The organism is Streptomyces caeruleatus (genome assembly GCF_001514235.1).
In the GTDB taxonomy this organism is placed as follows: domain Bacteria; phylum Actinomycetota; class Actinomycetes; order Streptomycetales; family Streptomycetaceae; genus Streptomyces; species Streptomyces caeruleatus.
Map to the genome: position 1 here is coordinate 286,418 of NZ_KQ948934.1, position 109,832 is coordinate 396,249.

The 109,832-nt window shown below is 70.6% G+C and carries 92 protein-coding genes and 1 tRNA gene (1 of these 93 cut by a window edge); 39 read left to right on the forward strand and 54 right to left on the reverse strand.

All coding sequences use genetic code 11. From position 1 onward, the window contains the following. From AQJ67_RS31290 to AQJ67_RS31310, 5 genes are all read right to left on the reverse strand, one after another. Positions 1 to 1,164, reverse strand: partial view of a cytochrome P450 gene (locus AQJ67_RS31290; RefSeq protein WP_062722695.1) — the 5' portion only. The gene continues 318 nt to the left of window position 1, outside the view; 1,164 of the gene's 1,482 nt are visible here — the first part of the coding sequence; its start codon is at positions 1,162 to 1,164; the stop codon falls past the left edge of the window. A gap of 70 nt (positions 1,165 to 1,234) precedes the next feature. Beyond that, entirely contained in the window at positions 1,235 to 1,855 is a 621-nt protein-coding gene (locus tag AQJ67_RS31295) for a GTP-binding protein (RefSeq protein ID WP_062722696.1), read from the reverse strand. Further along, a complete protein-coding gene (locus AQJ67_RS31300) occupies positions 1,836 to 2,237 on the reverse strand; it encodes a DUF742 domain-containing protein (RefSeq protein ID WP_062722697.1) in 402 nt (133 codons plus the stop codon). The genes AQJ67_RS31295 and AQJ67_RS31300 overlap by 20 nt, the downstream gene beginning before the upstream one ends. Continuing rightward, entirely contained in the window at positions 2,234 to 2,641 is a 408-nt protein-coding gene (locus AQJ67_RS31305) for a roadblock/LC7 domain-containing protein (RefSeq protein WP_062722698.1), read from the reverse strand. The genes AQJ67_RS31300 and AQJ67_RS31305 overlap by 4 nt, the downstream gene beginning before the upstream one ends. After that, positions 2,638 to 4,248: an ATP-binding protein gene (locus AQJ67_RS31310; RefSeq protein WP_079056274.1), complete on the reverse strand. Its 1,611-nt coding sequence runs from the start codon at positions 4,246 to 4,248 to the stop codon at positions 2,638 to 2,640. Before AQJ67_RS31310 ends, AQJ67_RS31305 begins: the two co-directional genes overlap by 4 nt. Before the next feature lie 508 nt (positions 4,249 to 4,756). Here AQJ67_RS31310 and AQJ67_RS31315 point away from each other — a divergent pair. Both AQJ67_RS31315 and helR read left to right on the forward strand, forming a co-directional pair. Then, positions 4,757 to 5,962 (forward strand): glycosyltransferase, encoded by a 1,206-nt coding sequence (locus tag AQJ67_RS31315; RefSeq protein ID WP_208615078.1) that lies wholly within the window; start codon positions 4,757 to 4,759, stop codon positions 5,960 to 5,962. Between the two features lie 131 nt (positions 5,963 to 6,093). Next, positions 6,094 to 8,271 (forward strand): RNA polymerase recycling motor ATPase HelR, encoded by a 2,178-nt coding sequence (gene helR, locus AQJ67_RS31320; RefSeq protein WP_062722701.1) that lies wholly within the window; start codon positions 6,094 to 6,096, stop codon positions 8,269 to 8,271. Between the two features lie 105 nt (positions 8,272 to 8,376). Here helR and AQJ67_RS31325 read toward each other — a convergent pair whose 3' ends face one another. The 11 genes from AQJ67_RS31325 to AQJ67_RS31375 all read right to left on the reverse strand — a co-directional run bounded on the left by AQJ67_RS31325 (position 8,377) and on the right by AQJ67_RS31375 (position 19,808). After that, a complete protein-coding gene (locus AQJ67_RS31325) occupies positions 8,377 to 11,229 on the reverse strand; it encodes a DEAD/DEAH box helicase (RefSeq protein WP_062722702.1) in 2,853 nt (950 codons plus the stop codon). A 115-nt stretch (positions 11,230 to 11,344) separates the two neighbouring features. After that, complete coding sequence (gene tatC / locus AQJ67_RS31330; protein WP_062722795.1) at positions 11,345 to 12,226, reverse strand: twin-arginine translocase subunit TatC; 882 nt, start codon at positions 12,224 to 12,226, stop codon at positions 11,345 to 11,347. A gap of 92 nt (positions 12,227 to 12,318) precedes the next feature. Further along, positions 12,319 to 12,606, reverse strand: coding sequence for a Sec-independent protein translocase subunit TatA (gene tatA / locus AQJ67_RS31335; protein ID WP_062722703.1), 288 nt, complete (start codon positions 12,604 to 12,606; stop codon positions 12,319 to 12,321). A gap of 257 nt (positions 12,607 to 12,863) precedes the next feature. Further along, complete coding sequence (locus AQJ67_RS31340) at positions 12,864 to 13,058, reverse strand: hypothetical protein (protein WP_030053360.1); 195 nt, start codon at positions 13,056 to 13,058, stop codon at positions 12,864 to 12,866. 20 nt (positions 13,059 to 13,078) lie between these two features. After that, complete coding sequence (locus AQJ67_RS31345) at positions 13,079 to 13,372, reverse strand: CpXC domain-containing protein (protein WP_062722704.1); 294 nt, start codon at positions 13,370 to 13,372, stop codon at positions 13,079 to 13,081. 69 nt (positions 13,373 to 13,441) lie between these two features. Then, positions 13,442 to 14,470, reverse strand: coding sequence for a helix-turn-helix transcriptional regulator (locus AQJ67_RS31350; RefSeq protein ID WP_062722705.1), 1,029 nt, complete (start codon positions 14,468 to 14,470; stop codon positions 13,442 to 13,444). Positions 14,471 to 14,489: 19 nt separating this feature from the next. Beyond that, complete coding sequence (locus tag AQJ67_RS31355) at positions 14,490 to 15,443, reverse strand: helix-turn-helix transcriptional regulator (RefSeq protein ID WP_062722706.1); 954 nt, start codon at positions 15,441 to 15,443, stop codon at positions 14,490 to 14,492. Positions 15,444 to 15,614: 171 nt separating this feature from the next. Beyond that, positions 15,615 to 15,986 (reverse strand): FKBP-type peptidyl-prolyl cis-trans isomerase, encoded by a 372-nt coding sequence (locus tag AQJ67_RS31360; protein ID WP_030053355.1) that lies wholly within the window; start codon positions 15,984 to 15,986, stop codon positions 15,615 to 15,617. Between the two features lie 58 nt (positions 15,987 to 16,044). Beyond that, positions 16,045 to 17,049, reverse strand: a complete 1,005-nt coding sequence (locus AQJ67_RS31365) for an FKBP-type peptidyl-prolyl cis-trans isomerase (RefSeq protein WP_062722707.1) — start codon at positions 17,047 to 17,049, stop codon at positions 16,045 to 16,047. 128 nt (positions 17,050 to 17,177) lie between these two features. Next, a complete protein-coding gene (gene pafA / locus AQJ67_RS31370; RefSeq protein WP_028801611.1) occupies positions 17,178 to 18,539 on the reverse strand; it encodes a Pup--protein ligase in 1,362 nt (453 codons plus the stop codon). A 9-nt stretch (positions 18,540 to 18,548) separates the two neighbouring features. Then, positions 18,549 to 19,808: an MFS transporter gene (locus tag AQJ67_RS31375; RefSeq protein WP_062722708.1), complete on the reverse strand. Its 1,260-nt coding sequence runs from the start codon at positions 19,806 to 19,808 to the stop codon at positions 18,549 to 18,551. A gap of 98 nt (positions 19,809 to 19,906) precedes the next feature. Between AQJ67_RS31375 and AQJ67_RS31380 the strand changes: the two genes are divergently transcribed. Further along, on the forward strand, positions 19,907 to 20,923 hold the full coding sequence (locus tag AQJ67_RS31380) for a LacI family DNA-binding transcriptional regulator (protein WP_062722709.1): 1,017 nt from the start codon (positions 19,907 to 19,909) through the stop codon (positions 20,921 to 20,923). A gap of 73 nt (positions 20,924 to 20,996) precedes the next feature. Here AQJ67_RS31380 and prcA read toward each other — a convergent pair whose 3' ends face one another. The 6 genes from prcA to arc all read right to left on the reverse strand — a co-directional run bounded on the left by prcA (position 20,997) and on the right by arc (position 27,221). Beyond that, positions 20,997 to 21,767 (reverse strand): proteasome subunit alpha, encoded by a 771-nt coding sequence (gene prcA / locus AQJ67_RS31385; protein ID WP_062722710.1) that lies wholly within the window; start codon positions 21,765 to 21,767, stop codon positions 20,997 to 20,999. A 61-nt stretch (positions 21,768 to 21,828) separates the two neighbouring features. After that, entirely contained in the window at positions 21,829 to 22,674 is an 846-nt protein-coding gene (prcB, locus tag AQJ67_RS31390) for a proteasome subunit beta (protein WP_062722711.1), read from the reverse strand. Continuing rightward, positions 22,626 to 23,237, reverse strand: coding sequence for an endonuclease VII domain-containing protein (locus tag AQJ67_RS45805; RefSeq protein WP_079056276.1), 612 nt, complete (start codon positions 23,235 to 23,237; stop codon positions 22,626 to 22,628). Before AQJ67_RS45805 ends, prcB begins: the two co-directional genes overlap by 49 nt. Before the next feature lie 43 nt (positions 23,238 to 23,280). Further along, a complete protein-coding gene (locus tag AQJ67_RS31395; protein WP_062722796.1) occupies positions 23,281 to 23,499 on the reverse strand; it encodes a ubiquitin-like protein Pup in 219 nt (72 codons plus the stop codon). 199 nt (positions 23,500 to 23,698) lie between these two features. After that, entirely contained in the window at positions 23,699 to 25,210 is a 1,512-nt protein-coding gene (gene dop, locus AQJ67_RS31400; protein ID WP_341846178.1) for a depupylase/deamidase Dop, read from the reverse strand. Positions 25,211 to 25,454: 244 nt separating this feature from the next. After that, positions 25,455 to 27,221, reverse strand: a complete 1,767-nt coding sequence (gene arc / locus AQJ67_RS31405) for a proteasome ATPase (protein ID WP_062722713.1) — start codon at positions 27,219 to 27,221, stop codon at positions 25,455 to 25,457. Positions 27,222 to 27,468: 247 nt separating this feature from the next. Here arc and AQJ67_RS31410 point away from each other — a divergent pair, with 247 nt between their 5' ends. Continuing rightward, on the forward strand, positions 27,469 to 27,774 hold the full coding sequence (locus tag AQJ67_RS31410; protein ID WP_062722714.1) for a ferredoxin: 306 nt from the start codon (positions 27,469 to 27,471) through the stop codon (positions 27,772 to 27,774). Positions 27,775 to 27,832: 58 nt separating this feature from the next. Here the strand turns inward: AQJ67_RS31410 and AQJ67_RS31415 are convergent, their stop codons facing one another. The 3 genes from AQJ67_RS31415 to AQJ67_RS31425 form a co-directional block, all read right to left on the reverse strand. Further along, entirely contained in the window at positions 27,833 to 28,414 is a 582-nt protein-coding gene (locus tag AQJ67_RS31415; RefSeq protein WP_062722715.1) for a hypothetical protein, read from the reverse strand. 268 nt (positions 28,415 to 28,682) lie between these two features. Next, a complete protein-coding gene (locus tag AQJ67_RS31420; RefSeq protein WP_062722716.1) occupies positions 28,683 to 29,585 on the reverse strand; it encodes a tRNA (adenine-N1)-methyltransferase in 903 nt (300 codons plus the stop codon). 57 nt (positions 29,586 to 29,642) lie between these two features. Continuing rightward, on the reverse strand, positions 29,643 to 31,292 hold the full coding sequence (locus AQJ67_RS31425; protein WP_062722717.1) for a site-2 protease family protein: 1,650 nt from the start codon (positions 31,290 to 31,292) through the stop codon (positions 29,643 to 29,645). Between the two features lie 175 nt (positions 31,293 to 31,467). Here AQJ67_RS31425 and AQJ67_RS31430 point away from each other — a divergent pair, with 175 nt between their 5' ends. Further along, the gene (locus AQJ67_RS31430) at positions 31,468 to 32,499 is read left to right on the forward strand and encodes a RecB family exonuclease (RefSeq protein ID WP_079056278.1); all 1,032 of its coding nucleotides are present in this window, start codon (positions 31,468 to 31,470) and stop codon (positions 32,497 to 32,499) included. Between the two features lie 14 nt (positions 32,500 to 32,513). Further along, a complete protein-coding gene (locus tag AQJ67_RS31435; RefSeq protein ID WP_062722719.1) occupies positions 32,514 to 33,185 on the forward strand; it encodes a response regulator in 672 nt (223 codons plus the stop codon). 85 nt (positions 33,186 to 33,270) lie between these two features. Here AQJ67_RS31435 and AQJ67_RS31440 read toward each other — a convergent pair whose 3' ends face one another. From AQJ67_RS31440 to metH, 4 genes are all read right to left on the reverse strand, one after another. Continuing rightward, positions 33,271 to 34,851: an ABC transporter substrate-binding protein gene (locus AQJ67_RS31440; RefSeq protein ID WP_062722720.1), complete on the reverse strand. Its 1,581-nt coding sequence runs from the start codon at positions 34,849 to 34,851 to the stop codon at positions 33,271 to 33,273. Positions 34,852 to 34,950: 99 nt separating this feature from the next. Continuing rightward, on the reverse strand, positions 34,951 to 36,555 hold the full coding sequence (locus AQJ67_RS31445; RefSeq protein ID WP_062722721.1) for an ABC transporter substrate-binding protein: 1,605 nt from the start codon (positions 36,553 to 36,555) through the stop codon (positions 34,951 to 34,953). 426 nt (positions 36,556 to 36,981) lie between these two features. Further along, positions 36,982 to 37,677, reverse strand: a complete 696-nt coding sequence (locus tag AQJ67_RS31450; protein WP_062722722.1) for an HAD family hydrolase — start codon at positions 37,675 to 37,677, stop codon at positions 36,982 to 36,984. A 148-nt stretch (positions 37,678 to 37,825) separates the two neighbouring features. Then, positions 37,826 to 41,344 (reverse strand): methionine synthase, encoded by a 3,519-nt coding sequence (gene metH, locus AQJ67_RS31455; RefSeq protein WP_062722723.1) that lies wholly within the window; start codon positions 41,342 to 41,344, stop codon positions 37,826 to 37,828. A 293-nt stretch (positions 41,345 to 41,637) separates the two neighbouring features. On the opposite strand from metH, the gene AQJ67_RS31460 reads away from it, so the two are divergent. From AQJ67_RS31460 to AQJ67_RS31475, 4 genes are all read left to right on the forward strand, one after another. Then, positions 41,638 to 42,402: an IclR family transcriptional regulator gene (locus AQJ67_RS31460; RefSeq protein WP_062722797.1), complete on the forward strand. Its 765-nt coding sequence runs from the start codon at positions 41,638 to 41,640 to the stop codon at positions 42,400 to 42,402. Positions 42,403 to 42,734: 332 nt separating this feature from the next. Beyond that, the gene (locus AQJ67_RS31465; protein ID WP_062722724.1) at positions 42,735 to 43,529 is read left to right on the forward strand and encodes an MIP/aquaporin family protein; all 795 of its coding nucleotides are present in this window, start codon (positions 42,735 to 42,737) and stop codon (positions 43,527 to 43,529) included. A gap of 97 nt (positions 43,530 to 43,626) precedes the next feature. After that, positions 43,627 to 45,168: a glycerol kinase GlpK gene (glpK, locus tag AQJ67_RS31470; RefSeq protein WP_062722725.1), complete on the forward strand. Its 1,542-nt coding sequence runs from the start codon at positions 43,627 to 43,629 to the stop codon at positions 45,166 to 45,168. A 47-nt stretch (positions 45,169 to 45,215) separates the two neighbouring features. Next, the gene (locus tag AQJ67_RS31475) at positions 45,216 to 46,832 is read left to right on the forward strand and encodes a glycerol-3-phosphate dehydrogenase/oxidase (protein ID WP_062722726.1); all 1,617 of its coding nucleotides are present in this window, start codon (positions 45,216 to 45,218) and stop codon (positions 46,830 to 46,832) included. A gap of 354 nt (positions 46,833 to 47,186) precedes the next feature. On the opposite strand, the gene mtnK is transcribed toward AQJ67_RS31475, so the two are convergent. From mtnK to AQJ67_RS31495, 4 genes are read right to left on the reverse strand one after another with little or no spacing between them, the layout of a single operon-like run. Then, entirely contained in the window at positions 47,187 to 48,356 is a 1,170-nt protein-coding gene (gene mtnK, locus AQJ67_RS31480) for an S-methyl-5-thioribose kinase (protein WP_062722727.1), read from the reverse strand. 22 nt (positions 48,357 to 48,378) lie between these two features. Continuing rightward, positions 48,379 to 49,425, reverse strand: a complete 1,047-nt coding sequence (locus AQJ67_RS31485; protein WP_062722728.1) for an ABC transporter permease — start codon at positions 49,423 to 49,425, stop codon at positions 48,379 to 48,381. A 25-nt stretch (positions 49,426 to 49,450) separates the two neighbouring features. Next, positions 49,451 to 50,986, reverse strand: coding sequence for a sugar ABC transporter ATP-binding protein (locus AQJ67_RS31490; RefSeq protein WP_062722729.1), 1,536 nt, complete (start codon positions 50,984 to 50,986; stop codon positions 49,451 to 49,453). Further along, positions 50,973 to 52,070 carry a substrate-binding domain-containing protein gene (locus tag AQJ67_RS31495; RefSeq protein WP_062722730.1) on the reverse strand — a complete coding sequence of 366 codons (1,098 nt, stop codon included), beginning with the start codon at positions 52,068 to 52,070 and terminating at the stop codon, positions 50,973 to 50,975. Before AQJ67_RS31495 ends, AQJ67_RS31490 begins: the two co-directional genes overlap by 14 nt. A gap of 549 nt (positions 52,071 to 52,619) precedes the next feature. Between AQJ67_RS31495 and AQJ67_RS31500 the strand changes: the two genes are divergently transcribed. From AQJ67_RS31500 to mtnB, 3 genes are read left to right on the forward strand one after another with little or no spacing between them, the layout of a single operon-like run. Further along, a complete protein-coding gene (locus AQJ67_RS31500) occupies positions 52,620 to 53,219 on the forward strand; it encodes a 1,2-dihydroxy-3-keto-5-methylthiopentene dioxygenase (RefSeq protein WP_062722731.1) in 600 nt (199 codons plus the stop codon). Beyond that, on the forward strand, positions 53,216 to 53,968 hold the full coding sequence (gene mtnC, locus AQJ67_RS31505; RefSeq protein ID WP_062722732.1) for an acireductone synthase: 753 nt from the start codon (positions 53,216 to 53,218) through the stop codon (positions 53,966 to 53,968). The genes AQJ67_RS31500 and mtnC overlap by 4 nt, the downstream gene beginning before the upstream one ends. Beyond that, entirely contained in the window at positions 53,965 to 54,573 is a 609-nt protein-coding gene (gene mtnB / locus AQJ67_RS31510) for a methylthioribulose 1-phosphate dehydratase (RefSeq protein ID WP_062722733.1), read from the forward strand. Before mtnC ends, mtnB begins: the two co-directional genes overlap by 4 nt. Before the next feature lie 28 nt (positions 54,574 to 54,601). Here the strand turns inward: mtnB and AQJ67_RS31515 are convergent, their stop codons facing one another. From AQJ67_RS31515 to mtnA, 3 genes are all read right to left on the reverse strand, one after another. Next, positions 54,602 to 55,480, reverse strand: a complete 879-nt coding sequence (locus AQJ67_RS31515; RefSeq protein WP_062722734.1) for a TIGR03620 family F420-dependent LLM class oxidoreductase — start codon at positions 55,478 to 55,480, stop codon at positions 54,602 to 54,604. An 81-nt stretch (positions 55,481 to 55,561) separates the two neighbouring features. Next, positions 55,562 to 55,894 (reverse strand): ArsR/SmtB family transcription factor, encoded by a 333-nt coding sequence (locus tag AQJ67_RS31520; protein ID WP_062722735.1) that lies wholly within the window; start codon positions 55,892 to 55,894, stop codon positions 55,562 to 55,564. Positions 55,895 to 56,013: 119 nt separating this feature from the next. After that, positions 56,014 to 57,066, reverse strand: coding sequence for an S-methyl-5-thioribose-1-phosphate isomerase (mtnA, locus tag AQJ67_RS31525; RefSeq protein WP_062722736.1), 1,053 nt, complete (start codon positions 57,064 to 57,066; stop codon positions 56,014 to 56,016). Between the two features lie 318 nt (positions 57,067 to 57,384). On the opposite strand from mtnA, the gene AQJ67_RS31530 reads away from it, so the two are divergent. From AQJ67_RS31530 to AQJ67_RS31565, 8 genes are all read left to right on the forward strand, one after another. After that, positions 57,385 to 58,437 (forward strand): BMP family ABC transporter substrate-binding protein, encoded by a 1,053-nt coding sequence (locus AQJ67_RS31530; protein WP_062722737.1) that lies wholly within the window; start codon positions 57,385 to 57,387, stop codon positions 58,435 to 58,437. Next, entirely contained in the window at positions 58,418 to 59,941 is a 1,524-nt protein-coding gene (locus tag AQJ67_RS31535; protein WP_062722738.1) for an ABC transporter ATP-binding protein, read from the forward strand. Before AQJ67_RS31530 ends, AQJ67_RS31535 begins: the two co-directional genes overlap by 20 nt. A gap of 1 nt (position 59,942) precedes the next feature. Continuing rightward, complete coding sequence (locus AQJ67_RS31540; protein WP_062722739.1) at positions 59,943 to 60,983, forward strand: ABC transporter permease; 1,041 nt, start codon at positions 59,943 to 59,945, stop codon at positions 60,981 to 60,983. Beyond that, positions 60,983 to 61,849: an ABC transporter permease gene (locus tag AQJ67_RS31545; protein ID WP_079056279.1), complete on the forward strand. Its 867-nt coding sequence runs from the start codon at positions 60,983 to 60,985 to the stop codon at positions 61,847 to 61,849. The genes AQJ67_RS31540 and AQJ67_RS31545 overlap by 1 nt, the downstream gene beginning before the upstream one ends. Then, positions 61,846 to 62,634: a nucleoside phosphorylase gene (locus tag AQJ67_RS31550; RefSeq protein ID WP_062722741.1), complete on the forward strand. Its 789-nt coding sequence runs from the start codon at positions 61,846 to 61,848 to the stop codon at positions 62,632 to 62,634. The genes AQJ67_RS31545 and AQJ67_RS31550 overlap by 4 nt, the downstream gene beginning before the upstream one ends. Continuing rightward, positions 62,631 to 63,929: an amidohydrolase gene (locus AQJ67_RS31555; protein ID WP_062722742.1), complete on the forward strand. Its 1,299-nt coding sequence runs from the start codon at positions 62,631 to 62,633 to the stop codon at positions 63,927 to 63,929. The genes AQJ67_RS31550 and AQJ67_RS31555 overlap by 4 nt, the downstream gene beginning before the upstream one ends. A 69-nt stretch (positions 63,930 to 63,998) precedes the next feature. Continuing rightward, a complete protein-coding gene (locus tag AQJ67_RS31560; RefSeq protein WP_062722798.1) occupies positions 63,999 to 64,670 on the forward strand; it encodes a FadR/GntR family transcriptional regulator in 672 nt (223 codons plus the stop codon). A gap of 184 nt (positions 64,671 to 64,854) precedes the next feature. Further along, positions 64,855 to 65,841 (forward strand): PAC2 family protein, encoded by a 987-nt coding sequence (locus tag AQJ67_RS31565; protein ID WP_062722743.1) that lies wholly within the window; start codon positions 64,855 to 64,857, stop codon positions 65,839 to 65,841. A gap of 98 nt (positions 65,842 to 65,939) precedes the next feature. Here AQJ67_RS31565 and AQJ67_RS31570 read toward each other — a convergent pair whose 3' ends face one another. Then, the gene (locus AQJ67_RS31570; protein WP_062722744.1) at positions 65,940 to 66,914 is read right to left on the reverse strand and encodes an SMP-30/gluconolactonase/LRE family protein; all 975 of its coding nucleotides are present in this window, start codon (positions 66,912 to 66,914) and stop codon (positions 65,940 to 65,942) included. Positions 66,915 to 67,224: 310 nt separating this feature from the next. Here AQJ67_RS31570 and AQJ67_RS31575 point away from each other — a divergent pair, with 310 nt between their 5' ends. Then, a complete protein-coding gene (locus AQJ67_RS31575; RefSeq protein ID WP_062722745.1) occupies positions 67,225 to 68,961 on the forward strand; it encodes a S8 family peptidase in 1,737 nt (578 codons plus the stop codon). Positions 68,962 to 69,014: 53 nt separating this feature from the next. Then, entirely contained in the window at positions 69,015 to 69,620 is a 606-nt protein-coding gene (locus tag AQJ67_RS31580; protein ID WP_062722746.1) for a hypothetical protein, read from the forward strand. Between the two features lie 66 nt (positions 69,621 to 69,686). Here the strand turns inward: AQJ67_RS31580 and mshC are convergent, their stop codons facing one another. The 4 genes from mshC to AQJ67_RS31600 all read right to left on the reverse strand — a co-directional run bounded on the left by mshC (position 69,687) and on the right by AQJ67_RS31600 (position 73,144). After that, positions 69,687 to 70,916 carry a cysteine--1-D-myo-inosityl 2-amino-2-deoxy-alpha-D-glucopyranoside ligase gene (mshC, locus tag AQJ67_RS31585; RefSeq protein WP_062722747.1) on the reverse strand — a complete coding sequence of 410 codons (1,230 nt, stop codon included), beginning with the start codon at positions 70,914 to 70,916 and terminating at the stop codon, positions 69,687 to 69,689. Positions 70,917 to 71,017: 101 nt separating this feature from the next. Beyond that, positions 71,018 to 71,836: an SCO1664 family protein gene (locus tag AQJ67_RS31590; protein ID WP_062722748.1), complete on the reverse strand. Its 819-nt coding sequence runs from the start codon at positions 71,834 to 71,836 to the stop codon at positions 71,018 to 71,020. After that, positions 71,800 to 72,390: a DUF3090 domain-containing protein gene (locus AQJ67_RS31595; protein ID WP_062722749.1), complete on the reverse strand. Its 591-nt coding sequence runs from the start codon at positions 72,388 to 72,390 to the stop codon at positions 71,800 to 71,802. The genes AQJ67_RS31590 and AQJ67_RS31595 overlap by 37 nt, the downstream gene beginning before the upstream one ends. A 67-nt stretch (positions 72,391 to 72,457) precedes the next feature. Then, positions 72,458 to 73,144: a histidine phosphatase family protein gene (locus AQJ67_RS31600; RefSeq protein WP_062722750.1), complete on the reverse strand. Its 687-nt coding sequence runs from the start codon at positions 73,142 to 73,144 to the stop codon at positions 72,458 to 72,460. A gap of 62 nt (positions 73,145 to 73,206) precedes the next feature. Between AQJ67_RS31600 and AQJ67_RS31605 the strand changes: the two genes are divergently transcribed. After that, positions 73,207 to 74,205, forward strand: a complete 999-nt coding sequence (locus AQJ67_RS31605) for a magnesium and cobalt transport protein CorA (RefSeq protein ID WP_062722751.1) — start codon at positions 73,207 to 73,209, stop codon at positions 74,203 to 74,205. A 1-nt stretch (position 74,206) separates the two neighbouring features. On the opposite strand, the gene AQJ67_RS31610 is transcribed toward AQJ67_RS31605, so the two are convergent. Together AQJ67_RS31610 and AQJ67_RS31615 are read right to left on the reverse strand one after the other, a co-directional pair. After that, complete coding sequence (locus AQJ67_RS31610) at positions 74,207 to 74,995, reverse strand: hypothetical protein (RefSeq protein ID WP_062722752.1); 789 nt, start codon at positions 74,993 to 74,995, stop codon at positions 74,207 to 74,209. 251 nt (positions 74,996 to 75,246) lie between these two features. Next, a complete protein-coding gene (locus tag AQJ67_RS31615) occupies positions 75,247 to 76,302 on the reverse strand; it encodes an LLM class F420-dependent oxidoreductase (RefSeq protein WP_062722753.1) in 1,056 nt (351 codons plus the stop codon). Positions 76,303 to 76,487: 185 nt separating this feature from the next. Here AQJ67_RS31615 and AQJ67_RS31620 point away from each other — a divergent pair, with 185 nt between their 5' ends. Together AQJ67_RS31620 and AQJ67_RS31625 are read left to right on the forward strand one after the other, a co-directional pair. Continuing rightward, positions 76,488 to 77,471 carry an aldo/keto reductase gene (locus AQJ67_RS31620; RefSeq protein ID WP_062722754.1) on the forward strand — a complete coding sequence of 328 codons (984 nt, stop codon included), beginning with the start codon at positions 76,488 to 76,490 and terminating at the stop codon, positions 77,469 to 77,471. Further along, a complete protein-coding gene (locus AQJ67_RS31625) occupies positions 77,468 to 79,621 on the forward strand; it encodes a helix-hairpin-helix domain-containing protein (RefSeq protein WP_062722755.1) in 2,154 nt (717 codons plus the stop codon). Before AQJ67_RS31620 ends, AQJ67_RS31625 begins: the two co-directional genes overlap by 4 nt. A 227-nt stretch (positions 79,622 to 79,848) precedes the next feature. Here the strand turns inward: AQJ67_RS31625 and AQJ67_RS31630 are convergent, their stop codons facing one another. Next, entirely contained in the window at positions 79,849 to 80,553 is a 705-nt protein-coding gene (locus AQJ67_RS31630; protein ID WP_062722756.1) for a hypothetical protein, read from the reverse strand. A gap of 47 nt (positions 80,554 to 80,600) precedes the next feature. On the opposite strand from AQJ67_RS31630, the gene AQJ67_RS31635 reads away from it, so the two are divergent. Beyond that, the gene (locus AQJ67_RS31635; RefSeq protein WP_030053310.1) at positions 80,601 to 80,789 is read left to right on the forward strand and encodes a DUF5703 family protein; all 189 of its coding nucleotides are present in this window, start codon (positions 80,601 to 80,603) and stop codon (positions 80,787 to 80,789) included. A gap of 102 nt (positions 80,790 to 80,891) precedes the next feature. Here AQJ67_RS31635 and AQJ67_RS48715 read toward each other — a convergent pair whose 3' ends face one another. The 3 genes from AQJ67_RS48715 to AQJ67_RS31650 form a co-directional block, all read right to left on the reverse strand. Then, on the reverse strand, positions 80,892 to 81,752 hold the full coding sequence (locus AQJ67_RS48715) for a chaplin (protein ID WP_062722757.1): 861 nt from the start codon (positions 81,750 to 81,752) through the stop codon (positions 80,892 to 80,894). 153 nt (positions 81,753 to 81,905) lie between these two features. Further along, entirely contained in the window at positions 81,906 to 82,139 is a 234-nt protein-coding gene (gene chpH / locus AQJ67_RS31645) for a chaplin ChpH (protein WP_048584573.1), read from the reverse strand. A 157-nt stretch (positions 82,140 to 82,296) separates the two neighbouring features. Beyond that, a complete protein-coding gene (locus AQJ67_RS31650; protein ID WP_062722758.1) occupies positions 82,297 to 83,622 on the reverse strand; it encodes a M20/M25/M40 family metallo-hydrolase in 1,326 nt (441 codons plus the stop codon). Positions 83,623 to 83,810: 188 nt separating this feature from the next. Here AQJ67_RS31650 and AQJ67_RS31655 point away from each other — a divergent pair. Both AQJ67_RS31655 and AQJ67_RS31660 read left to right on the forward strand, forming a co-directional pair. Further along, positions 83,811 to 83,898, forward strand: a tRNA-Leu gene (locus AQJ67_RS31655). 315 nt (positions 83,899 to 84,213) lie between these two features. Beyond that, the gene (locus AQJ67_RS31660) at positions 84,214 to 86,676 is read left to right on the forward strand and encodes a SpoIIE family protein phosphatase (RefSeq protein ID WP_062722759.1); all 2,463 of its coding nucleotides are present in this window, start codon (positions 84,214 to 84,216) and stop codon (positions 86,674 to 86,676) included. 51 nt (positions 86,677 to 86,727) lie between these two features. Here AQJ67_RS31660 and AQJ67_RS31665 read toward each other — a convergent pair whose 3' ends face one another. Further along, positions 86,728 to 87,993: a hypothetical protein gene (locus tag AQJ67_RS31665; RefSeq protein ID WP_062722760.1), complete on the reverse strand. Its 1,266-nt coding sequence runs from the start codon at positions 87,991 to 87,993 to the stop codon at positions 86,728 to 86,730. Between the two features lie 350 nt (positions 87,994 to 88,343). On the opposite strand from AQJ67_RS31665, the gene AQJ67_RS31670 reads away from it, so the two are divergent. Next, on the forward strand, positions 88,344 to 92,201 hold the full coding sequence (locus AQJ67_RS31670) for a Pls/PosA family non-ribosomal peptide synthetase (RefSeq protein WP_062722761.1): 3,858 nt from the start codon (positions 88,344 to 88,346) through the stop codon (positions 92,199 to 92,201). Positions 92,202 to 92,279: 78 nt separating this feature from the next. After that, complete coding sequence (locus AQJ67_RS31675) at positions 92,280 to 93,626, forward strand: M1 family metallopeptidase (RefSeq protein WP_062722762.1); 1,347 nt, start codon at positions 92,280 to 92,282, stop codon at positions 93,624 to 93,626. A 37-nt stretch (positions 93,627 to 93,663) separates the two neighbouring features. Here the strand turns inward: AQJ67_RS31675 and AQJ67_RS31680 are convergent, their stop codons facing one another. Next, complete coding sequence (locus AQJ67_RS31680) at positions 93,664 to 97,302, reverse strand: NACHT N-terminal helical domain 7-containing protein (RefSeq protein WP_159058857.1); 3,639 nt, start codon at positions 97,300 to 97,302, stop codon at positions 93,664 to 93,666. A gap of 79 nt (positions 97,303 to 97,381) precedes the next feature. On the opposite strand from AQJ67_RS31680, the gene AQJ67_RS31685 reads away from it, so the two are divergent. After that, positions 97,382 to 97,801, forward strand: coding sequence for a YchJ family protein (locus AQJ67_RS31685; RefSeq protein ID WP_062722764.1), 420 nt, complete (start codon positions 97,382 to 97,384; stop codon positions 97,799 to 97,801). Positions 97,802 to 97,924: 123 nt separating this feature from the next. On the opposite strand, the gene AQJ67_RS31690 is transcribed toward AQJ67_RS31685, so the two are convergent. Continuing rightward, on the reverse strand, positions 97,925 to 98,626 hold the full coding sequence (locus AQJ67_RS31690) for a FadR/GntR family transcriptional regulator (protein WP_062722765.1): 702 nt from the start codon (positions 98,624 to 98,626) through the stop codon (positions 97,925 to 97,927). A 137-nt stretch (positions 98,627 to 98,763) separates the two neighbouring features. Between AQJ67_RS31690 and AQJ67_RS31695 the strand changes: the two genes are divergently transcribed. From AQJ67_RS31695 to AQJ67_RS31715, 5 genes are all read left to right on the forward strand, one after another. Beyond that, positions 98,764 to 99,282: a gluconokinase gene (locus AQJ67_RS31695; RefSeq protein WP_062722766.1), complete on the forward strand. Its 519-nt coding sequence runs from the start codon at positions 98,764 to 98,766 to the stop codon at positions 99,280 to 99,282. Positions 99,283 to 99,404: 122 nt separating this feature from the next. Next, positions 99,405 to 100,832, forward strand: coding sequence for a GntP family permease (locus tag AQJ67_RS31700; RefSeq protein WP_062722767.1), 1,428 nt, complete (start codon positions 99,405 to 99,407; stop codon positions 100,830 to 100,832). 10 nt (positions 100,833 to 100,842) lie between these two features. Further along, positions 100,843 to 101,604: an SDR family oxidoreductase gene (locus tag AQJ67_RS31705; RefSeq protein ID WP_062722768.1), complete on the forward strand. Its 762-nt coding sequence runs from the start codon at positions 100,843 to 100,845 to the stop codon at positions 101,602 to 101,604. A gap of 14 nt (positions 101,605 to 101,618) precedes the next feature. Continuing rightward, a complete protein-coding gene (locus tag AQJ67_RS31710) occupies positions 101,619 to 102,668 on the forward strand; it encodes an L-idonate 5-dehydrogenase (RefSeq protein WP_062722799.1) in 1,050 nt (349 codons plus the stop codon). Between the two features lie 114 nt (positions 102,669 to 102,782). Further along, complete coding sequence (locus tag AQJ67_RS31715; RefSeq protein ID WP_159058858.1) at positions 102,783 to 103,940, forward strand: hypothetical protein; 1,158 nt, start codon at positions 102,783 to 102,785, stop codon at positions 103,938 to 103,940. Here the strand turns inward: AQJ67_RS31715 and AQJ67_RS45815 are convergent. From AQJ67_RS45815 to AQJ67_RS31735, 4 genes are all read right to left on the reverse strand, one after another. Next, positions 103,835 to 104,458, reverse strand: coding sequence for a cytochrome b/b6 domain-containing protein (locus AQJ67_RS45815; protein WP_079056280.1), 624 nt, complete (start codon positions 104,456 to 104,458; stop codon positions 103,835 to 103,837). The two genes, AQJ67_RS31715 and AQJ67_RS45815, sit on opposite strands and share 106 nt — an antisense overlap. Then, complete coding sequence (locus tag AQJ67_RS31725; RefSeq protein ID WP_062722771.1) at positions 104,442 to 105,170, reverse strand: molybdopterin-dependent oxidoreductase; 729 nt, start codon at positions 105,168 to 105,170, stop codon at positions 104,442 to 104,444. Before AQJ67_RS31725 ends, AQJ67_RS45815 begins: the two co-directional genes overlap by 17 nt. Before the next feature lie 88 nt (positions 105,171 to 105,258). Beyond that, complete coding sequence (locus AQJ67_RS31730; RefSeq protein ID WP_062722772.1) at positions 105,259 to 106,809, reverse strand: APC family permease; 1,551 nt, start codon at positions 106,807 to 106,809, stop codon at positions 105,259 to 105,261. A gap of 35 nt (positions 106,810 to 106,844) precedes the next feature. Beyond that, complete coding sequence (locus AQJ67_RS31735) at positions 106,845 to 107,795, reverse strand: hypothetical protein (RefSeq protein ID WP_062722773.1); 951 nt, start codon at positions 107,793 to 107,795, stop codon at positions 106,845 to 106,847. Positions 107,796 to 108,116: 321 nt separating this feature from the next. Here AQJ67_RS31735 and AQJ67_RS31740 point away from each other — a divergent pair, with 321 nt between their 5' ends. Then, a complete protein-coding gene (locus AQJ67_RS31740; RefSeq protein WP_062722800.1) occupies positions 108,117 to 109,013 on the forward strand; it encodes a DMT family transporter in 897 nt (298 codons plus the stop codon). 208 nt (positions 109,014 to 109,221) lie between these two features. Further along, positions 109,222 to 109,740, forward strand: a complete 519-nt coding sequence (locus tag AQJ67_RS31745; RefSeq protein ID WP_062722774.1) for an NUDIX hydrolase — start codon at positions 109,222 to 109,224, stop codon at positions 109,738 to 109,740. Positions 109,741 to 109,832 lie beyond the last annotated feature (92 nt).

Genomic DNA, 109,832 nt, shown 5'->3' on the forward strand with positions numbered 1-109,832 from the left:
CAGCAGCGCGTCGACGCCGACGTCGGCGATGGCACGGCCGATGTCCTGGCCCGGACACTCATGGGGACCACCGCTGAAGGCGAGGTGCGAGCGGTTGCCCTGCATGTTGGCCCCCGTGTCGGGGCGGACGCGCGGGTCGACGTTGCCCGGCGCGATACCCATGAGAAGTCCGTCGCCCTGGCGGATACGCTGCCCGCCCAGTTCGGTCTCCCGCTTGGCGAAATAGCCCAGCACGGTGCTGAACGGCGGCTCGTCCCACATGGACTGTTCGACCGCCTGGGGCACCGTCATCTGTCCGCCGCTGAGCTGAGCGCGGAACCGCGGGTCGGTGAGCACCACGCGCAGCACGTTGGCGAGAAGGTTGGCGGTGCTTTCGTACGCGACGATCAGGACGAGGCGCAGATGCTGGCCGACCTCTTCGTCGGTGAGTCGCGCCGGGTGGTTGATCAGATGGCTGGTGAAGTCGTCCTGGGGTTCGGCCCTGCGGCGGGCGGTGAGCCGCATCAGGACGCCCATGATGTACTCGTTGCTCGCGATGGCGGTCTCGGTGCCCTTGGGCAGGTCGCGTGCGGCCTGCACGAGGCGGTCGTTGTACTCCTCGGGCATGCCGAGGATCTCGCACATCACCATCATCGGCAGGCGCTCGGCGAACTGGGCGACCAGCTCGGCCCCGCCCTCCTCACAGAACTGGTTGACGAGGTGCTGGGTCGCGCGGTTGATGTGACGACGGATGCCCCGGTGGTCAATGGTCGAGATGGCACCGGTGACCGCGCCCCTCAGCCGCAGGTGCTCGTCGCCCTCGGCGTAACAGCACAGTGGCTGCCAGGCGAGATGCGGCATGAGCGGGTGATCGGGTTTCACGCTCCCGTCCTGCAGTCGGGCCCACAAACGGGTGTCCCGGCTGTACTGCGAGGGCGTACGCACCATGTGCATGTTCTCGGTATGACCGAGCACCACCCACACCGGCACATCCTCGTGCAGCAGTGCGGGAGCCACGGGCCCGTGCTCGGCACGGAGTTTCTCGTACACGGCTCCCAGGTCCTCCGCGTCGGGGCCGTACAGCCGGCGCAGCCCGCCGGGGCCGATGCCGTGCGCGGGGCAGCCGGGGGGCGGGACGGCCGTGGAGTCGTCCGTACCGGTCGGGAAGAGGGATTCAGGCGTCACGATGGTCGCTCCGAAGCTGAGGTGAATCCGGTGTACAGAGGTGAGAGGGGGGTGGCGGGGGTGGGGGCGGCTAGGCGGGGGCCTTCGCCATGGCCAGCGCGTGCAGGAAGCGCATGAGGGTCATCAGGACGTCCCGGCTGGAGGCCCGGCGGCGTACGTCGCACTCGACGATGGGGATCTCCTCGGGCAGGTCGAGTGCCGTACGGAGTTCGGCGACGGGGTAACGGGGCGCGTCCGGGAAGGTGTTGACGGCCACCACGAAGGGCACGCCGCGTTCCTCCAGCCGTCCCATGACGTCGAAGCTGACCTCCAGGCGGCGGGTGTCGATCAGCACGACCGCGCCCAGCGCACCGTCGAACAGCCCGTTCCACAGGAACCAGAAGCGCTCCTGGCCGGGGGTGCCGAAGAGATACAGCACGAGCTGCTCGGTGATGCTGATGCGACCGAAGTCCATCGCGACGGTGGTGGCCGTCTTGGTGTCCGAGCCGAAGTTGTCGTCGACGCCGATGCCCGCCTGCGTCATGGTCTCTTCGGTGGTCAGCGGCCTGATCTCGCTGACCGAGCCGACCATGGTCGTCTTGCCGACACCGAAGCCGCCCACGATCACGATCTTGACCGCGGCCTCTGCCGTGTGCGGCAGCTGGTCCTCGGTCCGGGGGCCGGGGACGGTGTCAGAGCCTTTGAAGTCCATGCATCACCGCTTCGAGGATTGAACGGTCGGCGACGGACTGGCGCACGATCGGGTTGCGGGCCGTCACCAGTCCGGCCGTCAGCATGTCGGTGAGCAGCACCGTCATCATGCTGAACGGCAGGTTGAGGTAGGCCGACAGCTCGGCCACGGACAGGGGGGTGGAACAGAGCCGGAGCAGCGCCGACTGCTCGGGCGTGGCGGAGGGCGGGGGCTCGGCGCGCGCCACGATTAACGTGACGAGGTCGAGGTCGCCGTCGCGCTCGCCGCCGTCCGGTCCGGCGACCACGAAGAGCCGCTCGGGGTTCTTCGGCTTGCCGGCCCTGGGGGGTGGTGAGGGCGGTTGTTGCTTGGGGACTCGCCGCTGGCGTTGCGGAGGAGTCATACGGTCTGCCCGTTGCGCCTGGGAGGACTGGTGAGATGGGCACCGATGCGGGCGACGAGGTCGGACATGCGGTTGCTCATGCGGCCGGGTTCGGCGAACGTGTCGGAGAGCACGGCGAGATAGGCGTTGGCGCCGGCGGCCATCAGATAGAAGTAGCCGCCGTTGATCTCGATGAGGACCATCTTCATCTTGCCGTCGCTGTTCGGGATCTCCGTGGCGACAGCGCTCGCCAGGCTCTGCAGCCCCGCGCACGCCGCGGCGACGCGGTCGGCGGTGTCCGGGTCACCGCCGTAGCGGGCGATGCGCAGACCGTCGGCGGAGAGCACGACGATCATCTCGATGCCCGGTACGCCGTCGTGGAGCTCCTTGAGCATCCAGTCGAAGTTGGCGCGCTGCTGGATCACTTGATGTCCCCCTCGTCGTCGGCCTCGGGGCGGGCCGGTTGGGCGGGTTGGGCGGGTTGGGTTCGCGGCTTGAGCGTGAGCGGGTCGGGCTTGTCCTTGAGTCCGTTCCAGAACGCCTCGACCCACGCGCCGGGAACGGACTCGTCCTTCGCCGGCTCGGGCTCGGGGTCCGGCTTGGGCGTGGACCAGATGGTCGGCCTGCCCTCGCGCTCGGCCTGCTCGATGGCGGCCTGCTCGGCGATGCGCTTGCTGAGCGGGGTCTTGACCCGGCTGCGGCGCTGGGGCAGCCCGCCCGCGGTCCATTCGGTGACGACGGGGACGTCGTCCTCCATGGAGGCCATGGCCGCGGTGATCTTCGGGCTGGTGGGGCGCCGCTTCTTGGGGGCGCGCTTGGGGCCCTCGAGCGCGTCGGGGTCGGCCTTGGGCGCGGCCCCGGCGCCGATGCCGTGGGCGAGTCCGGGAGCGGGGTCGTTGGTCATCATCTCGCGCGGCACGACGAGGATGGCGCGCACACCGCCGTACGCGGAGGAGCGCAGCGAGACCTGCATGTTGAAGGCCGTGCAGAGACGGCCGACGACGGCGAGGCCGAGGCGCGGGGACTCACCGATGTCCTGGAGGTCGGTGCCCTGCTTGGCGCGTTCGAGCATGCCCTCGACCCGGGCGCGGGCCTCCTCGCTGAGGCTGACGCCGGAGTCCTCGATCTCGATCGCGACCCCGGTCTGCACCTCGGTGGCGGTGACGTGCACCTTGGTCTGCGGCGGCGAGTAGCGGGTGGCGTTGTCGAGGAGTTCGGCCGCAGCGTGGATGATCGGCTCGACGGAGATCCCGGCGATGTTGACCTGGGCGATGGAGTCCAGGCTGATGCGCCGGTACTCCAGGATCCGCGACATGGCGCCGCGCAGCACGCTGTACAGCGGAACGGGGTCGGGCCACTGACGGCCCGGTCGGCCGCCGCCGAGCACGGAGATCGAGTCGGCGAGACGGCCGATCAGCATGGTGCCGTGGTCGATGCGCAGCAGGTCGTCGAAGACCTCGGGGTTACGTCCGTGGTCCTCCTCCATCTCCCGGAGTTCCACGGCCTGTTGGTGCACGATCGACTGGACGCGGCGGGCGATGTTGACGAACGAGCGCTGGGCGGAGTCGCGGAGCGCTTCCTGGTGGTCGACGAGGTCGAGCATCGACTGCACCAACGACAGTTCCGCCCGGGAGAGATGGGCGTAGGACGGGTCGAGCTTGGCGAGGTCGCGCATCACCTCATAGGTGGAAGCGCCGCGCTGCAGCCGGTTGATCGCGGCGGGCGTGATCTCCGTGGCGAGCCGGTCCATCGCCTCGTCGTGGGCGGCGACGCGCCCTTCCAGATACGCGGTGTGACGGGCGTGCTCGGCCCGCAGATCCCGCAGCGCGCGGCCGCGGCGCACGACTTCGGCCGCGGACACCAGCACCAGCAGCATGGCCACGGCACCGCACACGCCGACGGCCGTCCGGGCCGGCTCCGTCACCACGGCGACGGCAGCTCCGGTCGCCGCGGCCATCGCTATGGCCGGCAGCAACAGCACGCGCGCGTACGGGAGTTCACGGCGACTGGGCTGGGATTGAACGCTCACCATGTGGGCCCTCTGAAACGAATCGGGTGGGTGTAGGGGGAGCTTGCAGGGGGGAATGTCATGGGTATGTCGGAATCTTCTGCATGATTGGGGAACAAGCGCACGATTACACCTCAACTCGGTGCGCTGCGGGCGAGCTTAGTCCGACCGGATCATCGCTGTGTCATATTCAGCAAGCACCTGAAATGGGGTGCGCGGCGGTAGTACGCTCGGCTCCATTTATACGCTCGGATTACATTCGTACACGCTGCGTCATGGCGCACGGGCGTGCGAAGATACTCACCGTGACGGGTGAAGAGCGGATTCCGGCGGATGCCCGCTGCGCTGCCTTCCGCGATACCTGCCGCGGATGCCTGCCCGGAGCGGCAAAAAAGAAAGGCAAGGAGGTCTCCGACTCCTTGCCACTCTCAACTTATAGCGCACCGGGGGGCTTGCGGCAAGGCCCCCGTCATACCGCAGAATCTCCGGCCTAGGCCAAAGACCTGCGGAAACGGGGAGTCGCGAAGTGCGTGTGCTGTTGTCGACCTATGGGTCGCGGGGGGATGTCGAGCCGATGGTCGGCCTGGCGGTGCGGTTGCGGGAGCTCGGTGCCGAGGTACGGGTGTGCGCTCCGCCGGACGAGGACTTCGCGCGACGGCTGGCCGGCGTCGACGTACCGCTGGTGCCGGTCGGCCCGTCGGCGCGCGCGCTGACGAAGGCGGTGGCGCCGCCGTCGTCGATGCCCCGGCGTGCGGCCGAGGTGATCGCCGGGCAGTTCGAGGTGATGCCCGCGGCGGCCGAGGGATGCGATGTGCTGGTGGCGACCGGCATGATGCCGGCCGCGGCAGGTGCCCGTTCGGTGGCCGAGAAGCTGGGCATCCCCTCCGTGTCCGTCACCTTCCAGCAGCTCACGCTGCCGTCGCCGCACCGCCCGCCGCTCGCCTACCGGGGCCGCCCGTTCCCGCCGGAGGTGACCGACAACCGGGCGCGGTGGGAGCTGGACGCCCAGAGCATCGACGCGCTGTTCGGTGAGGCGCTCAACACCAACCGGACGTCGATCGGCCTGCCACCGGTGGCGCACGTCCGCGACTACGTCATCGGAGACCGGCCGTGGGTGGCGACGGACCCGGTCCTGGACCCCCTGCACGAGATGCCGGGCCTCGACGCCGTCCAGACCGGCGCGTGGATCGCACCCGACGTCCGCCCGCTGCCGGCCGAACTGGAGACCTTCCTGGACGCCGGCACCCCGCCGGTGTACGTCGGCTTCGGCAGCATGCCCCTGCACGACTCGACGGACGCCGCCCAGGTGGCCGTCGACGCGGTACGCGCCCAGGGCCGCCGCGTCCTGGTCTCCCGCGGCTGGGCCGACCTCGCCCTGATCGACGACCGGGACGACTGCCTCGCCGTGGGCGAGGCCAACCACCAGGCGCTGTTCGCCCGGGTGGCCGCCGTCATGCACCACGGCGGCGCGGGGACGACGACCACGGCCGCCCGGGCCGGCGCACCCCAGGTCGTCGTGCCCCAGCTCGCGGACCAGCCGTACTGGGCCAGCCGGGTCGCCGACCTCGGCATCGGCGCGGCACACGACGGCCCGACGCCCACCTTGAAGTCCCTGTCCGCCGCGCTCGAAACGGCGCTCACGCCCGAGACCCGCACGCGAGCGACCGCCCTGGCGGCGACGATCCGCACCGACGGGACGGACGTAGCCGCGAAGCTGCTGCTCGACGGGGCCTTCTGAGGACAGCCGCGTCCCACTGCACCGCTGCACCCCCGCGACGCCGCAACACCGCAACACCGCAACACCGCAACACCGCAACATCGGAACACCGCAACACCGCATTCAACCGCCCCCCTTTCGGAGCTGATGCCTTGAAACCCCTCACCACCGCCAGCGCGTTCGCCCTCCCGGACCGCCTCTCCCCCAAGGCCGACCCGACCCTGATCGCCGGCGACGAGCAGCACTTCGCGGCCATCGCGGAGTGCCTCGAACAGTCGATCGCCGAGCTCACCGACCGCCTCGGCGCGGCACGCAGGGCTCCCGGCGGCAAGGGTCAGCAGGCCATGGACCGGGACATCGAGGTCCACCGGCTGACCGCGCGCCTGCACACCCTGCGCCGCTTCGGCCTGGACCTGTGCCTGGGGCACATGGTCGGCGCGGACGGCTCCGAGCCCGTGTACATCGGACGCCTCGGCCTGACGGACAGCACCGGCCGGCGCCTGCTGCTCGACTGGCGCTCCCCGGCCGCCGAGCCGTTCTTCGGCGCCACCCACGCCAACCCGATGGGGCTGGCCGGACGCCGTCGGTATCGCTGGACCGACGGCCGGATCAGCGACTACTGGGACGAGGTGTTCACCCCGGACGGGTTGGCCGGGCATCATGCCGCCCTCGACGACCAGTCCGCCTTCATCGCCAGCCTGGGCAGCGACCGGTCGCCCCGGATGAGGGACGTGCTCGGCACGATCCAGGCCGACCAGGACGCCATCATCCGCGCGGGATCCCGGGGTGCCCTCGTCGTCGACGGCGGCCCGGGCACCGGCAAGACCGTCGTCGCCCTGCACCGCTCCGCCTACCTCCTCCACGCCGACCCCCGCCTCGGTCACCGCCGCGGCGGCGTGCTCTTCGTCGGCCCGCACCGCCCGTACCTGGCCTACGTCTCCGACGTCCTGCCCAGCCTCGGCGAGGAGGGCGTTCAGACCTGCATCCTGCGCGACCTCGTCGCCGAGGGCGCCACGGCGACCGTCGAGGCCGACCCCGAGGTGGCCCGCCTGAAGTCGTCCGCGGACCTGGTCAGGGCGATCGAGAAGGCCGTCAGGTTCTACGAGGAGCCGCCCACCAAGGGCATGACGGTCACGACCCACTGGTCCGACGTCTGGCTGAGCCCGACCGACTGGGCCGTGGCGTTCGACGCGGCGGAACCCGGCACCCCGCACAACGAGGCGCGCCACCAGGTCTGGGAGGAGCTGCTCACGATCCTGGTGGACAAGCACGAAGGCAATGCCTCGACGCAGGACGGCGAGGTGCCTGCCGACCTGCTGCGGCGGTCGCTGACGCAGAACAGGGAGCTGCTCACGGCCTTCAGCCGCGCATGGCCACTGCTCGAAGCGGCGGACCTGGTCAGCGACCTGTGGTCGGTACCCGCCTACCTGCGCATGTGCGCTCCCTGGCTCGGCCGCGACGACGTCCAACGGCTCCAGCGAGCGGCCGCCCACGCCTGGACGGTGTCCGACCTCCCGCTCCTGGACGCGGCGCGGCAGCGGCTCGGCGACCCGGAGGCGTCACGGCGCAAGCGCCGCCACGAGGCCACTGTCGCCGCCGAACACGAGCGCATGGGCCGCGTCGTCGACGAGCTGCTGGCGGCCCACACCTACGACGACGGCGAAGGCGTCCTGGTCATGCTGCACGGGCAGGACATGCGCAACTCCCTGGTCGACGACTCGGCCCTGCCCACCGCCGACCCGGATCTGCTCGCCGGCCCGTTCGCGCACATCGTCGTCGACGAGGCCCAGGAGCTGACCGACGCGGAGTGGCAGATGCTGCTGCTGCGCTGCCCGTCCCGAAGCCTCACTATCGTCGGCGACCGCGCCCAGGCCAGGCACGGCTTCACGGAGTCGTGGCGGGAACGCCTCGAACGAGTCGGCTTCGACCGCATCGACCTGACGTCCCTGAGCATCAACTACCGCACCCCGGAAGAGATCATGACGGCGGCCGAGCCCGTCATCCGCACCGCGCTCCCCGACGCGAACGTACCGACGTCCGTCCGCAGCTCCGGCATCCCGGTCCTCCATGGTCCCACCACGGACCTCGACGCGATCCTCCGCACCTGGCTCGCCGAGCACACCGAGGGCATCGCCTGCGTGATCGGCGCCCCCGACTTCCGCCCGACGGACCGCGTCCAGTCCCTGACCCCAGAGCTGTCGAAGGGCCTGGAGTTCGACCTGGTGATCCTGGTGGACCCTCAGACCTTCGGCGAGGGTATCCAGGGAGCAGTGGACCGCTACGTGGCGATGACAAGGGCCACCCAGCAGCTGGTCATCCTCACCTCTTGAGAGGCGGTGGGTGCGGCTACCCAGGGGCGCGGGGCTGTATCGATGTGCGGCTCCGCCGCGTGGGCGCGCCCAGCCCCAACGAACCCGCACCCGCCCACGAACCCCTCACCCCACCGACGAATAGGCGACAACCCCCCGCAGCAACCCCTCAACAGCCTTACGCGCACTCTTGGCCACCGTCGAGCCCTCCACAGGAGAAGCCGCCGCGATCTGCCCCAGCACATCGATCACCTGCTTGCACCACCGCACGAAGTCCCCGGCCGGCATCTCCGCCTCACGCAGCACCTCGTCGAGCCCCGAGCCGCTGGCCCACATGTACGCGGCCCAGGCGAACCCGAGATCCGGCTCACGCTGCCCGACCCCTTCGCTCTGCGTGATCCGGAAGTCCTCCTCAAGGGCGTCGAGCCGCCCCCAGATCCGCACCATCTCACCGAGCGCGGCCTTAGCCTTGCCCGACGGCAGCTTCGGGGCCATCGCGTCGTCCCCGACCCGCGCCTCGTACACCAACGCCGAGACGCAGGCGGCCAGTTCGGCCGGGCCGAGGCCCTCCCACACCCGTTCCCGCAGGCACTCGCTGGCCAGCAGGTCGAGTTCGCCGTACAGCCGGGCGAGCCGCTTGCCGTGCTCGGTGACCTCGTCGCCGCGCAGATAGTCCAGCTCGGTCAGCAGCGCGACGATGCGGTCAAACGTACGGGCGATCGTGTTCGTACGGCCTTCGATACGACGCTCCAGCTGCGAGGTGTCCCGCAGCAGCCGGTGGTAGCGCTCGGCCCAACGGGCGTGGTCCTCACGGTCGTTGCAGCCATGGCAGGGGTGGGCGCGGATGTCCTTGCGCAGGCGGGCGATCTCCCGGTCGTCCGCCGCCTGGGAGCGCCGCTTGCGGTGCCGCTCCGGCGGGATGTGCCCCGCCTTGGTGCGCAGCGCGGAGGCGAGGTCCCGACGGGACTGCGGGGAGCGCGGGTTGAAGGACTTGGGGATCCGCATCCGCTCCAACGCCTCGACGGGCACCGGGAAGTCCATCGACGCCAGCCGCTTGACCTGCCGTTCCGCGGTCAGGACCAGCGGGCGCGGGCCGTCGTGGTGCTCGAAGCCGCGGTGGCCGTTGGACCGCCCGGCGGGCAGCCCGGGGTCCAGCACCAGCGCGAGGCCGGCGTACTTGCCCGTCGGCACATGGATGACGTCGCCCGGCTTGAGCTTCTCCAGCGCGACCGCGGCCTCCGCACGCCGCTGCGCCGCACCCTCGCGGGCCAACTCGGTCTCGCGGTCCTTGAGTTCACGGCGCAGTCGCGCGTACTCCTCGAAGTTCCCGAGGTGGCAGGTCATGGACTCCTTGTAGCCCTCCAGCCCCTCCTCGTTGCGCTGCACCTGCCGGGAGATCCCGACGACCGACTTGTCGGCCTGGAACTGCGCGAACGACGTCTCCAGCAGTTCGCGCGAACGGTGCCGGCCGAACTGCTCGACCAGGTTGACCGCCATGTTGTACGACGGCTTGAAGCTGGACTTCAGCGGGTACGTGCGCGTGCCGGCCAGCCCGGCGAGGTGCTCGGGGCTGGAACCGCGCTGCCAGAGCACCACGGCGTGGCCCTCGACATCGATGCCGCGGCGGCCCGCACGGCCGGTCAGCTGCGTGTACTCGCCGGGGGTGATGTCGGCGTGCTGCTCGCCGTTCCACTTGACGAGCTTCTCCAACACCACCGACCGGGCGGGCATGTTGATGCCCAGCGCCAGCGTCTCGGTGGCGAACACGGCCTTCACCAGACCTCGGACGAACAGCTCCTCGACGACCTCCTTGAAGGTCGGCAGCATGCCCGCGTGGTGTGCGGCTATACCGCGCTCCAGACCTTCCAGCCACTCGTAGTAGCCGAGTACATGCAGGTCCTCGGAGGGGATGGCGGCGGTGCGCTCCTCCACGAGGGCACGCACCTTCTCCCGCGCCTCGTCGTCGTTCAGCCTGAGCCCGGCGTACAGGCACTGCTGTACGGCGGCCTCGCACGCGGCGCGGCTGAAGATGAAGGTGATCGCGGGCAGCAGCCCCTCGGCGTCGAGGCGTTCGATGACCTCGGGCCGTCCCGGCGTCCACACCCGGGACCGCTGTCTACGCTCCCGCTCTCGATCGGCCTCCCGCATCGCACGCCCACGCCTGCGGTCCTGGTACGACGGCCGGGTGGCCTCCATCCGGGCCAGCCGCATGAGGTCGGGGTTGACGGCCTTCTTGCTGCCCTCGCCCTCCTCGAACAGGTCGTACATCCGACGTCCGGCGAGCACGTGCTGGAACAGCGGTACGGGCCGGTGCTCGGAGACGATCACCTCGGTGTCGCCGCGGACGGTGTCGAGCCAGTCGCCGAACTCCTCGGCGTTGGACACGGTCGCCGACAGTGAGACGAGGGTGACGGACTCGGGGAGGTGGATGATCACCTCTTCCCATACGGCGCCGCGGAAGCGGTCGGAGAGGTAGTGCACCTCGTCCATGACCACATAGCCGAGGCCGAGGAGGGTCTGCGAGCCGGCGTACAGCATGTTCCGCAGGACCTCGGTCGTCATCACGACCACCGGGGCGTCGGAGTTGATGCTGTTGTCGCCGGTGAGCAGACCGACCACGCCGTCGCCGTAACGGCGGCACAGGTCGGCGTACTTCTGGTTCGACAGCGCCTTGATGGGTGTCGTGTAGAAGCACTTCTTGCCCTGCATCAGGGCGAGGTGGACGGCGAACTCGCCGACGATCGTCTTGCCGGAGCCGGTGGGCGCGGCCACCAGAACGCCCTTGCCCGCCTCGAGCGCCTGGCAGGCCTCGATCTGGAAGGGGTCGAGGCCGAAGTCGTACATCTCGCGGAAGGAGGCGAGCGCGGTGGCCTGCTCGGCAGCGCGCCTGCGTGCTGCCGCGTACCGCTCGGCCGGTGAGAGGTCCTCTGTCATCGTGCTTTCGAGCGTACCGGGCGCCACTGACAACAGGACGATCATTATCCGGATCGGCACTCGTCGGACCCGGGATCCCCGCAGCTCACGGCCGCACAGCGAAAGCGGCCGGGTGCGCCCCGTAGGCGCCCCGGCCGCATCCGTCTCAGGACGGCTGTGCTCAGGTCACGTCGTCGTAGCCGTTGACCCGCTCCGTGCTCGCCTGCTCGGGCAGCGCCCGGCTCGCGGAGACGGTCTCGACCTCGTCGATGCTCTCGGGGGTCAGATCGAGGTCGGAGGCCTCGTCGTCGTCCAGCTCGGCGTCGGGGTTGTTATGACGGCGCCGTCGGTCGTTGAGCAGGGAGATGGCGACCGCGATGAAGTACAGGACGATGATCGGGCCTGCGAGGGCCATCATTCCGACGGGGTCGGTCGTGGGTGTGGCGACCGCGCCGAAGATGAACACCCCCATGACGACACCGCGCCACCAGCCGATCATGCGGCGGCCCGAGACGATGCCGACCATGTTCAGCATGATGAGCAGCAGGGGCAGCTCGAAGGCAAGGCCGAAGATCAGCACCATCCGGATGGTGAAGTCGAGGACCTCGTCCAGCGAGAGGATGTTGGCCGATCCCCCGGGCGTGAGACTGAGCAGCACCTTCACGCTGACCGGGAGGATGACGTACGCCAGGTAGGCGCCGCCCGCGAACAGCGGAACCGCGGCCGAGACGAAGATGTACGTGTACTTCTTCTCGTTCTTGTGCAGTCCGGGCGCGATGAAGGCCCACAGCTGGTAGAGCCACATGGGGCTGGAGACGACAAGGCCGGCCATGAGGCTCACCTTGATCGTCGTGGTGAACGGCGACGTCAGCGTGTTGAAGGACACGATGGCGCAGTTGCCGCCGTCGCTGTTCGCCAGGTTCTCGCACTTCGGCACCGGGTCGGCGAGGAACTGCATGAGCTGTTCGCTGTAGAACGCAGCCACGATCATCACGATGATGATCGCGATGACAGCCTTGGTGAGCCGGTTGCGGAGCTCACGAAGGTGTTCCACGAGGGGCATCCGCCCCTCGGGATCCTTCTCCTTCTTGCGGGCAGACTTCAGCAACCCACGTTCCCATCTCGTGCGGCGGGCCGGAGGTCACCGGCCCTGCGTCAGCGCTTCGTGGTGTCCGTCGGCTCGTTGACCGGGCGAGCGTTCGTCGCGTCGCCGGGGGCGGCCTGGATGATGCGCTGGGCGGGGGGCTGCTGGTCGCCGGTGTTGTTCGGCGGGTCGGCGGGGGCGGCGGACTTGTCGTCGTCCTTCATCGCCTTGGCCTCGCTCTTGAGGATGCGGGCCGACTTGCCGAGGGAACGGGCCATGTCCGGGAGCTTCTTGGCGCCGAACAGCAGGATGATGACTACGAGGATCAGAATGATCTCGGTGGGGCCGAGCCTACCCATAGCTGTATACCTTCTTCACCGAGGCGACATGGTCCGATTACCCGGCAGGTCGGACATTCATCCGACCACCGTGCTGCCAGGGATCGTAACGCTCAGGGGTGAACGCGAGACAATCCCTGTGCATACTCCCAGTCCGCGGACCCGCGCCTCGCTCTCGGGCCGCAATCCGCAGCGTACCTGCCGGGGGCGGCAAGTTGACAGGGCGAAGTGGCCCAAAACGCACGCGACGCGGCTCTCACACCGAATCCTTGAGCGAACTACAGCGAGTCCACAGCCCGTGCCGCGCTCGCGGTCGCCCGTTCCAGGTCCTCAGCCGCCCTGCTGATGCGTCGCGCGGAGTCCGTGACCTGTCGGCCGAGGCGCTGGGCCTCCAGGAAGACCCGCACGGCGAGCACACCGAGCACCACGAGACCCAGAAAACCCACAGCTACCGCGAACATCGGCCAGAACATGACGCCGAGCCTAGACCGTCCTACAGCGCGGAGTGCAGCCGCAGGGTGCTGACCCCGCCGCCCGTCAGCAGCTCGACGATCCGCTCCCCCGCCGGCTTGCGGACGGACGCGCCGCACTCGGGGCAGGTGAAGGAGTAGAACGTCGTACGGCTGGTCGCGCCAATGGCGAGTCGAAGGTCGCTCGCGGTGAGTTCGAAACGGCCCCGGCAGTCCGGGCAGCCCGCCCTGAACACCACCGGGGAGACGCTTCTCATCCCGGCGAACGCGGACGCCACCGTCATCTCCCGCACCCCGGACGTCGCCGACTCGCTCAAAGTCCTGCTCCCGCCTGTCGCACCACTTGTCCAACTGACTGCCGAGCCGCCCGTCCCACCAGGCCTGTGCTACTGCCCGTCCGGCACCGAGTGCGCCCCGTGAGCGCCGTGCGCCTCGACCCCGTCGTACGCCGCCAGCGCCTCGCGGGCCGCCTGCCGGGCACTGTCGGCCAGCTCGGGCGGCGAGACGATACGGCCGTCTCGTCCGAGTCTGAGCGCCAGGCGCCGCAGCGACGCGGGGTCGGGGGTGCGCAGAGTGATACGCAGCCCGCCGTCCGCCAGCTCATCGGCGCTGTCGTGCGGGTAGTACTCGGCGACCCAGCGGCCGCCCGGCCCGACCTCGACGACGACCTCGGGATCCTCAGCGGCGGGCTGCACCAGCCCCTCCGACAGATCCCGCAGCTCGATCTCGGGCGGCGCGGACGGCTCGTCCAGGATCTTGATCTCGGCGACCCGGTCGAGCCGGAAGGTACGGCGCGCCTCGGAGCGCCGGCACCAGGCCTCGACGTAGGTGTGCCCGACGCTGACCAGGCGGATCGGGTCGATCTCGCGCTCGGTGACCTCGTCACGCGCGGGCGAGTAGTAGCGGATCCACAGCCGGCGCCGCTCGGAGATCGCCCGGTCGACGTCGGCGAAGACACCGCCCTCGGCCTCGAACGTCACCGACAGCCGGGAGCTGGCGCCGGCCGCCTCCCCGGCCGCGGTCTCCACCTTGGCGGTCGCCCGCAGCAGCGCCTGCCGGTCGCTCTCGCGCAGCCCGGGCAGCGTGGACACCGCCCGGGCGGCCACCAGCAGCGCGGTGGCCTCGTCGGCGGCGAGCCGCAGCGGCTCGGCCGCCTCTGCCGCCAGGGCGGCCGGGTTGTGCCACCAGATGCGCTCGCCGTCGGTGTCGATGTCGAGGAGGTCGCCGCCGCGGAAGCTGGTGCCGCACATGGGCAGCACGTCGAGGTCCGAGACCAGCTCGTCCTCGGAGATCCCGAAGGCACGCGCGACGTCCTCGACGCGGGCACCGGGGCGCTCCCTCAGATACGTCACCAGGGAGAGCATCCGCCGGGTCTGGTCGATGGCGTTGACGGGCCGAACCGGTTTGCCTGCCACTGTGTCGCTCCGCTCCCCCTCAGCCCTTGGCCACGGCACGCAGCCGGTCCACCACGTCGGCCCGCAGCTCCGCGGGCTCCAGGACCACCACATCCGGCCCGAACTCCACCAGCCACGCGTCAAGCCCGTGGCCGTACGGAATCTCCAACTCGTCCCAGCCGTCTCCGAGTTCCCGCACCGCCGTGGCCTTCGCCCGAAGGGGGTAGCCCGCGTCCGTGCGCAGCCGGATCAGCGCGGAGCGGTCGGCGGTCTCCCCCGCCCAACTCGCCACGGTCTCCCGCACGGTGACGACATCAGGGATTGGAGCGGTGAACCGCGCGCCCCGCGAACGCACCTTGCCCGTGATCCGGGACAGTCTGAACACCCGCTCGGCACCACGGTCGCGGTCCCAGCCCGCCAGATACCAGTGGCCGCGCCAGCACTCCAGCGCCCATGGCTCGACATGCCGGGGTTCGGGCCGGGCGGCGGTGGCCTTGCGGTAGTCGAAGAGGACGGGACGGCGGTCGCGGCAGGCCAGCATCAGCGGCTCGAACGCGGCCTCGTGCACCGGGATCCGGGGCTCCAGCGCGCCGTGCGCCTCGTACGGGTCGACGTCCTCGGGCAGCCCGGCCGCGCGCAGCTTCTGCAGGGCGCCGCTGGCCGCGCCCGCGAGCCGGACCTGCTGCCACACCTTCGCGGCCAGCCCCAGCGCTGCGGCCTCCTCGGCGTCCAGCGTGATGGGCGGCAGCCGGTTGCTGTCCCGGCGGGCCAGATAGCCGACCTCGCCGTCCAGGTTCTCCACGGTCTCGATGACCAGGCCGAGCTCGCGCAGGTCGTCCTTGTCGCGCTCGAACATCCGGTTGAAGGAGTCGTCGGAGCCGGCCTCCAGATAGGCCTCGATGGACTCACGCAGCTCGCGCTTGCTCAGCGGCCGCCGCGTCCCGAGCAGACACAGCGCCAGGTTCATGAGCCGCTCGGCCTTGGCAATGGCCATCGACGCCCTTCGCCTTCCCTATGGTGCTTACGGACGATGACCGTACCGCTCCGCGGTGGCCTGGCAAAAGCCGAGGGCCCATGCCCGGACAGGCATGGGCCCCACGCAGTCGGGTCCGGTCGTACGCCGATCAGCCGTACGCCGATCGGAAGCGACCGCGGGACACGACGATCAGACGCCGAGCAGGTCGACCACGAAGATCAGGGTCTCGCCGGGCTTGATCGCCGGAGTCGGGCTCTGGTTGCCGTAGGCGAGGTGGGCCGGGATGGTCAGCTGACGGCGGCCACCGACCTTCATGCCCTGCACGCCCTGGTCCCAGCCCTTGATGACACGACCGCCACCCAGCGGGAAACGGAACGGCGTACCGCGGTTCCAGCTGGCGTCGAACTCCTCGCCCGTGCTGAAGGCGACACCCACGTAGTGCACGGTGACGGTCTGACCCGCCTGCGCAACCGCGCCGTCGCCCTCCCAGATGTCCTTGATCTCGAGGTCCGCCGGGGGCTCGCCGCCCGGGAAGTCGATCTCGGGCTTGTCGATGCTCACGTCTTACGCTCCTGCTTGTGGTGGAAAGGCAACAGCACAGTCTTACATCCGGACCGGGCTACATCGCCGCCAGGATGTCGACCGAGAAGACCAGCGTGGAGCCCTTCTTGATGACGCCGCCACTCGGCGGGGTGTCTCCGTAGGCCAGGTCCGGAGGTACGACGACCAGCACCCGGCTGCCCACCTTCTTCCCGACCAAACCCTGCGCCAGGCCCTTCACGACCTGCTCCATCTGAGGCAGCGCGAACTGACTCAGCTGTCCCTGCCGGTAGCTCGACTCGAACTCCTTGCCGCTGTCCCAGACCACGCCCTTGAACTGGCACAGGACGGTCTGCTCCGCCTTGACCTCGGCACCGTCGCCCTCCAGGACATAGGCCGTCACCAGCTTCTTCGGCGCGTCCGTCTTGGGAACGGTCAGGGAAGGCGCCTTGCCGTCGGTGTTCGTGCCCACCTTCGGCAGATCGACGTCGTCCTGGGCGACGGTCTCGCCCTTCGCCGAACTCTTGGCGTTGAACGCCTCCAGGACATCGATGACGAAGACCAGCGTGTCGGTCCCCTTGATCCCCGCGTCCGGGTTGCCCTGCGGGCCGTAACCCCAGGTCGGCGGGATCGCCATCTGGACGCGGCTGCCCGCCTTGCGCCCCGCCAGTCCGTACCGCCAGCCAGCGATGACACTGCCCTCGGCGAGCTGGATGAGCAGCGGCTTCTTCTTGTCGTAGGAGTTGTCGAAGGGCTTGCCGGTGGCCCAGATCTGCCCGAGATAGTTCGCCACGACGAAGTCGTTCTCCGCCACCGTCTTGCCGTTGCCCGCGATGACCGTCTTCACCGCCAGGTCCTTCGACGGATCCCCACTGCCCTTGGCGACCGTCGGCTTCTCCCCGAACTTCGTACCCGCGGTGATCGCCGGCAACGGACCATCCACGATCTTCGGCGCCGGAACCGCTGACGTCGCCGGAGCCGAGGGCGACGCACTGTCACTCGCCTTGTCGTCCTTGTCATCGCCGCATGCGGCGAGCGTGACCATTCCTGCGGGTACGGCGATGAGAAGCGAGCGTCGGCGCACGGTGAGAGCCTCGTAATCGGTCGATCTTGTGGATGGCGTGCGCGCAACTCTACGGCGTGAGAAGGGCGCCGTACGGGAAACGTACGGCGCCCGCGTTGCGTTCCGGAAAACCTGCCGGAACCCGACGCTCACATACCGGCGATGAGTTTCTCCACCCGATCGTCCACCGAACGGAACGGGTCCTTGCACAAGACCGTCCGCTGCGCCTGGTCGTTCAGCTTGAGATGAACCCAGTCGACGGTGAAGTCCCGACGCTGTTCCTGAGCGCGGCGAATGAAATCACCGCGCAACCGGGCCCGAGTGGTCTGCGGCGGAACCGACTTGCCTTCGAAGATCTTCAAGTCGTTGCAGATACGGGCGGCTTGCCCCTTCTTCTCCAGCAGGTAGTACAGACCCCGACGACGGTGGATGTCGTGGTACGCGAGGTCTATCTGCGCGACCCGCGGATGCGACATGGTCATGTTGTGCTTGGCCCGGTACCGCTCGATCAGCTTGTACTTCATGACCCAGTCGATCTCGGTACCGATCCGGTCGAGGTCCTCCGCCTCGATCGCGTCCAGCGTGCGGCCCCACAGCTCCAGCACCTGCTCGACCGTGCCCGTACGAATACCGCGGCGCTCACAGAAGTCCACGGCCTTCTCGTAGTACTCGCGCTGCACCTCCAGCGCCGACGCCTCCCGGCCACTGGCCAGACGCACCTTGCGACGACCGGTGATGTCATGGCTGACCTCGCGGATCGCCCGGATCGGGTTCTCCAGGGTCAGATCCCGCATCACCGTGCCCGCCTCGATCATGCGCAGCACCAGATCGGTCGCGCCGACCTTCAGCAGCATGGTCGTCTCGGACATGTTCGAGTCGCCCACGATCACATGCAGACGACGGTAGCGCTCGGCATCCGCGTGCGGCTCGTCACGCGTGTTGATGATCGGCCGGGAACGCGTCGTCGCCGAGGAGACGCCCTCCCAGATGTGCTCCGCCCGCTGACTGACGCAGTACACCGCGCCACGCGGCGTCTGGAGCACCTTCCCGGCGCCGCACAGCAACTGCCGGGTGACCAGGAACGGGATGAGAATGTCCGCGAGCCGGGAGAACTCGCCGTGGCGTGCCACCAGATAGTTCTCGTGGCACCCGTACGAGTTGCCCGCCGAGTCGGTGTTGTTCTTGAAGAGGTAGACGTCGCCCGCGATTCCCTCCTCGTGCAGGCGTCGTTCCGCGTCCACCAGGAGTCCTTCGAGAATGCGCTCGCCCGCTTTGTCGTGGGTGACCAGTTCGGTCACGTTGTCACATTCCGGTGTCGCGTATTCCGGATGCGAACCCACGTCGAGATACAGGCGGGCGCCGTTCCGCAGAAAGACATTGCTGCTACGGCCCCATGACACGACACGGCGGAAGAGGTACCGCGCCACCTCGTCAGGCGACAGGCGGCGCTGTCCCCTGAACGTGCACGTGACGCCGTACTCGTTCTCCAGCCCGAAAATGCGGCGGTCCATGACTGAACATTACGCCCGATCCCCCGAGCTGAAACGGGGTTCGACAGCACGGTTTGGATCATTTTCCGATGAAGCCGCAACCACCGCACCCCTGGCGGGAGCTGCGAGGACCCGCCCCGTGGCCAGCAGGACCAGCAACGACACCGCCCCCGCCGCACCCGGCACGGCAAACCCCCACAGCGCCCCGCCCGCCTCGACGACCGGCCCCGCCAGGCCCGTTCCCACCGACGCGCCCACAGTGAACGTCGTCACCAGCCACGAGAACGCCTCGGTGACCGTCCCCCGCGGCGCATGCCGGTCCACCAGCACGAACGCACAAGCGATACACGGCGCCAGGAACACCCCCGCCACCACCGCCAGCAACGTCATCGCCACCACACCCGGCATCAGCATCAACGGCAGATAACACACCGCCAGAAACGCCACCAGCCACCGCAGCCGCCGCGCCGGCTCACCGGCCCACTGCCGCGCCCCGTACACCACACCACCGACCAGCGCACCCAGCCCCACGCCCGCCATCAGCCAGCCGTAGACCACATCACCGCCGTGGTCGTCCGCGTACGACACCGCCGCCACCGCGATCGACCCCAGCGCCATCCCGATGAACAAGAACGCGGCCAGCAGCGCCAGCAGCCCCGACGAACGCAGCGCCCCCAGCCAGTGCGCCTCACGCGGCTCCGAACGCCACGCCCGCGACGGCGGCGACACCACCACCGACAGCGCACCCAGCACCCCGATCACATTCAGCACCAGCAGCGCCGCCTGCGCCGACCACAACGACGCACACAGCGTCAGCAGCAACGGGCCGATCGTGAACATGACCTCCTGCGCCACCGCGTCCATCGCATACGCCGTGTGCACCTGGCCCTCCTTGTGGAGAACCGACGACCACAACGCCCGCAGACCACCCTCCAACGGCGGCGTGAACAGCCCCGAGGCCGCCACAGCCGCATACGCCAGCGGCAGCGACCCCGTCCCCACGAACGCGAACCCGGCCATCGCCACAGCCGAAGCCACCGCCGCCGGCAACTGCACCCGCGGCTGCCCGTACAGATCCACCAGCCGCCCCAGCACCGGCTGCCCCACCGCGTTGGCGACCCCGTACACCGCCGCCAACCCCCCGGCCAGACTGTACGAACCCCCCTCCGCGCGCACGAACAGCACGATCGCCAGCGCCGCCACCGCGTTCGGCAGCCTGCCTGTCAACGTGCCGACGAGCAGCCGGGCGGCATGCCTCGCCCTGAGCACCTCCAGGTATGCGCCGGTCATCAGCCGCGCCGCCCTTCGCGTAAGTTTTACGTATAACTTCCTCCGTCATACGTACCATGTGCGCTGTTCACGAGTCCAGACGAAGGAGCAGGCGGACGGTGGCACCCGGCAGCACCCGCCCCACCAGCCGAGACGTAGCCCAAGCAGCAGGCGTCTCCCAGGCCGCGGTATCCCTCGTACTCGGCGACAAATGGCGCGGCCGAGTCTCCGAAACCACCGCCGAACGCGTCCGCCAAGCCGCCCGCGACCTCGGCTACCGCCCCAACCTCGCCGCCCGCAACCTCCGCCTCGGCCACACACGCACCGTCCTGCTCGTCGTCCCCGCCCTCACCACCGAATTCTTCGCCGGCGTGTACACCGGCGCCGCCCGCATCGCCGCACAACACGGCTTCGGCGTCGTCCTCTACCCCTCCCCCGAAGGCATCGGCCCCGCCCGCGACCCCTTCGCCTCCGCCCAAGCCGCCCTCGACGGCGTCATCGCCTCCTCCATGGCCGCCGACGCCCTCACCGCCATCCGAGGCGACCAGCTCCCCCTCGTCATGCTCGACAGCGACCCCACAGGCAGCCACGGCGCCGCCACCGTCAACCTCGACATCACCGACGGCATCCGCCAGGTCACCGACCACCTACTGACCCTCGGCCACCGCCGCTTCCTCCACCTCGCCGCCGACATCGCCTCCTGGACCTTCGAAGTACGCGCCCACGAACTCGCCGCACGACTCGCACAAGTCCCCGGCACCTCCCTGATCACCGCCGGCGCACCCATCTCCATCGACGACGCCCGCACCGCCGCCGAAACCGCCCTCTCCGCCCCGGGCCCCCGCCCCACCGCCGTCATCTGCGACGACGACAAACTCGCCGCCGGCGCCTACAAAGCCGCCCGCCGCCTCGGCCTGCGCATCCCCGACGACCTCTCCGTCACCGGCCTCGACGACCTCGCCCTCGCCACCGCCATCGACCCCGAACTCACCACCGTCCGACTCGACGCCGAGCTCTTCGGAGAACGCGGCATGCAAGCCCTCCTGGCCGTCCTCGAAGGCCGCCAACCCGAGGGGAGCGACATTCCGGTCGAGCTCGTCGTACGAGGCTCCACAGCGCCACCCAGCGCGCCGTAAGGCCCGCCAGGAACGCCCTGTGCCCCGACCGAGAGATCCGGCCGGGGCACAGGCGAGACGCAGCGAGGCGGGACTACTCCTCGGAACTACCGGACTCCTGCGAGTCCTCCCCGTCGTCGGCACTCTCAGCCTCGGTGGACGCACCGTTCGCCTCCAGCAACCGCGCCAGCTGACGACCGACGATGCGCTTGAACTTCCGCGACTGCGGACGCGTACGGTCCAGCACCGCGACCTCCAGACGCTCCGCCGGAATCTCCCGCTGCGTGCCGTTCGACTCGCGCGACAGAGCCTGGACAGCCAGAGCCAGCGCCTCGGCGAGGCTCATACCGTCCTGATGCCGCTGATCAAGGAAATTACTGATCAGCTCGGCATTACCACCGACCGCCACCGAACCGTGCTCATCCACGATCGAACCGTCATGCGGCAAGCGATAGATCTGGTCACCCTCAGGCGTCTCACCCACCTCCGCGACAACCAGCTCCACCTCATACGGCTTCTCCGCCGCCGAAGAGAAGATCGTGCCCAGCGTCTGCGCATACACGTTCGCCAGACCACGAGCCGTCACATCATCACGGTCATAGGTGTAACCACGAAGATCGGCATACCGCACCCCACCGATCCGCAGATTCTCGTACTCGTTGTACTTACCGGCGGCCGCAAAACCGATCCGGTCATAGATCTCACTGAACTTGTGCAACGCACGGGACGGGTTCTCACCGACGAACACGATGCCATCGGCATACTGCAGCACAACCAGGCTGCGACCACGCGCGATGCCCTTACGGGCATACTCCGCCCGGTCGGCCATGGCCTGCTGGGGGGAGACATAGAACGGCGTCGACACCGGTTATCCGTCCCTTTCTGTCGAAGTCACAGGATCACCTAGAAAAGACCGAACCCCGCCGCTACAGCAGCGCGGCCCGCGGGCCGTCAGGCTGCTCCAGACGCCGCTCCAGAATGGAACGAGCGATCTCGGACGACTCCTCGTCGCCGAGCCGGCGGAAACCATCCTCGGTGATCACCGTGACGATCGGATAGATCCGGCGGGCGACATCGGGACCACCGGTCGCCGAATCGTCGTCAGCCGCGTCATACAAGGCCTGCACCACCAGCGTCGTGGCCTCGGCCTCGGTGAGGTCAGCACGGAACAGCTTCTTCATCGCCCCACGCGCGAAGATCGAACCAGAACCGGTCGCGGCGTAACCCTGCTCCTCCGACCGACCACCCGTCACGTCGTAGGAGAAGATCCGCCCCTTGTCCCGATCGACGTCATAGCCGGCGAAGAGCGGAACGACGGCCAGCCCCTGCATAGCCATCCCGAGGTTCGACCGGATCATGGTCGACAACCGGTTCGCCTTGCCCTCCAGGGACAGCTGCGCACCCTCGACCTTCTCGAAGTGCTCCAGCTCCAACTGGAACAGCTTCACCATCTCGACCGCCAGGCCGGCGGTACCCGCGATACCCACGGCCGAGTACTCGTCGGCAGGGAACACCTTCTCGATGTCCCGCTGCGCGATCACGTTCCCCATCGTCGCCCGCCGGTCACCGGCGAGGACGACACCACCAGGGAACGTCACCGCCACGATCGTCGTGCCGTGCGGCGCCTCGATCACACCCTGCGTCGGCGGGAGTTGACGGTTACCGGGCAGCATCTCCGGCTGGTGCTCCGAGAGAAAGTCCATGAACGAGGACGACCCAGGCGTCAGGAAGGCAGCTGGTAGACGCCCGGTGCTACGAGTGTTGGCTTCCACGCGATTCCTTCCACGTAAGCAGCAGCCCGCCTTATGACGTCGGGCCGATCCTTGAACTGCCCCAGTGCGGCGTTGCAGCTGAAGCACAGTACGCCACGGACCCTACCCGTCTCGTGGCAGTGATCCACATGCTCGGGGAGAGCCGCCAAACATATGCAGCAGACGCCCCCTTGAGAGGCGACCAACTCGTCGCGCTCGGCTTCCGTGAGGCCGTACTGCCGCTTCAGATGGTCCTGTCGCCCCTGGATGGACCGGCACGCCTTGCACCGCGTCGACAGGCCATCGGATGCAGTGGCGTTGCGATGCCACTCACTGTGCGGCTTGATCTCACCGCATGTCCGGCAGAGCTTATGCCCGGCCGGTACGTCCACCTTCTCCCGAAGCGACTTCCCCACGGCTTCCCGGCGGCGCCGGTAGTGCGCAGCGCTGTACTCCGCTACACACTCCCGGCACCGCACCTGAAGGCCGTCACGGCGGTTCCTGTCTCGTGCGAATGCCTCAGGAGGCAAGTCTCGCTTGCAGCCCGTGCATTGCTTCGCGCTCGGATCCCCAGTCACCCTCATCCCCCGCAACCTTCAATCCGAAGGCGAAGCGGTTTGAGTTCCTTTACTGCCCACCCTTTTGGACGAATGAACGCACGAAATCCTCGGCATTTTCCTCGAGTACGTCGTCAATCTCGTCCAGAACCGAGTCGACGTCGTCGCTCAGCTTCTCCTGCCGCTCCTTGAGGTCCTCAGAAGCCTGCGCCTCAGTCGCCTGCTCCTCGACCTCCTCGGTAGAGCGCGTGGCCTTCTGCTGTCCGCCGCCGGTGTCCTTGGTTGCCATATCCCTCACCCCGCTCAGTTCGCCCGACATGGTCGGCAGGTCGGCTTTCCTGCCGATCGGTGATGATCAGACCCTACAAGCCGGGTCTGACATCGGCCCCGCAGTTTCGGCAACGTACGGGGGCCATCTCGATGATTCCCGGACGCCGGGTTTTCCACCCTGTTCGGCCGACGTCCGGTCGATGTGGTCTGTGTACCCCTCAGCCGCCTGACAGGACCCTGACCAGGTCTTCCGCCGTGCGACAGCGGTCCAGGAGCTCCTTGACGTGATTTCGCGTTCCGCGAAGGGGTTCGAGGGTTGGAACGCGTTGGAGGGAGTCGCGGCCGGGGAGGTCGAAGATGACCGAGTCCCAGGAGGCGGCGGCGACGTCGTCGGCGTACTGCTCCAGGCAGCGGCCGCGGAAGTAGGCGCGGGTGTCCTCCGGGGGTGTGGTCTTGGCTCGCTCGACGGCTTCGTCGGCCATGAGGCGCTTCATGCGGCCTCGGGCGGCGAGGCGGTTGTAGAGGCCTTTTTCGGGGCGTACGTCGGCGTACTGGAGGTCGAGGAGGTGGAGTTTGGCGGCGTCCCAGTCGAGGTCGTCGCGGCGTCGGTAGCCTTCCATGAGTTCGCGTTTGGCGACCCAGTCGAGTTCGCCGGCGAGGCTCATGGGGTCCCGCTCCAGGCGGTTCAGGGTGTCTTCCCAGCGGGACAGGACGTCCTTGGTCTGTTCGTCGGCGTCGGCGCCGAAGCGCTCTTCCACGTATTTGCGGGACAGCTCGTAGTACTCCATTTGGAGCTGGACCGCGGTGAGTGTGCGGCCGCTGCGGAGCGTGATGAGCCGTTGGAGTGTCGGGTCGTGGGAGACCTGGTGGAGGGTGCGGACGGGTTGGTCGACGGCGAGGTCGACGGCGATGAAGCCGTCTTCGATCATGGAGAGGACGAGGGCCGTGGTGCCGAGTTTCAGGTAGGTCGAGATTTCCGACAGGTTGGCGTCGCCGATGATCACGTGGAGGCGGCGGTATTTCTCGGCGTCGGCGTGCGGCTCGTCGCGGGTGTTGATGATGGGGCGCTTGAGGGTCGTCTCGAGGCCCACCTCGACCTCGAAGTAGTCGGCTCGCTGGCTGAGCTGGAAGCCGTGTTCGTGGCCGTCCTGGCCGATGCCGACGCGGCCGGCGCCGGTGACGACCTGGCGGGAGACGAAGAAGGGGGTGAGGTGGCGCACGATGTCGGAGAAGGGGGTTTCCCGCTTCATGAGGTAGTTCTCGTGCGTGCCGTAGGAGGCGCCCTTGTTGTCGGTGTTGTTCTTGTAGAGGTGGATGGGCTGGGCGCCGGGGAGCTGGGCGGCGCGTTCGGCGGCTTCGGCCATGATGCGTTCGCCGGCTTTGTCCCAGAGGACGGCGTCGCGTGGGTTGGTGACCTCGGGGGCGCTGTATTCGGGGTGTGCGTGGTCGACGTAGAGGCGTGCTCCGTTGGTGAGGATGACGTTGGCGAGGCCGATGTCCTCGTCGGTGAGCTGGCTGGAGTCGGCGGCCTCGCGGGCGAGGTCGAAGCCTCGCGCGTCGCGCAGCGGGTTCTCCTCCTCGAAGTCCCAGCGGGCTCGTCGGGCCCGGTGCATCGCCGCCGCGTAGGCGTTGACGATCTGGGATGAGGTGAGCATGGCATTGGCGTTGGGGTGGCCGGGGACGGAGATCCCGTACTCCGTCTCGATGCCCATTACTCGCCGTACGGTCATGCGGCCCTCCTTGCCCGGCGGCGCCCTCGGTCGGGGGTGCCGCTCAAGTACCGCTGGCGCTCCGGTGCGTGTGCGGTGCCCGTCCCCGCACTGCGCGACTCGGCGGTATGGAAGAGCCTAGAACGCCTTTGCGCTGGTGGGGAGATCATTTGCGTCATTGCGTTGCTCGCGTTGGTGCCGGCTGTGGCCGTAAAAACAGTGGGCTGCGGGTACCCGGTGGGGGCACCCGCAGCCGCCCTGTGTTTTACAGGTACTGACCGGTGTTTGCCACCGTGTCGATGGAGCGTCCGGTGTCTGCGCCCTGCTTTCCGGTGATGAGGGTGCGGATGTAGACGATCCGTTCGCCCTTCTTTCCGGAGATGCGGGCCCAGTCGTCGGGGTTGGTGGTGTTGGGGAGGTCTTCGTTCTCCTTGAACTCGTCCACGCAGGCCTGGAGGAGGTGGGAGACGCGGAGGCCCTTCTGGTTGTGTTCGAGGAAGTCCTTGATCGCCATTTTCTTGGCGCGGCCGACGATGTTTTCGATCATGGCGCCGGAGTTGAAGTCCTTGAAGTAGAGGACTTCCTTGTCGCCGTTGGCGTAGGTCACTTCCAGGAAGCGGTTTTCCTCGGATTCGGCGTACATCTGCTCGACGGCGGTCTGGATCATGCTCTGGACCGTGGTCGTCTTGCTGCCTCCGTGTTCTCCGAGGTCTTCGGAGTGCAGGGGGAGGCGTTCTGTGAGGTACTTGCCGAAGATGTCCTTGGCGGCTTCTGCGTCCGGACGTTCGATTTTGATCTTCACGTCGAGTCGGCCGGGGCGCAGGATGGCGGGGTCGATCATGTCCTCGCGGTTGGAGGCGCCGATGACGACCACGTTCTGCAGGCCTTCGACGCCGTCGATCTCGGCGAGGAGCTGCGGGACGATGGTGTTTTCCACGTCGGAGCTGACGCCGGAGCCGCGGGTGCGGAAGAGGGATTCCATTTCGTCGAAGAAGACGATCACGGGGGTGCCTTCGCTGGCCTTTTCCCGTGCGCGCTGGAAGACGAGGCGGATCTGTCGCTCTGTCTCGCCGACGTACTTGTTGAGGAGCTCGGGGCCCTTGATGTTGAGGAAGAAGCTCTTGCCCTGGGCTTGGCCGGTGACTTCGGCGACCTTTTTGGCCAGCGAGTTGGCGACGGCCTTGGCGATGAGTGTCTTGCCGCATCCGGGGGGGCCGTAGAGCAGGACGCCCTTGGGTGGGCGCAGTTCGTGCTCCTTGAACAGGTCGGGGTAGAGGTAGGGGAGCTCGACGGCGTCGCGGATCATTTCGATCTGGCCGCCGAGGCCGCCGATCTGCTCGTAGCCGATGTCGGGGACCTCTTCGAGGACGAGTTCTTCGACCTCGCTCTTGGGGACGACCTCGTAGACGTAGCCGGAGCGGGGTTCGAGCAGGAGGGCGTCGCCGGGTCGGATGGTGACGTCCAGCAGCGGCTCGGCGAGCCGTACCACCCGTTCCTCGTCGGTGTGCCCCACTACCAGGGCGCGCTCGCCGTCCTCGAGGATCTCCTTGAGGGTGACGATGTCGCCGACGCTCTCGTACTCCATGGCTTCGACCACGTTGAGTGCTTCGTTGAGCATCAGTTCCTGGCCGCGCCTGAGGTCGTCGAGTTCGACGCTCGGGCTGACGTTCACGCGGAGTTTGCGTCCTCCGGTGAAGATGTCGGCTGTGCCGTCCTCGTTGGCTTGCAGGAAGACACCGAAGCCGGCCGGTGGCTGTGCGAGCCGGTCGACTTCTTCCTTGAGGGCCACGATCTGGTCGCGGGCCTCACGGAGCGTGTTGGCGAGTCGCTCGTTCTGCGCGGAGACGCCGGCCAGGTTTGTCTGCAGCTCGACGATCCGCTCTTCGAGAATCCTCGTGTGCCGCGGAGAGTCGGCGAGCTTGCGTCGCAGGACGGCGATCTCCTGCTCAAGGTAGGCGATCTGCCCGGCCGGGTCGTCGGACCCTCGTCCCGGGCGGATGCCGCGGTTCATGTCGTCGTCGTGGGCTGCCACGGTCCTCACCTCCTCCAAGGGGAGCTGGACGCTTCCAGACCCTACCTGGGTGGGTGTCGATTGAAACCCCTAGATCACAAAGACTGTCGGGGTGTGTCCGATCTTCACCCTTGCGCTCTCCCTCACGCCAGGGGAATACCCACCGAACATGATTGGGAAGCCGCCGCGGGTAGGCTCGAAGCGTTCAACACCCGTCAGAGCTGGCCGGATTCCCGTCCGGCTCGACGTTAAGCGGATGGCAGGAGAGATGAGCGTGGAGCAGGCGGCCGGGGTCGATGGCGTGGCGCTGGAGGTCTGGATCGACCAGGCTCTGTGTACCGGTGACGGTATCTGTGCGCAGTACGCGCCTGAGGTGTTCGAGCTGGACATCGACGGTCTGGCGTATGTGAAGGGCGCCGACGAGGAGCTGTTGCAGGTGGAGGGGGCGACAACGCCCGTGCCGTTGCCGCTTCTCACGGATGTGGTGGATTCGGCGAAGGAGTGTCCGGGCGAGTGCATCCATGTGCGTCGCGTTTCGGACAAGGTCGAGGTGTTCGGTCCGGACGCCGAGTGACCTTGCGTGTACGGGGTGTTACGACTGTCTGATTTCTCACACGGGTTGGTGGCGTGGGTCAGACGCTGTGTGCTCCGGCGGGTGTCGAGCGGGCGAACGTGCCGTTCTTCCACTGCCATTTCGCGGTGTTCTTCAGGTCGGGGCAGCAGCGGGGTACGTCGTCGGAGGAGTAGCTGAGCAGGTCGGCGATGACGGCTCCGTCGCGGACGGTGATGTCACTGACGGTGGTGCTGTCCTTGGGGTCGACGAGGGTGGCGACGATGCGGGGTGCGGTCGTCTCGGTGGCTCGGGTGAGGACGTAGAGGCCGTCGGGCGGGGTGCCCATGGGGGCGTCGCAGTGCACGACGGCCACGGTTTCGGGGTTGCCGTCGCCGTCGAGGTCTCCGGTGGCTTTCTTCACGACGATCGCCTTGACCGGCCCGCATTCGAGCGGGAGGTCGACGCCGGCCGGGTCGGGGGGTGCGAGGGCGGCGGTGGCGTGTTTGGTCTCCGGGCCGGGGGCGCTCTGGGCGGCTGTGGCCGAGTTGGGTTGGAGGACCGAGGACAGGGCCACGACGCCGGCGACCGCTGTGGCGGTGGCGAGCCAGTGGATGGGGCGGGTGTGGGTGTGTGCCAGTTCCGGGACGGCGGGTTGCTGCACTAGGAGCGTCTCCTGTGAGGGCTGTGCCGGTGGGGGTGGCCAGCATGGTGCCACACGTCACAGTGCGGGGGAACGGCGGGGTGTGGAGTTTGGGTGCCGGTGTGCGGTGGCCGGGGGTGCGCGGGGGGCGTGCGGGGTGTTGTGCGACGTTCGGATTTGCGGGTTGTCGGCGTCGGGTGTCAACAGAAAGGCGCTGTGGTCGAGTTCCCGGTGGTGTTCGGGGAACTCGACCACAGCGCTTGTGCGTTGTTCGCGGTGTGGGGCTGGGTCAGCGGCCGGAGCCGCCGGCGGCGTTGGGGCCTTCGTAGTCCTCGCCGTAGGCGCCCTTGGCGGGGCGTCGGCGGCGCATGGGGGGTTCGACTCCGTCGGCGAGGCGGCGGGCGGTGAGCAGGAAGCCGGTGTGGCCGATCATGCGGTGGTCGGGGCGGACGGCGAGGCCTTCGATGTGCCAGTTGCGGATCATCGACTCCCAGGCGCTCGGCTCGTTGAAGCAGCCGATCTCGCGGATGGACTCGACGGTCCGGGCGAGCTGGGTGGTGGTGGCGACGTAGCAGCAGACGATGCCGCCGGGGACGAGGGCCTTGGAGACGGCCTCCAGGCATTCCCAGGGGGCGAGCATGTCGAGGATGACGCGGTCGACCTCGGTGTCGGACAGGTTGTCCTGGAGGTCGCCGACGGTGAGCTGCCAGGCGGGGTGGGGGCCGCCGAAGTAGCGCTCGACGTTCTGCTTGGCGATGTCGGCGAAGTCCTCGCGGCGCTCGTAGGAGTGCAGCATGCCCTGGTCGCCGATGGCGCGCAGCAGGAAGCTGCTGAGCGAGCCGGACCCGACGCCCGCCTCGACGACGCGTGCGCCGGGGAAGATGTCGGCGAAGGCGAGGATCTGTCCCGCGTCCTTCGGGTAGACGACGGCTGCCCCGCGGGGCATGGACAGGACGTAGTCGGGGAGCAGGGGGCGCAGCGCGAGGTAGGCGACGTTACCGGTGGTGCGGACAACGCTGCCCTCGGGTGCGCCGATCAGTTCGTCGTGCGGGAAGGAACCCTTGTGGGTGTGGAAGTTCTTCCCGGCTTCGAGCGTGAACGTGTAGTGGCGGCCCTTGGGGTCGGTCAGCTGAACCTGGTCCCCGACCTTGAAGGGCCCGCGCCTGCGGGCGGCACCGGTCGGTTCGGACATGTGAACAGCCTACCGGTTTCCTGCCGGGGGCTTGGCCACTGAGGGGGCGGGGAGCGCTCAGGCGGGCCTTGCCATGGCTTTGACGAAGGCGCGCTCGACGTCGGCGGCGGACAGGACGCCGTAGATCTCGCCGGTTTCCTCGACGACCAGGTACTCGGTCGCGGGGGCGGCTCTGAGGGCGTCCAGGAGGTCTTCTCCGGCGAGTTCGGCGGAGACGCGCATGCCGTCGGTGAGGTCCTGGGCGAGGCCGCTGACGGGAACCCAGGGGCGGCGGTGTTCGGGTACGCCGACGATGGCGGCCTCGCGGACGAGGGAGAGGGGGTTGCCGTCGGCGTCGACGACGACGAGGGCGCGGGCTCCGGCGGCGTTGGCGCGGCGCAGGGCTTCGGAGAGGGGGGTGTCGGTTTCGACGGGGACGGCGCGGCGGGTGAGGGTGCGGGCGCGCAGTTCGGGGAGGTGTTCGCGCAGGCGGGCCATGCGCAGGCTGTTGCCGGCGCCGGTCCAGATGATCGCGGCGAGGATGGCGGCGAGCAGGGCGTCCATGACGGTGTCCATGCCGACGTTGTCGACGGCGTCGGAGCCGAGGGCGCCGGACTGGGTGAGCCAGGGCAGGCCGATGAGGACGGAGACGGCGAGGGCGCGGCCGACCCAGGCGGCGGCGATGGTGCCGGTCATGGGTTTGCCGGTGATCTTCCAGACGATGGCGCGGAGCATGCGGCCGCCGTCGAGGGGGAGTCCGGGGAGCAGGTTGAAGGCGGCGACGATGAGGTTGGAGATCATCAGGCCGGCCAGGAGGACGCCGGGGACGGTGCCGGGTTCGACGGGCTGCATGGCGGCGTAGAAGACGCCGGCGAGGACGAGGGAGAGCAGGGGTCCGACGAAGGCGAGGACGAATTCGCGGCCGGGTGTCTCGGCTTCTTTCTCGATTTCGGAGACTCCGCCGAAGAACTGGAGCTGGATGCGGCGCACGGGGAGCTTGAAGCGGAGTGCGGCGACGGTGTGCGCGAGTTCGTGGACGAGGACGGAGGCGTAGAAGGCGACGGCGAAGAAGAGGGAGACGAGGTAGCGGGCGGCGCCGAGCTCGGGCAGGACGCGGTCGAGCTGTCCGCCGAAGACCCAGGTGATGAGGGCGGCGACGAGGAACCAGCTGGGGGCGACGTACACGGGGACGCCGAAGGGGCGTCCCATGAGGAGGCCGCCTCGGGGTTCCTGGCGCTGGGGTGGCTGGGGCTTTGTGGTGCCTGAGTGGGCGAGGGTGCGGTCGTGGGTGTCGGGGTCGGCGGTGTGGTGGGGGTAGGGCGGGGTGGGGGGCTGCTGGGTTTCGGGCTGGGGCGGCGCCGGTGTGGTGGGGCCGGGAGGGGTGTCGCCGGTGTTCGGCGGGGCCTGGGAGTCGTCGGCGGGAGCGCCTCGCTCTTGCTGTGGGGCCTCGCCGTCGGTGGTCGCGGCGTCGCCGTCCGGGGCCTGGGGCGGCTCGTCCTGGGGGCGGTTTTCGGCGGGGAGCGGCGGCTGGGGGGCCGGGGACTCGGTGTCGTCCCGGTCGGTGTCCAAGGGCCGGGTGTCCGGGGACGGTTCGGCGGCCGGGGTCGGGTCGGGGCGTGCGGGGTCGGTGGCCGGGGCCGTACGGTCTGTTCGGCGCTCGGTCGATCGGCGCTCGGTCGACTCGTCGGTGCCGGACCGCGGCTGCCCGCTCCCGCCGCTCTCGTCCACGGTGTCCCCTCGTTCGAAGCGTCGTCCGCGCCTGCCGGGCGGATGGGTCTGGGTCGATGGTATGCGGCCGTCGCGGCGTGTTCCGCCCCGGCACCCCTCTCTGTTTCCCCGGCTGTCCCGGCCGTAACGGCCGCGGCTGGGTCACTGTCAGTGGCGGGCCGTAAGGTCTGTGGGCATGGAGACGAGCACGGAGGGTGCCGCGACGGACTGCGGCGGTGATGGCGCGCCTGCGACCGGGCCGGTGGTGGACGAGTCCCCGGCGGCGGACGGTACTGCGGTGGCTGCGGTCGGGGCGGGTGCGGCTGCGACGGGTGCGGGGGCGGTCGCGGCGGGTGATGAGGCCGCTGTCGTCCGTGTCATACCGCCTACGTCGCTGTCTCCTTCGCGTGCGAGTGACTTCATGCAGTGCCCGCTGCTGTACCGGTTCCGGGTGATCGACCGGCTGCCGGAGAAGCCGAGTGCGGCGGCGACGAAGGGCACGTTGGTGCACGCGGTGCTGGAGCGGCTCTTCGACGCCCCGGCGGCCGAGCGGACGGCGCCGCGTGCGAAGTCGCTGATTCCGGGGCAGTGGGACCGGCTGCGGGAGAGCAGGCCGGAGGTCGTGGAGCTGTTCGCGGACGATCCGGAGGGTGAGCGGCTGGCGGCGTGGTTGGGTGAGGCGGAGCGGCTTGTCGAGCGGTGGTTCGGGCTGGAGGATCCGACCCGGCTGGAGCCCGCCGAGCGTGAGCTGTTCGTGGAGGCCGAGCTGGATTCGGGGCTGCGGTTGCGCGGCATCATCGACCGGGTCGACGTGGCGCCGACGGGTGAGGTGCGGATCGTCGACTACAAGACCGGCAAGGCGCCCCGGCCCGAGTACTCCGAGGGCGCGCTGTTCCAGATGAAGTTCTACGCGCTCGTCGTGTGGCGGTTGAAGCGGGTGGTGCCGCGGCGGCTTCAGCTCGTCTATCTCGGCAGTGGGGACGTGTTGACGTACGACCCCGTCCTCGCCGATCTGGAGCGGGTCGAGCGCAAGCTGCTGGCGCTGTGGGAGGCGATCCGGGAGGCGACGGAGACGGGGGTGTGGCGGCCGCGGCCGACGAAGCTGTGCGGCTGGTGCGATCACCAGGCGCACTGCCCGGAATTCGGCGGCACTCCCCCGCCCTATCCGTTGCCGGTCAGGGCGGGCGAGTCCGGTGGTGGCCCGCAGGGCAGAATGGGGCCGGACTAGCGAAGGAGACTTACGTGGCCATCCGCGTCCTACTGGTCGACGACCAGCCGCTGCTGCGTACCGGCTTCCGGATGATTCTGGAGGCGGAGCAGGACATCGCGGTCGTGGGCGAGGCCGGCGACGGCCTTCAGGCTCTCGACCAGGTGCGGGCCCTGCAGCCCGACGTGGTTCTGATGGACATCCGTATGCCCCGGATGGACGGGGTCGAGGCGACCCGGCAGATCACCGGGCCCGGGCGGGACGGCCCGGCGAAGGTGCTGGTGCTGACGACGTTCGATCTCGACGAGTATGTGGTGGAGGCGTTGAAGGCGGGGGCCAGCGGTTTTCTGCTGAAGGACGCCCCGGCCAATGAGCTGGTGCAGGCGATCCGTGTGGTCGCGGCCGGGGAGGCGATGCTCGCGCCGAGCATCACGCGTCGGCTGCTGGACAAGTACGCGACGCATCTGCCGTCGGGTGACGAGCCGGTTCCGGACACGCTGCACACGCTCACCGATCGTGAGGTGGAGGTGCTGAAGCTGGTGGCGCGGGGTCTGTCGAACGCGGAGATCGCCGCGGATCTGTTCGTCAGCGAGACCACGGTGAAGACGCATGTGGGGCATGTGCTCACCAAGCTGGGGCTGCGGGACCGGGTGCAGGCCGCGGTGTACGCGTACGAGAGCGGGCTGGTGCGTCCCGGCGCCCAGTAGGAGCGTGTCTTGACGCACGCGGAGGGCGCCCCTGGTGAGAAGGGGCGCCCTCTGTGTCGTGCGTGGGCGGGGTTCGGCCCGTCCGTCAGCCCTTGCTGAGCTCCCAGAAGCGGAAGACGGTGGAGGCGTCGAGGCAGTACTCCAGGCCGTAGACGTTGTCGCGGACGACGGCGTACTGCTTGGCCTGCCAGACGGGCAGGACGGGGAGTTCCCTGGCGACGATGTCCTGGAGCTGGTTGAACTCGTCGTCGGTGGCGGAGCGGTCGCTCTCGGCGGAGGTGCGCGGGATGAGCGAGCCGGTGATGGCGTTGTTGCTGTAGTTGTTGCTCAGCACGTTGCCCTTGCCGAAGAAGGGTGAGGTGAAGTTGTCGGCGTCCGGGTAGTCCGGGATCCAGCCCTTCACGTACACGCCGTACTTGCCGGCGGAGATGTCCTTCTCGTACTGGTCGAAGGCGACGGACTGGACGTCGGCGTCGAACAGGCCGCTGTCGTTGAGCTGCTGGGCGATGGCCTTCAACTCCTGGTCGGTGGCCGGGCCGTAGCGTGACGGGGTGGACCAGAGGGTCAGCTTGACCTTGCCGGTGATGCCGTCGTCCTGGAGTGCGGCGGCGGCCTTGGCCTTGGAGGGGCGGGCGCCGTAGGTGTCGAAGAAGGCCGTGTTGTGGCCGCCGATACCGGCCGGGATGATCGAGTACAGCGGGCTGGCGGTGCCCTGGTAGACGTCCTTGATGAGGGCGTCGCGGTCGATCAGGTAGGCGATGGCCTTGCGGACGCCGAGCTTTCCGGTGACGGGGTCGTCCATGTTGAAGACGAGGTGCTGGACTTCGGCGCTGCTGCCCTCGACGACCTCTGTGCCCAAGTCGCCGCCGGACTTCTCGATGTCGGCGATGTCGCCCGCGGTGAGGCCGCGGTAGGCGATGTCGACCTCCTGGGCGCTCAGGGCCTTCTTGAGGGCGCCCTGGTCGCCGTGGAAGAACTTCAGGGTGACGCCGGAGTTCTGGACCTTCGCGGTGCCCTTGTAGTTCTCGTTGACGGAGAAGACGGCTTCGTCGTCGTCGAACGAGTCCAGCTGGTACGGGCCGGAGCCGACGGCCTCGTTGTCCTCGCGCAGGCCGTTCGCGTCGTACTGCTCCTGGTCGACGATGGAGCCGGCGCCGGAGGCTATCTTGCTCGGGAAGGTGGCGTCCGGGGTGTTGAGCCGGAAGACGACCGTCTTGTCGTCCGGGGTCTCCACCTTGTCGAGCGTGGGGAACATGACCGCGGGACCGTCGGGGTCGTTGATCTTCAGCATGCGGTCGAAGGAGAACTTGACGTCCTCGGAGGTGAGCGCGTCACCGTTGCTGAACTTGAGGCCGTCTCTGAGGGTGCACTTGTAGACCTTGGTCTGCGTGCCGGAGAACGTGCACTGCTCGGCGGCCTCGGGCTGGGGTTCGGTGGCGCCCTTGGGGAAGCTGAGCAGCGACTGGAAGACGTTGTTGAACAGCAGCCAGGAGCCGGGGTCGTAGCCGGAGGCGGGGTCGGTGGCCAGGACGTCGTCGGACATCCCCATGACCACCGAGGTACCGGTCCCCCCGGCATCGCCCGTTTCCGTTCCGCAGCCGGTCAGCAGGCCGGAGGCCAGCCCTACCACGACGGGCAGGACCGGCCACTGGTTGCGCATGTTCACGTACGAGTGCCTTGTCGTCGGTTGTGTGGAACCCGGGCCGAAGTCCTGGATCCCGGGCCGGCCCGGCGCCTTGGTCGTGGCGTCGGGCGCGGGGAGACGTCAGCCGCTCACGCCACGGCCGAGCTCCCACAGCTGGAGGGTCGAGGAGGAGTTGAGCGCGTAGGCGGTGCCCGTGACGTCGTCCCCGGCGGCGACGTACTGCTTGCCCTGCCACAGCGGCAGCACGGGTACGTCGTTGGCCACGATGTCCTGGATGTCCGTCAGGCTGCCGGAGGCCGAGAGCCGGTCGGCGACGCGGCGGGACTCCGGGATGAGGTTGTTGCGGATCGCGCTGTTGGCGTAGGGCGAGCCGAGGAAGTTGTCCTTGTCGAGGAAGGGCGCGAGGAAGTTGTCGGCGTCGGGGAAGTCGGGGAACCAGCCCATGCCGTAGACCTCGTACTCGCCCTTCTGCTCGGCGGGGCGGAACGTCGCCCAGGGCGTGCCTTCGATGTCGACGTCGAACAGGCCGCTGTCGTTGAGCTGCTTCTGCAGCAGCTCGAACTCCTTCTTGGTGGCCGAGCCGTAGTGGTCGGTGGTGTAGTGCAGGGTCAGCTTCACCGGGGTGGTGATGCCGGCCTTCTCCAGCAGGGCCTTGGCCTTGGCGGCGCTGGGGTCGCCGTACTTGTTGAAGAACGAGTTGGAGTGGCCGGTGACGCTGGCGGGGACCAGGGAGTACAGGGGTTCGGCCTGGGAGCCGTAGACCTTGGAGACGAGTTCGCCGCGGTCGATGATCTGGGCCATGGCCTGGCGGACGGCTTTGCTGCGCACGCTCGGGTCGTTGGTGTTGAAGGCCAGGTAGCGGATTTCCAGGCCGGACAGGTCGACGAGGTCGACGCTGTCGTCGGAGTCGGCCGACAGCTTCTGGATCTGCTCGGGCGACATGGTGCGGGTCATCAGGTCGATGTCGCCCTTTTCGAGGGCGGTGCCCATCGCGTCGGCGTCGGCGAATTCGCGCAGTTCGACCTTGTCGTTGTTCACCGTCAGGCTCCCCTTGTACTCGGGGTTCTTGGTGAACACGGCGGAGACCAGTTCATCGTTCTTGACCTCGGCCCGGAGGGTGTACGGGCCGGAGCCGTCGACCTCGAAGCCGTCGCGGAGCTTGTCCTTGGCGTAGATGTCCGGGTCGACGATGCCGGCGACCGGGGTGGACAGCTTGAACGGGAAGGTGGCGTCGGCGGTCTTGAGGTGGAAGATGACGTCGCGTTCGCCCTGGGTCTCGACGGTGTCGATGGTGGACAGCAGGGCGAAGACGCCGCTGTCGGCCTTGAGGGAGCGGGCGCGGTCGATGGAGTACTTCACGTCGTCCGCGGTGACCGGGTCGCCGTTCGCGAACTTGAGGTCCTGGCGCAGTTTGCAGGCGTAGCGTTCGTTGCCGCTGTCGGTGAAGCCGCAGCTCTGGGCGGCCTCGGGGACGGGGGCGCCGTCGCCGCGCGGCTGGACCATGAGGGTCTGCACGGTCTGGCGCAGGATGTTCCAGGTGCCGACGTCGTAGGCGTAGGCCGGGTCGAGGGGTGCGGGAGCGTCCTTCGAGGCAGTGAACGCGTCCGTGGTGCCGACGACGATCGCGTCGCCGCCGTCGCTACCGCTGTCGGTTCCGCCGCAGGCGGCGAGAACCGGCGCGAGCAGGCCGATGACGGCCGGCAGCACCAAAGTCTTGCGGTTCATGCTCGGGTTTCTCCAGCTGTCGACTCCGTGTATCCGGCATGCAGGGGTGTCGCGGCGGATCACGGGGGTAAGGGCGATGTTCTCGCGACGAGGTTAGTCCGCGCCCGCAGGAGGGTTCGCCGCCACCGGAGTTGAGAACCCATCACGCTGTGGAACCGGGTGCGGACGCACCGGAAACCTGAGGGTGGAAGGATTCGTGCACTGGTTCATCAATCGGGACACAAAGGTGCGTCGGAAGCCCTCGCTGGAGGGTCGTTGGCACGGGGGCGGGTGCCTGTCGACTCTCTTGTGAGTGGTGAACCTCACAAACTGAACGGTCTTGGTGCGCACCGGAATTCGACCATCGCGCGGGATTCGAATTCCTTTGCGGAATTTCCCGGGCTATCGGCGTTGCACTCTGGGTGAACGCCGGCCCTATTTCCGTTGTCAGGCGACCATCAGACCGCGCAGAAATGCCAGATCGACCTGTTCCAGAGAGGTCACCACGGTGCGCCGGGCGGCCGGGGCGATGGGTGCGACCGACGGCACGGCCACCACCTGGCAGCCCGCGGCCTCGGCGGCGGCGACGCCGGTCGCCGTGTCCTCGACGACCGCGCACCTGGTGGGGTCGGCGCCGAGTCCGGCCGCGGCGAACAGGTACGGGTCCGGGTGCGGCTTGGTGCGTGTCACCTCGTCGCCGGCGACGGTCAGCGCGAAGTACTGCGCGCCGAGCGAGGTGAGGACCCGGTCGATGATGCGCCGGTGCGAGGCGGAGACCAGGGCCGTGGGGATCTCGTGCCGGGCCAGCTCGGCCAGCAGCCGGGCGGCCCCGGGCATCAGTGGCAGGGCGCGGTCGATCCGGTCCTCGAAGCCCTCGTTCAGCAGGACCGTGAGCTCGGCGAGGGTGATGTCGGCGCCGGTGGCCTCGATGAGGAAGCCGGCGCTGCGGGTCATCGGGCCGCCGACCACGACATGGCGCCAGGTGTCGTCGAGGGTGTGGCCCAGGCCGGCGAAGACCTCGACCTCGACGTCCCACCAGAAGCCCTCGGTGTCCACCAGGGTGCCGTCCATGTCGAGGAGGACGGCCTGCAGGGCCGAGCCGTCGGCCGTACGGGTTACTGGCGCGGGGACCGTGCTGGTCATCCACGTACCTCCTTGAAGGGACGATCAGGCCGGTTCCCACGGAGGGAACCGGCCTGCGGTGGACCGTCCAGTGTACGACGGGTCGCGTTGAATCGCCTGGTTCAACGGGTGTGCCGCGAGGCACACGGGTGACACGCCGGCTGCGGGGTCAGCGTGCGTTGAAGTACTTCGCCTCCGGGTGGTGGATGACGATCGCGTCCGTGGACTGCTCGGGGTGCAGCTGGAACTCCTCGGACAGGTGGACGCCGATGCGCTCCGGCTGGAGCAGGTCGGCGATCTTGGACCGGTCCTCCAGGTTGGGGCAGGCGCCGTAGCCGAGGGAGAAGCGGGCGCCGCGGTACTTCAGCGCGAACATGTCCTCGATGTCGGACGGGTCCTCACCGGCGAAGCCCAGCTCGGAGCGCACGCGCGCGTGCCAGTACTCGGCGAGCGCCTCGGCCAGCTGCACGGACAGGCCGTGCAGTTCGAGGTAGTCGCGGTAGGCGTTCGCCTCGAACATCCGCGCGGTCTCCTCGCCGATCCGTGAGCCAACGGTGACGACCTGGAGGCCCACGACGTCGGTCTCGCCGGACTCCTGCGGGCGGAAGAAGTCCGCGAGGCACAGTCGGCGGCCGCGGCGCTGGCGCGGGAAGGTGAAGCGGGTGCGTTCGTTGCCGTGCTCGTCGAGGAGGATCAGGTCGTCGTCCTTGGAGACGCACGGGAAGTAGCCGTAGACCACGGCGGCTTCGAGGAGGTTGTCCGTCTGGAGCCGGTCGAGCAGTCCGCGCAGCCGCGGGCGGCCCTCGGTCTCGACGAGTTCCTGGTACGACGGCCCGTCACCGGTGCGGGCCTCCCTCAGACCCCACTGGCCCTTGAAGAGAGCGCCCTCGTCGAGCCAGGAGGCGTACTCCTTGAGCTGGATGCCCTTGATGACGCGGGTGCCCCAGAACGGCGGCTCGGGCAGCGGGTTGTCGGTGGCGACGTCGGAGCGGCCGCCCGCGTCCTCGGGACGCTCGTCCAGTACGGCCGTGGCGGTGGTGCTCCTGACCCGGCGCTGCTTGAGGTCGGGCAGCTTCGCGCCGGGTACGCCCCGCTTGACGCCGATCAGGGCGTCCATCAGGCGCAGGCCCTCGAACGCGTCCCGGGCGTAGCGGACTTCGCCCTCGTAGATCTCGTGCAGGTCCTGCTCGACGTACGCGCGGGTGAGGGCTGCGCCGCCGAGGATGACGGGGTAGTTCGCCGCGAGGCCGCGCTGGTTGAGCTCCTCCAGGTTCTCCTTCATGATCACCGTGGACTTGACCAGGAGGCCGGACATGCCGATGACGTCGGCCCGGTGCTCCTCGGCGGCCTCCAGGATCGCGGAGACGGGCTGCTTGATGCCCAGGTTGACCACGTTGTAGCCGTTGTTGGACAGGATGATGTCCACGAGGTTCTTGCCGATGTCGTGGACGTCGCCGCGGACGGTGGCCAGCACGATGGTGCCCTTGCCGTCGGCGTCGGACTTCTCCATGTGCGGTTCGAGGTGGGCGACGGCGGCCTTCATCACCTCGGCGGACTGGAGCACGAACGGCAGCTGCATCTGGCCGGAGCCGAAGAGTTCACCGACGACCTTCATGCCGTCCAGGAGGGTCTCGTTGACGATGTCGAGGGCGGGGCGGTCCTGGAGGGCCTCGTCGAGGTCGGCTTCCAGGCCGTTGCGCTCGCCGTCGATGATGCGGCGCTTGAGGCGCTCCTCCAGCGGCAGCGCGGCGAGTTCCTCGGCCTTGCCTGCCTTGAGGGACTTGGCGGTGGCGCCCTCGAAGAGCTGCATCAGCTTCTGGAGGGGGTCGTAGCCCTCGGCGCGGCGGTCGTGGATCAGGTCGAGGGCCGTCTGGACCTCTTCCTCGCTGAAGCGGGCGATCGGGAGGATCTTGGAGGCGTGGACGATGGCCGAGTCCAGTCCGGCCTTGACGCACTCGTCGAGGAAGACGGAGTTCAGCAGGATGCGGGCGGCCGGGTTGAGGCCGAAGGAGATGTTGGACAGGCCGAGCGTGGTCTGGACGTCCGGGTGGCGGCGCTTGAGCTCGCGGATCGCCTCGATGGTGGCGATGCCGTCCCCCCGGGACTCCTCCTGGCCGGTACAGATGGTGAAGGTCAGGGTGTCGATGAGGATGTCCGACTCAAGGATGCCCCAGTTGCCGGTGAGGTCGTCGATGAGCCGTTCGGCGATCTCGACCTTCTTCTCGGGGGTGCGGGCCTGGCCCTCCTCGTCGATGGTCAGCGCGATCAGCGCGGCGCCGTGCTCGCGGGCGAGCTTGGTGACCTTCGCGAAGCGGGACTCGGGGCCGTCGCCGTCCTCGTAGTTGACGGAGTTGATGACCGCGCGGCCGCCGAGCTTCTCCAGTCCTGCCTGGATGACGTCGACCTCGGTGGAGTCGAGGACGATCGGCAGGGTGGAGGCGGTGGCGAAGCGGCCGGCGAGCTCCTCCATGTCGGCGACGCCGTCGCGGCCCACGTAGTCGACGCACAGGTCGAGCATGTGCGCGCCCTCGCGGATCTGGTCGCGGGCCATCTCCACACAGTCGTCCCAGCGGCCGTCCAGCATGGCCTCGCGGAACTTCTTGGAGCCGTTGGCGTTGGTGCGCTCACCGATGGCGAGGTAGGAGGTGTCCTGGCGGAACGGGACCGTCTGGTAGAGGGAGGCGGCGCCGGGTTCGGGCTGCGGGGCGCGCTCGACCGGCGTGGCCTCCCGGACGCGCTCCACGAGCTGCCTCAGGTGCTCGGGGGTGGTGCCGCAGCAGCCGCCGATGAGGTTCAGGCCGTAGTCCCGTACGAAGGTCTCCTGGGCGTCGGCCAGGCCCTCGGGGTCGAGCGGGAAGTGGGCGCCGTCCTTGGTGAGGATCGGCAGACCGGCGTTCGGCATGCACAGCAGGGGGGTGCGGGAGTGCCGGGCCAGGTAGCGCAGGTGCTCGCTCATCTCGGCGGGGCCGGTGGAGCAGTTCAGGCCGATCATGTCGATGCCGAGGGGCTCCAGCGCGGTCAGCGCGGCGCCGATCTCGGAGCCGAGCAGCATGGTGCCGGTCGTCTCGAAGGCCATCGAGACCAGCAGCGGGACCTCGGTGCCGGTCGCCTCCATGGCGCGCCGGGCGCCCAGGATGGAGGACTTCGTCTGGAGGAGGTCCTGGGTGGTCTCCACGATCAGGGCGTCCGCGCCGCCGGCGAGCAGGCCCTCGGCGTTCGCCTGGAAGCCGTCGCGCAGCGTGCCGTAGCCGATGTGGCCGAGGGTCGGCAGCTTCGTACCGGGGCCGATGGAGCCGAGCACCCAGCGCTGGCGTCCGTCGCGGGCGCCGAAGGCGTCGGCCGTCTCGCGGGCGATCCGGGCGCCCGCCTCGGACAGCTCGTGGACGCGGTGGGCGATGTCGTACTCGGCCATGGCCGAGTGGTTGGCGCCGAAGGTGTTGGTCTCGACGCAGTCCACGCCCGCCTCGAAGTAGGCCTCGTGGACGGAGCGGACGATGTCGGGCCGGGTGAGGTTGAGGATCTCGTTGCAGCCCTCGAGGTTCTCGAAGTCGTCGAGGGTGGGCTCCTGGGCCTGCAACATGGTGCCCATCGCTCCGTCGGCGACCACCACACGGGTGGCGAGCGCCTCGCGGAGGGCGGACACGCGGGTCCGGCTGTCGGCGGAAGGGGTCGGTGGCAACGAGGCCATGAAAGGGCTCCCTGGAATGCGACGGCTGTCGGCTTTGCACCCTTACGTGACTTTCCACAGCGGGCGCACCCCGCCAGCGTAGCCGGGACCGCGACGGAAGGGTCGGGCCGTCCACGGGGCGGACGCGGGCGATGGTGAGGGCGCTCACCGGATACCTGTGACACAAGAGAAGCAGCCGGATGGCGACGGACCATTAGCGGGAGGTCGGCATCGACCGGTAGTGTTCGACATTGCCGAACGGCGGCAGCGACGTCGCGATGTCGACGGTCGAAGGGGACGGAGGCAGTACGGCGATGGCACGGAACATCCAGTCGCTCGAACGGGCGGCCGCGATGCTGCGGCTTCTCGCAGGCGGCGAGCGACGCCTCGGCCTGTCGGACATCGCCTCCTCGCTGGGCCTCGCCAAGGGCACCGCCCACGGGATCCTGCGCACGCTCCAGCAGGAGGGCTTCGTCGAGCAGGACGACGCCTCCGGGCGCTACCAGCTGGGCGCGGAGCTGCTGCGCCTGGGCACGACCTATCTGGACGTGCACGAGCTGCGGGCACGGGCGCTGGTGTGGACGGACGACCTGGCGCGTTCCAGCGGGGAGAGCGTCTACCTGGGCGTTCTGCACCAGCAGGGCGTACTGATCGTCCACCATGTCTTCCGTCCGGACGACAGCAGGCAGGTGCTGGAGATCGGCGCCATGCAGCCGCTGCACTCCACGGCGCTGGGCAAGGTCCTGTCGGCGTACGACCCGGTCGCGCACAGCGAGGCGATCGAGGCCGACCGCAAGGCCTTCACGGACCGGACCGTGTGCGAGCTGGACGGCTTCGAGCATCTCCTCGACATGACACGCGCGCGTGGGTACGCCGCGGACGTAGAGGAGACCTGGGAGGGCGTCGCCTCCCTGGCCGCCCCCATCCATGACCGGCGCCGTATGCCGGTCGGCGCCGTCGGCATCACCGGCGCCGTGGAGCGGCTGTGCCGGGACGGCGAGCTGCGTCCGGAGCTGATCGCGGCGGTGCGGGACTGCGCCCGCGCGGTGTCGCGGGATCTGGGCGCCGGCCGATTCTGAGGCCCCACCGGGGCCCTTTCGGGACAGGAGAGACCGCCGGGACGTCGTTCGACGTCCCGGCTTTTCGTCGCGTCCTGACCCAACTGTCCCCATGTCGATAAATCAACACAACCGACAACGATCGCGCATTCAACGACAGAGCTCTTGACGCACGCCCGACGCCGGGACAAGACTCCCGTCCATCGGTCGGCATTGTCGAACACCTACCGGCAATACGCGCTAGAGTGTGACAACGCCAAGGGCCGGCATCGCTCTCACCCCCGAGGGCAACGCGAACCACCGGAGGGACCCGGGGTTCGGCTTCCCCTGGACGAAGGACAAAGGAGTCGCGGGTGTCCAGCTCCGACATCTTCATCGGCGAGACCATCGGTACCGCCATACTCATCCTGCTCGGCGGGGGCGTCTGCGCCGCCGTCACGCTGAAGGCCTCCAAGGCCCGCAACGCCGGCTGGCTCGCCATCACCTTCGGGTGGGGCTTCGCAGTACTCACGGCGGTCTACACCTCGGCGCCGCTTTCCGGCGCCCATCTGAACCCGGCCGTGACCGTCGCACTCGCGATCAAGGACGGCGAGTGGAGCAATGTTCCGACCTACTTCGCCGGACAGCTGCTCGGCGCCATGATCGGCGCGGCCCTGGTCTGGGTCGCCTACTACGGCCAGTTCCACGCCCACCTCACCGACAAGGAGATCGTCGGCGGTCCGGGTGCGCAGGCCACGGCCACCAAGGCCGTCGAGGCCCAGGAGAAGGGCGCCGGCCCGGTCCTGGGCGTCTTCTCCACCGGTCCCGAGATCCGGAACGCGGTGCAGAACCTCGCCACGGAGATCATCGGCACCGTCGTGCTGGTCCTCGCCATCCTCACGCAGGGCCTGAACGACGCCGGCAACGGCCTCGGCACACTGGGCGCCCTGATCACCGCACTCGTGGTCGTCTCCATCGGTCTGTCGCTCGGCGGCCCGACCGGTTACGCGATCAACCCGGCCCGTGACCTCGGTCCGCGTATCGTCCACGCCCTTCTGCCGCTGCCCAACAAGGGCGGTTCCGACTGGGGCTACGCCTGGATCCCGGTGGTCGGTCCGCTGATCGGCGGCGCCATCGCGGCAGGCATCTACAACGTCGCATTCGCCTAGGAGAAGTGAGCTTCACCCGTTCAGGTGAGGCGTACCGAAACTCTCAGCGCGCGCCGTACGTAAAGCCCCATAACCACGGAACTTCCAGGAGCTAACAGTGACCGACGCCCACACCGCCGGCCCCTTCATCGCCGCGATCGACCAGGGCACCACCTCGTCCCGCTGCATCGTCTTCGACCGCGACGGCCGCATCGTCTCCGTCGACCAGAAGGAGCACGAGCAGATCTTCCCGAAGCCGGGCTGGGTCGAGCACAACGCGACCGAGATCTGGACCAACGTCCAGGAGGTCGTCGCCGGTGCCATCGCCAAGGCCGGCATCACCCGCGACGACATCAAGGCCATCGGCATCACCAACCAGCGCGAGACCACCGTGCTGTGGGACAAGAACACCGGTGAGCCCGTCCACAACGCGATCGTCTGGCAGGACACCCGCACCGACGCGCTCTGCAAGGAGCTCGGGCGCAACGTCGGGCAGGACCGCTTCCGCCGTGAGACGGGCCTTCCCCTGGCCTCCTACTTCGCCGGTCCCAAGGCCCGCTGGCTGCTGGACAACGTCGAGGGCCTGAAGGAGCGCGCCGAGGCCGGCGACATCCTCTTCGGCACCATGGACACCTGGGTCATCTGGAACCTGACCGGCGGTGTCAACGGCGGCAAGCACGTCACCGACGTCACCAACGCGTCCCGCACCATGCTGATGAACCTGCACACCATGGCGTGGGACGACAAGATCGCCGAGTCGATCGGCGTGCCGCTGCAGATCCTGCCGGAGATCCGCTCCTCCGCCGAGGTCTACGGCGAGATCACCGGCGGCAAGCTGGGCGACCTGCTCGGCGGCATCCCGGTCGCCTCCGCGCTCGGCGACCAGCAGGCGGCCCTGTTCGGCCAGACCTGTTTCTCCGAGGGCGAGGTCAAGTCGACGTACGGCACCGGCACCTTCATGGTGATGAACACCGGTGACAAGATCATCAACTCCTACGCGGGGCTGCTGACCACTGTCGGCTACAAGATCGGCGACCAGGACACGGTCTACGCCCTGGAGGGCTCGATCGCGGTCACCGGCTCCCTGGTGCAGTGGATGCGCGACCAGATGGGCCTGATCTCCACCGCCGCCGAGATCGAGACGCTCGCGCTCTCGGTCGAGGACAACGGCGGCGCCTACTTCGTGCCGGCCTTCTCCGGCCTGTTCGCCCCGCACTGGCGTTCCGACGCCCGCGGTGTGATCGCCGGTCTGACCCGGTACGTCACCAAGGCGCACCTCGCGCGCGCCGTCCTGGAGGCCACGGCCTGGCAGACCCGGGAGATCGCCGACGCCATGGTCAAGGACTCCGGCGACGAGCTGGTGGCCCTCAAGGTCGACGGCGGCATGACCTCCAACAACCTGCTGATGCAGACCCTCTCGGACTTCCTGGACGCCCCCGTGGTGCGCCCGATGGTCGCCGAGACCACCTGCCTCGGCGCCGCCTACGCCGCCGGTCTCGCCGTCGGCTTCTGGTCCAGCACGGACGAACTGCGCGCCAACTGGCGCCGGGCCGCCGAGTGGACCCCCCGCATGGACGCGGACACCCGCGACCGTGAGTACAAGAACTGGCTCAAGGCCGTCGAGCGGACCATGGGCTGGATCGAGGACGACGAGAGCTGAACGGCCCTCGCCGGCTCTCGAACTCTGATGAGGAGCAATAACCCGAAATGACCAGTCAGACCACCCTGCAGTCCGTGCCTGCCCTGGGTATGCGCCCGGCCTCCGGCTCCAACCCGAGCCGCGCCGAGACCCGGGAGCAGCTCGCCAAGGCGTCGTACGACCTTCTCGTGATCGGCGGCGGCATCCTGGGCATCTCCACCGCCTGGCACGCCGCGCAGTCCGGCCTCAGGGTGGCTCTGGTCGACGCCGGTGACTTCGCCGGCGCCACCTCGTCCGCCTCCTCCAAGCTGCTCCACGGCGGTCTGCGCTACCTGCAGACCGGCGCGGTGAAGCTGGTGGCGGAGAACCACTTCGAGCGCCGTGCGGTCTCCCGCCAGGTGGCCCCCCACCTGGCGAACCCTCTCACGTTCTACCTCCCCGTGTACAAGGGCGGCCCGCACGGCGCCGCGAAGCTCGGGGCGGGCGTCTTCGCCTACTCCGCGCTCTCCGCGTTCGGTGACGGCGTCGGTCACCTCCTGTCCCCCGCGAAGGCGGCGCAGGACGTGCCCGAGCTGCGCACCGACAACCTCAAGGCCGTGGCCGTGTACGGCGACGACCAGATGAACGACGCGCGCATGGCACTGATGACGGTCCGCGGGGCCGTCGAGGCGGGCGCCGTCGTGCTCAACCACGCCGAGGTCACCGGCCTGCGCTTCACCAAGGGCCGGGTGACCGGAGCGGACCTGCGGGACCGCCAGTCCGGTGACGAGTTCGGGGTGAACGCCCGTCTCGTGCTGAACGCGACCGGGCCCTGGGTCGACCACCTGCGCAAGATGGAGGACCCGAATGCCGCGCCGTCGATCCGGCTGTCGAAGGGCGCGCATCTGGTCCTGAAGCGGACGGCGCCGTGGAAGGCGGCACTCGCGACGCCGATCGACAAGTACCGCATCACGTTCGCCCTGCCCTGGGAGGACATGCTGCTGCTGGGCACCACGGACGAGGAGTTCGAGGGCGACCCGGCGGACGTCTCGGTCACCGAGAAGGACACGGCCCAGATACTCGACGAGGCCGCGTTCTCCATCCGGGACCAGCAGCTGGACCGGGATCTGATCACGTACGCGTTCGCGGGGCTGCGGGTGCTGCCGGGCGGTCCCGGTGACACCGCGAAGGCCAAGCGGGAGACGGTCGTCACCGAGGGCACGGGCGGCATGCTGTCCGTCGCGGGCGGCAAGTGGACGACGTTCCGGCACATCGGCCGCACCATCATGAAGAAGCTGGAGGCGCTGCCGGGCCACCCGCTGGGCGACGACTTCGAGCCGATCGCCTCGCTGCCGAAGAAGCTGCCGCTGCCCGGCATCGCCAACCCGCGCGCGGTCGCCCACCGGCTGCTGACCGACCGCCCGGCGCCCGGCCCGCGCATGGGGGCCGACACCGCCAAGCACCTGGCCACGCACTACGGTTCGCTGGCGTTCGACATCGCCCGTATCGCCAACGAGAACCCGGAGCTGGGCGAGCGCGTCCACCCGGACGCCCCGGAGATCTGGGCCCAGGTGGTCTACGCCCGGGACAACGAGTGGGCCGAGACGCAGGACGACGTGCTGCGCCGCCGGACGACGCTGACGATCCGGGGACTTGCGACGGACGACGTCCGGGCGAAGGTACAGGACCTGCTCGACAAGAAGTGACCTCGTGTGCGCAGGGACTGGCTGGCAGATTCCCGTCGTCCGCCCGGAGGGCGGGCCCGGCGGCGTCTGGTGCGCGCGAGCGTGCGTGCCAGGCGCCGCCGGGCAGGCGGGAATCTGCCAGCCAGCCCCTAGGGGAGGTTTTCGCCGGATGAGCCTCCCTCGGCGTCAGGTCCGGCCACTCCCCTGACCAGGCCGGACCGCACGAGGGCGGCCCGCCCCGCGTTCTTCCGCACCGGGGCCGGCCACCACCGGAAGGGGCGGCTCCACGCCGACGGAGCCGCCCCTTTCGTCTACCGGTGCGTTGTGTTTCGTCTGCGGGTGCGTGGGGGCTTGTCGCCCAGTTCCCCGCGCCCCTCAGGTTGGCTGCACTACCGCCCTTACAGCGTTCGAGGTGTCCAACTCATCGCGGCGGACGATCAGTTCGCGCCCGATCGCCAGCGCCCTACGGGACGCCGGTACCGGGTCCGGCAGGGTCGTCAGGTCCGTCAGGTGGGCGAAGCCGATGATGCGGCGGATGATCTCCGTGCCGGCGTAGCCGAGGGACTCGGTCCATACCCGGCGCAGGAAGCGGTCCAGATAGGCGTCGTCGAAGAAGGTGTCGACGCGGGTGGGCCACAGCCGGCGGAACTCCGTTTCGAAGGCCTCCCAGGAGAGGCGGAGTTGGTCACCGTGGTCGGACAGCGTGCCGAGCGCCCGTGCCCGTTCCTCGGAGACCAGGGTGTTCGCCCAGTACAGGCCCAGGTCGTAGCCGACGGGGCCGACGAAGGAGAACTCGGGGTCGAAGACCCGTACGACGTGGGCGCCTTCGCGCTCGCCGACCATGACGCTGCCGGTGTGCAGGTCGCCGTGGAGGAGGGCCTGGGCGCTGGTCATGAAGGTGTGCCGGAGGTCGGCGACCTCGGTGCGCAGCCGGGTGTCCGCGCGGAAGGACGCCGCCAGGTCGGCCAGGCCCTCGTGCCAGTGGTTGTGCTCGTGCTCGCTGTACGGCTCGGAGAGCACGACGTCTTCGGTGATCTTGCAGAGCTCAGGGCTGACCGAGGCCGCGATCAGGGCCTTGCGTTCGGCGGAGGGCATGCCGAAGTCGCTGGTGGCGAAGGAGAACTGGGCGACGAACTCGCCGATGCGCGCCGAGGTGTGCGGGCCGTACGGCTCGCCCTCGTTGAGGCGGGTGCGCAGGACCTCCAGGTCGGACATGTCCTCCATGACGAGGGCGTGGTTCTCGGGGTCGTAGCCGTGGATCGCCGGGATCTTGTCGGGGGCGACCTTCGCCACCTGGTCGTAGGCGCGGGCCTCGGCGTCGGCGCGGTCCGGGCTCATCGGCCAGGACGGTCCGGCGACCCGGACCCAGGGCAGGGCCTGCTTGACGGCGAGGCTGCGGGTGCCGTCGGCGGAGGACGCGAGGAACACCCGGTTCATGTTGCCGTCCGACACCTCGCGGACACGGATGTCGCTCACGTCGTCCCAGTGGCCGCGCTCGCGCAGGTAGCCGGGGATGTCGTCGGTCTCCAGGATGCGGTAGCCCATCGCGGTAACTCCTCGAACTTCGCTATGCGGTACGGCGCTTGGACAGGGTGAAGCTGAAGACCAGGGCGAGGATGAGGACCGCGCCCTCGACGACGTCCTGGGTGTAGTAGGGCAGCCCCTTGATGGTGAGGCCGGTGGTGATGATGCCGATGAGGACGGCGCCGAGGGCGGTGCCCCAGACGTTGGGGCGGCCGCGGCCCAGGACGGAGGTGCCGACGAGGGCCACGGCGACCGCCTCCAGCAGCTGCGAGGTGCCCGCGGACACGTCGCCCTGGCCGATGCGGGACGCCAGGATCAGGCCGCCGATGGAGGCGAGGACGCCGGAGAGGACGTACGCCAACGCCCGGTAGGCGCCTACGCGGATGCCCGCCAGGCGCGCTGCCTCGGGGTTGGCGCCGATCGCGTAGAGCACGCGGCCCCAGCGGGTGCGGGCCAGGAAGACCCAGGCGGCGATCGTGAGGCCGCCGAAGACGAGGACCGAGATCGGGATGCCGAGGACGGTGCCTCGGTCGATGCGCAGGAAGCCTTCGGTGAACCTGCCGGGGGCCGTGGTGCCGTCGTCCAGGGTCATGCCGGGGGTGATGGACTGGCCGTCGACCAGGATGAGTTTGGTGCCCTGGATGACGAACATGGTGCCGAGGGTGGCCAGCATGTCGGGGATCTTCAGGACCACGATGAGCAGGGCGTTGAGCAGTCCGGCCAGCGCGCCCGCCGCCAGGACGGCGAGGATCGCGACCGTGCCGACCTGGTTGAGGACGACCATGGTGTGCGCGGCGACGGAGACGCCGAGGCCGGCCACCGCTCCGACGGACATGTCCATTCCGCCGACGGCCATGGTGAGGGTGACGCCGAGGCCGAGGATCGCGGCGACGGAGACGTAGCGGAGGGTGTCGAGGAGGGTCGCCGACTCGCGGAAGGAGCCCTCGCTCAGCGCGAAGTACAGGAACAGCGCGACGGTGACGAAGATGAAGCCGTACTTGATGACGGCGTTCTGGACGCGTACGGCGGTGGAGGTCGCGGGCGGGATCGCCGCCTTCGTGGGGACTTCCGTGCTCTGGGTGGTGGTCATGGCGTAGTTCCTCAGGGAGCCGGGGTCACACGGACGCCGAGATGGTCTGGATGACGCGGTCGCGTTCCGCGTCCTCGCCGCAGGCGTCGAGGTGGATCTCGCCGGCGGCGAGCACGACGACCCGGTCGGCGATCTCGAGGACCTCGTCGACGTCGGCGGACAGGACGAGCACGGCGGCGCCCTCGGCGGCGAGGGCCCGGGCGCGGCGGCCGATGTCCCGGCGGGCGCCGATGTCCACGCCGCGGAACGGCTCGTCCAGGATGAGGACGCGGGGTGTCTCGGCGAGCCAGCGGCCGACGACGACCTTCTGCTGGTTGCCGCCGGACAGTTCCTCCACGGTGCTGTGCTCGTCGCGGGCGACGACGCCGAGGGCGGCGATGGTGTCGCGGCCGAGGGCGTCCTCCTTGGCCGTGTTCATCAGTCCCGCCCGGGACAGCGACTTCAGGAACGGCAGCGAGATGTTCCGGGCCAGCGACCAGCCGGGGACGAGCGCGTCGGCGTGCCGGTCCTCGGGGACCAGGTGGACCCCGGCGCGGATCGCGTCGGCGGGCCTCCTCGGGCCGTACGGCCTGCCGTCGAGTTCGAGGGAACCGGTGGTGAAGGGATCGGCGCCGAACAGGCCGCGGGCCAGCTCGGTCTTGCCGGCGCCCAACAGGCCGACGACACCGGTGACCTCACCCGTGCGGATGTCGAGATCGAGGGGTGCCCGGCCCTCCAGGAGACGCACGCCCTTCAGTGACAGGGCGACATCGCCTGCGGAGCCCTCCCGCACGGGCCGGGCCGTGGTCGCCTCCTGGGCCTGGGCCAGCATCGCGCGCAGGGCGCTGTCCCAGTCGAAGGGTTTGGCCTGGTCCTCGGTGAGACGGCCGTCCCGCAGGACGACCAGGCGGTCGGCGAGGGCGTCGATCTCGCCGAGTCGGTGGGAGACGTAGAGGACCGCGATGCCGTCGTCGCGCATCTTCTCGACGAGCGTGAAGAGGCGTTCGGCCTCGGCGGCGGACAGGGCCGAGGTGGGTTCGTCGAGGATGAGCAGCCGGGGGCGGGTGGCGAGGGCGCGGGCGAGGATCAGCAACTGGCGGTCGGAGATGCCGAGTTCGCTGACGTCGCGGCGCAGCAGCGAGTCGCTCCAGCCGAGGTCGAGGCCCGCCTGGATCTCGCGGGCGCGCGCGAGGACGCGGCGTCCGTTGAGGAACGGGTTGCCGCGCGCCTGTGCCAGCTCCTCGAAGACCAGGTTCTCGGCGACCGAGAGGCCCGGCACGATGCCCTCGCCGATGCGCTGGTGCACGGTCTGGATGCCGAGTCGGCGGGCGGCGAGCGGAGAGTGGAGGGCCGCGGGTTCGCCGGCGATCCGTACCTCTCCCCCGTGGTCCGTGTGGACGCCCGAGAGGATCTTGATCAGGGTGGACTTGCCGGCGCCGTTCGCGCCGAGCAGTGCGACCACGCTGCCCGGGGCGATGTCGAGGGTGACGGCGGCGAGGACGGTCTTGCCGCCGAACGCCATGCTGACGTCGGTGAGCCCGACCGCCGGTATGTGCTCAAGAGGCCGCTCAGTGGGCGACATTCGCGATCCAGTCGGCGGTGGAGACCTGCGACAGGTTCAGCGCGGGGAGCGCCTCGCGCAGCTGGTCCATGTTCTCGATCTTCTTCTCGCGCAGGAAGTCCTGGGTGATGGCGACGGCCGGGAACTCCACCGACGTCTTGTTGAGCTGCCCGGCCAGCTCCAGGGCCGTCGTACGGACGACGGCGGCGCCGACCGCGGACGGGTCGGTGCCCGCGGTGGCGACCCAGGGGCTGCCGTCCGCCGTCATGTTCTGGATGTCGGCACCTGAGACGTCCGCGCCGAAGACCTTCACCTTGTCCTGGAGCTTCTTGTTCTGCACGGCGAGGACGGTGCCCTTGGCGAGTTCGTCGTACGGGGCGAAGACGCCGGTGACGTCGGAGTGCTGGGTGAGCGCGGCCGACACCAGCGGCACGTTGTCGGTCGCCGTGGAGTCGGTGACCTTGCCGACCTTGAACTGCTGCTTCCAGCCCTGGGCTGCGGCTTCCTTCGCCCAGACGGTGTTGCGCTTGTCGAGGGCGGCGTATCCGGCGACGTTGACGTAGCCGACCTTGGCGTTCTTGCCGACCTCCTTGGCCATCACGTCGAGGACGGCCTGGGCCATGCTCGCGTCGTTCTGCCGGGTGCTGACGACGCCCTTGGTGGCGGTCTCGACGTCGTAGACGACGACCTTGACGCCCTTCTTCACGGCCTTGTCGATCTCCGGCTGGATGGTGGCCGGAAAGCCGTGGTCGACGATGATGGCCTGCGCGCCGGAGTTGATGGCCGAGGACAGGTCGGTGGCCTGCTTGGCGTTGTCGGCCTGGGCGTCGTACACCGTCAGGTCGATCCCGAGGGCCTTGGCCTGGGCCTTGGCGCCGTTGCCCCACTGCTCGAAGTAGTCGCCGGCACCGCTCTGGCGGACGAGGGCCACCTTGACGGTGCCCTTGCTGAACGGAGCGGGCTTCGGGCCGGTGGCGGCCGCGGCCGGGGCGGCGGTGTCGCCGGAGGTCTTGGAGGCGTCCGTGGACTGCGAGCAGCCCGCGAGGAGCAGGGCGGAGACGGACGCGAGGGAGAGCGCGGCAAGGGGCAGACGGACACGGGACATGGCGGGGCTCCAGGTGCGGGAAGGGGTGGGGAGTTGCTGGACCCGGAGCTGGGCACGTCGGTGTGCGAGGGGGCGCCAACGCCGGAGGGCGGGCGCGGGGGCTCCGGACGGGGTCAGCGACAGCTGGCTGTGGTCGACCGGAGCAAGTCCACGTACAGCCGCCGCACGAGCAGCAGCGTCTTCATACGGAGATGATGGGAACGATTTCAGCCACGCGTCAAAGCGATGGAAGCGGTTTCTCACCACGTGAGACAACGAGTACGTCACACCCGGTTGACGCCTCGACGGCGCCACCGCGGAGTTACGATCACGGGAGACCGGCACCCGAACCGGCACAGCCCGGTACCCCCACCGGCACAGTGAGGCCCTGATGACGACACATCGCGCGACAGCGACCGGCATGCCCCGCATGCGCTGCTGTCCCGGCGCGATGTGTCGCGGCTGACCAGCACCGACCGGCTTTCCCGCCCGCCGCGCCCTTCCTCACACCCCCTCCCGGGTGCTTGTCTCGGTACCCGGCCCCCCTTTCCAGTTCCAGGAGTTGCACCCATGACCCTGCTGACGACCTGGCCCGAGTCCGGACCGGAGAGCGTTGTCCGCCGCACCTCGGACCCCGCCGAGATCGCCGAGGCCCTGAAGCCGCTGGGCGTGCGCTACGAGCAGTGGCCGGTCCGTGAGGACGTCCCGTTCGACGCGGACAGCGAGACCGTGTTCGCGGCGTACGGCCCGGAGATCGACCGGCTCAACGCCGAGGAGGGCTTCACCACCGTCGACGTGCTGGGCCTGCACCCCAGCGACGACCCGGAGTTCCCGGCGAAGGCGAAGGCCGCGCGCGAGAAGTTCCTCCAGGAGCACACGCACGACGACGATGACGAGGTGCGGTTCTTCGTCTCCGGGTCCGGCATCTTCTACCTCCATGTGAACGGCGAGGTGCACGCCGTCTTCTGCGAGAAGGGCGACCTGCTGGGCGTGCCGCGCGGCACGACGCACTGGTTCGACATGGGCACGAAGCCGTCCTTCACCGCGATCCGCTTCTTCCACGAGGAGGACGGCTGGATCGGCAACTTCACCGGTTCCACCATCGCCGGCCGCTTCCCGGACTACGACACGATCGCGGCCGGCTACGAGGCCGACAGGGCCGCGGCGTGACCGTGCGGGAGCTCCGGTTCGACGTGGACGCCGTGGACGCCGTGGACGCCGTGGTGCTCGACATCGAGGGCACCACCAGCGCCACCGGGTTCGTCGTGGACGTGCTGTACCCGTACTCGCGTGCGCGGTTCGGCGCGCTGCTCGCCGAGCGCGGCGACGATCCGCGGGTGGCGCGGGCGCTCGCCCAGGTGCGGGAGCTGACGGGCGAGCCGGACGCCGACGCCGTACGGATCGAGAAGACCCTCAACCTCTGGCTGGACGAGGACCGCAAGGCCACCCCGCTGAAGACCCTCCAGGGCATCATCTGGTCCGAGGGCTTCGCCCGCGGTGACCTCGTGTCGCACTTCTACGACGACGTCGTACCGCGGCTGCGGGCGTGGCACGCGGCGGGCGTACGGCTGTACGTCTACTCGTCGGGTTCGGTGGCCGCCCAGCGGGCGTGGTTCACCAACAGCCCGGACGGCGACCTGACGCCGCTGGTCTCCGGTCTGTACGACACCGAGAACGCGGGCCCCAAGCAGGAGCCGGAGTCGTACCGCCGTATCGCGGAGTCGACCGGCGTCGAGCCGGCCCGTCTCCTCTTCCTCTCCGACCGCCCGGGCGAACTGGACGCGGCCCGTGCGGCGGGCTGGCGGACGGTCGGTGTCCGGCGGCCCGGGGAGCCGTACTTCGAGCAAGGCGTCGGCGACCACGCGCAGGCGGGGACGTTCGACGAGATCACCGTCATCACTTCCGGGAGCAGCACGTGACCGCCGACATAAGCCAACTCGACCTTGAGGAGGCGGGCGCGGTTTTGGCCGCCGAGTCCGCCCGGTTCGCCTCCTTCGGCTGGATGCGGGGCACCTCCGGCAACCTGTCCGTGGTGCTGTCCCGCGAGCCGCTGCGGCTGGCGGTGACGGCCAGCGGTCACGACAAGGGCGAACTCACGCCCGCCGACGTGGTGCTGGTCGACGGACAGGGCGCCGCGGTGCGGGGCGGCAAGCCGTCCGCCGAGGCCGAGCTTCACGCGCGCGTGGCCGCGCTGACCGGGGCCGGGGCCGTCGTCCACGTCCACACGGTCGCCTCCGTGGCGATGGGCCGCCGCGAGCCCGGCGGCGTCGTGTTCAAGGACCTGGAGATGCTCAAGGGCGTCGGCCAGCCCGCCCACGACGTCGAGGTGACGCTGCCGGTCATCGCCAACAGCCAGGACATGAAGGTGCTCGGCGACCGTCTGGAGGCCGCGCGCGACCCCCGGATGCCCGCGGTGGTCGTGGCCGGACACGGCCTGTACGTGTGGGGCGACACCCCGCGCCAGGCCCGGCATCACACCGAAGTGGTGGAGTGGCTGCTGGAGTTGGAGCTCGCCCAGCGGTAGCCGGGAGCGCGGCGAGGTCGAGGTTCCTTCAGGGCAGCAGCGCCTCGCCGAGCCGCCTCCAGTGCGGCATCGCGGAGCCGCCGGGTTCGGTGCCGATGACCTGTACGGCGACGTGGTCGGCGCCCGCTCGGACGTGGGCGCGGAGCTTGTCCGCCACCGTGTCCAGGTCTCCCCAGAACACGAGGTCGTCGACGAGGCGGTCGCTGCCGCCGTGCGCGATCTCCTCGTCCGCGTAGCCGAGGCGGCGGAACTTGGCGATGTTGTAAGGGGTGTTGAGGTACGGCCGCAGGTGCTCGCGCGCCGTCGCACGGGCCGTTTCGGAGTCCCGCTCCAGGAGCACCGGGTGTTCGACGCCGAGGAAGGCGTCGGGGCCGAGGACCTCCCGGGCCTGGGCGGTGTGGGCCGTGTTGACGTGGTAGGTGTGGGCGCCGGCGGAGCGGTCCCGGGCCAGGGCGAGCATCTTGGGTCCGTACGCGGCGAGGACGCGGCGTACCGGCGTCCCGGGCGCGGGCACGGACGACTCCTTCGCGAGGGCGTCCAGTTCGTCGACGTACTCGGCCATGGCCGCCAGGGGCTTCACGCCCGGTCGTCGCTCGCCGCCGAACCCGAGGCCGAGCACATGCCGTCCCGGGTAGGCGTCGGCCAGCAGGGTGCTCGCGGCGTGCGTCGCCGCTGCCGCACGGGACCAGATCTGGGCGATGCCGTTGACGACGTGCAGCCGTTCGGTGCGGGAGAGCAGGTAGCCGGCCTGGGTGAGCGCCTCGCGCCCGCCCACCTCGGGGAACCACAGCGCCCGCCAGCCCAGCTGTTCCAACTCCTGCGCCGCGGCGCTGATCCGCGCGGCCGGCTGGTGCTCGAAGTCGAAGGTGTAGATGCCGAAGGTGCCCAAGGTTCCCAGGTTCGTCATGCATCGAAATATCGCAGATTCTCGATATGAAATGCAACAGGCGGCCCCTGGTGGCGTGTTCAAGGCACCCCGGGAAGGCCGCTAGAGAGTCCGACCGAGCCGGGCGACCAGCTCGGCGATGCGCTCCTCGTCCCGCTTGTAGTGGGTCCACTTGCCCACCCGCGTCGCCCGCACCAGACCCGCCCGCTGGAGTTCGGCCAGGTACGCCGACACGGTCGACTGGGCCAGCCCGGCCTTGGCCTGGATGTGGCTCACACAGACCCCGACCTCGGCCGGGTCCGCGATGGCCTCGTACTGCGAGAAGTGCCGCTCGGGCTCGCGCAGCCAGGCCAGCAGCTGCAGGCGCACCGGATTGGCCAGCGCCTTCAGTGCGCCGACCAGATCCGCATCCGGTGAGGTCGCAGCGTCGGTCATGGGTTCGGAGTATAGGTCGGCCGGGCGTCATGGTTGGTGGCTCGTGGTCGTGGCCCATGCCCCGCGCCCCACGCCCACGCCCCACCGCCCACGCCCCGTGACCTGTGCGCCGCTGAACGTCAGCCCAGCCGCTCCCCCGGCAGCTGCCCGGCCGACACCTCCAGCACCCCGCGCTCGGTGACCAGCCCGGTCACCAGGCGTCCCGGGGTGACGTCGAACGCCGGGTTGTGGCCGCGCGAGCCGGCCGGAGCCGTCCGTACGCCGCCCCACTCCAGCACCTCGTCCTCGCCGCGGAGCTCGATGTGGATCTCGTCACCGGTCTTGGTGGCCAGGTCGACGGTGGTCGTGGGCGCCGCCACGAGGAACGGGATCCCGGCGTCCGCGCAGGCCAGCGCGACCCCCACGGTGCCGACCTTGTTCGCGGTGTCGCCGTTGGCGGCGATGCGGTCGGCGCCGACGATCGCCGCGTCGACCTCGCCGCGCAGGATGGTGCCGGCCGCGGCGCCGTCGGCCTGGACGTAGTGCGGGATGCCTTCCTGGGCCAGTTCCCAGGCGGTGAGGCGGGACCCCTGGAGCAGGGGGCGGGTCTCGTCGGCGTACACGACCTCGACGCGGCCGCGCGCGTGCAGTTCGCGGATGACGCCGAGCGCCGTGCCCCAGCCGGCCGTGGCGAGCGCGCCGGTGTTGCAGTGGGTGAGGATGCGCAACGGCCGCTCGACACCGACGCGTTCGAGCAGCCAGTCGGCGCCGTGCGCGCCCATGGCGCGGTTGGCCTCGACGTCCTCGCGCTGGACGGCGGCGGCCTCTTCCAGCACGGCTTCGAGGCCCTCGTCGAAGCGGGTCATGACGCGGTCGACGCACACCATGAGGTTGACCGCGGTGGGCCGGGCCTCGCGGACGCGGGCCACGGCCGCGCGTATCTCGTCGGCCGACCAGCCCTCCCGCTCGCCCTGGAGCAGCGCGAGCGCGACTCCGTAGGCTCCCGCGGCGCCGATCGCGGGCGCGCCGCGCACGACGAGCCGCTGGATCGCGTCGACCAGGGTGTCCACGTCACGGACGTCCATCGTCTCGGTGCGGTGCGGGAGAACGGTCTGGTCGATCAGCGCGAGGCTGGCTCCGGTCCATTGGACGGCACTCAATTCCTCGGACCCGGACCGGATTTCCTGGGACATAAGAGGACACTCCTACTGTTCCTGTGGGTGTCCGCAACCGTACATGAGCTTGGGAAACCACAGTTCGAGACAGGGGAGCGCACGTCCGAACGCCAGGTGTACAGTCCACGCACCCGCACAGCCCGCAGGCCGAGACGAAGGAGGACGCGTGCTGCTCACCAAGCGCCGCTACCTCGACTTCGGCCGCTGTGCCGGCGACGGCTGTCCCCGCTGAGCCGCCCCCACCTCAGCCTCTCCTCTCGTCGCCCCTCTCACCTCACGCGTTCATCGCCGAGCGCGCCTTGCCGTTCCCCCGGCCGGCTTCCCCGGAAGGTCCCGATGTCCCGCAGACTCCGCCGTTCCCTGCAACTCGCCGCCACCACCGCGCTCGTGGTCACCGCGGCCACCGGCTGCAATGCCGCCGCCAAGAAGGACGGCTCCGACAGCGCGGGCGGCGGCAGCGGAAAGACGTTCACGCTGGTCACCCCCGACGCCGTCGGGCAGAACGAGTTCCTGAAGCTCGCCGTCAGCGGCATCGAGGACGCGGCGAAGCGGCACGACGGGTCGCAGAAGGTCTACGAGTCCACGGACGCCGCCTCCCAGCAGCAGAACGTGCAGGCCGCCGTGGACGCCGAGCCGGACGTCGTCGTGCTGGTCGGCTTCGAGTTCGCCGACCTCGTCGCGCAGCAGGCCGAGAAGCACCCGAAGCAGCAGTTCCTGATCGTCGACGCCTGCACCACGAAGACGTACAAGAACGTCAGCTGCGCGGTCTTTCGCGAGCACGAGGGCGTCTTCCTCGCGGGCGCCGAGGCCGGTCTGCTCAGCGAGTCCGGGAAGGTCGGCGCGGTCGACGTCCTCGACACGCCCCAGTTCCGCCGCTACAGCGACCCGTTCGCGGCCGGCGCCAAGAAGGTTGCCGGCAAGACGGAGACCTCGACGCGCTTCGTCGGCGGGCAGTCCCCGTTCGACGACTCGGCCCGCGCCAAGGAGCAGGCGAACACCCTGCTCGCCAAGGGCTACGACCAGATCATGGCGGCCGCCGCGGCCGGAAACTACGGCGTCTTCGAGGCGGCGAAGGCCAAGGGCGCGTTCGCGTACGGCGTCGACGTCAACCAGTGCCTCTCCGCGCCCGGCACGGTCGTCGACAACGTGATCAAGCGCACGGATGTCGCCGTGGAGAAGGGCATCGAGGCCGTCCTCGCCGGAAAGACGGGCACGACCGTCTCGTACGGGCTGAAGGAGGGCGGCATCAGCCTGACCGGTCTGGAGGACGGCGTCGACTCGTCGAAGTGCGTGATCGCCGAGCACAAGGACGTCCTGAAGCAGGTCGAGGCGCTGCGCGACCAGATCGTCGCCGGGAAGCTGACGGTCGATGACCCCGCCGCGAGCTGAACCTGCCGTCGAGCTGCGCGGAATCACCAAGCGGTTCCCCGGCACGCTCGCCAACGACGCCGTCGACCTGACCGTCCGCCACGGCGAGATCCACGCCCTCATGGGCGAGAACGGCGCGGGCAAGTCGACGCTCATGTCCGTCCTGTACGGCATGGAGCTCCCGGATGCCGGGACGATCCGTGTCGACGGACGGGACGTCGACTTCGCCAGCCCCTCCGACGCCATGGCCGCCGGGCTCGGCATGGTCCACCAGAGCTTCAAGCTGTTCGGCTCGCTGAGCGTCGCAGAGAACGTGGTGTACGCCGCCGAGCCGCGCCGCTTCGGCCTGGTGGACCGCGCGGCCGCCCGGCGCCGGGTGCGGGAACTCGCCGCGGAGCACGGACTGGCCGTCGATCCGGACGCCCGGGTCGGGGACCTCCCGGTCGGCCTGCGGCAGCGCGTGGAGATCCTCAAGCTGCTGCACCGGGGCGCGCGGACGCTCATCCTCGACGAGCCGACCGCCGTGCTCACGCCGGCCGAGGCGGACGCCCTGTTCGCGGTGCTCAAGTCGCTGGCCGCCGAGGGCCGTACGGTGATCCTTGTCACGCACAAGCTGCGCGAGGTGCTGGAGGGCAGCGACCGCGTGACCGTGCTGCGGGACGGCAGGGTCGTGGCCCGGCTGGTCACCTCGGAGACGTCGGCCGACGAGATCGCGGCCGCGATGACGGGCCGCGCGGTCGAGCTGGACCGCGTCCACGCGCCGGGCACGCCGGGTGACGTGGTCCTGGAGGTGTCCGGCCTCGCCACCGACGCCGTGCGCGACGTCGACCTGACCGTCCGCGCCGGCGAGATCGTCGGCATCGCGGGTGTCGCGGGCAACGGACAGAGCGAGCTGATCGAGGCGCTGGCCGGACTGCGGCCGGTGGGGGCCGGCCATGTGGCCCTCCAGGGCGAGGACATCACCCACGCCTCGGCCACCGAACGCCGGCTCAAGGGACTGGCGTACGTCCCCGAGGACCGCCACGCGGTCGGTACGGCGCCGGACGCCTCGGTCGCGGACAACCTCGCGATGGGCCACCACCGTACGTCCCTGTCGTCACGCGGGCTGCTGCCGCCGACGGCCGTACGCGCCCACGCGAGGCGTCTCGTCGAGCGTTTCGGCATCAAGGCGTCGGCGCCCGAGGCGTCCGCGTCCGCCCTGTCCGGCGGCAACCTCCAGAAGCTGCTGATCGGCCGTGAACTCGCCCACGACGCCCCGCTGCTGCTCGTCGAGCAGCCGACGCGCGGTGTGGACATCGGCGCGATCCAGAACATCCACGACCAGCTGATCGCCTACCGCGACGCCGGTCACGCCGTCCTCCTCGTCTCGGCCGAGCTGAGCGAGATCAGGGGGCTCGCGGACCGGGTGCTGGTGATGTACGAGGGCCGGATCACGGCGACGTACGACAAGGACGCGGCGGACGAACGGACGCTGGGCCTCGCGATGGCGGGTGGCAGCGGCAAGCAGGTGGAGACCGTCGACTGACATGAACGACCGCATATCCGGAGCCCTGCGCTCCCCCGTCACCTTCTCCGTGCTCGCGGGCGTCGTCATCGGCGCCCTGTTCCTCGTCGGCACCGGCGCGGACCCGGTCACGGCCTACGAGGCGGTCCTGACCGGCGCGCTCGGCGCCGACGGCATCGGCTCGACCCTGACCACGACGACGAGCGTGCTCGGCATGGCGCTCGCGCTGGCGATCCCGCTGCGGGCCCGGCTCATCAACCTGGGCGGCGACGGACAGATGGTGCTCGGCGGCATCACCGCGGCCGTGACCGGCCTGTACGCACCGCTGCCCGCGCCCCTGAGCGTCGCCCTGGCGCTCCTCGCGGGCATGGCGGCCGGCGCCGCCTACGCGGCCCTCGCCGCCCTGTGCGAGAACCACCTCGGCGTTCCGCTGCTGGTCAGCAGCCTGCTGCTGAGCTACCCGGCGGTGTCGCTGGCCTCCTATCTGGCCCGCTATCCGCTCAAGGAGCCCGGCTCCAGCCTTCCGCAGACCCGGACGCTGCCCGACGGAGTGGAGCTGCCCGCGTTCGGCGACTCGACGGTGACCGTCGGGCTGGTGCTCGTCGTCCTCGCGGCGGCCGCGTACTGGTTCACGGATCGGCGCACGGCCATCGGGTACGAGATACGCATGACCGGCCTGAACGCCCGTTTCTCCGCCTACGCCGGGGTCGAACGCCGGGGCCTGACCCTGAAGTTGATGTCCGTCTCGGGCGCGCTCGCCGGACTGGTCGGCGCGATCGGGGTGTTGAGCTTCCCGTACCGTTTCGTCGACGGCTCGCTCACCGCGCCCGGCTACACCTGGACGGGCCTGACGGCCGCGCTGCTGGCCATGGCGGCTCCGGTGGGCACGGTGGTCTCCGCGTTCTTCTTCGCGGTCCTGCAGGTCGGCGGGCTCGCGATGGAGCGGACGACCGAGGTGCCGCGCGAGCTGACGCAGGTGCTCCAGGCGATCGTGATCGTGTTCCTGGCGGCCCGGCTGCGCCTGCCCGGCCGTCGGCTGAACCGCCGTAAGGAGGCGGTGTGATGTTCCTCGACTCCGATCTGCTGCTGTCGGCGCTGCGCGCGCTCACCCCGATCCTGCTGGCCGCGCTCGGCGGTGCGATCTGCGAGCGGGCGGGCGTGTTCAACATCGGCCTCGAAGGCATGATGCTGATGGGCTGCTTCACCGCGGTGACCACCAGCTGGTTCACGGGCAGCGCCTGGCTCGGCGTGCTGGCGGCGGCGCTCGCGGCGGCCGCGTACTCGCTGATCCTGGCCGTGGGCGCCGTGACGCTGCGCGGGGACGCGGTCGTTCTCGGCGTGGCCATGAACCTGCTGGCCGTCGGCCTGACCGGCTTCCTGCTGCGTACGGTCTTCGGCGTCCAGGGCACCTTCGACGACCCGTCACTCGCCGGGCTCCCGCTGGTCGGTGGCTTCACCCCGCTGACGTATCTGTCCTGGGCTGCGGTCGGCGTGGCCGCGGTGCTGCTGTCCCGACATGTGTGGGGGCTGCGGCTGCGCGGGGTCGGCGAGGCTCCCGACGCGGCGGCGACGCTCGGGGTGAGCCCGGTCGGGTACAAGTACGGGGCGATCCTGGTCTCCGGCGTCCTGTGCGGGCTGGCGGGTGCCCAACTCGCCCTCGGCAACGTCACGTTGTTCACCGAGAACATGACGGCCGGCCGGGGCTGGATCGCGGTCGTCGCGGTCATGCTCGGCCGGGCCGCGCCCGTCGGCGTCCTGCTCGCCGCCCTGCTGTTCGGCCTCGCGGAGGCGGCCGGCTTCCGTCTCCAGGGCCTCGGTCTGCCGCAGCAGGCGACCGACGCCGCGCCGTACGTCGTCACGCTCGGCGCCCTGTTCCTCACGACGGCCCGCCGCCGTCGCCGTACCCGCCCTTCCGGAGCCGCCACATGACCCAGGACCCGCGCCAGGACCTGCTGCCCGTCACCCGCATACCCCGCACAGGCCTCCCGGCGCACGCGCTCGTCGTCGGCGACCCGGCGCGCGCGGCGGCCGTCGCCGCCCTGCTGGACGGTGCCGAGGAGGTGTCCCACCACCGCGAGTACCGTGTGTTCAGCGGGAGTTGGAAGGGCGTGCCGGTCACCGTCGCCTCGCACGGGGTGGGCGGGCCGGGCGCGATCCTGATGTTCCAGGAGCTGGCGGACGCGGGGATCCACACGTTCCTGCGGTTCGGTACGGCGGGTGCGATCCGGCCGGGTATCGGCGACGGCGACCTCGTCATCGCGGAGGCGGCCGTACGGGACGACGGCGTCACCCAGCAGCTGTTGCCGCCGGAGTACCCGGCGGTGGCCGCCCCCGAGGCGGTGCTCGCGTTGCAGCGGGCCGCGCGCGAGGTGGGCGCCCGGCACCACCGGGGCATCGTGTGGACGCGGGCGGCGTTCCAGCCGGGGCCGCTGCCGCTGTTCTCGTACGACGGTGCCGGGCTCGCGGCGATCGAGATGGAACTGTCGGCGCTGCTGGTGACGGCCTCGCTGCGCGGGCTGGTCGCCGGGGGCGTGCTGGTCGTGGACGGCGCCAACGCCGACGAACTGGTCGACGAGGACGCCACCGGCGGGTACAACCCGCACCGGGAGGTCGTCGCGGCCGGGGTGGAGCGGGGCGCCCTGGTGTCGCTGGAGGCGCTGCGGCTGCTCTCGGAGGAGTACGCCGCCGACCGCCCGGAAGGCGGTGGGGCGTGAGCACGGTCGACCTGTTGGTGCGCGGCGGTGACGTCCTGACCGTCGACGACGCCGGAACCGTCGTACCGGACGGGGCGGTCGCCGTGCGGGAGGGCGAGATCGTCGCCGTCGGCCCCGCCGGGGTGCTGTGTACGCGGTTCACAGCGCGGGAGGTCATTGACGCCGCGGGCTGTCTCGTCCTGCCGGGCCTGATCAACACCCACACCCACCTCGCGATGACCCTGCTGCGCGGCCGCGCCGACGACGTCACCCTCCAGGGGTTCCTGGAGCGGGTGCTGCGGTGGGAGTCCCAGCTGCTGGCGCCGAAGAACGTGGCGGCTGCGGTGCGGGTGGCGGTGGCCGAGAGCGTACGGGCCGGGGTGACCTCGGCGCTGGACATGTACTGGTTCCACGAGGCGGCCGAGCGGGCGGCCCGCGAGACGGGCTGGCGGCTGCTGACCGGGCCCACCTTCATGGACGTACCGGAGCCGCCGGACAAGCTCGCCCACGAGGAACGGCTGGCCTGGGCCCGCCGGGACCTGGAGGCGCGCGGACCGGCCCGGCACGGCGTCCGTCCCGTCGTCTTCGCGCACTCCACCTACACCCTCTCCCCCGCCCAGCTCACCGAGATCGCCGCCCTGGCCCGGGAGTTCGGGGCGCTGCTGCACATTCACGCCGCCGAGAACGCGACCGAGGTCGCCACCGTCGAGGTGCGGTACGGCAAACGCCCGGTGGAACTGCTCGACTCCCTCGGGCTGCTCGGCCCCGATCTGCTGCTCGCCCACGCCGTGGAGCTGAACGGGCCGGAGATCGCGGCGCTGGCCCGCACCGGCACGTCCGTCGCGCACTGCCCGGTGTCCAACCTGAAGCTGGGCTGCGGCATCGCGCCGGTGCCCCGGCTGCTGAGCGCCGGAGTGACCGTCGGGCTCGGCACGGACGGCGCGGTCAGCTCCAACACCCTGGACGTGCTGGGCGCGCTGCGGCAGGCGGCGCTGGTGCACAAGGCGGGCGGCGACCCCACCGCCGTCGGCGCCGAGCGGGCCGTACGCATGGCGACGATCGAGGGGGCGCGGGCGCTGGGGCTCGGGGACGAGCTGGGCTCGCTGGAGACCGGCAAGCGGGCCGACCTGATCGTGCTCGACCTGAGCGCGCCGCATCTGCGTCCGCTGCACGATCCCTGGTCCACGCTGGCGTACGCGGCGCACTCGGCGGACGTGCGGGACACGGTCGTCGACGGACGGGTGCTGATGAGGGACCGGGCGCTGACGACGCTGGACGAGGAAGCGGTGATCGCGGACCTGGAGGCAGTCGTCTGATCAGGCCGCATAATGTGGCGGGAGACGTCGGATGTCTCGCACGACATCCTGAACGACGGGAGGGCGGCCATGGCAGTCACCGACGAGGCGATCGAGAAGATCAAGGGCATGATCGTCTCCGGCGCGCTGCGCCCCGGCGACCGGCTCCCCAAGGAGAGCGAGCTGGCCGCCGACCTCGGCCTGTCCCGCAACTCCCTGCGGGAGGCCGTGCGCGCCCTGTCGCTGATCCGGATCCTGGACGTACGGCAGGGCGACGGCACCTATGTCACGAGCCTGGATCCGCAGCTGCTGCTGGAGGCGCTGAGCTTCGTCGTCGACTTCCACCGCGACGACACGGTGCTGGAGTTCCTCGCCGTGCGCCGCATCCTGGAGCCGGCCGCCACGGCGATGGCCGCGTCCCGGATCAGCGAGCAGCAACTGAGCGCGCTGACGAACCAGTTGGACAAGCTCGGCGACGCCCCCTCGGTGGAGGAGCTCGTCGCCTGCGACCTGGAGTTCCACCGGGGCATCGTGCAGAGTTCGGGCAACTCCGTGCTGTGCTCGCTCCTGGACGGCCTGTCGGGGCCGACGACGCGGGCGCGCATCTGGCGCGGGCTGACGCAGGAGGACGCCGTCAGCCGGACCCTGCACGAGCACCGGGCGATCCTGGCGGCGCTGCGGGACCGGGACGCGGAGGCGGCGAGGTCGTGGGCGACGGTGCACATCGCCAGCGTGGAGCAGTGGCTCCGGTCGTCGCTGTGACGCGGGGAGGGGGCCGCGGGGTGGGCCGGGGCGCGAACAAGGGCTCGGATGATCGCGGGGTGTTCCCCGGTGACGAACGGGGCAGTGATCCGTTCACTCCCCCGTGCAAGGGGGCTGCGGGCGCCCCCGCCGCACGCCGTAAGGTTGTGTGGTCAGGCGAGGGCACGTCGGAAGGAGGCACTGGGTGATCGAGCTCGAGGGGGTTCCCGAGCTGATCGACCCGGTCATGGTGGCCGCGTTCGAGGGCTGGAACGACGCCGGCGACGCCGCCTCCACCGCGGTCGCGCATCTGGACAGGGAGTGGAAGGGCGAGGTGTTCGCGGCGCTGGACGCCGAGGACTACTACGACTTCCAGGTGAACCGCCCCACGGTGTGGATGGACGCGGGCGTCCGCAAGATCACTTGGCCCACGACCAGGCTGTCGGTGGTCCGCGTCGGCGGCGACAAGCCACGTGATCTCGTACTCGTGCGCGGTATCGAACCGTCCATGCGCTGGCGCTCGTTCTGCAACGAGCTCCTCGGTTTCGCGCACGAGCTGGGCGTGGAGCTGGTGGTCATCCTGGGCGCCCTGCTCGGGGACACCCCGCACACGCGTCCGGTCCCGATCAGCGGGACCACGTCCGACCCGGACCTGGCCCAGCGGATGGACCTGGAGGAGACCAAGTACGAGGGCCCGACGGGCATCGTCGGCGTCCTCCAGGAGGCGTGCACACACGCCGGGGTCCCGGCGGTGTCGCTGTGGGCGGCGGTACCGCACTACGTCTCGCAGCCGCCCAACCCGAAGGCGACGCTGGCCCTGCTCAACCGGCTGGAGGACCTGATCGACGTGCGTATCCCGCTGGGCGAGCTGCCCGAGGACGCGCGCGCCTGGCAGGTCGGCGTGGACCAGCTGGCCGCCGAGGACAGCGAGGTCGCGGAGTACGTGCAGTCACTGGAGGAGGCCCGGGACACCGCGGAGCTGCCGGAGGCGTCGGGCGAGGCCATCGCCCGGGAGTTCGAGCGGTATCTGCGGCGCCGGGACGGCGGCGGTCCGACGCCCGGCGGGCACGCCACGGCGGACGGCGGAGAGTCCCCCGGCCCCTTCCTCAGGGACAATCCGAGCGGCCGCACCAAGCCGCCGAAGCCACCGAAGCCGGGCAACACGGACGACGACGAGTCGTCGGACGACTGAACGACCGGAACGGCTCAGAGGAGGGCGGTGCGCGGACTGCGCACCGCCCTCCTCAGTCATCCGGACGAGTCATCCGGACGAGTCATCCGGGCGGATCGTCACGCGGGCACGGAGATCACGTCGTACGTCGTCTGTGGTGTCGGTGTCGTGGTGAAGCGAGCGTTGGGCAGGTAGAGCCGGCCCCGGTACGCGGCCGCCGTGGTCGGTACGTCGAAGAGCGGGTCGGTGACACGGCGCTGGAAGGCGCCGCTGCGGCCGTCGGCGGCGAGCCGGAACACGTCGACGGCGTTCTGCCGGTTCTGGACGACGTACAGCGTGCGTCCGGTCAGCAGCAGTCCGTCGCCGTTGGTGAGCGGGGCCGCGTCGCCGAGGTCGACGAGCCGGGTGACGCCGGTGCGCGGGTCGACGCGGTGCAGGCCGCCGACCCCGGACTGCACGACGAGGAGGGCGGAGCCGTCGGGGGTGCTCGTGATGCCGTTGGCGTTCACGACCTCGCCGGGTACCTGGCTCCAGTCGCCGCTCAGGGTGATCGTCACGACGTCGTCCGCGTCCGGCAGTTCGCCGTGCCGGCCGAGCGGCAGGGCGTACAGCGCGGGCTGGTAGGAGTCGGTGAACCAGGCCGTGCGCGGGGTCAGGAACACGTCGTTGGCGAAGGTCGGGGCCGCCGTGGTGAGGACGTAGGAGGCGAGGATCTCGCCGGTGCGGGTGTCCACGACACGGGCGCCCTGGCCGCGTCCGGCGACGAACAGGCGTCCCCGGTGATCGAGTTTGAGGCCGACCGACGGTGTGCCGGGTCCGGCCGAGATGATGCGGCCCTCGCCGGTGCGCAGGTCGGCGCGGTAGATCGAGCCGTCGCCGAGCGAGCCGAGGTAGGCGTACGGTCCGCCGCCGACGGCGATGCCCTCCGGGCGGAAGCCGTTCGGGAGGTGGATCACGGCGGGCCGGGTCTTTCCGGCCGCGGTGGCGGGAGTGCCGGCCGCTCCGACGAGCACGGCACCGGCGGTGGCGGCGCCGGCCGTGAGGAGTCTGCGGCGGGTGGGGTGAGGTGCGAAGGAGCGGTGTTCGGGGGCCACTGTGCGTCCTTCCGCTGACAGGACCGGCGGGCAGCTGGTCCAACGGTCAACTGACTCCTCCACCCCACCACACGCCGGGCGCCTCCGCAGCCGTAGACAGCCTCTCGACAGCGACTGGACACATCTGGCCCGATTGGGCCGTGACATCTCTTTCGCTCCGGATTGCACACGTTGCCCAATTCAACTTGTTCCAAACCGAGTTGGCGAAATAAGTCTGGACGGACCGGGCCGGGCGTGCTTGGTTGTCCACCGAAGGCGCGCCGCACCACCCGCACTTGGTATCCGCTGGAACCGAAGGGAGCGGCAGACGATGACCGACCAGGCAGAGCCGGCGCAGGGCCCGGGAGCGTCCGGGCCGGGGCCCGACGGAGCGGGATTCACCTATCGAGGAGCCGAGCAGGAGCTGATCGTCGTCGCCCGTCCGGAGGCCCGGCTGCGGGCCCGGGCCCAGGGTGTCCGGTCGGCCGCCGGTGCCGACGTGTCGGCCCTCGACATGTTCCTCAGCGACGAACAACTCGCGCTGGAGCCGCTGTTCGGCAGCGAGGAGCGGCTGTCGCAGGCCGCCGCCCCGCAGACCGGCGCCGAGGACGTGCCGGACCTGGCGCTGTTCTACCGGGTGCGCGGCGGGGAGAGCCGGACCGAGGAGCTGCGGGCCCGGATCGCCGCGCTGCCGGGGATCGACACGGCGTTTGTGAAGCCGGGCGCGGTGCCGGCCTCGATCGGGCAGGCCGGGGAGGAGAGCGGGCGCCTGAAGGAGGGCGCGCCGGTCACGCCCGACTTCAGCGGCCGGCAGGGCTATCTGCGGCCCGCCCCGGAGGGCGTCGACGCGCACTGGGCGTGGCGGCGGCCCGGCGGCACCGGTCAGGGCGTCACCGTGATCGACGTGGAGGGCTCCTGGCAGCTGGGCCACGAGGACCTGGCCGCCAAGCTGGCCGGCGTCGTCGTCGGCACCCCGCTGACCGACCTCGCCTGGCGCAACCACGGCACCGCCGTGATCGGGGTGATCGGCGGCGACCGCAACGAGTACGGCATCACCGGCATCGTTCCCGACACGGTGACCGCGGCCGCCTCCTTCCAGGGCATCGGCACGGCGCCCGCGATCCACGCGGCGGCCGAGCGGCTGGGCCCCGGCGACATCGTGCTGATCGAACTGCACCGCCCGGGACCCCGGTTCGAGTACGCCGGGCGCGACGACCAGCGCGGCTACATCGCGCTCGAATGGTGGCCGGACGACCTCGCCGCCGTCCGCTACGCCACCGCCAAGGGCGTCCTGGTGGTGGCCGCCGCGGGCAACGGCGCCGAGTCGCTCGACGACGCGGTCTACGAGCGCCGCCCGGACGGGTTCCCCGAGTCGTGGCGCAACCCGTTCAACCCGTCCAACCCGCCCTCCGGCGCGGTCCTGGTCGGCGCGGGCGCACCGCCGCCCGGCACCCACGGCCGCGACCACGGCCCGGACCGCTCACGGCTCGCGTTCTCCAACTACGGCGCCCGCGTGGACGCGCAGGGCTGGGGGCGCGAGGTCACGACGACCGGCGGCTTCTGGGACCGGCCCGGCGATCTTCAGGGCGGGCCCGAGGAGATCACCTGGTACACCGACACGTTCTCGGGGACGTCGTCCGCCTCCCCGGTCGTGGTCGGCGCGCTGGCCGCGCTGCAGGGCATGCTCAAGGCCGCGGGCCAGCCGCCGTTGACCCCGGAGCGGGCCCGTGCGGTGCTGCGGGCGACGGGTTCCCCGCAGCAGGACGCGCCCGGTCGGCCCGCCTCCCAGCGGATCGGCAACCGGCCCGACATCAAGGCGGCGGTCAACCGTCTGGTGCCGCAGGCGGTCGGCTCCGGCCTCGCCGAGCGCTACTGGGACGAGCTCCTGCCCTACCCTCGCGAACTTCCGCCCAGGCTCCGGCTGTTCGTGGCCGGCGGCTGGCGGAACCTCGACCACCCGTCCCCGGAGATCCGCCAGGCGGTCCACACCGCCTTCGCGGGGGGACGGCCCGAAGTCCGAGTGTGGTTCTCGGACGACGAGATCGTCGGCCTGGTGATCACCGGCTGACGCAGCCCATCACAGCAAGGGAACCCATCACATCAAGGGAAGGTGACACCCGTATGAGCACCACCCCGCAGATGAGTCACATGGGACAACAGCAGGGCCAGCAGTTCCCCGGCACGTCGCCCTACCAGCAGCAGCCGTTCGGGCAGCAGCAGGGCTACGGCCCACAGGGCCCCGGCCCGCAGAACCTCGGCCTGCAGAACCTCGGCCAGCAGAACCTCGGCCAGCAGCAGCCTTACGGCATGGGCGGCTCGCTGGAGGAGCTCCAGCAGCTCGGTCAGCAGCAGCCGTTCCAACAGCTGCTGCAGCAGCTGGGCCAGCACCAGGGCGACCAGCAGCAACAGCAGGTCGAGCAGCAGGTGATGCAGCTGGTGCAGCAGGTCACCCAGGCCGCGCTGCAGCAGGTCACCCAGCAGGTGCAGTCCCAGGCTCTCCAGGCCGGTGTGGCGAACGGCTACATCGACATCGTGCAGCCGCTGCCGGGGCAACCGCAGCAGCTCTTCCTGCGTTTCCCGAACAACGTGTTCCGGGTCCTCAACCACCCGAACCCGCAGACCCACGACGAGGTCCAGGAGGCCTTCGCGTTCGGCCACCAGGTGATCGGCGTCTGGGACAGCGGCTCGCCGCAGATCCTGCGGAGCATCCAGATCCGCAAGCTCTGACCGGCGGGTGAACGAAGAGGGGCGCTTCCTCCCGTGGGGAAGCGCCCCTCTCTCATGCTCCGGTGATCAGAGGGCGACACCCAGCAGGGCGTCCACGGCCCGCGACACGACACCGGGGGCGCCGATGTCCGTGCCGCCGCTCTCCTCCTGTGCGGCTGCCCAGCGGTCGACCGCGGCGAGCGCGGCCGGGGCGTCCAGGTCGTTGGCGAGGGCCTCGCGGATCTCCTCGACGAGCGCCTCGGCGGGCGGGCCGTCGGGTCGGGACACGGCGGCACGCCAGCGGTCGAGGCGGGCGAGGGCGTCCTGGAGCACCTGGTCGGTCCACTCCCAGTCGGCCCGGTAGTGGTGGGCGAGGAGGGCCAGGCGGATGGCGGCCGGGTCGACGCCGTCGCGGCGCAGCTGCGACACGAAGACCAGGTTGCCCTTGGACTTGGACATCTTCTCGCCGTGCAGGGCGACCATGCCGGCGTGGACGTACGCCTTGGCCATGGGGAACTCGCCGGTCAGCACCTGGGCGTGCGAGGCGCCCATCTCGTGGTGCGGGAAGGCCAGGTCGGAGCCGCCGCCCTGGACGTCGAAGGTCATGCCGAGGTGGTCGAGGGCGATGGCGACGCACTCGATGTGCCAGCCGGGCCGGCCACGGCCGAGCGAACCGCCGTCCCAGCTGGGCTCGCCGGGCCGTGCGGCCATCCACAGCATCGGGTCCAGGGGGTTCTTCTTGCCCGGACGGTCCGGGTCGCCGCCGCGCTCGGCCGACAGCAGCCGCATGGCGGCGGCGTCCAGGCCGGAGACCTTGCCGAAGTTCGGGTCGGACTCGACGGAGAAGTAGATGTCCCCGTCGAGCTCGTAGGCGGCTCCGGCGTCCCGCAGCCGCTCCACGAGCGGCACGATGCCGGGTATCGCCTCGACCGCGCCGATGTAGTGCCGCGGGGGCAGCATGCGCAGGGCCGTCATGTCCTCCCGGAAGAGGGCGGTCTCCTTCTCGGCGAGGGCGACCCAGTCGATGTTGTCCCGCTCGGCCCGCTCCAGGAGCGGATCGTCGACGTCGGTGACGTTCTGGACGTAGTGGACCTGCCGCTTGGTGTCGAGCCACACGCGCTGCACGAGGTCGAACGCGTTGTAGGTCGCCGCGTGACCCAGGTGGGTCGCGTCGTACGGCGTGATGCCGCAGACGTAGATACGGGCGACGGGACCGGGGTCGAGGGTGACCAGACCGCCGGTCGCGGTGTCGTGGATCCTCAGGTCGCGGCCCTCACCGGGCAGGGCGGGGACCTCAGAAGCGGGCCAGGCATACATGTCATGAGCCTAACCGGACGGATGTTCCGGATACGAACCGGACCAGGCCGGATGGCCGGTAAGGCCTTCTTGCGCGATACGGCACTTCATGCAGTGTCCCGCTAGACGGGCGGCCACGGAATGGCCGGCCACTCCCCGCTCGGCTGCGGATGCTTCCCGGACGTCACCAGCGCCTCCACGCGCGCGCGTGTGGCCTCCACCTCGGCCGCGGTGATCAGCCCGGCCAGGCGGACCGCCAGGTCGCCGCCCTCCTTCAGGGCCTCCCGCAGGGCGCCGAGCACCTCGACGGCCTCGCCTGCCAGCGGCTCGCCCGCCCAGCCCCACAGCAGGGTCCGCAGCTTGTCGTCGACGTTGAAGGTGACGCCGTGGTCGATGCCGTAGAGCCGGCCGCCCTCGGTGGGCAGCAGGTGCCCGCCCTTGCGGTCGGCGTTGTTGATCACCGCGTCCAGGACGGCCATGCGCCGCAGCCGCTCGTCGTCGGCGTGCACCAGCAGGGCGGTCCTCCCCTCGCCGACCTCGGCGAAGCCGATCGCCTTCCAGCCGGGCTCGGGCTCCTCGCCGTCGACCAGGGCGAGCAGTTCGGCCTCGGGCGTCACCTCGATCCACAGCTGCACCATGCCCTCGCCGTACGGCCCGTCGCGCAGCACGGTGGGCGGTACGAGCCCCCAGCCGGTCGCCTCGGAGACCTCGTACGCGGCGACCTCGCGCTGCGCGAGGGTGCCGTCGGGGAAGTCCCACAGCGGCCGCTCACCGGCGACCGGCTTGTACACGCAGGACGCCTCCTGCCCCTCGTGCGCGACCGTGCAGAACAGCGCCGCGTTGGACGCCTCGCGGATGCGTCCGCGCACAGTCAGCTCACCCTCGGTGAGCAGCTCCACCGGGGTCACGCTCCGCGGCGGTATCCGTTCTGGCGCGGACATACGTGTCCTTCCGGGTCGAGCGGGAGGCTGCACAGCGGACACGGCGGCCGCCCCGCGTTGACGACGTCAAGGGCGCGCTTGGCGAAGGCCCTCGCCTGCGCGCCGGTGAGCCGGACCCGCAGCATCGGGGGCCCGTTCTCCTCGTCCTGGAGGAGGCGTTCCTCGGCCTCGGCGAGGTCCTCCTCGGAGTCGGCGTCGAGCTCCACGAGGGCCTGGGCCTCGACGATCATGCGCTGCTCCTCGCCGTCCCAGGCCAGCGCCATGGTGCCGACGCGGAACTCCTCCTCCACGGGGGCGTCCAGCGGGGCGGTGTCGGCGATTTCGCTCGGCGGCATGGCGGGGACGGCGGCGCTGCCGCCACTACGCCGTACGACCTCGTCGAGCAGTTCGTCCATGCGCTCGGCGAGGGCGGCGACCTGGGTCTTCTCCAGGGCCACGCTGGTCACCCGGGAGCCCGCGGTGGCCTGGAGGAAGAACGTACGGCGCCCGGGCAGTCCGACCGTACCGGCCACGAAGCGGTCCGGGGGGTCGTAGAGGAACACCTGACGGGACACGTCCTGTCTCCATTGGAATCGTGAGTACAGCGCTGCTTCGACCGCTTCACCCTACTGCGCCGGACGATCACGGTGCGCCCGCGCCGCCCCCGACCGTCGCGTCGCCGGCCGGCGGTTCCTCGCGCGGGGCGAGGGAGGCGAAATCACCGGTGTCGCCGAGGCGTACGAGGAACGGCCTCAGGCGTGTGTAGCGGATCGCGGTGATGGAACACGGTTCGACGGAGATCCTCTGGAACAGGTCGAGATGAAGTCCGAGTGCGTCCGCGACGAGGGACTTGATGATGTCGCCGTGCGAGCACATCAGATACACGGCGTCGGCGCCGTGATCGCGCTCCACGCGCGCGTTCCACTCCCGTACGGCTTCGGCCGCCCGGGTCTGCATCGCCCGCATCGACTCACCGCCGGGGAACGCGGCGGCCGACGGGTGGGCCTGGACGACCTCCATCAGCGGCTCGTCCCCCAGTTCGGCGAGCTTGCGGCCGGACCAGTCGCCGTAGTGGCACTCCCCGATCCGTTCGTCGGTGTGCGCGGTGAGTTCCGGCCGGGCCTCCAGCAGCGGCCGGATCGTCTCCTGGCAGCGCTGCAGCGGGCTGGCGACGACCTCGGAGATCGGCAGCGCGGCGAGCCGTCCGGGCAGTGCGGCGGCCTGCGCGGCCCCGCGCTCGTCGAGGGCGACGCCGGGCGTCCACCCGGCGAGGAGGCCCTCGGTGTTGGCGGTGGATCGTCCGTGGCGGACCAGGATCAACGTCGGCATGCGGCCCAGCGTAGGCATACGACCGGGTGCGCCCGCGAGGGGATGGCGGGAGAATACGCCCCGTGATCGTCGACTGCGCCATCTACCGGGACGGGCGCCGGACGGAGGGGCCCGCGGACTTCTCCGACGCCCTGGATCTGTGCCGTCTGCGGGGCGACGCGTTCGTCTGGATCGGCCTGTACGAGCCCACGGAGAGGGAGTTCGACAAGGTCACCGACGAGTTCGGGCTGCACCCGCTGGCCGTGGAGGACGCCCTGAACGCGCACCAGCGGCCCAAGCTGGAGGTCTACGACGACTCGCTGTTCATGGTCCTCAAGCCGGTCGGCTACGAGGCGAAGAGCGACATCGTCTCCTCCGGGGAGGTCATGGTCTTCATCGGCGACTCGTTCGTGGTGACCGTCCGGCACGGCGAGGAGGCGCCGCTGGGGGCCGTACGCAACCGTCTCGAACACGAGCCGGAGATGCTCCGGCACGGTCCCACGGCGGTGCTGTACATGATCGCCGACGCGGTGGTCGACCACTACGTCGAGGTGGCGGGCGAACTGGGCACTGACCTGGAGGAGCTGGAGGCCGAGGTGTTCTCGCCGATCGGCGGCGGCTCACGGCACACGGCGTCCCGGATCTACGCCTTCAAGCGGCAGATCCTGGAGTTCCGCAGAGCCACCGGCCCGCTCGCACAGCCCCTGTCCCGGCTCGCCGGTACCGGCATGATCGGCGCGCGCGTGCCCTTCGTGCACGACAAGGCACAGCCCTTCTTCCGTGACGTCAGCGACCACCTCACGCGTGTGAACGAGGCGGTGGAGGGCCTGGACCGGCTGGTCTCGGACGTCCTCGCGGCGCATCTGGCGCAGACGAGCGTCCGGCAGAACGACGACGTACGGAAGATCTCCGCGTGGGCGGCCATGGCCGCGATCCCCACGATGATCGCGGGGATCTACGGCATGAACTTCGAGCACATGCCCGAGCTGCGCTGGGCGGGCTCGTACCCGCTGCTGATCGTGGGCATGGTCGCCCTGGAGGTGCTGTTGTACCGGCTGTTCAAACGCCGGGGCTGGCTGTAGGTCAGGCGAACTCGGGCGCGGAGGTGGCCGGTCCGCCGAGGGCGTCACGGCGTTCGGGCAACTTCAGGGACACCATGCGCCGCCAGCCGCCGAGCCGCTCCCAGGCGTACACGGCGTGGATGCCCGCGGCGAGCACGGCCGCCTTGGGGCGGGACCAGCCGAGGACGCGGCCCATGTGGGCCATGACGGCGAGGCTGACGTCCCGGTAGATCCGGATCTCGGCGAGCGCGCACTCGCGCAGCGTCCGCTGGATGGCCCGGCCGTGCCCCTGGGCGGCGAAGCGCAGGAGTTCCTCGTGGCAGTAGGCGAGGTGGTTGTCCTCGTCGTCGGAGATCATCCTGACCGCGCGGCCGAGGACGGGATGGTCGGCGAAGTGCTTGCGCAGCAGGTCCATCTGCTCGGAGGCGCGCTGCTCGGTGACCCGGCTGTGCGACAGGTAGGTGACGACGTCCTGGACGGTGAGCGCCTCGTCGGCCTTGAGCCGGTCGTGGGCGAGGCCGATGCCGTGCTGCTCCAGCAGCATCGTGTAGTCGGTCTCGGGCGGTACGGGGACGGGCTGGAGGCCGCGCTTCTTCATCAGGGCGTTGAAGATCCGCCCGTGCTTGTCCTCGTCCGCCCCGTGCCGGGTGATCTTGGGCGCGAGAGCACGCTCGCTCTGCGGGACCAGCGCGGCGATCCGCGCGTTCTCCCAGCCGCCCTGGGACTCGCCGCTGGCCGCGATGGAGCAGAACAGGCGGAAGGACTCGTCGTTGTCGATGATCTCCTGGAACAGACTCTTGGCCGAAAGCATCGTGGGGCACCTCTCTGCAGGACGCCGCAGGATTCCGCAGAGAACGAGTCAAATGCGGCGAGAGAGGTGCTGCAACAGCTGTGTCGGACAACTCCGCCAAAAGAATGACCACCGGGGTCACGACGGGGGCGTAACCGGGTGGGGCACGCGCGCGTTGTGCTGCGTGACGGCCGTGGCGGGGAAGACCCCCGAGCCCCCACCACGGCCGCTGAAAACTCCCCAGGCTGTACGGCGTCCGGTGCCGGCGTGTGCTACGCGAGCCCGGCGCGCTCCAGGGCCTCGGTGCCGGCGCGGAGCGAGGCGAGCCGCTCGTCGAGAGTGAAGCCGGCGGGTGCGAGGGACAGGGTGGTGACCCCGGCCGCGGCGTAGGCCTTCATCCGGTCGGCGATGCGGTCCACGGAACCCAGCAGCGCGGTCTTGTCGATCAGGTCCTGCGGTACGGCGGCCGCGGCGCCCTGCTTGTCGCCGGAGAGGTACTTGCTCTGGATCTCGGCGGCTTCCTTCTCGTAGCCCATGCGCTGGGCGAGCTGGTTGTAGAAGTTCTGCTTGGGGCTGCCCATGCCGCCGACGTACAGCGCGGTGTAGGGGCGGAAGGTGTCGGCGAGCGTGGCCACGTCCTTGTCGTCGCCGACGGCGAGCGGCAGGGTCGGGCAGACGTCGAACCCGTCGAGGGTCAGGCCCGCCTTCTCGCGCCCGGCGCGCAGGTACTTGATCGTCGTGTCCTCCAGGTGCTCGGCGGAGGGGAAGATCAGCAGGGCGCCGTCGGCGATCTCACCGGTCTGTTCGAGGTTCTTCGGGCCGATGGCGGCGATGTACAGCGGGATGTGCTCGCGCTGCGGGTGCACGGTCAGCTTGATCGGCTTGCCGGGGCCGCCGGGCAGCGGCAGCGTCCAGTGCTGACCCTCGTACGACAGGCGCTCGCGGGTCATGGCCTTGCGGACGATCTCGACGTACTCACGCGTGCGTGCCAGCGGCTTGTCGAACTTGACGCCGTACCAGCCCTCGGAGACCTGCGGTCCGGAGACGCCGAGGCCGAGGCGGAAGCGGCCGCCGGAGAGCGAGTCCAGGGTCGCGGCCGTCATCGCGGTCATCGCGGGCTGGCGGGCCGGGATCTGGAAGATGGCGGAGCCGACGTCGATGCGCTCGGTCTGGGCGGCGACCCAGCTCAGCACGGTGGCGGCGTCCGAGCCGTACGCCTCGGCGGCCCAGCACACGGCGTACCCCAGCCGGTCGGCCTCCTGCGCGACGGCGAGGTTGTCCGCGTCCATTCCGGCACCCCAGTAGCCGAGGTTGATCCCGAGCTGCATGGCCGATCCCCTTACCGATCAGTAACGTCCCTTGTGCGCCCGACCATAGCGCGGGGGGCGTCCCCCGGGGAGGCCGGTGTGGCGGGCGTCGCCCCGACGGCCGTGCGGATGCCCGGTGACCGTCCTGAAAACTGGTTATCCACAGGCCCCCACATGGCAGGTTCTGGCCAGTAATCTCGGCGTTCATGGAGCAGAGGCATCTCGGCCGTACCGGCCTGCGCGTGTCCCGGATCGGGCTCGGCACCCTCACCTGGGGCAGGGACACCGACGAGCATGATGCCGCGGACCTGTTGAAGACGTTCTGGGAGGCGGGCGGCAGCCTCGTCGACACGGCCGACGTGTACGGCGACGGGGAGGCCGAGTACCTGCTCGGGCGGCTGATAGAAGGCCTGGTCCCGCGCCGGGACCTGGTGATCTCGACGAAGGCGGGCAGCGTGCCCGACCCGGACCGCCGGTTCGACGGCTCGCGCGGCCATCTGCTCTCCGCGCTGGACGCCTCGCTGGCCCGGCTCGGCACGGACTACGTCGACGTCTGGCACATCCACGCCTATGACCCCTCCACCCCGCTGGAGGAGACCCTCCAGGCCCTCGACCTGGCGGTCAGCAGCGGCCGGGCCCGCTATGCCGGGGTCTCCAACTTCTGCGGCTGGCAGCTCGCCAAGGCGGCGACCTGGCAGCTCGCGGCGCCCGGCACCAGGACCCGGCTGGCGAGCACACAGCTGGAGTACTCCCTGCTGCAGCGCGGCGTGGAGCGCGAAGTGCTGCCGGCCGCGCTGGACCTGGGCATCGGCCTGCTGCCGTCCTCGCCTCTCGGCCGGGGCGTCCTGACGGCGAAGTACCGCAATGCCACTCCCCCGGACTCCCGCGGCGCCTCGGAGCATCTGGCGCCCTTCGTCGCGCCGTACCTCGACGACACGGCGAGCCGCATCGTGGACGCCGTGCAGACGGCGGCCGACGGGCTGGCCGTCACCCCGCTCCAGGTCGCCCTCGCCTGGGTGCGTGACCGTCCCGGCGTGGCCGCGCCCGTCATCGGCCCGCGCAACGCCCAGCAGCTCACGGCGGCGTTGTCAGTGGAGGCCCTTAGTCTTCCTGACGAGATCTGCCGGGCGCTCGACGACGTGTCGGCGCCCGTGCACCGCTATCCCGATCACGACTGGAGCACGCTGTGAGCACGGAGCCGCCCGAGACCACGGAGAACACCGAGCCGGGGACACCGGGGGCCGCGACGGAGGACGCCGGGGCCGCGGCTGCGGGGGCCGGCGAGGGCCCTGACGCTGCTGAGGGCACAGAGGCCACGACCGGAGACGGCGACACCGCCGCGCAGTTGTCCGAGGCGGAGGCCGAGCTTGCCGCTCAGCGGCTCGAGCGGGAGCGGATCGAGCGGCGCAAGGCCGAGAAGCAGGGGCCCGTCGAGAGCGGGACCAAGCTCAGCGGGACGGCCGCCGATCTGCTCGCCGCCGTCCGGGCCGTGGAGAGCGGCGCCAAACCCGTCGCCACCGTGTTCAGCGAGCCGGAGCCACCGCGCCGACCCGCCCCGGAGCCGGTACGTCAGCCGCGGCCCGTGGCGTCCGAGGCGCCCGCTGGTCCCGCGCCGGAGACCGTCGAGTCCGTGCGGCGCGTGCTGGCCGATGGCGGCGCCCCGGAGTCGCTCGCCCCGCAGGTCGCCGCGGCCCTCGGTGAGGGCGCGGCCGGTCAACTGCGAGCGGACCCTTGGCAGTTGCTGCGTGTCGCCGGGGTACGGACCGAGCAGGCCGACGGGTTCGCCCGGGCGCTGCTCGGCGCCGAGTGCGGTCCCGACGACGAGCGGCGCGGCCGGGCGCTCACCGTCTGGCTCCTGGAGCAGGCGGCCGTGGCCGGGCACACGGCCCTGGAGATGCCGACGCTGACCGCGGCGCTGGCCCAGCGGGGTGTGCCCGACGCCGAGGCGGCCGTGCAGAACACCCTGGCCGAGGGCGAGGCCCTGGCCTTCCAGGACGCTCTGGACGAGCCCGGCGCCCCGGCGTCCCGGGGGGACGACGAGACGGACGAGGACGAGGCGCGGCCGGTCCGTGTCCTCGTCGGCCTGGAGCGGTACGCCCTCGCGGAGGAGAGCCTCGCCGATGGACTGGCCCGACTGGTCAACTCGGCGCCGAAGCAGGACGGTTCGGCCGAGGAGTGGGAGCGGGCGGCGACCTCCGCGGGCTCCGCGGCCGACCTGATCCGCGCCGCCGCGACCCACGGCCTGGTCCTGCACACCGGCGGGCAGGCGGCCCGGGCCGAACCGGCGGCGCTGCTGCACGCGGCGCACGCACTGGGGCTGCGGGCCTGGGCGGCCACCCACAGCCCGGTCGGCCGGGACAGCTTCTCGACGTTGCTGGACGGGCCCGGCGTCGCCACCGTGGCCGGTCTGCTCTCCGGTGCCGAAGGGCCCGGCCGGGACTCGGAGGGCGCGTTCGACCTCGATCTGCTCGTCCTGCTCGACGCACCGCAGCTGGACGTGGAGACGGCGGCCCTGCTCACGGAGTCGCTGCCGGACGGGGCCCGACTGGTGCTGGCCGGTGACCCCGCGGTGCTGTGGTCGGCGGGCCCCGGCCGGGTGTTCGCCGATCTGCTGGCGGCGCGGGTCTGTCCGCAGATCGCCTCGCGGCTGCCGGACCCGGGCCCGCTGGGCGAATTGGTGTCCGGTATCGGGGTCGGCGAGCTGAACCAGGTCGAGGCGCCCGGCAAGGAGGTCGTGATCGTGCCGGTGCGCGACGCGGGCGAGGCCGTGCACCGCACCGTGCAGCTCGTCGCGGACTCGGTGCCGCGCGCGATCGGCATCCCGGCCGAGGAGACCCAGGTGATCACCCCGGGCCACGGCGGCGCGGCCGGCACGCGCGCCCTCAACGCCGCGCTCAAGGAGCGTCTCAACCCCGGCCCCGGCCGCTTCGGCGGCTTCGACCCCGGTGACCGCGTCGCGTACTCGCCCGCCCCGGGCCGTACGGTGCCGGGCCAGGTGGTGAAGGCCGACGCCGAGGGACTGCACCTGTCCTGCGCGGGCGAGGCCGTGGTCGTACCGCAGGAGCGGGTGGAGCAGTCCGTGCGGCACGGCTGGGCGCTGACCGCGCACCAAGCCGCGGGCGCCCGCTGGCCGGCGGTGGTCGTGGTGCTGCCGGGCGATGCCGCGCAGACGCTGAACCGGCCGTGGGTCTACACGGCGTTCGGCCGCGCCGACCGCCATCTGTCCGTGGTCCACGGCGTGGAGCAGGCCCTGCCCCGGGCGGTCGCCGAAATCCCGGCGAAGCCGCGCACGACCCGCCTCGCCGTCCTGCTCGGACCGCTGCTGCCGGCGACCGGCTGACGCCCGGCCGGGACCTCAGGGGCGCGGGGCTGTATCGATATGCGGCTCCACCGCGTGGGCGCGACCAGCCACCCACGGCCGCCACCCGCCCCCACCCGAGGTCATCAGGGCGCGGCCGCGTCCAGCACGCCCCGCACATGCCAACGGCGGCGCTCACGGAATCAACCCGTGACCGCCGCCGTCGAGCAGCCGTGATCCGCGTCAGCGATCCGCGTCAGCGATCCGCGTCAGCGGTCCGCGTCCATCGGTTCGAGGTCGTCCTCGTCCAGATCCGTGTCGAGCTCGTCTTCGAGGTCGTCGTCGGATTCCGGCTCGCCGTCGTCGAGGTCGTCGTCGAACACCGTGCTGACGTCGAAGCGACAGACCACCCGCTGCGGATCGACCCCTTCGAAGGGCGCCTCCAGCCATTCCCCGGGGTCGGCCTGGTCGTCCGAGGCGATCACCCACAGCGTGGAGTCGCCCTCCTCCAGGCCGAACTCCTTGTGCCGGGAGGCGATCTCATCCGGCTCGAACTCGCCGAACAGAGTGCTCAGCGCCCCGTGCACCGTGCCGGCGGCATCCGCGTCGGGGCCTTCGCCGTAGTCCGCCGCCTCGACCCGCTGGGCCTGCGCCAGCAGCCGCTGCGGCTCCGCCACGGCGTAGTCGCGGCGGATCAGCACGCTCAGCGCGTTCGGTTCCTCGGGGCCCGTGTACGGCGGCAGCGCGTCCTCCGCACCGGGGATCTCGAAGGGCGTGACCTCGTCGTAGCGGTCGTAGAGCAGCTCGTCGTAGGTCTCGGCGGCCGCGGCCAGCTGGTTGAACGCCTCGTAGACGGCCGGGTCGTCCTCACCCGACCGGCGTTCGACCGCGGCCAGGTGGCGGTCGAGCGCGGTCTTGACCGCCTCGGCGGCGGCGCGTACCTCGGCAGCGGTGGGCTGCACAGCATCAGACATAGTGCAGACGCTATCCGTACCGGGCCCCAGCCCGCACAATAGATGCGATGCCGGAATACGAATTTGTCGACGTGTACGTACCGCGCGGGGTCTCCCGCAAGGACGCCACACGCCTGCTGACGGACCATGCCGAGTACGGACACTGGGAGTTGGACCGCCTGAGCCTGCTGCGTGACGGCAGCCGCAAGGTGCGGCTGCGGCGCCGGATCATCCGCCAGGTGCGGGCCACATGGTGAGCTGAGGCGACAGACAGCGAGACAGGGACAACAGCAGAGAACACACCGGAGCGGGCCCCGCCGATGCGGGGCCCGCTCCGTTTCCCGCCGGACGGCAGGGTGCTACGCCGAAGGCCGGGCCTTGCGGTAGAGCACCGTGCCGGCCAGCAGCGCGCCCGCGCCGACCGGGAGGGCGAGGCCCATCGGCAGGTCGCTGCCGGTCCGGGCGAGCTGCGCGTCACCCCGGGGCTGGGTGACGAAGTGCGCGCCCGGCTGGTTGCCGTGCGAGGAGCCGCCCGGCGTCACGTCGCCCGTGCCGGGCGGTGTGCTCGGGGAACCGGGGTGGCTCGGCTCGTCGGGGTTCTGCGGGCTTCCGGGGTTGCCGGGGTGCTCCGGGTTGCCTGGGTTGCCCGGCTGCTCGGGGTTGCCGGGATGGCCAGGGTTACCGGGGTTTCCCGGGTTACCGGGGTTTCCCGGGTTACCGGGGTTTCCCGGGTTACCGGGGCTGCCCGGCTGTTCCGGGGACCCGGGCGGGTTCTGGTGGCCCCCGCCGCCGTTGTTGGTGCAGTCGTTGCCCTCGGTGGCGTTGCCGATGCCGATGATGTCGACGCTGTTGCCGCACACGTTGACCGGCACATGGACCGGCGCCTCGACGTGGTTGCCGGAGGCGACGCCGGGCGAGTCGGTGGCGTGCCCGTCGGCGGACGCCGCCGAGCCGCCGCCGGAGCCGTGGCCGCCGCCCGGGTTGGCGCAGCTGTTGCCGCTCGCCGGGTTGAGCACCCCGATGACGTCGACGGTGTTGCCGCAGACGTTGACCGGCACGTGCACCGGCGCCTGCACCGTGTTGCCCGACAGCACGCCGGGCGAGTTCGAGCTGGAGCCGTGCGCGGCCGAGCCGGTCGCGTGGGCGGCGCCGCCCGCGGCCGCGACGATGCCGGTCGCGGCCGCCACGGTCATCAGGCCCTTGCGGGTGACCTGTCGCATTGCTGAATACCTGCCTTCGACCTTGTTCCGAAGATCCGAAGAAAGGACGCCGGGAATTCGCCCGACGTCCCCAAAGGCCGGTCGGCCCCGGAGCGCATGGCACGCACTCCGGGGCCGACGGGCTCAGCCCTTTTCACAGGGCGAGGCACAACGTCACTTGTTGATGCAGGTGTTGCCGAAGGCGGGGTTCAGCAGCCCGATCACCGAGATCGTGTTGCCGCAGACGTTCACGGGGACGTGAATCGGCGCCTGAACGACGTTGCCCGAAAGGACACCCGGGGAGTGCACCGCGGCACCCTGGGCACCCGAGTCGGCGACGGCGAGGCCCGCGCCCGCGAGAACCAGCCCACCAGTGGCAGCCGCAGCGGCGACGACCTTCTTGATCATTATTCCTCCTTGTTGGCAATGCGATCACAAGTAGCTGATCGCATCACCTGTAACGAGGAGGAACTAATAGGGCTACGACCTGATGAGCGCGTTCACTCGTGCCGGTCACGACCAGTACGTCTGGTCGAATACCGAAGTGTGCTTTCAGCGGGCCAATTCAGGACGCATCGATGAACCGGTCGAGCACCCGGACCCCGAATTGCAGCCCGTCCACCGGTACCCGCTCGTCGACGCCGTGGAACATGCCCGCGAAGTCCAGCTCCGGCGGCAGCTTCAGCGGGGCGAACCCGAAGCCCCGGATGCCGAGGTCGTCGAAGGACTTGGCGTCGGTGCCGCCGGAGAGCATGTAGGGGATCGCCTTGGCCGCCGGGTCCTCGGCGACCAGCGCGGACTGCATCGCCGCGACGAGCGCCCCGTCGAAGCCGGTCTCCACGGCCTTGTCGGCGTGCACGTCCTCGCGCCGTACGTTCGGGCCGAGGATCTTGTCGAGGTCGGCGAGGAACTCCTCCTCGAACCCGGGCAGGAAGCGGCCGTCGACGTGCGCGGTGGCCTCGCCCGGGATGACGTTGACCTTGTAGCCGGCGCCGAGCTGCGTGGGGTTCGCGGTGTTGCTGAGGGTCGCGCCGATGAGCTTGGCGATGCCGCCGAGCCTGGCGAGGGTGTCCTCCATGTTCTCCGGGTCCAGCTCGGTGCCGAGGGCGTCGCCGAGTTCGTCGAGGAAGGCCCTGGTGGTCTTGGTGACCCGCACCGGGAACTTGTGCCGGCCGAGGCGCGCGACGGCCTCCGACAGTTCGGTGATCGCGTTGTCCCGGTGGATCATCGAGCCGTGTCCCGCCGTACCGGCCACGGTCAGCTTCATCCAGTGCATGCCCTTCTCGGCCGTCTGGATCAGATAGAGCCGGCGCTCCTCGCTCACGGTGAACGAGAACCCGCCCACCTCGCTGATCGCCTCGGTGACACCCTCGAAGAGGTCGGGATGCTTCTCGACGAGGAACCGGGCGCCGAACTTGCCACCGGCCTCCTCGTCGGCGAGGAACGCGAGCACGATGTCGCGCGGAGGCCTGCGGCCACTGCGCAGCCGGTCGCGCACGACCGCCAGGGTCATCGCGTCCATGTCCTTCATGTCGACGGCCCCGCGCCCCCACACGCACCCGTCCGCGACCTCGCCGGAGAAGGGGTGGTGGGTCCAGTCGTCGGCGTTGGCCGGTACGACGTCGGTGTGGCCGTGGATGAGCAGCGCGGGCCGGGACGGGTCCTCCCCCTCGATCCGGGCCACCGTGGAGGCGCGTCCCGGGTGGGACTCGAAGATCTTCGGTTCCAGCCCCACCTCGGCGAGCTTCTCGGCGACGTACTCGGCCGCCTTGCGCTCACCGGGCCCCGAGTGGTCACCGTAGTTGCTGGTGTCGATCTGGATCAGCTCGCGGCAGAGGTCCACGACCTCGTCCTCGCCGGTGACGCCCCTGGCCGTGTCCGTCTCGCTCACGCTGCTTCCTCCCGCGCTGTTGCTGCTGGTGGTCCCCCACATCCTCCCTCTCCGCGGTCCCGGGCCCAAGACCGGCCGCGACCCGTCACACGCCGTTAACGCGGCGACGGGGGGTGATCGGGCACCCTCGAAAGCCTGGTAGTGTTTTCTCTGTCGCCGCGGGGGTAACCCCGCACGACAGACACCTTGTCCGGGTGGCGGAATGGCAGACGCGCTAGCTTGAGGTGCTAGTGCCCTTTATCGGGCGTGGGGGTTCAAGTCCCCCCTCGGACACCAGTGGGGACGTTCACGAGATCGTCCCGAAGCGTTCACGAATTACCGGTTGAGTCATATGACTCACCGGTATTTCGTCGTTTCTGGGGTTTTGAGCCTCGTGATCGGCTCGATGAGGGGGTGAGGTGCAGACCGTACGTATACGGGCTGGACGCCTGCGCCCACGAGGTCAGGGCAGGACACAGGATCCGCCCGACCGCCCCTCGGGCAGAGCCGCAGGATAGGGCGATAATGGCTTAGGTCCGGCGATTCGCCGCCCGAGGTACGCGGACCGGATCGCAGGCCGGTGCAGTCTTCGCGAGAGCGAGATGAGCCATCATGGACCAGGGCATCGCCGCCGACCGGGCGGCGCGGCCGGTCGCAGAGCCGGTCGAAGAGGCGCTCACGGCGCGCGTCACCCTCGACGAGAACGCCTCCGTGACCGGGTGGAACGCGGGCGCTGAGCGCCTGCTGGGGTACTCGGCCGCACAGATCGTGGGGCGATCGGCGGCCGGTCTGCTGGCGGAGCCGGTCCCGGTGGAGGACCTGCGCTGCATCGAGGAGCTGCCGAGATGGCATGGGACGGTCTCCGTCCGGCACCGTGATGGCCGGCGGTTGGAGATCAGGGTCCTCGCGCACCACCGGACGCCGGAGACCGGTACCCGCGAGTGGTTCCTGGTCTCCGCCCTGCCCGGGAAGCAGCCTCAGCCGGCCGACGAAGACCTCGTGCGCCGGAGCTTCGCGCAGTCCCCTTCCTGCGCGCAGGCGCTCTACGACACCGGGCTCCGGGCGCGGTGGGTGAACGAAGCCATGGAACGGGCCTTGGGCCTCACGCAGGACTACCTGCTCGGACTGCGCACCGGCGAGGGCGTGGACGGGCCGGTCGGTGAGCTGGCAGAGCAGGGCATGCTGCGGGTGCTGGAGACCGGGGAGCCCGAGTATCAGGAGCACTTCATGCGCGCCGGCGGTGAAACGCGCGAGCACGCCTGGTCGGTCGTCCTGTCGCCGCTGCGGGACCGGACGGGCCACGTGCAGGGTGTCTGCCTCACCACGCACGACATCACGGAGCAGTACTGGGCACGCAAGCGGCTCCAGCTGATCGCCGAGGCCGGCCAGCGCATCGGCACCACGCTCGACGTGATGCGGACGGCGCAGGAGCTGGCGGACGTGACGATCCCGGAACTCGCCGACTTCGTCAGCGTCGAACTGCTGACCTCCCTCGACGACCTGCACGAGCCGGTCCCGGAAGGCGGGTCGGCGGCCGGTCCTCTCCTTCTGCGGCGCGCCGCCCACCAGTCCGTGACCCCGGGCATCCCGGAGGCGGTCGTCGGCCTGGGCGATGTGGACGGGTATCCGGAGCATTCCGCACCGGTTGAGAGCCTCCGGTCCGGACGGGCCTCCCGGCACGAGATGACCGACGCCGCGATCGCCGACTGGGGCGCCGGCGACCCGGCCCGGACCTCCCGGGTTCGCGAACTCGGCATCCACTCGGTGATGACGGTGCCTCTGTCGGCACGCGGAACCACTCTGGGCGTCGCCGTCTTCTACCGCTACCGGCACCCCGAGATCTTCCAGGAGGACGATCTGGTGCTGGCCGAGGAGCTGGTGGCCCGGGCTGCCGTCTGCATCGACAACGCCCTGCGCTACACCCGTGAACGCGGTACGGCGGTGATGCTGCAGCGCAGCCTGCTGCCTCGGCGGCTGCCCGAGCAGGCGGCAGTGGAGGTCGCCTCCCGCTACCTCCCGGCCGGCGGGCACGCCGGCGTGGGCGGCGACTGGTTCGACGTCATCCCCCTGTCCGGGGCGAGGGTGGCACTGATCGTCGGCGACGTCGTCGGCCACGGCATCCACGCCTCCGCGACCATGGGCCGTCTGCGTACGGCCGTACGCACCCTCGCCGACATCGACCTGCCCCCCGACGAACTGCTCACCCACCTCGACGACCTGGTCGCTCGCCTGTCCACCGAGCAGGAGAGCGAACAGCCCGCCGACCGGTACCCGGAGCCCGCCAGCGAGGTCGGCGCGACCTGCCTGTACGCCGTGTACGACCCGATCTCCCGGCGCTGCTCACTCGCCCGGGCCGGACATCCGCGGCCGGTCGTGGTGGGCCCCGAGGGCACCGTCGAACTCGTCGACCTCCCGGCAGGCCCCCTGCTGGGGCTGGGCGGTCTGCCTTTCGAGGCGGCCGAGATCGACCTGCCCGAGGGCAGCCTGCTCGCCCTCTACACCGACGGCCTGATCGAAGGCCGAGACCGCGACATCGACGACGGCCTCCACCGGCTCTGCCAGCTGCTCACCCGGCCGGCGCCCTCCCTGGACGCCCTGTGTGACACGGTGCTCGCCGATCTCCTGCCCGCGCGCCCGGCCGACGACGTGGCGCTCCTCCTCGCCCGCACCCGCGCGCTCGACGCCTCGCAGGTCGCCACGTGGGAGATACCGGCCGATCCCTCCGCGGTCGCCCAGACCCGCAAGGACGCGTTGGCACAGGTCGAGGCCTGGGGGCTGGAGGACACCGCCTTCGTCACCGAGTTGGTCGTCAGTGAGCTCGTCACCAACGCCATCCGGTACGGAGAACCTCCGATCCAACTCCGCCTGATCCACGACAGCACCCTCATCTGTGAGGTCTCCGACGGCAGCAACACAGCTCCCCACCTCCGCCGCGCCCGCACGTACGACGAGGGCGGCCGCGGTCTGCTCCTCGTCGCACAGCTGACCCAGCGCTGGGGCACCCGCCAGAGTGCCCGGGGCAAGACCATCTGGACGGAACAGACTTTCGAGCCGGTCCCGCCCGACCTCTTCTGACCAGCGGCAGCCACTTCCTCATCGCCGGCCATGCATCACCTATGGCTCCTGTCAATCAGGGGTTTCTCGCTTTTCCGGGGCTGTTTCGGCCGAAGTGCGGCCGTCGGCCGCCAGCAGGGCGATCACGGCGAGGGCGGCGAGCAGGATGATCGCCAGGACCAGGACCGTCAGGGTCGTGGGGTCGTTCCAGAGCGCGAACACCAGGGCGATCACCAGCAGGGCCCCGATCGTGAGCCACTTCCGGTTGCCCTCGGTCCAGGTCCCGGCCCGGCCCGTGGTGACGCCGTGGGCCTCCGCCCACCGGGCCGCAAAGTCCGCGCCGCGTTCGGACCCGGAGCGCACCGCGCGCGGCAGCCGGCCCGGTCCGACGAGGTAGGCGCCGAGCGCGACGATCACGGCGAGCACGATGACGGTGCGCAGGGTGGCCTTCAGGAAGCGCAGCAGGGTGTCGAAGACCGCGGCCGCCGCCGGTTCGGACAGGACGCTCGGCGGGAGATGGTCCAGGTAGTAGCGGCGGGCGACGACCAGGCCGATGGCGACGACCAGGCAGCCCACGGCCGCGCCCAGCGCCGTCTTCGCCAGCGCCCGTCTGCGACGGTGGGCCAGCAGGACGCCCGCCGCCCCGAGCAGCACGGTGATCACCGGCATCCAGTAGCCGGCCAGGTCCAGCGCGTGCGCCGCGTCCTGGAACTGGTCGAGTTGGTCGGACTGGAAGAGGACCACCTGTTTCTCGACGGCGGGGATATGGGAAGCCGGCTGCACGCCGGCGTCGACCAGATCCTTCTTGACCTGCTCCACTGCGGTTCCGACGTCGAGGGTCACGGTGCCCTCCTCGACGCCGATCGCCCCGCGTCCCTTGCCCGTGAGGGCATGTACGACAGCCGAGTGGGCGGTCCGGTTCGCCGTGACCCACAGCTTCTCGAACCGGTCGCTCTCGACGAAGCGTTTCGCCACCCGGTCGGCGGCGGCGTGGGCGGCCTCGTTCACCTGGGGGGCCAGTGCTTTGACGGCGTCGGCAGCGCGGGGCGGCAGGCCCTGCGACTTCAGCCAGTTCGCGATGTCGGTGGTGATCTGCTTGCCGTCGACGCGGACGTCGACCGCGTCGACGAGCCGGTGGCGCACCGCGTCCTCGATGGCGCGGTCGGTGGCGAGCGGCTTCATCGTCTTGACGTAGCGGTCGGTGTCCAGAGCGATGTCGTGCACCCACACCGTGATCACGGTGACGGGGACCAGAACGCACGTGAGGACGATCAGCACGGCCGAGGCCGTGCTCCGCAGCACCCGGCCCGCACGACCGCCCTGTGGCGAGTTCGACATCAGTCCTCCGGCATCGGGACACCGGCCGCGAAAACCCCCGCGGCCTGTGTCCATTGCCGCTGAACAGGGGCTTCACCGCATGCCGGACTGGGCCATCCGGACGCCCTGTTCACGGCCCCTCACCCACTGTGTGGGGCATGTCTCGTCCGATGAAGATCACCAGGTCAACGTGGGTCCACCACCACTTGGGAACCCCCCGAACGGGCTTCCCAAGTGGTGAACCAACGACCGCGAACCTAGCGTCGTACTAAAATTTCCGGCTTGTTACGGAGCTGGAGCCGGACAACCCCAGGCGAACTGCGGGCCCGCCAGCGCCCCGGAGGCATCCGGGATCGAGACGCGAGGACCGGATGGCAGCCATACACGAGGGCAGCGCTCTCGGCCTGCTCGACGAAGAGATCCGCGAGAAGTTCGGCGACACGGCACGTTTCTCCGGGGGCCCGGCGGCCTCCCCGCGCACCCTCGTCGACGTCTTCGAGGCGTCCGTGCGGTCGTATCCGGACGAGCCCGCTCTCGACGACGGCACGACCAGCCTCACCTACCGGGCGCTGGCCGTCGAGGTGCAGCGGCTGCGGCGCAGGCTCGCCGCGGCCGGGGTCGGGCTCGGGGACCGGGTGGGCGTGCGGGTGCCGTCCGGGACCAATGACCTCTACGTCGCGATCCTCGCCGTCCTGGCGGTCGGTGCGGCGTACGTCCCGGTCGACGCCGAGGACCCGGACGAGCGGGCCGAGCTGGTGTTCGGGGAGGCGGACGTACGGGCCGTGATCGGGGCCGGGCACGAGATCGCCCTGCACGGCACCTCCGAGTCCTCCGCCGGGCGTCCCGGCGTCGAGCACGACGCGTGGATCATCTTCACGTCGGGCTCCACCGGGAAGCCGAAGGGCGTCGCCGTCTCGCACCGCAGTGCCGCCGCCTTCGTGGACGCGGAGGCCGCGCTGTTCCTCACCGAGGAGCCGATCGGGCCCGGGGACCGGGTCATGGCGGGTCTCTCGGTCGCCTTCGACGCGTCCTGCGAGGAGATGTGGCTGGCGTGGCGGTACGGCGCCTGTCTGGTGCCGGTGCCGCGCTCGCAGGTCAGGAGCGGTGCCGATCTCGGGCCGTGGCTGGTCGAGCAGGAGATCACGGTCGTGTCGACCGTCCCGACGCTGGCCGCGCTCTGGGAGCCCGAGACCCTGAACGACGTACGTCTGCTGATCTTCGGCGGTGAGGCCTGCCCGCCCGAGCTGGCGCAGCGGCTGGTGACCGAGGGGCGCGAGGTCTGGAACACGTACGGGCCGACCGAGGCGACCGTCGTGGCCTGTGCCTCGCTGATGAGCGGGGAGGAGCCGATCCGGATCGGGCTGCCGCTGGACGGCTGGGAGCTCGCCGTCGTCGACGAGGCCGGGGAGCCGGTGCCGATGGGCGCCAGCGGGCAGCTGGTGATCGGCGGGGTCGGGCTGGCCCGGTATCTCGACGCCGAGAAGGACGCGGAGAAGTACGCCCCGCTGCAGTCGCTGGGCTGGGAGCGGGCGTACCGCAGTGGTGACCTCGTCAAGGCGGAGCCGGAGGGGCTGGTATTCCTCGGGCGGGCCGACGAGCAGATCAAGCTCGGTGGGCGGCGGATCGAGCTCGGTGAAGTGGACGCCGCGTTGCAGGCACTGCCCGGGGTGGCCGGTGCGGCCGCCGCCGTGCGGACCGCTCGCAGCGGCAATCAGCTGCTCGTCGGCTACGTCGTCACGCAGGACGGCTGGGATCAGGCGGCTGCGGTCGAGAAGCTGCGGGCCGAGCTGCCCGCCGCGCTCGTGCCGTTGCTCGCGCCGGTCGAGGAGCTGCCGACCCGTACGTCGGGCAAGGTGGATCGCAACGCGCTGCCCTGGCCGCTGGAGGGCCTGGAGAGCGGCGCCGGTCCGGCCGAGCAGCTCTACGGCACCGAGGCGTGGCTCGCCGAGCAGTGGACCGAGGTGCTCGGCATTCCCGTGACCAGCGCCTTTGACGACTTCTTCGCGATCGGCGGGAGCAGTCTGGCCGCCGCCCAGCTGACGACACGGCTGCGGACCCGCTATCCGAGCTCGGCCGTCCTGGACATCTACCAGCAGCCGGTGCTGCGGAAGCTGGCCCGGCGGCTCGAGGAGTCCGTGCAGGACGACGGGGCGGAGCGGGTGATCGCCCCCGTGCCGAGGCGCGCCCAGGTGATCCAGGTCGTGCTTCTCCTTCCGCTGTTCACGCTGCTCGGCCTGCGCTGGACCGTCGTGTTGGCCGCGCTCGGGAACCTGCTGCCCGCCTACGGATGGCTGCCGACGGCCCCTTGGTGGCTCGTCGCGGTCGGAGCCGTCGTCCTGTTCAGTCCGCCGGGGCGGCTCGCGCTGGCGGCCGGGGGCGCGCGGCTGCTGCTCAGGGGCGTGAAGCCCGGCCGGTACGCGCGCGGTGGCGGTGTGCATGTGCGGCTGTGGACGGCCGAGCGGCTGGCCGAGTTCAGCGGGGCGACCTCGCTGACCGGGGCGTGGCTGGAGCGGTACGCGCGGGCGCTGGGCGCCAAGGTCGGGCCCGATGTCGACCTGCACTCGCTGCCGCCGGTCACCGGGCTGCTGAAGCTGGGCCGGGGTGCGGCCGTCGAGTCCGAGGTGGATCTGTCGGGGTGGTGGCTGGACGGGGACCGGCTGGAGATCGGCGCGGTGAAGGTGGGCGCGCATGCCGTCGTCGGTACGCGCAGCATGCTCTTCCCGGGGGCCCGGGTGGGCAAGCGGGCCGAGGTGGCGCCCGGTTCGGCGGTGACGGGTCAGGTTCCCACCGGTCAGCGGTGGGCGGGCGCTCCCGCGGTCAAGCTGGGCAAGGCCAAGCGCAACTGGCCGAAGGAACGGCCGCGGCGTGGGACGTACTGGCGTGTCATGTACGGCATCACGGGCTTCGCGCTGACCGCGCTGCCGGTGCTGGCGGGTGCGGCCGCGTTCCTCGTGGCCCGGGTGTTCTTCACGCCGGACGCGCCTGTCGTCGGCGCCGCGCTGGCGCTCGTACCGGCGACGCTCGCCTTCGGGCTGGCGTACGCCGTGCTGATCCTGGTCGCCGTACGGCTGCTGAGCCTCGGTCTGCGTGAGGGCACCCATCCGACGCACAGCCGGGTCGGCTGGCAGGCCTGGACGGTCACGCAGCTGATGGACCGCTCGCGCGAGACGCTGTTCCCGCTGTACGCCGGGCTGGTCACGCCGGTGTGGCTGCGGCTGCTCGGGATGCGGATCGGGCGCGGTGCCGAGGTGTCGACGGTGCTGGCGCTGCCGAGCCTGACCACGGTCGGTGAGGGCGCGTTCCTCGCCGACGACACGCTGACCGCGCCGTACGAGCTCGGTGGTGGCTGGATGCGGATCGGGCGGGCTCAGATCGGGCGGCGGGCCTTCCTCGGGAACTCGGGGATGACCGCGCCGGGGCGTTCCGTGCCGGACGGCGGTCTGGTCGGGGTGCTGTCGGCGACGCCGAAGAAGGCCAAGAAGGGCACGTCGTATCTGGGGCTGCCGCCGGTGAAGCTGCCGCGTGCCGCGGCCGACGGCGACCAGAGCCGGACGTACGACCCGCCGGCCCGGCTGCTGTGGGCGCGTGCTCTGGTGGAGCTGTGCCGGATCGTGCCGGTGTTCTGCTCGGCGGGTCTTGCGGTGCTGACGATCGCCGCGCTGTGCGCGCTGGGGGTGTGGGCGCCGCTGCTGTCGGGGCTGGTGCTGCTGGGTGCCGGGGCCGCGGCCGGGCTGGTGTCGATCGTCGCGAAGTGGCTGCTCGTGGGGCGGCACCGCAGCGGGGAGCATCCGCTGTGGTCGTCCTTCGTGTGGCGCAACGAGCTGGCGGACACGTTCGTCGAGGTGCTCGCGGTGCCGTGGTTGGCGGGTTCCGTGCCGGGTACGCCGGTGATGACGGCCTGGCTGCGCGGGCTCGGGGCGCGGATCGGCAAGGGCGTGTGGGTCGAGAGCTACTGGCTGCCGGAGACGGATCTGGTGACGCTTCAGGACGCGGCCACCGTGAACCGGGGCTGTGTGCTCCAGACACACCTCTTCCACGACCGGATCTTGCGGACGGATACTGTGGTCCTCCGTGAGGGCGCGACGCTGGGTCCTGGCGGGATCGTCCTGCCCGGCAGCGCGATCGGGGCCCGTACGACGCTGGGTCCCGCGTCGCTCGTCATGGCGGCGGAGTCGGTGCCCGACGACACCCGTTGGCTCGGCAACCCGATCGAGGCATGGCGTCCCTGAGCGCGGCCCACTCGGGGCCGGAGGGCGGTGGGCCGGCACTTCAGTGGCAGCAGTACGGCGCAGGGAGCACAGACAGCAGTGGCAGTTCAGCAGGCGGCGGGCGCGGACCCGTACTTCCCGGAGCACGGCGACCCCCGCTACCGGGTGCACCGGTACGAGCTCGCCCTGGACTACCGGCCGGGCCCGAACCGGCTCTCCGGGACGGCCCGGATCAACGCCATCGCGGGACGGGCGCCGCTCACCGAGTTCGTGCTGAACCTGGCCGACTTCAGGATCGGACGGGTCCGGGTCGACGGACGGCAGCCGCACTACACGCATCGTGGCGGCAGGCTGCGCGTACGGCCGGCGAAGCCGGTGCGTGCCGGGGCCGCCTTCACGGTCGAGGTGCACTGGTCGGGCAACCCCAAGCCGGTGAACAGCCCCTTCGGCGGGCTCGGTTGGGAGGAGCTGGAGGACGGGGCACTGGTGGCGAGCCAGCCGATCGGGGCGCCGTCGTGGTATCCGTGCAACGACCGGCCCGCCGACAAGGCGTCGTACCAGCTCTCGATCACCACGCCGTCGGCGTACGCGGTGGTGGCGGGCGGGCGGCTGCTGACCCGGACGACGAAGGCGTCCACGACGACCTGGGTGTACGAGCAGTCGGCGCCGACGTCGAGCTATCTGGTCGGGCTGTCGATCGGCAAGTACCAGACGGTGCTGCTGGGTGACCCGGGCCTGGGCGGGGTGCCGCAGCACGGGCACATCCCGGCGCATCTGCTGCCGGAGTTCTCCCGGGACTTCGCGCGGCAGCCGCAGATGATGGAGGTCTTCCAGGAGCTGTTCGGGCCGTACCCGTTCGACGAGTACGCGGTCGTGGTGACCGAGGAGGAACTCGATGTGCCCGTCGAGGCCCAGGGGTTGTCGCTGTTCGGCGCCAACCACGTGGACGGGGCGCGGGGTTCGGAGCGGCTCGTCGCGCACGAGCTGGCGCACCAGTGGTTCGGCAACAGCGTGTCCATCGCGGACTGGCGGCACATCTGGCTGAACGAGGGCTTCGCGAAGTACGCCGAGTGGCTGTGGTCGGAGCGCTCGGGCGGGCGTACGGCCCCGCAACTCGCCGCCGCCGCACACCGGTTGCTGTCCGCGCAGCCGCAGGACCTGCGGTTGGCGGATCCGGGCCGCAAGTCGATGTTCGACGACCGCCTCTACGAACGCGGCGGGCTCGTCCTGCACGCCGTGCGCTGCGCGATGGGCGACATCGCCTTCTTCCGCATGCTGCGCGCCTGGGGCCAGCTGCACCGCGGCGGCACGGTGACGACCGCCGCCTTCACCTCCCACGTGGCCCGCTTCGCGACCGAGCCGGTGGACGAGTTGTTCGAGGCGTGGGTGTACGGGGCGGCGCTGCCGGCGTTTCCGACGTCGACGCCGCCCCAGGTGAGCGCCTGAGGGCGGAGAAGCCGGGCGGCCGGGGCGGTGGTACCCGTCAGGGGTGCCGCTCCTGGCCGTGCGCCCAGAGCTGACGGCTGCGATCAGCCGCGGGGAGTGCCGCCCGCACGTACTCGATGTCGGACGGCGTCAGCAGGTCCCTGGCCGCGGGGCTCAGCGTTTCGAGCAGCCATCCGCCGGACCGGTCGAGCCATCCGCGCGCGTCGAGCGCGGGAGCCAGTTTCAGAAGCCGGACGGCCGCCCGGTCACGTGCCTCACCCGGTGGGTCCTTCTGAAGACGCCGGAAGGTGTCGTCGAGCAACCACTCCGTGCCGCCGCCGGGCTCGATGCCCTCGTCCAGAGCCAGCCCCAGGAGCTCGTGGAAGAGGTCGACCAGGTCCCCGCGCCGGGTCCGGTCCAGGAGGCGGCAGGTGCACACGAGCAGGGAGATCCTCGTCGCCTCGTCGAGCGCGCTGAGGTAGAGCCCGCGGTTGGCCAGTGTCCGCAGCACGTCGAGCGCGAAGTGGACGGGAAGCGCGTCGCACTCCCCGGCGAGTCTGCCGCTGATCAGCATGAGGAAGCGGGAAATGGCCGCGGCGCCGCGGCCCGCGTCGAGCGGTCTCAGGCACGTGGTGTAGCGGTACAGCAGTTCCTCGCGGGGCTCCCGTGGGCACAGCAGCAGGGCGATGAGCGCATGGGCGGCCGAGACGTGCCGTCCGAGGTGGTCGACGGTGAAGATGCCCATGAAGTCCCCGAGTTCCTCGAACACGGGAAGTGACGGCTCCAGGAGGAGCTCGGTGTCCTTGTCGTGCAGCGAGCGTGAGCGCCGCAGTGCGTCGTGTGCCGTGTAGTCGGCGAAGAGACCGTCGTCAGGGGCGTTCAGCAGCCAGGTGATGTTCTTCGCGGTGGGCGGGGCGTCCTGGTGCTCCAGGCGCAGGACGAGGTCCCTGCTGCCGTCCCGGGAGACGGGCACCGTGCCCACGGCCCGGGTGAAGGCGTCCCAGGTGGCCGGTGTGAACTGCGACTTCCAGAGGGTCGCGTGCGCACGCCAGCTGTCGGCCGGGGCGCCGTCCGGCGCGGCCAGCTCGGAGAACTGGACGACATGCCCGGGTGCCAGGGCCAGGAGGAGGAGGTTCGCGCTGTGACAGGCGTGACGGTACGTCACCGGCACCGGCGCCGGGCCGGTGGTGTAGCCCGTGTCGCTGCCGGCGGGCAGGGCGTGCAGCGCTCGGGGGAAGAGCGCCCGAAGCGGTTGCGTGGAGGGCAGGAGCTCACCGAGGTTCTGGAGGATCTGGGCCCGATCGGTCAGCGGGGCGAAGGACAGCAGGGCGAAGAGAAGTCCCTCGTACGGCCCTCGGTCCGGGCAGTGCGCCAGCGTGCGGGCGATCTTCCGGGCGACCAGGTACTCGCCGAAGGTGGCGTGCAGGAACTCGTACCAGCACCGGTCGGCGCCGTCCTCGTACGTGGCCCTGGCCTCGTGCATGAAGAAGAACCGGCCGAAGATCAGCCGCGCTTCGGGGTCGGCCCAACGCCGGTCGGGGGCACGCAGGAAGGCGAGGTCGTGTTCGGCCTCCTCGGCGCTCACGCCCTGGCGTCCGCGGTTGAACATGGCGCAGGCGATGACGGAGAGGAGATCGAGTTCGTCCTCGACCCTGACCTCCAGCTTCTCGGGCCGCAGCCTGGGCTCCAGCTTGCCGAGCTGACGGCGGACGAACAGCCGCAGCAGCCGCTCGTACAGGTTGACGCGGCTCAGGGGTATCTCGTCGTCGCGCCCGGCCTCGGGGTCGATCGCGTAGTAGAGGGCCAGCATGAGCAGCAGGAGGGGCTGGGGCGCCAGTTCGGGGTGGAGTGCTGCCACGTCCGGGCGAAGTGGCGGACAGGTGTGCCGGTTGGCCGTGTTCCAGACGTCCGACCAGCGGGCGACGCGGGCATCGTCGAAGGGCTCCAGACGGACGATCACGGTGCCGTCCGGGAAGCGGGTCTGGTCGGCGACAACGGTCCGGCTGGTGACGACGGCGGCCACCGGGAGGCCGTTGTCAGCCGATCTCCACTGGAACTCCGCGATCTCCTCCAGGTAGTACCAGTGGTCGGTGCCGCCCGCCTGGAGCAGTTCGTCGAGCCCGTCGAAGATCAGGACGGGCAGGACGCCTTCGGCCGACTCGGTGACCGTCTCCCAGGTGAGGTCGGTCTGCGTGGCCTGGCGCAGGGCCTGGGCGATCTGGTCGAGGATCCCGGCGTCGGCCGCCACGCTGCGCAGTTCGACACGGATCGGCAGGTAGTCGGCCGGCGGCAGGCGCGCCGCCAGCAGGCGGCTGAGCAGCGACTTGCCCGCGCCCGGATCGCCGAGGATGACGAGCGGTCTGCTGACGGCGTGGGAGGCCGTGAGGTGTCCGGCGAGGAAGCCCTGGATCTCCTCGCGCAGCGGGTGCGTACGCCACCAGGCGTCGACGTGCGGCTCGCTGTGCCCGTCGTGGAGGACGACCCGGAAGGCCGGGTTGACGTATCCCTCGGCGAGCCGTGGGACACGGGGCCCGGGCTGGGTCCGGTCGGTCTCGGCGAAAGGCGATACGGGGCGGCTGAGTTCCCGGCGGTAGACGGCGGACAGCCGGGCCGGCCAGGTGCCCGGCGTGACGTCACGGGCGAGGGCGTTCAACAGTGCCCCCAGGCCCTCAAGTCCCCGCTGCCGCCCGTTCAGTTCGCTGTGGAGCGCGTCGAGCCGGTCCTGAGCGGGGCCTACGGGACACGCGCGCCAGACCTCCTCCGTGGCCGACTCGTCCTGCATGCGCGTCCAGAGGAACAGTTCGGGGCATTCGGCGGCGAGTTCGGCCAATCGGATCTCGTAGCGGACCAGGGCTTCCCCTACGGCCTCCATCGGGAGCCGCGCACCCGTCAACACTGCCGCGGCAGCGCCGTAGTGAATGATCAGCCGGTTGCGGTAACCCGTCTTGGAGTCACCTGCGTCGGGCAGCGGTGCGTCGGGGTAGGCGTCGTCACCGAGGCTGTTTTCGAACAGCCGGGCCGTATGGAGCTGCCGACGGGGCGAGGTTCCGGGATCAATGACCGAGCTCGCCACGACCGCGCCGGCCACCACGACCGTGTGGGCGGCGTGCAGCAGCCGGACCCGGTGGGGGCGACAGGTGCGGCGTACGCGAGGGCCGATGCCGGACAGCAGCCGGTCGGCGAGGCCGGCGAACCGGTCGCGGAACGCCGCACTCTCTTCCGGCCCCCGCAGGACGCCCCTCGCCATGTCCCGCATGTCGTCGTGCAGGCGCATGTCCTCGCCGGCGAGGATGGCGGCCGCCTCCGGGAAGCTGCCGGGGCTCGGGTCGTCGGATTCCCGGTCGGCGGCCGTGAAGCGCCCGCCTTCGCCGTCGTTCCGGCAGAGGGGGCAGCCCGCGGTTTCCGGGGCGGGCGTGGGGCGGGCGGGCCGGCCGGCCGTCGCCGCCGCGTACGCCAGTTCGTCCTCCAGTTCCTCCAGACGCCGGCGCCAGTAGTCGAGGGGACCGTCGAAGGCACCCACCACGACCCGTACGACATCCCAGTCGGGGGCCTTCGCCCGCCGCCCGTTCAGCAGCTCGGACACGGCCGCCGGACTGAGGTTCAACAGCCGGCACAGGTGTGCCCGGCTGACACCGCTCCTGTCGACCTGCGCCTTCAGCGGTCGCCAGAAGGCCGCCACCAAGTCACTGCCGGACACGTGACGTTCCCCCTCATCGTGCTGTTCGTCCGGTCGGAGCTTACGGGCGCGGGCGACGGCGCGGGCCCGCACCGGCACAATGGAGGTCATGTCCCGACGCAGCGTCCGTTCCCCTTCCACGCCGAAGACCCCGGGCGCCTGTCCGTGCGGGCTGTCCGAGCCCTACGACAGGTGCTGCGGCAGCTACCACTCCGGCGCCGGCGCCGCGCCGACCGCGGAGGCGCTGATGCGGTCGCGGTACAGCGCGTTCGTCAAGGGCGACGCCGCGTACCTGCTGCGGACCTGGCATCCGCGGACGCGGCCGGCGCGGCTGGAGCTCGATCCGGGGATGCGGTGGACCGGGCTGGAGATCCTCGCGACCGGTGACGGTACGGCGTTCCACACGGTCGGCACCGTGGAGTTCCGGGCGTCCTACCGGGGCGGGTCGCTGCACGAGCGGAGCCGGTTCGAGCGGGTGGACGGGGCTTGGGTGTACGTGGACGGGGACTTCCCGGAGTGACGGTCCAGGCCGGGTCCCGGCGGCCCGGGTGGCAGCCAGTAGTCCTGGCCGAAGGGTTCGAGCCACAGCCGCAACTGCCCCTCGCCGCTGTTCCGCACCAGCATCGGCGGCGGTCTTCGGCGGTCACGGCGCCAGGATGTCCAGCTCCTGGAGGGCGCCCATGGTGATCTCGCGGGTCAGGTGTTCCGCGCGGACCGCGTCGCCCGCGCGGACCGCCTCCGCGACCTGGACGTGCAGGGTGACCGCGGCCGGGTCGGGGTCCTCGAACATGATCTCGTGATGGGTGCGGCCCGTGAGGACCTCGGCGACGACGTCGCCGAGGCGGGCGAACATCTCGTTGCCGGAGGCGTTGAGGACGACGCGGTGGAAGGCGACGTCGTGGACGAGGTAGCCCTCCAGTTGGTGGCCGCGGGAGTGGGCGACCATGCCGAGGGCGCACTCGGTGAGTTCGGCGCACTGGTCGGCCGTCGCGTGCTTCGCGGCCAGCCCGGCCGCCACCGGCTCGATCGCCGAGCGCAGCACCGTGAGTGAGCGCAGCTGGTGGGGGCGGTCGGCGCCGGCCAGGCGCCATCGGATGACCTGGGGGTCGTAGACGTTCCACTCGGCCTTGGGACGGACCGTCACGCCCACGCGGCGGCGGGACTCCACCAGGTGCATGGACTCCAGGACGCGGACCGCCTCGCGCATCACCGAGCGGGAGACGTCGAAGCGCTGCGCCAGTTCGTCCGTGCGCAGAACACTGCCCGGCGGGTACTCGCCCGCCGTGATCGCGGGGCCGAGGGTTTCCAGTACCTGGCCGTGCAGCCCGCGGCCCGTTGTGCTCATGCACTCAGCGTACGGGGCAGATCACGCGATCAAAAAGTCAGACTTATATGTCACAGGGGCTTGAATTAGTCGTACCTAATGGGTTTCAGTGGCGTCGACATCACGTGTCGACGAGGACAGCAGACAGTGAGGCAGCGATGAGTACCCCCCATGTCGTCGTGGTCATGGGCGTCGCGGGCACCGGCAAGACCACCATCGGTCCCCTGCTCGCGGCCCGGCTCGGCGTCCCGTACGCCGAGGGCGACGACTTCCACCCGCAGGCCAACATCGCCAAGATGTCGGCCGGCACGCCGCTCGACGACGACGACAGGTGGCCGTGGCTCGACGCCATCGGCGCCTGGGCGCACGAGCGGGCCGGGCTCGGCGGGGTGGTCAGCTGCTCGGCGCTGAAGCGGTCGTACCGTGACCGGCTGCGGGCCGCCGCGCCCGGGGTCGTGTTCGTGCACCTCACCGGTGACCGGCCGCTCATCGAGGACCGGATGACGCACCGGCAGGGGCACTTCATGCCGACCGCGCTGCTGGACTCGCAGTTCGCCACGCTCCAGCCGCTCCGGGCCGACGAGACCGGAGTCGCCGTGGATGTCGCCGGCAGCCCGGAGGAGATCACCGAACGGGCCGCCAAGGCGTTGAGCGAGCTTCCCGGCTCAGCGGCGTAACCGCGCCACACCCCGCGCAACACCCCCCGCAGCACCGCCACCCCCCGCGCAACCCCCCGCACCACCGCCCCCCCCACGGCACCATCCCCTCCCCCATCCCCCGTACCTGCAAGGGAACCCCCGTGACCAGACTCAGCGTCGAGATGCTGGCAGCGGACACCGTCGAGCCCATCACCTCGGCCGGCCACGCTCAGCTGGGCATCGCCGTCCTGGCGGGCATCGCCGTCATCGTCCTGCTCATCACCCAGTTCAAACTCCACGCGTTCCTGTCGCTGACCCTCGGGTCGCTGGCGCTCGGCGCCATCGCCGGGGCACCGCTCGACAAGGTCATCACCAGCTTCAGCGCCGGACTCGGCACCACGGTGGCCGGCGTCGGCGTGCTGATCGCCCTCGGCGCGATCCTGGGCAAGATGCTCGCCGACTCCGGCGGCGCCGACCAGATCGTCGACACGATCCTCGCCAAGGCGGGCGGCCGTTCGATGCCGTGGGCGATGGTGCTGATCGCCTCGGTGATCGGTCTGCCGCTGTTCTTCGAGGTCGGCGTCGTGCTGCTGATCCCGGTCGTGCTGATGGTCGCCAAGCGCGGCAACTACTCGCTGATGCGCATCGGCATCCCGGCCCTCGCCGGCCTCTCCGTGATGCACGGCCTGGTCCCGCCGCACCCCGGCCCGCTGGTCGCGATCGACGCGGTCGGCGCCGACCTGGGCGTCACGCTGGCGCTCGGCGTCCTCATCGCCATCCCGACGGTGATCATCGCCGGCCCGTTGTTCTCGCGGTACGCGGCCCGCTGGGTGGACGTCCCGGCGCCGGAGCGCATGCTTCAGGCGCTCGGGGAATCCGGCCAGTCGCCCGACGAGCGCCTCTCCAAGGAACCGCGGCAGCGCCCCGCCTTCGGGCCGACGCTGCTCACGATCCTCCTGCCCGTCGTCCTGATGCTGTCTAAGGCTCTGGTCGACATCGTGATCGACGACCCCGAGAACACCGTGCAACGCGTGTTCGACGTCGTCGGCTCCCCGATGATCGCGCTGCTCGCCGCCGTCCTCGTGGGCATCTTCACGCTGCTCAAGCCGGCCGGGTTCGGCAAGGAGCGCATCTCGCCGCTGGTCGAGAAGAGCCTCGCGCCCATCGCGGGCATCCTGCTCATCGTGGGCGCGGGCGGCGGCTTCAAGCAGACGCTGATCGACACCGGTGTGGGCCAGATGGTCCTGGACATCTCCAAGGACTGGTCGATCCCGGCGCTGCTGCTGGCCTGGCTGATCGCGGTGGCGATACGGCTGGCGACGGGTTCGGCGACGGTGGCGACGGTCTCGGCCGCGGGGCTCGTGGCACCGCTGGCCGCCGAGATGTCGACGACCCACGCGGCCCTGCTGGTCCTCGCCATCGGCGCCGGCTCGCTCTTCTTCAGTCATGTGAACGACGCCGGGTTCTGGCTGGTCAAGGAGTACTTCGGCCTGGATGTCGGTCAGACCGTCAAGACCTGGTCGGTGATGGAGACGATCATCTCGGTGGTCGCCGGCGGTCTGGTCCTGCTGCTCTCACTGGTCATATAGGGGTACGACGATGACGGCTCACCCCCTCTTCGACATCAGCGGCCGCACGGCCCTGGTCACCGGCTCCAGCCGGGGCATCGGCCTGGCGCTCGCCCGCGGTCTGGCGGAGGCCGGCTGCACGGTGGTCCTCAACGGCCGGGACGGCGAGCGCCTCACCGAGGCCGCCGCCGAACTGCCCGGTGACGTCCACACAGCCGTGTTCGACGTGACCGACGGCCCCTCGGTGGCCGCCGGGATCGCGGAGGTCGAGGAGCGGGTGGGCCCGCTGGACATCCTGGTCAACAACGCGGGCATGCAACTGCGCGCCCCGCTCCTGGAGTTCACCGACTCCGACTGGCACCGCATCCTGGACACCAACCTGACCAGCGCGTTCCTGGTGGGCCGGGAGGCCGCCCGGCGGATGACGGCACGCGGCCACGGGAAGATCGTCAACATCTGCTCGCTGCAGAGCGAGGTGGTCCGCCCCGGCATCGCGCCGTACGCCGCCACCAAGGGCGCCCTGAAGATGCTCACCAAGGGCATGTGCGCCGACTGGGGCCCGTACGGCGTCCAGGTCAACGGCCTCGGTCCCGGGTACATCGAGACCGAGCTCACCCAACCCCTCGTCGCCGACGGGGAGTTCAGCGCCTGGGTGCGCCGCCGTACTCCGGCCGGCCGCTGGGGCCGTACCGAGGACCTGGTGGGCGGGGTGCTCTTCCTCGCCTCCCCGGCCGCGGACTTCGTCTCCGGGCAGGTGCTGTACGTCGACGGCGGCATGACGAGCGTGCTGTGAAGGAGGCCTCGCGGATGCTCGGTTGTGTGATCCACGGTCAGGGCGACCTGCGGGTCGAGGAGCTGCCGGTGCCGGTCCCGGGGCCCGGACAGGCGCTGGTGGCCGTGCGGTACGGCGGGGTCTGCGGCTCCGATCTGCACTACTGGCGGCACGGCGGGGTCGGCGACTTCCGGCTCCGGGAGCCGATGCTGCTCGGGCACGAGGTGGTCGGGACAGTCGTGGCGTACGGCGACGGGGCCACGGGCCCGGTCGCCGGTACGGCCGTCGCGGTGCACCCGGCCACTCCCTGCGGGGTCTGCCCGGAGTGCGCGGACGGTCGGCGCAACGTCTGCCGGGACACCCGCTACCTCGGAAGCGCGGCCCGCTTCCCGCATGTGCAGGGCGGTTTCGCCGCCCAAGTGGCCGTCCCGGCCGACCAGTTGAGGCCACTCCCGGCCGGTCTCGAACTGCGCCGGGCGGCGCTCGCCGAGCCGCTGTCCGTCGCGCTGCACGCCGTGCGGCGGGCGGGAGAGGTGGCCGGGAGGCATGTCCTGGTGACCGGTGCCGGGCCCATCGGGTGTCTGGTCGTGGCGGCGGCGAAGGCCGCGGGCGCCGGGCGGGTCACGGTGACGGACCTGCTGCCGACGGCTCTGGAGTACGCGCGGACCGCCGGCGCCGACAGCGTCGTACGGGCCGATGACCCTGAGGACGCCGGGTGGCCGTCCGAGGTGGACGTGGCGATCGAGGCGTCGGGCGTCGCCGCGGGCCTGGACGCCTGTCTGCGGCTGGTGCGGCGTGGCGGCGTCGTGGTGCAGCTGGGCATGCTGCCGCCTGGGCGCAGTCCGTTCGCGGGGAACCTCGTGGTGAGCCGGGAGATCGAGCTGCGCGGGGCGTTCCGCTTCGACACGGAGTTCGACGCGGCGCTGGAACTGCTCGCGGCCGAGGCGTCGTTCGACGGGCTGGTCAGCGCGGTGGTGCCGGTGCGGGAGGCGGAGGCGGCGTTCGCGCTGGCGGCCGACCGGAGCAGTGCGTGCAAAGTGCTGCTGGACTTCGGAGGGCCGGACTCCACGGTGCCAAGTGTCTGAACTCGCACGGACCATCACCTGAAGCGGCTTCCCCCCGGGGCGACTTCGGCCCGATGATGAGGGGACCCTTGGCGGCTGCCGCAGTCGTCGGGGGCGAGGACTTCGGGGGGCGTGATGGCGGTTTCCCTCGGGATGCGTATCTCGGGGCTGCTCGTCGTGGGGGCGGTGGCGGTGGCCGCCGCGGCGTTCACGAGTGACGGGGGTGGCACTGCGGACGGCAGGGGTGGCGAGGGCACGATCGTCACCGTCGGGCCCTCGGCCGGTCTCCGCGAGGTGCCGAACGGCCCGCCGGGCGGGGCCACTCCCCCGTTGCGGCAGTCACCCGACGGCCACGTGGGCCGGCCGGCGGTGACGGATCCGCCGCCCAGCCCTTCCCGGGACGGCGTGGCGAAGGAGACGCCCAGGCCCTCCCCCAGCCCGTCCGTGAGCCCGAAACTCCTCGAAGCCCCGGGCTGGCTGCCGCCGGGCCCCGACTCACCGGACACCGACAGCGCCGCGGACCCGGCGAGCGTGTACGACCTGCTCCGCGATCCCGCCCAGTGCCGGGACGCTCTGAACGTGATCCCCCGGACCACGACCGACGTCGTCGAGTGGACGCTGCTGCGCGGCCTGGCCTCCGCCTGTCTGGCCGTGCAGGGCGAGGGCGGGAGCTGGAAGCAGGCCGTGCGGGACCGGGCCGCCCTGGCGGACGCGGCCGACACCTGCAAGGGCCGTGCCGCGTACGCCGTCCTGGACGGGCTGCTCGACTTCCATCGGCGGCATCCCGACGCCACCGTCCGGCTGAAACTCGCACCGAGCGGCACACCCGCCGCGTGCGGCTACCGGATCTCCGGGGTGGACACGGGCGGTGACGGCGAGGCGAAGCCCGGCGAGGTGATCGGGATCGAGCTCGTGGACGCCTACTTCGACCCCGCCGAGCTGCTGCGGGGCGCCGTCGTGAGCGTCGGCGGGCAGCAGGTGCCCGGAGTGCCCGTCCTGACCTCGGTGGTGGGTGGCCGGCTGGTGCTGTCCGCCGTCGTACCGGCGCTGGAGCCGGGCCCGGCCGACGTGACCGTCCGGCACGCCGGCGTCGAGACGCGGATGCCGACTGCTCTCGTCGTCACCGCGCCGGACACCATGCAGGAGCCGAGTACGGGCTCGGATCCCACCGCCCCGCGGAGCTCCTCTCACGGACGCCACAGCGAATGCTCCCGCTCGGCCCACTCCCGGCTGACCGACCCCGTCCGCATCCCCCGCCGCGCCTCCGAATCCCCCAACGCCATCCCTATATGACCGGCGAGGACGATCCCGATGGTGAGGGCCAGCCAGTCATGGACGAAGGTCGCGCTGGTGCGCCACACCAAGGGGGTGAGGTGGGTGAACCACATGAGGAGACCGGTGCCGATCATCACCAGCGTCGCCCCGGCGATCCAAGCCGCGTAGATCTTCTGCCCGGCGTTGAACTTGCCCGCCGGACGGGAGGCGCGTCGTTTGTCGCGGCGCAGGGCGGCCCGCAGCCAGACGCGGTCGTGGGGGCCGAAGCGGTTGAGGAAGCCGAGGTCGGCGCGGAAGGCGCGGGAGGCGAGGCCCGCGAGGACCGGCACGGGCAGGGCGAGGCCGGCCCACTCGTGGATACGGACCACGAGCTCGCGGCGGCCGACGAGTTCGGCGAGCTGGGGGATGTACAGACAGGCCGCGGTCACGACGCACACGCCCATCAGCGCGGCCGTGGTGCGGTGCACCCAGCGGGAGGCGTGCCCGAAGCGCCGGACGCCGGTGGCCGGGCCGGGGGCGTCAAGTCGTAGGCTCATCGTCGCGTCCGTTCGAGCGGCCGACCCAGGCGTCGACGTCGTAGCCCCGTTCCTCCCAGTAGCCCGGCCGCACGTCCTTGGTGACGGTGATGCCGGAGAGCCACTTGGCGGACTTGTAGAAGTACATGGGCGCCACATAGAGGCGGACGGGGCCGCCGTGGGCGTGGCCGAGGTCCTTGTCCTGCATGCGCAGGGCGACCAGGACGTCCGCGCGGCGGGCCTGGTCGAGGGTGAGGCTCTCGGAGTACGCGCCGTCGAAGCAGGTGAAGCGCACCGCCCCGGCGCCCTCGCGCACTCCGGCGGCGTCCAGGAGCCGGGAGAGACGGACCCCTTCGAAGGGGGTGCCGGGCACCCGCCAGCCGGTGACGCACTGGACGTCGCGCACCATCCGGGTCTGCGGCAGGGCGCGCAGCTCGGCCAGGGTGTAGGTGCCGGGGTGGTCGACGAGGCCGTCGACGGTGAGGCGGTAGGTGTCGGCGTTCTTGCGGGGGACGGAGGAGGTGACCGAGTAGTAGCGGAAGCCGCCGCCGTTGGGGAGCAGGTCGGTCAGGCCGGTGGGGTCCTTGTCGGACGCGCCCGCGAGGAAGGACTCCAGGCCGCGCTGGAGGGTGGGCGCGGTGACCACACCGAGGGCGCCCAGGCCGAGGGTGCCGAGGAGGACACGGCGGCCGATGGGCTTGCCCCGCTGCTCTTCGGGGTGTTCGGAGTTCACGTACTTATCGAACACCCGCGTCCCCCCGCCGGGCCAGGGAACGCGGGTGCCCGTCAGATTTCCGTAACCACCTCTCACCCGGCTTTCGTCAGTCGCCGCGGGCGGCCTTCTCCAGCTGGAACGCCTCGTTGCCCAGCCCGATGCGGGCGTGGGTCTCGGGGGCGCGGGAGCGCAGGAGCAGGCCCTGGGCGACGCCGGCGGCCAGGGCGAGGGCGATGACTGCGGGCAGGGCCCAGCCGAGGGCCGAGCCGGGGCCCGCGCCGATCAGGACGTCGAAGTCCTTGACGGTCCAGACGACGATGAACAGCAGGGCGAGGACGGCGAGACCGGAGGCGGCCAGCCGCCAGAACTGGGCGGCCGCCGCGCCCCGGCGCAGGAAGAAGACGATCACCGACACGGAGGCGGCGGCCATCAGGGCGGTGACGCCGAGCGCGCCGAGGCTGCCCATCCAGGTGAACAGGTGCAGGACCGGTGCGGTCGGGTCGCCGGTCGGCTTGTCGTCGGCGACCGCGAACGCGGCCACGACCACGACCACGAGGGAGACCCCGGTCTGGAGCAGTGATCCGGTGCCGGGGGCGCCGCTCGCTCCGCTGGTGCGGCCGAAGGCGGTGGGCAGCAGGCCCTCGCGGCCCATGGCGAAGGCGTAGCGGGCGACGACGTTGTGGAAGCTGAGCATCGCCGCGAACATGCCGGTCACGAAGAGCACGTGCAGGACGTCGGTGAAGCCGGTGCCGAGCAGGTCCTCGGTGAGGAAGAACAGCAGCCCGGCGCTCTGCTCCTGCGCGGTGCCGACGATGGCCGAGGGGCCCGCGGCGACGGTGTACGCCCAGCAGCTGATCGTGTAGAAGACGGCGATGCCGCCGATGGCCAGGTACATCACGCGGGGCACGAGAAGGTGCGGGCGGCTGGTCTCCTCGGCGTAGACGGGGGCCTGCTCGAAGCCGAGGAAGGCGGCGACGCAGAAGCACAGGGCGGTGCCTATGCCCGCGCCGGTGAGGGTGTCCGGGTTGAAGGCGTGCAGCGACAGGCCCTCCTTGCCGGGGTCGCCGAGCGCGGCGACGTCGAAGACGACCACGAGGGCGACCTCGATGAGCAGCAGTACGCCGAGGACGCGGGCGTTGAGGTCGATCTTCAGCCAGCCGAGCCCGCCGACCAGGAGCACGGCCAGCAGCGCCGGTATCCACCAGCCGAGCTCTAGGTCGAGATAGGTGGCGAACAGCCCGGAGACCTCGAAGCCGAAGATGCCGTAGATGCCGACCTGGAGGGCGTTGTAGGCGACGAGCGCGACCATCGCGGCGCCCGCGCCGGCGGTGCCGCCGAGGCCGCGGGAGATGTACGCGTAGAAGGCGCCGGCGTTGTGGACGTGCCGGCTCATCTCGGCGTATCCGACGCTGAACAGCGCGAGGACGAGGCCGAGGATCACGAAGAGCAGCGGCTGACCGAGGACGCCCATCACCCCGAAGGTCGTGGGCATGACACCCGCGACGACCATGAGAGGTGCCGTGGCGGCGAGCACGGACAGCAGCAGGCCCGTCGTGCCCAGCCGGTCGGCGCGCAGAGCGCGGTCCTGTCCCTTGAACGTACTGATGCCGCCACTTCCTGTGGTGGCTCTGCTCGTGCTGGAACTGCCCGTGGTCATCGGGGACCGTCCTTGGGTCGACGCGGTTGGGGGCGTTACGCCGTGCCGAGCGCGGTGTCGCGTGCGGCGCGGAAGGCGGGGTAGGGGTCGCGGTCCGGGTACGACCACGGCGACGGGGTGGCGTGCTCGCCGATGCGGTGGAACAGGGCGGCGGCCTCGGCGCCGCGGCCCTCGCAGACCTTGGCGTGGGCGAGGTAGTTCAGGTCGACCAGCCGGCGCGGGTGGCCCTCCTGCTCCCACTCCAGCCACCAGTCGAAGGCGGCCCGCATCACCTGCCGGGCCCGGCGGCCGGTCCAGTGCCCGGAGGCGGCCGCGTCGCCGGGCTCGTGTCCGGCCCCGGCGAGGACGCGGTAGCGCTCGGCGTGGGCGACGACCGGCAGGACGGCGAGCGGGGAGTCGGCGGGGGCGTGCTCGGCGGCCTCGTTGGCGAAGTCGTAGACCTCGTGGAGCGGGTCGGCGCCGGATCCGGTCCGGCGCTCGGCGAGGCGGGCGACCATCAGGTGGTGGGCGTGGTGGTGGTCGGCGTACCGGGCGCGGACCTCGGCGAAGTGGTGCCGCACCGCCTCCTCGGCGCCCAGGGCGCTCTCCAGCATGAGCAGGCCGAGCCAGGGGGTGGGGTCGGCGGGCGCGAGGGCGGCCGCCCAGTGGCAGGACTCGCGGGCGCGGACCGGCTTCTCCTTGCCGCGCAGGGCGCGCCGGACCTGGGCGAGGGCGAGCAGGACGGCGGCGTCGGCGGAGTCGGGTTCGGCGAGCAGCCAGTCGCGGGTCCAGGGGGCGCAGTACGGCTCCTGGGCGAGGACCGTGACGCGGTGCCCTCTGCGGTCCCAGTCGTCGCCGGTCCGGGCGAGCAGCGAGCGGGCCGTCTGCCATCTGCCCTGGGCCAGAGCGGTACGGGCGGCGGCGAGCTCGGTGTCGTCGAGGGCCGCGTCGAAGGCGTGGGACGCGCGCTTGCGGCCGCGGCCGAGGGGTGGCGGAGGTGGGGGCACCGTTTTGGGTTCTGTCGGGGGCGAGAATTCGGGGGCAGGTATGTGGACTGTCATCGACCGATCACACACAGCAAATCCGCAGCCAATGGTTCGCGTCAAGGGTCGCTGACGCGTTACACGCGTCAACTCCTGTTACGAGTGGGACAGTTGTGACGTACAGGGTTGCCCACAATGTCGGAAATGTTCGTATGGTGTGGCGTACGTCATGGCGTCGGCGTCCCGGGCAGCGCAGGATTGCGGGACGCGCACGCCGGGCCTAAGGCCGCTACAGTCGGCCCTTACGCACCCCGTCCGCCCGGCAGGATGATCGAGGTACGCAGCGTGTCGCTCCAGATCCTGATACTCGCCGTCAGCGCCGCGTGCTGTCTCGGCTTCGGCTTCGTGCTCCAGCAGAACGCCGCGCAGAAGGCGCCACTGAGCGACTTCCTCTCCCCACGGATCCTGCTCGACCTGATGAAGGTGCCCCGCTGGCTGGGCGGCATCGGACTCATGGTGGTCGGCATGGCCCTGGGCGCGATGGCGCTGGGCCAGGGCGAGATCTCCCTGGTGGAGCCGCTGCTGGCGACCAACCTGCTGTTCGCGCTCGGGCTCTCCCGCCGCCAGACCAAGCAGCCACTGGGCCGGCAGGGCTGGACCGGTCTCGCCCTGCTCGCGGGCGGTGTCACCGCGTTCATTGTCGCCGGCCAGCCGCACGGCGGAACGGCGCCCAGCGGCCCCTTCCGGCAGTGGCTGATCATCGGCGTCATGGTCGGGGTGGCCCTGCTGCTCACGGCCTACGCCAAGCGCTCGCGGCTCAGCGCGGGCCCTGCGCTGCTGGCCACGGCCGCCGGTCTGCTGTACGGCGTGCAGGACGCCCTTACGCGGGTGACGGGCCAGCGTTTCGCCGAGGGCGGCATGGCGGAGATCCTGACCAGCTGGCAGCCGTACGCCGTGGTGGCGCTCGGCCTCACCGGTCTGATCCTCGTCCAGAGCGCCTTCGAAACTGCCTCCCTGCGCATGTCCCTGCCGGCCCTCACCGCGGCACAGCCGCTGGCCGGCATCCTCTGCGGCGTCGGCTTCCTCGGCGACCGGCTCCGCGCCGACTCGGGCGCGCTGGCCTGGGAGGCCGCGGGGCTCGCCGGGATCGTGGTGGGCATCATCATGCTCGGCACGCATTCCGCGATGCCGAGCGGGGTGGTGCAGCCGAAGCGGGCGGCTGCGGCGGTAGCCACGACCTGACCGTGGCGCGGGCCCGGGCTGTCTTCGCCCCCGCCGCCCCTACCCGTCCCGTCCCTGGGGGCTGCGCCCCCAGACCCCCCTGATTGGCCCTGCGGGCCTCGTCCTCAAACGCCGGACGGGCTGAAAGATCCAGCCCGGGCCGGTATATCCAGCCCCCCGGCGTTTGAGGAGCGGGGTCTGGGGCGGAGCCTCCTGGTTGGATGGCCCCATGAGTTCCGCTGACGAGATTCTCGACATCGTCGACGAGCAGGACCGGGTCGTCGGGCAGTCGAAACGCGGTGAGGCCTACGCCAAGGGGCTGCGTCACCGCTGTGTGTTCATCGAGGCCCGGGACGCGCAGGGCCGCCTCTTCGTGCATCGCCGCACACCGACGAAGCTGGTGTTCCCGTCGCGCTACGACATGTTCGTCGGCGGGGTGGTCGGTGCGGGCGAGTCGTATGAGGACGCCGCGTTGCGGGAGGCCGAGGAGGAGCTCGGGGTGAGCGGGCTGCCGAAGCCGTCGTATCTGTTCAAGTTCCTCTACGACGACGGTGCCGGGCAGACCTGGTGGTCGGCGGTGTACGAGGTGCGCTGCGAGCTGCCGGTGAGCCCGCAGGTGGAGGAGGTCGCCTGGCACGACTTCCTGTCGGAGGCCGAGCTGGAGCGGCGGCTGGCGGAGTGGGCCTGGGTGCCGGACGGCCTGGCGGCGTACGAGCGGCTCAGGGCCTATCGGGCGGCGGCCGGCTGATCCGCCGACGGCCGACCCGTGAGCGCGGCGGCGAGAGCCCGCTCCTGGTCGGCGGTGACATGGGACGTTCCATGCCCCGAACCGTAGCGGGC

Excerpts from the sequence above, each read along its gene's own strand:
- AQJ67_RS31600 (WP_062722750.1), bottom strand. The coding sequence starts at position 73,144 with ATGCCGACGTTGATCCTGGTCCGCCACGGACGATCCACCGCCAACACC.
- AQJ67_RS31730 (WP_062722772.1), bottom strand. The coding sequence starts at position 106,809 with ATGACCACGGGCAGTTCCAGCACGAGCAGAGCCACCACAGGAAGTGGC.
- AQJ67_RS31590 (WP_062722748.1), bottom strand. The coding sequence starts at position 71,836 with ATGTCCGCGCCAGAACGGATACCGCCGCGGAGCGTGACCCCGGTGGAG.
- mtnK (WP_062722727.1), bottom strand. The coding sequence starts at position 48,356 with ATGGGCTACCGCATCCTGGAGACCGACGACATCCCCGGCTACCTGCGC.
- AQJ67_RS31295 (WP_062722696.1), bottom strand. The coding sequence starts at position 1,855 with ATGGACTTCAAAGGCTCTGACACCGTCCCCGGCCCCCGGACCGAGGAC.
- AQJ67_RS31715 (WP_159058858.1), top strand. The coding sequence starts at position 102,783 with ATGGCGGTTTCCCTCGGGATGCGTATCTCGGGGCTGCTCGTCGTGGGG.
- AQJ67_RS31745 (WP_062722774.1), top strand. The coding sequence starts at position 109,222 with ATGAGTTCCGCTGACGAGATTCTCGACATCGTCGACGAGCAGGACCGG.
- AQJ67_RS31630 (WP_062722756.1), bottom strand. The coding sequence starts at position 80,553 with ATGTCTGATGCTGTGCAGCCCACCGCTGCCGAGGTACGCGCCGCCGCC.
- AQJ67_RS31450 (WP_062722722.1), bottom strand. The coding sequence starts at position 37,677 with ATGACCAGCACGGTCCCCGCGCCAGTAACCCGTACGGCCGACGGCTCG.
- AQJ67_RS31690 (WP_062722765.1), bottom strand. The coding sequence starts at position 98,626 with ATGAGCACAACGGGCCGCGGGCTGCACGGCCAGGTACTGGAAACCCTC.
- AQJ67_RS31495 (WP_062722730.1), bottom strand. The coding sequence starts at position 52,070 with ATGTCCCGTGTCCGTCTGCCCCTTGCCGCGCTCTCCCTCGCGTCCGTC.
- AQJ67_RS31500 (WP_062722731.1), top strand. The coding sequence starts at position 52,620 with ATGACCCTGCTGACGACCTGGCCCGAGTCCGGACCGGAGAGCGTTGTC.
- tatC (WP_062722795.1), bottom strand. The coding sequence starts at position 12,226 with ATGCCCCTCGTGGAACACCTTCGTGAGCTCCGCAACCGGCTCACCAAG.
- AQJ67_RS31410 (WP_062722714.1), top strand. The coding sequence starts at position 27,469 with ATGAGCGTGGAGCAGGCGGCCGGGGTCGATGGCGTGGCGCTGGAGGTC.
- mshC (WP_062722747.1), bottom strand. The coding sequence starts at position 70,916 with ATGTATGCCTGGCCCGCTTCTGAGGTCCCCGCCCTGCCCGGTGAGGGC.
- AQJ67_RS31515 (WP_062722734.1), bottom strand. The coding sequence starts at position 55,480 with ATGACGAACCTGGGAACCTTGGGCACCTTCGGCATCTACACCTTCGAC.
- AQJ67_RS31520 (WP_062722735.1), bottom strand. The coding sequence starts at position 55,894 with ATGACCGACGCTGCGACCTCACCGGATGCGGATCTGGTCGGCGCACTG.
- AQJ67_RS31535 (WP_062722738.1), top strand. The coding sequence starts at position 58,418 with ATGACCCCGCCGCGAGCTGAACCTGCCGTCGAGCTGCGCGGAATCACC.
- AQJ67_RS31485 (WP_062722728.1), bottom strand. The coding sequence starts at position 49,425 with ATGACCACCACCCAGAGCACGGAAGTCCCCACGAAGGCGGCGATCCCG.
- AQJ67_RS31575 (WP_062722745.1), top strand. The coding sequence starts at position 67,225 with ATGACCGACCAGGCAGAGCCGGCGCAGGGCCCGGGAGCGTCCGGGCCG.
- AQJ67_RS31710 (WP_062722799.1), top strand. The coding sequence starts at position 101,619 with ATGCTCGGTTGTGTGATCCACGGTCAGGGCGACCTGCGGGTCGAGGAG.
- dop (WP_341846178.1), bottom strand. The coding sequence starts at position 25,210 with ATGACCGTACGGCGAGTAATGGGCATCGAGACGGAGTACGGGATCTCC.
- AQJ67_RS31665 (WP_062722760.1), bottom strand. The coding sequence starts at position 87,993 with ATGTCGAACTCGCCACAGGGCGGTCGTGCGGGCCGGGTGCTGCGGAGC.
- AQJ67_RS31620 (WP_062722754.1), top strand. The coding sequence starts at position 76,488 with ATGGAGCAGAGGCATCTCGGCCGTACCGGCCTGCGCGTGTCCCGGATC.
- AQJ67_RS31460 (WP_062722797.1), top strand. The coding sequence starts at position 41,638 with ATGGCACGGAACATCCAGTCGCTCGAACGGGCGGCCGCGATGCTGCGG.
- AQJ67_RS31325 (WP_062722702.1), bottom strand. The coding sequence starts at position 11,229 with ATGATCGTCCTGTTGTCAGTGGCGCCCGGTACGCTCGAAAGCACGATG.
- AQJ67_RS31340 (WP_030053360.1), bottom strand. The coding sequence starts at position 13,058 with ATGTTCTGGCCGATGTTCGCGGTAGCTGTGGGTTTTCTGGGTCTCGTG.
- AQJ67_RS31430 (WP_079056278.1), top strand. The coding sequence starts at position 31,468 with ATGGAGACGAGCACGGAGGGTGCCGCGACGGACTGCGGCGGTGATGGC.
- AQJ67_RS31560 (WP_062722798.1), top strand. The coding sequence starts at position 63,999 with ATGGCAGTCACCGACGAGGCGATCGAGAAGATCAAGGGCATGATCGTC.
- AQJ67_RS31580 (WP_062722746.1), top strand. The coding sequence starts at position 69,015 with ATGAGCACCACCCCGCAGATGAGTCACATGGGACAACAGCAGGGCCAG.
- AQJ67_RS31705 (WP_062722768.1), top strand. The coding sequence starts at position 100,843 with ATGACGGCTCACCCCCTCTTCGACATCAGCGGCCGCACGGCCCTGGTC.
- AQJ67_RS31695 (WP_062722766.1), top strand. The coding sequence starts at position 98,764 with ATGAGTACCCCCCATGTCGTCGTGGTCATGGGCGTCGCGGGCACCGGC.
- AQJ67_RS31395 (WP_062722796.1), bottom strand. The coding sequence starts at position 23,499 with ATGGCAACCAAGGACACCGGCGGCGGACAGCAGAAGGCCACGCGCTCT.
- AQJ67_RS31490 (WP_062722729.1), bottom strand. The coding sequence starts at position 50,986 with ATGTCGCCCACTGAGCGGCCTCTTGAGCACATACCGGCGGTCGGGCTC.
- AQJ67_RS31545 (WP_079056279.1), top strand. The coding sequence starts at position 60,983 with ATGTTCCTCGACTCCGATCTGCTGCTGTCGGCGCTGCGCGCGCTCACC.
- AQJ67_RS31540 (WP_062722739.1), top strand. The coding sequence starts at position 59,943 with ATGAACGACCGCATATCCGGAGCCCTGCGCTCCCCCGTCACCTTCTCC.
- AQJ67_RS31420 (WP_062722716.1), bottom strand. The coding sequence starts at position 29,585 with ATGTCCGAACCGACCGGTGCCGCCCGCAGGCGCGGGCCCTTCAAGGTC.
- AQJ67_RS31445 (WP_062722721.1), bottom strand. The coding sequence starts at position 36,555 with ATGAACCGCAAGACTTTGGTGCTGCCGGCCGTCATCGGCCTGCTCGCG.
- AQJ67_RS48715 (WP_062722757.1), bottom strand. The coding sequence starts at position 81,752 with ATGCGACAGGTCACCCGCAAGGGCCTGATGACCGTGGCGGCCGCGACC.
- AQJ67_RS31530 (WP_062722737.1), top strand. The coding sequence starts at position 57,385 with ATGTCCCGCAGACTCCGCCGTTCCCTGCAACTCGCCGCCACCACCGCG.
- AQJ67_RS31375 (WP_062722708.1), bottom strand. The coding sequence starts at position 19,808 with ATGACCGGCGCATACCTGGAGGTGCTCAGGGCGAGGCATGCCGCCCGG.
- pafA (WP_028801611.1), bottom strand. The coding sequence starts at position 18,539 with ATGGACCGCCGCATTTTCGGGCTGGAGAACGAGTACGGCGTCACGTGC.
- AQJ67_RS31635 (WP_030053310.1), top strand. The coding sequence starts at position 80,601 with ATGCCGGAATACGAATTTGTCGACGTGTACGTACCGCGCGGGGTCTCC.
- mtnA (WP_062722736.1), bottom strand. The coding sequence starts at position 57,066 with ATGTCCCAGGAAATCCGGTCCGGGTCCGAGGAATTGAGTGCCGTCCAA.
- AQJ67_RS31355 (WP_062722706.1), bottom strand. The coding sequence starts at position 15,443 with ATGGCCATTGCCAAGGCCGAGCGGCTCATGAACCTGGCGCTGTGTCTG.
- AQJ67_RS31660 (WP_062722759.1), top strand. The coding sequence starts at position 84,214 with ATGGACCAGGGCATCGCCGCCGACCGGGCGGCGCGGCCGGTCGCAGAG.
- metH (WP_062722723.1), bottom strand. The coding sequence starts at position 41,344 with ATGGCCTCGTTGCCACCGACCCCTTCCGCCGACAGCCGGACCCGCGTG.
- AQJ67_RS31300 (WP_062722697.1), bottom strand. The coding sequence starts at position 2,237 with ATGACTCCTCCGCAACGCCAGCGGCGAGTCCCCAAGCAACAACCGCCC.
- AQJ67_RS31670 (WP_062722761.1), top strand. The coding sequence starts at position 88,344 with ATGGCAGCCATACACGAGGGCAGCGCTCTCGGCCTGCTCGACGAAGAG.
- AQJ67_RS31310 (WP_079056274.1), bottom strand. The coding sequence starts at position 4,248 with ATGGTGAGCGTTCAATCCCAGCCCAGTCGCCGTGAACTCCCGTACGCG.
- AQJ67_RS31615 (WP_062722753.1), bottom strand. The coding sequence starts at position 76,302 with ATGCAGCTCGGGATCAACCTCGGCTACTGGGGTGCCGGAATGGACGCG.
- AQJ67_RS31685 (WP_062722764.1), top strand. The coding sequence starts at position 97,382 with ATGGAGGTCATGTCCCGACGCAGCGTCCGTTCCCCTTCCACGCCGAAG.
- AQJ67_RS31550 (WP_062722741.1), top strand. The coding sequence starts at position 61,846 with ATGACCCAGGACCCGCGCCAGGACCTGCTGCCCGTCACCCGCATACCC.
- chpH (WP_048584573.1), bottom strand. The coding sequence starts at position 82,139 with ATGATCAAGAAGGTCGTCGCCGCTGCGGCTGCCACTGGTGGGCTGGTT.
- tatA (WP_062722703.1), bottom strand. The coding sequence starts at position 12,606 with ATGGGTAGGCTCGGCCCCACCGAGATCATTCTGATCCTCGTAGTCATC.
- AQJ67_RS45815 (WP_079056280.1), bottom strand. The coding sequence starts at position 104,458 with ATGAGCCTACGACTTGACGCCCCCGGCCCGGCCACCGGCGTCCGGCGC.
- AQJ67_RS45805 (WP_079056276.1), bottom strand. The coding sequence starts at position 23,237 with ATGAGGGTGACTGGGGATCCGAGCGCGAAGCAATGCACGGGCTGCAAG.
- AQJ67_RS31610 (WP_062722752.1), bottom strand. The coding sequence starts at position 74,995 with ATGCTTTCGGCCAAGAGTCTGTTCCAGGAGATCATCGACAACGACGAG.
- AQJ67_RS31475 (WP_062722726.1), top strand. The coding sequence starts at position 45,216 with ATGACCAGTCAGACCACCCTGCAGTCCGTGCCTGCCCTGGGTATGCGC.